Source organism: Aureimonas sp. Leaf454, from assembly GCF_001424685.1.
Lineage (GTDB): Bacteria > Pseudomonadota > Alphaproteobacteria > Rhizobiales > Rhizobiaceae > Plantimonas.
In genome coordinates this window covers 222,660-335,072 of sequence record NZ_LMQT01000023.1, presented here as the reverse complement: position 1 = coordinate 335,072, position 112,413 = coordinate 222,660, and the positions used below count along the sequence as shown (strand labels likewise).

Genomic DNA, 112,413 nt, shown 5'->3' with positions numbered 1-112,413 from the left:
ATGCGGAGGCTGCGGCCAAGGAGATCGAGGCCGCCTATCCCGGCATCGACGTCGTGGTGAAGACGTCCCCCTCGGCCGCCGCCCAGGTCGGCGCCATCGAGGATCTGGCGGCCGGCGGCCAACTGGACGCCCTCGTGATCCTGCCGCACAGTTCGGAAGAACTGACGGGTCCGGTGCAGACGTTGAAGAAGGACGGCCTCTTCGTCACGGTCGTCGACCGCGGCCTCACCGATCCCACCATTCAGGACCTCTACGTCGCCGGCGACAACATCGCGGTCGGCGGCACGACGGCGAAGTTCCTCGTCGACAAGCTCGGCGGCAAGGGCGACGTGGTCGTTCTGCGCGGCATCCCGACGGTCATCGACGACGAGCGCATCAAAGGCTTCGAAGACGTACTGAAAGGTTCGGAGATCAAGATCCTCGACATCCAGTACGCCAACTGGAACAGCGACGATGCGTTCAAGCTGATGCAGGATTACCTCGCCAAATATCCCAAGATCGACGCCGTCTGGGCCAATGACGACGACATGCTGATGGGTGTTCTCCAGGCCATCCAGCAGTCGAGCCGCACCGACATCAAATACGCTCTCGGCGGCAACGGGATGAAGGAGATCATCGAGAAGGTCATGGCCGGCGATGCGATGACGCCGATCGAGACGCCGTATCCGCCATCGATGATCAAGACCGCGATCTACCTGACCGCCGCCAACCTCACCGGTCAGGTGCCCGTGCGTGGCAGCGTCAAGCTCGACGCGCCTCTCATCACAAAAGAGAACGCCAAGGAATACTACTTCCCGGATTCCCCGTTCTGACATCCGTCGGATCCAGCGGCGTGCGGGACGGTATGCCCGCACGCACGCATCATCAGAGGCCAAGCGAGGACCCAAAATGCCAGCCAAGAAAATCCTGATGCTCGTCGGCGAGTTCAGCGAGGAATACGAGATCTTCGTTTTCGAGCAAGCGATGCACGCCGTCGGTCACACCGTGCATGTGGTATGCCCGGATAAGAACGCGGGCGATATCCTGAAGACGTCGCTCCACGACTTCGAGCGGCTTCAAACCTATACCGAGAAGCCGGGGCACGACTATGTGCTCAACAAGACCTTCTCCGAGGTGCGGCCTGAAGACTACGACGCGGTCTATGCCGCCGGTGGCCGCGGACCGGAATACATCCGCATCGACAAGCGCGTGCAGGCGATCGTCCGGCATTTCCACGAAGCGGGCAAGCCGATCTTCACCATCTGCCATGGCGTGCAGATCCTGATCGCCGTCGACGGCGTGGTGCGCGGCAAGAAGGTTTCCGCCTTGAAGTATTGCGAGCCGGAGGTGACCCTGGCGGGCGGCGAATACGTCGATCTCGGACCGACGGAGGCGATCGTCGACGGCACCATGGTGTCGGCGAGCGGATGGACGGCGCTGGCCGCCTTCATGCGCGAGTGCCTGAAGGTCCTGGGGACCGAGATCCGACACAACTGACGGTCCCGGAGGGAGGGCCTCGGTGGGCGCTTCGCTGGCGGCGCCCGCCGCGCGTTCCCTCCGGCTCGATCGAAGGCGGGAGGGGATGCGGCGCGCCCCCTCGGCAGCGCGCGGATCGGCGGGCGCCGGAGCCTGCCGTGGCCGCGCGTGCCTGGCCGCGCAAATCGTCCCGAACGGAACGAGACCTTGTGGATCAGGGTCGATCGACGTCCGTCGGGCCCTTGATATTCGAACGGTTTCGGGGCGTTGTTCGCTTCGGTCAGATCGTAAGTTATCCTTCGAAAATATGTGGGGAAGGGTCGATGGTCGTGAATTGGAGCAAAGCGCTCGACGGGAGATCCCTTGCAGCCTCGACGGCAGCTTCGGGTGCCGGGATCGCCGCCGAATGAGCGGCGGGCGCGTCGACCTGTCTCCCGTGATCTCGGTCGAAGGTCTGTCGAAGGCGTTCGGCCCTGTCGAAGTTCTCAAGAACATCGGCTTCGACCTCAGGGCGGGCGAGGTGCACGCCGTCATCGGGGAAAACGGCGCCGGCAAATCCACACTCATGAAGATCCTGGCCGGCCACCTGCAGCCGAGCGGCGGCACGCTTTCGATCCGCGGAGAGCCGGTGCGGCTGTCGGGGCCGACCGATGCCGAGCGCCGCGGGATCGTGCTGGTGCATCAGGAGATCCTGCTCGCGCCGGACCTGACGGTCGCACAGAACATCCATCTGGGACGAGAGCTGCGCCGTGGCCTGACGCTCGACGACAAGGCGATGAACCGCAGCGCTCGGGAAGCTCTCGAAGGGCTCGGCGCATCGATCGACCCGCACGCCGTCGTCGGCTCCCTGTCGATCGCGCAGCGCCAGCTGGTGCAGATCGCCCGCGCCCTGCTCGTGCCGCACGAGGTCGTCATCTTCGACGAGCCGACGGCCTCGCTGACACCGCATGAAACCGAAGCGCTGCTGAGGGTCATCAACGGCATTCGCCGGCGCGGCGTCGGCATTCTCTACATCTCGCACCGTCTTCCCGAGGTGAAGACGCTGGCGGATCGGGTGACGGTCCTGCGCGACGGCCGCCTCGTCGGCACGCACGACGCCGCCGGGCTCGGACCGGCCGACATGGCCCATCTGATGGTCGGCCGCGATGTTTCGAAACTCTATCCCGAGCGCGTGGCGCAAGGAGCCGAGGCTGCCGTGCTCGAGGTCGAGGACATCCGCGTCCCCGGCTACGTTCGGTCGGCGTCCTTCGCGCTGGGCAAGGGCGAGATCCTCGGCTTCGCCGGTCTCGTGGGCGCCGGACGCACGGAGCTGATGGAAGGCATTCTCGGGCTGAGGCCGGTCACGGGGACGATCAGCATGAAGGGCCGAGCCGTCCGGTTTCCCGACGCCAAGGCCAGCATGGATGCGGGCATCGTCTACATCAGCGAGGACCGGAAGGGCAAAGGCCTCCTTCTGCAGCAGAACCTGCGCACCAACCTGACCCTGGCGGCCCTGAACCGCTTCACGCGCGGGCTACTTCTCAGTCCCGCGCGGGAGGATGCGGCCCTCGACGGCGCCGTGCGCGACTTCGACATCCGCACGCGCAGCCGCGACCTTCTCGCAGGACAGCTCTCCGGCGGCAATCAGCAGAAGCTCCTGCTGGCGAAGATGATGCTGCTCGAGCCGCAGATCGTGGTGATCGACGAGCCGACACGCGGCATCGATATCGGCACCAAGGAGCAGATCTATCGGTTCATCGCGGGACTCGCCGAAAGCGGGAAGTCGGTGATCGTCATCTCCTCGGAGATGCCGGAACTGATCGGGATCTGCGATCGCATCCTCGTCATGCGCGAGGGGATGATCGCGGGGGAGGTATCGGGGGAGGCCATGAACGAACGCGAGATCGTCATGCTGGCGACCGGCGCCAGCGAGAAGGAGGCCGCACTGGCGGTCGAGGGAACAAGCGCATGAGCGACGCCGTCAGCCCCGTCACCGCGCCGGCGCCACGCCGGTCCATCGATCTGCGCGCCGTCGCGCCCTTCGCGGCGCTTGCCGCGCTCCTCGTTCTCGGCGCGCTCGTCAATCCGAGCTTCCTCGGCATCGACAATCTGACCAACGTCGTCACCCGTTCCGCCTTCATCGCCGTCATCGCCGTCGGCGCGACCTTCGTCATCTCGGCAGGCGGGCTCGATCTGTCCGTCGGCTCGATGGCGGCCTTCGTCGCCGGAACGATGATCCTCCTCCTCAATGCCGCCCCGATCGAGGGCGCCGTGCCGATGATCGTCCTCGCCATGGCCGCTGCGCTCTGCGTCGGCGCCCTTTGCGGACTGGCCAACGGGCTCATCACGACGCTCGGCCGCATCGAGCCGTTCATCGTGACGCTCGGCACCATGGGCATCTTTCGAGCGCTGACCATCTGGCTCGCCGAAGGCGGCTCGATCGCCATGAAGTCGCAGGAACTGCGCGCCACCTACCGGCCCGTCTATTTCGGCGACGTCCTCGGCGTACCGGTGCCCGTGATCGCCTTTCTCGTGGTGGCGGCGATCGGCGCCTTCGTCCTGTACCGGACACGCTTCGGGCGCCACGTCATGGCCGTCGGCTCCAACGAGGACGTGGCGCGCTATTCCGGCATCAAGGTCAACCGCGTCCGCACGCTCACCTACATCATCCAAGGCCTGTGCGTCGCCATCGCCGTTCTCGTCTACGTCCCGCGTCTCGGCGCCGCCACGGCGACCACGGGCCTCCTCTGGGAGCTTCAGGCGATCACGGCCGTCGTGATCGGCGGCACGGCCCTGCGGGGCGGCGTCGGCCGGGTCTGGGGCACGATCTGCGGAGCCCTGATCCTGGAGATCGTGGGCAACATCATGGTCCTGTCGGACCTCGTCAGCGAATACCTCATCGGCGCGGTCCAGGGCGTGATCATCATTCTCGCGATGCTGATCCAGAGGTCTCTGTCGCGCCGCTGACAGGATGCTCGAGCGGCGGCGGGGCCGGCCGCTCGTGAAAGGAAGACGGCCCTTCGACAGTTTGGGAGTGGACACATGAAGAGAACGATCGCGAGCCTCGCGGCGCTGGCGGCTCTATCCATCGCGACGACGGCCTTGGCGCAGGAGAAGAAGGTGATGGCCGTCTCCATTCCGGCCGCCGATCACGGCTGGACGGGCGGCGTCGTCTATCATGCGGAGCGGGAAGCGGAGCTTTTGAAGACGCGCTACCCGAACCTCGAGATCATCCTGAAGACGTCGCCCGACGGCGCATCCCAGGCCAACGCGCTGGAAGACCTCACCGCACAGGGTATCGACGCGCTCGTGACGCTGCCGCACAATTCGGACGAGCTCACCGATCCGATCCGCCAGGTCAAGGAAAAGGGCGTGTTCGTCACCGTCGTCGATCGCGCCCTTTCCGACACGACGATTCAGGACCTCTATGTCGCGGGCAACAACCACGCTCTCGGCAAGGTCGCCGGCGAGTACATGAAGGAGAAGATGGCATCGGGGGGCGAGGTCGTCGTCATCCGCGGCCTTCCCATCGTCATCGACGAGGAGCGGCAGAAGGGCTTCGACGAGGGCATCGCCGGCTCTTCCGTCAAGGTGCTCGACCGCCAGTTCGGCAATTGGTCCCGCGACGACGCCTTCAAGGTCATGCAGGACTACCTCGCCAAGTATCCCAAGATCGATGCGGTCTGGGCGCAGGACGACGACATGGTCGTCGGCGTTCTCGAGGCCATCAGCCAGGCAAACCGCACCGACATCCAGTTCGTCGTCGGCGGCGCCGGCATGAAGGATATGATCAAGAAGGTTCAGGACGGCGACAAGATGGTGCCCGTCGACGTGCTGTATCCGCCGGCGATGATCGCCACCGCCATGGATCTGACGGCGGCCGGCCTCTTCGACCAGAACCCGGTCCGCGGCAGCTACATTCTCGATGCGACCCTCGTGACACAGGAGAACGCCAAGGAGTTCTACTATCCCGACTCGCCCTTCTAACGGACGGCGGGAGCAAGGCGGGGGACCTTGGTCCCCCCGTCGACAACCGTCCCGCCCGGACCGTTTCGGCCGGGCGGGATCGCAGGCGCGGATGCGCCGGACGGCCGCCCGGTCGACCGCTCAGCGTCTGCCGAACAAGGCTGCGCCTTTTTGCCGAACAAGGTCGCGCCGCGACGCGACGGATGGTCCCCGTCTGCCGTCCTGATCTTGCCCGTCCATTGGTAAGGGGGCAGGCCGTCGAGGGCCTCGAGCCGGCGGCCATCGCTTCTGGCCGGGGCGCCACGGTCTCAGGATCGTCATCGAACCAGGCGGTCAAGCAGCCTCCTTGGCCGAGAGCTCGGCGATCATGGCATGGATCTGCGCGACGACCGCGGCGCCTTCGCCGACGGCGGCCGCGACGCGTTTCGTCGAGCCCGCGCGCACGTCGCCGATCGCAAAGACCCCCGGCACGCTCGTTGCGAGCGGCTGCGTGCCGTGCCCCGTGACGATGAAGCCCTTGGCATCGGTCTCGACGCAGCCCTTGGCCCAATCGGCGTTCGGGTCGGCGCCGATGAAGAGGAAGAGATGGCGCAGAGCCAGACGAAGCGGATCCGCTCCGGATCTTCGCGTGAACGTCACCGCCTCGAGTCCGGACCTTGCGTCGCCTTGAAGGTCCGCGATCTCCCAGCCGACATGGATCTCGACATTGGGCAGCGCCTCGATGCGCTCGATGAGTAGCGCGACATGGTTTGGGCGAGGTCGCGCCGGACGACGAGATGCAGGCGCTTCACCTGGGGCGCGAGGAACACCACCGCCTGACCCGCCGAGTTTCCGCCGCCGACGAGGGCGACCTCCTCGCCCGCGCAAAGGCGCGCCTCGATGGGCGAGGCCCAATAGGAAATGCCCGCCCCCTCGAAAATCGACAGGTTCGCGATGTCCGGCTTTCGATAGCGGGCGCCGGACGCGATGACGACCGACCGAGTCCGGAGGCGCTGGTTTCCCGCCAGCTCCAGCGACAGCGTGCCGTCGGTGTAGTCGAGCCGCTCGACCTCCACCGGAACGGCGATCTCGGCGCCGAACTTGAGGGCCTGGTTGAAGGCGCGGCCCGCCAGGGCCTGGCCCGAAATGCCTGTCGGGAAACCGAGATAGTTCTCGATCCGCGCCGAGGCCCCCGCCTGACCGCCGGTCGAGCGCGCATCGAGGACGATGACGCGCAGTCCTTCCGAGGCCGCGTAGACGGCGGTGGCCAGGCCGGCCGGTCCCGCGCCGACCACGGCGACGTCGTAGATCGTCTCGGGATCGATCGCCGGCATCATGCCGAGGCATGAGGCGACGTCCCGTTCCGATGGCTTCTTCAGGATCGTCCCGCTCGGGCAGACGACGAGAGGCAGATCGTCCGGCAAAATCCCCGCCCGCTCGATCAGCGCGCGGCCTTCCTCGTCGTTGTCCGCGTCGAGCACGAGGTTGGGAAAGCCGCTCCGGGTGAGAAAGCCCTGGAGCTGCAAGACCTGACGGCTGCCGGGCTGGCCGATCAGGATCGTTCCCGCGCCGCCTTCGGCGATCAGCGCGACGCGCCGCAGGATCAGGGCGCGCATCACGATCTCGCCGAGATCGGCCGAGCCCACCATCAGCGCCCGCAGATGCGCGGGATCGAAGGGGAGGGCCGTGCAGCCCTTAGGCCCGGCATGGGCGGCGACGAGCGAGGGCCGCCCCGCGAGCTGGGCGACCTCGCCGGTGAACTGGCCGACGCCCTGTCGCGTCACCGAGGCCTCGCGGCTGAGCCCGTCGCGCCGCACGATCTCGATCGTGCCGTGAAGGACGAGCCAGGCCGGCGCGTTCTCGGCCGCGATCTCGTAGATGGCCGCACCCGGCTCGAACTGCGCTTCCGGACCGCTGGCGAAGCGACGCGCCGCCGCGATCTGGGATGCATCGAGCACCGGAAACATCTGGTGCTCGCGATGGACCGTGTTGCTCATGGTCTCGGCCTTTCCGGGAGGCGGGGCGGCGGCGGACCGTTCCGCCATCGCAGGTTTGCGCTCAGCCTGCAATGAAAGCGAGAAGATCTCGGCGGCCGATCGCTTTCGGTCGAGGACGGCGCGAGCATAGGCGGGGACGTTTCGACCTGTGCCCCCCTTCGCTCTTCGACCTATCGTTCCCGCGAGCTTAAGCCCATAAGGCCTCATTGAAGGCAATCGACGACGTGCCCTTGCCTCGTCGTGGCCATCCCTCACAGGGCAGGACGTTCCCCATGGCGATGAACATCATCGGCGCGGCCCGGGGTCGAGCGCGTGGAATGCGCAACCGACTGCCGGGCTTCAGCCTCAGCGCGGGTGCTTTGGCGGTGCTCGTTCCCGTCTTTGCCTGGAGCCTGTGGGCGAGCCATTCTCGGTCGATCTCCTCCGATACCCAGTCGACCCTGAACACGGCGCTCGCGGAGGTGCTGTCGACCGTGACCACGGCGCAGAGCAGCATGCGCGGCTACGTGCTGACGGGAGCGGACACGTTCCTCGATCCCTATCGAACGGCGGCGGCGAGTTTCGCTGCGGATCTCGACGCCTTCGCGCAGGTATCGGGAACGGCGCGCGTCGACGGAGAGCAGGCCGAGATCATCAACGATCTGGCCAGTCAGGAAATGGCCTTCATCGACGAGGTCGTCGCGCTGCGCTCCTCTGCCGGCTTGGAACCGGCGGCCGCGCTTGTGGCCAGCGGGGACGGGAAACGGATGATGGACGAGCTGCGAGACGAGGCCACGTCCCTGCGACGGGCCTCCACCGCGGTGATCTCCTCGAACGCACGGGCGGAGAAAGTCCTATCCTGGCTTCAGCTTGCGATCCTTGTCCCCGCCGCGGCCGCCGCCTCGTATCTCGCTTACCTCGCCTTTCGTCGCCAGAAGCAGATCCGCGCCGGAGCCGATCTCCTCAGCGACCTGATGGCGGCCGCACCGGTCGGCATCGCCTTCTTCGATCGGGAGGGCCGTCTCCTGCATTCGAACGATGCCTATCTGGAGGTGACGGGAGTCGCGGCTTCGGACATGTCCCTCCAGACGCGTCAGGCGAACTGGTTCACTCCGATCCTCGATCGGGTGCTGGCACAGAGGGTGACGATCGCCGAACGGGAATTCGCCTTCGGCGACGCCGGTGAACGGCAAGGCGTCGTCTCGGCTTTTCCGACCTCCGGCACCTATTCGGCGCCCGGCGGGGCCGGTCTCTTCGTTCTTGATACGACCGAGCGGCTGCGAACCGCGGCGCAGCTCAGCGAAGCCAGCCGCCAGTTGACGGCGATCGCCGACAACATTCCGCAACTCGCCTGGATGGCGCGCCCGAGCGGCGAGATCTTCTGGCACAATCGCCGTTGGTTCGACTACACCGGCGCGACGCCGGCCGACATGAAGGTGAATGGCTGGTCGCAAGTCATCAGCCCCGAACATGCCGACCGCGTCGATCAGGGATACCGGGTCGCCGTGGCGGAAGGGGAGCCCTGGGAAGATACGTTTCCCCTCAAGGCGGCCGACGGCTCGTTCCGTTGGTTCCTGACGCAGGCCGTTCCCATCCGAGACGAGAACGGCGTCGTTCTGCGGTGGTTCGGCACCAACACGGACGTCACCACACAACGGGCTCTGGAGGAGGAATTCCTGGCGGCGAAGGAAGTCGCCGAGAATGCCAACCGCGCCAAGAGCCAGTTCATCGCCAATATGAGCCACGAGTTGCGCACGCCGCTCTCGGCCGTCATCGGCTATGCCGAGATGCTCGAGGAGGAGGTCGAGGATCTCGGGCAGACCCACCTTCTGCCGGATCTGAAGAAGATCGAGGGCAACGCCCGCCACCTCCTCAGCCTCATCAACGACGTTCTCGACCTGTCGAAGATCGAGGCGGAGCGGATGGATCTCTATGCCGAGACCTTCGACCTCGCAGCCGTGCTCGAGGACGTGGCCTCGACGGTCGGCTCCCTGATCTCGAAGAAGCGCAACCGGCTCATCGTCGAGCACGACGGAACGCTCGGCGAGATGCACAGCGATCAGGTCAAGATCCGGCAGTGCCTCCTGAACCTTCTGTCCAACGCCTCGAAGTTCACCGAGAACGGCACGATCACGCTGTCGGCGCATCGTGCGTCCCATGGAACGCAGGACTGGATCACCTTGGCGGTGACCGACAGCGGCATCGGCATGACCTCCGAACAGGTCGAACGCTTGTTCGAGCGCTTCGCGCAGGCCGATGAGACCACCACCCGGAAGTTCGGCGGAACGGGGCTCGGTCTCGCCATCACCCGCGCCTTTTGTCGTCTGCTCGGCGGCGACATCGGCGTCACCAGCGTCGAAGGGGAGGGCACGACCTTCACCATCCGCATCCCCGCGGTTGCGGAAACGGAGGAGCAGTTGATCGAGACCACCGGCACGGATCCCGTCTCGCCGGGACATGCCGGAACCGTGCTGGCGATCGACGACGATCCGCATGCCCGCGATCTCGTCACGCGCTTCCTGACCAAGGAGGGATTCGCGGTCCGCACCGCATCCGATGGCGTGGCCGGACTGGAAATGGCCCGCGCCGTCTTGCCCGACGTGATCCTACTCGACGTGACCATGCCGAAGAAGGACGGCTGGTCGGTCCTGGCGGAACTGAAGGCGGATCCCGTTCTCGCCAACGTTCCCGTCGTGATGATCTCCAGCCTCGACGAGAAGCGCCTCGGCTATGCGCTCGGCGCGACGGACTATCTCGTGAAGCCGGTCGAATGGGAGAAGCTGAAGGATGTCATGGACCGCTTCCGCGAGCCGCCGGGCGGCCTGGTCCTGGCGGTCGACGACGACGAGGATACGCTCGGCCGGTATGCCGTCATGCTGCGCAGGCTCGGCTTCGAGTTCGCATCGGCCACGAATGGTCGCCTTGGTCTTCAGCGCGTGGAGGAGCGCCGTCCGGACCTCATCCTGCTCGATCTGAACATGCCGGTGATGGATGGCTTCGACTTCCTGCAGGAATTGCGGGCACGGCCCGCTTGGGTCGAGATTCCCGTCGTCGTCCTGTCCTCGATGGATCTGACCAAGGACGAGCGCGACGCGCTCAAGGCCTCGGCCGATCTCGTTCTGTCGAAAACCGAAGTGTCTCTGCGACAGCTTTCCGGGCGTATTCGAGGCGTCTTGCCGGTCGGAGCGCCGCAGAACGAGAGCGATCGACCCGACGAGCCCGCGGCTGCCACGCGCTCGGCATCGCGCGACGCATGACTTGGATCGGCGGCGAAACCGCCGCCGTTGAAAAACGGGGCCCGGACGATGCAGCCCGATGGCACAGCGCCGCCGACGGCCGCAGCGAGAAGAGAGGCCGAGGGCTGCCATGGACATCCCTCGGCGTCGCGACATCAGCCGTGCGGCTTGAACACGACCTTCGTGCAGCCATCCTGCTTGTCCCGGAACGTCTTGTAGAGCTCCGGACCGTCTTCTAGATTGGTTGACCGGTGGCTGATGATGAAGGACGGGTCGATCTCGCCCCGCTCGATCCGCTCGAGGAGTGGCTTCATGTAGCGCAGCATGTGCGTCTGGCCGGTCTTCAGCGTCAGTCCCTTGTTCATCAGAACACCCAATGCGACAGGTCCGTTCGGCCCCGCATAAACACCCGGCATCGACACCGTTCCGCCCGGGCGGCACGCCAGCACGGCCTGGTTGAACGCGAAGGGCCGCTCCATGCTCACCGTCGCCGCCATGACCGCGGACGAGACCTTCTGCGCCATCGTATCGGCGCCGTGAGCCTCCATTCCCACCGCCTCGATGACGGCATCGGGACCTTGGCCGCCCGTCATTTCCATCAGCGTGTCCTGGACCTGCTGCTCGCCGAAATCGATGGTTTCCGCCCCCGCCTGGCGGGCGAGCGCAAGGCGCTCGGGAACCGTGTCGATCGCGATGACGCGCTCTGCGCCCAACAGGAAGCAGGACTTGATGGCGAGGATGCCGACAGGGCCGCAGCCCCAGATGGCGACGGTCTCGCCACCCTTCAGCCCGCAATTTTCGGCCGCCATGTAGGCCGTCGGGAAGATATCCGAAAGAAACAGGACCTGCTCGTCCTCCAGGCCCTCCGGCACGACGATCGGATTGACGTCGGCATAGGGAACCCGCAGGTATTCGGCCTGCCCGCCGGAAAAGCCGCCCGTGATGTGCGAGAAGCCGTAAAGCCCGGCGAGCGGATAGCCGAAGGTTTCCGCCTGCATCTTGCCGTTGGGATTGGTGCGTTCGCAGCAGCTCCAGTTGCCCCACTTGCACTGACGGCATTCGCCGCAGCAGATCGTGAACGGCACCACGATCCGGTCGCCGACCTTCAGCTTCGAAGCGGCGCCACGACCGACCTCCATCACCTCGCCCATGGTCTCGTGGCCGAGAATGTCGCCATGCTCCATGGTCGGCATGAAGCCGCCCATCAGGTGCAGGTCCGAGCCGCAGATGGCACAGGCCGTCACCTTGATGACGACATCGCGGTCATCCTCGATCTTGGGATCGGGAACGCTTTCGCAGCGGATGTCGCCTTTGCCGTGCCATGTCAGTGCCTTCATGGGGATCGTCCTTGCAGCCGTTGGATGGCTCTACAACCGATGCCGTCGCCGAAGGGTCCGACGCGTTCGCCACGGAGCCGTCAGTCGCCTACCGGTTTCGCCCCGCGGACGGGCCGACGTCATGACGTCGCCGTTGCGGCTCGCCCCGGTCTTCGCCGTCTTCGCCCGATCGATCTCCGAGCAACCGGGCGGCCTCCGGCCCCTTCGCGATGGCGCCAGGTGTGTGCGACATCGGCGGTGAGACGGCTCTCGGCGTTCGCACGGCGAATGCCGAGAGCTGCCGATACGCCTTTCACGCGGCAGAACGAGAGCCGTCAGGACCACGGGACATGCGGCCGAGGCGACGATTCCGGCACAGCGTTTTCATTGCAGGTCGATCCGAGGGATCCGGGGGGATGTCGCTGGACTGAAGTTCCTGTTTGCCAAAGGGTCTTTCAGCGTGCCATCCCGAGATCAGACGGGGCCGTCCGCATCCTTGGAGCAGCGCATGAAGCGTGTTGATGCCAGCGGCCAGCAGATGGCCGCGCTCGTTCGTGGACATGACTGGTCATCGACCCCCCTTGGATCGACGGACGCATGGCCGGAGGGGCTGAAGCTCCTGCTCAGCATCATGATGGGCTCGCATCAGCCGATGTTCGTGATCTGGGGCGACGAGCACCGCATCATCTACAACGACGGCTATGCCGAGATCCTGGCATCGAAGCACCCTGCGGCGCTGGGGATGCCCTTCTTCGAGGTCTGGCACGAGATCCGGACGGATCTGGAGCCGATCGTCGCCCAGGCCATGGGAGGCGAGTCCGTCTTCATGAGCGACATCGAGCTTTTGATGCACCGCAAGGGGTTCCCGGAGGAGACGCACTTCTCGTTCTCCTACACGCCCGTGCGCGATCCCGATGGAAGCGTCGTCGGCATCTTCTGCCCCTGCGTCGAGACGACCGGTCTCGTGACGTCACAGAGGCGGTTGCTGGAGCGGGAGCGGGACCTGTCCGAAGCGCTCGCCGCCCGGGAAACGCTGTTGGCGGAGAAGGACGTCCTGCTCGCGGAGGTGAACCACCGCGTCAAGAACAGCCTCCAGCTCGTCGTCAGTGCCTTGAGCCTGCAGAGCCGACGGATCAAGGACCCCGCGACGAAGGCGGCCTTCGAGCAGGCCATCAGCCGCGTCCGGGCGATCACGTCGGTGCACGAGCGGCTCTACAAGTCGGACAATCCTCTCGTGGTCGAGATGAAGACCTATCTCGAAGGGCTCGCGGACGACCTTGCCGTGACGCAGGAGATGCGGAACCGCATGAAGGTGGAGGTCGACGACGTCCGGATGAGAACGGAACGGGCGATTTCGCTGGCGATCATCGTGAACGAACTCGTAACCAACTGTCTAAAATATGCCTATCCCGAGGATCGTCCTGGCCCGATCGTCCTTTCTCTCGTGAAGAGGGACGGCGAGATGCTCGAATTGACGGTCGCCGACGAAGGGGTCGGCATGTTGAACAAGGAAGAGTCTGGCGGAGGTCTCGGCACGCGGCTCGTCGCCACCATGGCGGGGCAGCTGGAAGCGGCCGTCGACCGGTCCGCGACGCAGGCGGGCTTCACCGTCTCGCTCGTCTTCTCCCGCGAGGAGCCTGCATGACCCTGCGCGTCCTCATCGTCGAAGACGAGATGCTGCTGGCCCTGGATCTCGAGGACATCCTGGTCGAGGCCGGCTACCACGTCGTCGGGAACGCGGTCGACATGCACCAGGCGATCGCGACGTGCGAGAAGCTCGGCGACCGGATCGACATCGCCATCATGGATGTCCATCTCGCCCGCGGGACGAACGGCGTCGAGACGGCCAAGATCCTGCGACAGCGCTGGAACATCCCATCCCTCTTCGTCAGCGGCAACATCGACGACAAGATGCAGGCGCTGGCGCTGGAATGGCGGCCGGCCGGGTTTGTCGGCAAGCCGTTTTCCCAGCGCGAGGTCCTGAAAGCGTTGGCCTCCGTGTCGGCCGCGGCCGCATGACGGCGCCTGCGCCAAGAGAGGGTGCGCTCACCCCTCGATCAGGGACCGGATGCGTTCGGTGACGGCTTCCATCTGGAAAGGCTTGGTGACCACCTCCATGTCGGGGCCGAGATGGCCCTGGCTGAGGATGGCGCTCTCGGCGTATCCCGTCACGAACAGCACCTTCAATCCCTGGCGGAGCTCACGCGCGGCGTCTGCGACCTGACGACCGTTCATGCCGTTGGGGAGCCCGACGTCGGTGACGAGGCGGTCGATCTTCACATTGGACCGGATGATCGCCATCGCCTTGGGCCCGTCGGCGGCCTCGACGACCAGAACGGACCTGCGGATCGCGGCGGCCGGTCCGGAGGCGCTTGAGGCAACGAGGTCCTCGCGGCGGCGACGAAAACGTCCGCCTGCTCGATCCCGTGCTCCTGCACGCAGCGCTGGACCGTCATCTCCGCCTTGCCGCTCGTCTCGAACCGTGGTGTCGGACGTGCCATGGGCGTGGCATCTGCCGGTTGGGATCGGCCCGCGCGCGGGCTTCGAAGGCCCCAGTCCGGTTCGGGTTCAACGCCGGAGTGGTCGCGCAGTGCGAGCCAGCACCGACCGGTCTTTGCCGTCGCAGCGACACAATGCGTCGGATCGATGTCGCGCCGCACCCGTTGCTTGCCTGTCGCGCCAGGCTGGGCCGACGGGAGAGGCGCGCGGCATGAGACAGAAGCCCATTCGAGAGCAGGTCATCGTCGTCACCGGAGCCACGAGCGGCAACGGGCTGGCCATCGCCGAGGCGGCCGTTCGCGGCGGCGCGGCGGTCGTCCTCGTGGCCCGCAGCGAGACGGCATTGGGTGAGATCCGGAGCCGCTTGTCCTCGGCCGGCGGACGCGTCGCCACCTGCACGGCGGACGTCGCCGACGAGGGCGCCGCCGAGCGGATCGTGGCGACGGCGGTCGAGGCCTTCGGAGGCTTCGACGCCTGGGTCAACAACGCGGGCACGGGCACCTACGGCACGCTGGAGCAGGTCCCCGTCGAAGACCACCGGCGCGTCTTCGACGTCAACTACTTCGGCACTCTCTACGGCTCGCTGGCCGCGGCACGCCACCTTCGCTCGCGCGGCGGCGGCACCATCGTCAATGTCGGCTCGATGCTGTCCGACCGGGCGATCCTTCAACAGGGTCCCTATTGTGCGACGAAGCATGCGGTTCAAGCGCTGACCGACACGCTGCGCATAGAGCTCGAGCGCGAGGGCTCCGACATCTCGGTGACCCTGGTCAAGCCCGCGGCCATCGACACGCCGTTTCCCGAACACGCGCGCAACTTCATGGACGCACCGCCGCGCCTTCCGCCGCCGCTCTACCATCCCAGCGTCGTAGCGGACGCCGTGCTCTTCGCCTGCACCCATCGGCGACGCCAACTCTACGCGGGCGGCTTCGGCCCCTTCGGGTCGGCGATGTCCGTCCTGGCGCCTCGGGCAACCGATCTAGCGATGGAGGTGCTCGGAACGCGCATGCAGCAGATGTCGGACGATCCGGGCGATCCCGAACGTCGCGACAACCTCTACGAACACCGCCCCGGCGCCGTCCGGGGAAGCCAGAGGGTGGCGGCACGACGAAGCAGCTTGGCCTTGCAGATCCAGAAGGTGCCGCCGGCCGCGCTCGGCCTTGCGGTGGCCGCCGCAGGCGCGGTCCTCGCTCGCCTCGCGACGGGATCCAGAAAGCGTCGTCCGTGGCGCTGACCCGGGACACGTTGCTGGGACGAGACGCCGACCTCGTCCTGATCCTCAGCGGCGGCAACGCCCTCGGGGCCTTCCAAGCCGGCGTCTACCAAGCTCTCCACGAGGCGGGACTCGAGCCCGACTGGATCGTCGGAACCTCGATCGGCGCCATCAACGGCGCGTTGATCGCGGGATCGACGTTTGAGAACCGCGTCGAGGCCCTTCGAGCCTTCTGGCGAGCACCCTTCGATGGCGGATCCTTCTGGCCTTTCGCCTCCGACACCCTGCGCCGGACGGCTGCCGCCAACTGGACGATGGCTGCCGGGCGCCCCGGCATCTTCGGCCCGATCCTGTCCGGCGCTGCCGGCCCTTCGATCTATGAGACCGAGGAACTGCGGAGATCGCTCCTGGCGAGGGTCGACTTCGACCGCCTCAACGACGGAGCCTGCCGCTACACCGCGACCGCTGTCGATCTCAAAACAGGCGAGGACGTCGCGTTCGACACGAGGGAGCGGCGGGTCGGTGCTGACCATGTGCGCGCCAGCGCGGCACTTCCCGTCCTCTTCCCGCCCGTGGAGATCGACGGACGCGGTTTCGTCGACGGCGGCGTCTCGGCGAATCTTGCGCTGGACCCGTTCTTCGTCGTCCCGCCAGCCCGGCCGACGCTCTGCATCGCGGTGGACCTTCTTCCGCTGGCGCAGGCGCTGCCCCGCACGATCGGCGAGGCGGGGAGCCGCATGCAGGACCTCATGTTCGCGGCGCAGTCGCGTCGCTCGCTGACCCGGTGGCGTGAGGCCTACGCTGGCTATGCAGGGCCCGGCATCACCTTCGTGCAGCTGACCTACACGGCGCAGGAGGACGAGATCCTCGGCAAGGCTCTGGACTTCTCGGCTGCGACGGTCGAAGCGAGGACGCGCACGGGCCACAGCCAGGCCGCGAGGCTTTTGAGGTCGATGGAATGCGGAGACCTCTCCTTGCGAACGGCCGGCTTCTCCGTCCATCCAGCGTGATCCACCATCGTCACGACCTCCATGCCGGGGTGCCGCGTCGCTGAAGGCTCCGATCGACAGGCCCCGCTGCAAGGCCGGCTGTCAGCCATCCCAAGGGGATCGCGACCCGGCCGGCTCCAACCGGTTCTTCATCGCGCTTCGGCACGAGGCATCGGTCTGCGCTGTCAGAAGATGCCGGTCTCCCTGGCGACGCGCCGATAGGCGGCGCCCGCGGTGAAGCCGCCGTCGATCACGAAATCCTCGCCCGTCATGAAGCTCGAAGCGTCGGAGGCGAGAAAGAGGACGAGTTCGGCGATCTCCTCCGGCGTGCCGCTGCGGCGCATCGGCGTCATCTCGATCATCGGCTGGAGATGCGGGCTGTCCTTGTTGAGCTCGGTGACGACCAGACCGGGACAGATGGCGTTGACGCGGATGTTCGCGTCGGCGAACTCCATCGCAGCCGATCGGGTGAGCCCGCGAAGCCCCCATTTGCTGGCGGTGTAGGCGGGATCGGAATGGCCGGAGAACGCGCTGTTCGACGAGATGTTGACGATCGACCCGCCGCCCGTCTCCACCATCAGACCCGCCGCTGCCCGGATGCCGAGAAAGGCGCCTGTTAGATTGACGCGAAGGACTCGCTCCCAGGCGCCAAGGTCGGTGCCGGCGATCGTCGAGCGGTTGATGATGCCGGCATTGTTGACGAGGATGTCGAGCCGGCCCTTCCACGCACGGCAGGTTCCGACGGCCGTCTCCCAATCCGCCGGGTCGGTCACGTCGAGCGCGACGAACCGAGCCTCGAGCCCTTGCGCCGAGAGATCGGCGGCCAGCGCTTCGCCCTCGGCGACGAGCACATCGGCGATGAGCACCGCAGCGCCTTCGCGGGCGAGAAGCCTGGCCTCCGCCGCGCCCTGACCGCGTCCGCCGCCCGTGATCAGCGCCACCCGTCCGTCGAGCCGCTTCGTCATGCCATCCTCCTCATGAGACGCCTCTTGGCCGCGCGTCGACCGTGCGCTGGCGCTGCTCGCCGAGGCCGGCGATGCCGAGCCGCATCTCCTGCCCGGATGTCAGGAAGACCGGTGGCTTCAGCCCGAGGCCGACGCCGGGCGGCGTTCCGGTGGCGATGATGTCGCCGGGCTCCAGCGTCATGAACTGGCTGAGATAGGAAACGAGCCGAGCCACTCCGAAGATCATGGTGCGCGTGGTGCCGGTCTGGCGGCGGCGCCCGTCGACATCCAGCCAGAGGTCGAGCGCCTGGGGGTCCGGCACCTCGTCGCGCGTCACCAGCCAGGGGCCGATCGGTCCGAATGTGTCGTGGCTCTTGCCCTTGGTCCACTGGCCGCCGCGCTCGGATTGGAAAGCGCGTTCCGAGACGTCGTTGACGACGCAATAGCCGGCGACATGAGCCAGCGCCGCGTCCTCCTCGACATATTTCGCGACGCTGCCGATGACGACGCCGAGTTCGACCTCCCAGTCGGTCTTGACCGACCCAAGCGGGATTTCGACGTCGTCGTTCGGTCCGATGACGGCGCTCGTCGCCTTCATGAAGACGATGGGCTCTTCGGGCGGCGCCTTGCCGGTCTCTCGGGCGTGGTCGGCGTCGTTGAGGCCGATGCAGATGAACTTGCCCGGCCGGGCGATGCAGGGTCCGATCCGCGCGTCCCTTGGGGCGAGGGGAAGGCTCGCGAGATCGAGGGCGGATAGACGCTGCAGCGAGGCGGGCGACAGCGCAGCGCCGCTGAGGTCGGGCAGGACAGCGGACAGATCGCGCACCGCGCCATCGGCATCCAGAATGCCCGGCCGCTCGCTGCCGGCCTCGCCGAAACGAAGCAGCTTCATGCGATTTCCGCCCTGGCCTTGCCCGACGGCGGCACGTAGCCGGCGAGGATCTCGTCGGCGACGTCCTCGAGATTGACGACGACATTGTCGGGCGTGCGCGCCGTCAGCCAGACGAGCTCCTCGCTGGTCGACATGTTCACCTCGACATGCGGCATGAAGGGCGGCACGAAGACAAAATCGCCCTCGCTCATGTCGATGAACTCTTCGTAGGCCGTTCCCCAATAGATGCGGCCCTTGCCCTTCAGCACGTAGCCGCCGGTCTCGGCCTCGCCGTGATGGTGGGGCAGCGAGCGGTAGCCCGGCTCGTTCGAGACCTTGCCGAACCAGATCCGGGTGGCCGGCGTGTGCTGCGGGCTGACGCCGGAAACGCGCACGGCCCCGCCGGACTGCCCGGTTGCGCCATGCTCCTCGTTCCTGCGTGTGACGATGGGCCTTATGTCGGACGGCATCGGTGTCTCTCCCTGAAGGTGTCGGTGGCCGGGGGCGGGGCTTGCGGAGCGGGCGTCTCAGTCGGGAATGATTGCCGTCGCGACGATCTCGACCTTGGCGCGATCCTCCATCAAGGCGACGACCTGCACCGCGGCCATGGGCGGGAAGTGCCGGCCGATCACGGCGCGATAGACCTCACCGATCTCCTTCAGGCTGCCGCGATAGGCGTCCCGATCGGTGAAGTACCAGGTCATCTGGACGATGTGCCCGGGCGCCGCTCCGGCGGTGCGCAGCACCGCTGCGACGTTCTTCAACGCCTGCTCGACCTGACCCACGAAATCGTCGGACTGGAACTCGCCCTTCTCGTCCCAGCCGATCTGTCCACCGACCTGGACGAACGTCCCCTTGGCGCGGATGCCGTTCGAATAGCCGACGGGCTTGGCCCAGCCGTCGGGCTGAACGATCTGATGGGTCATGCCGCGAGCTCCCGATAAAGGGCGAGGCCGGCGCGCACGTCGTCCGGCCAAGGCGTGGACGTGTGGCCGTCGAGCGAGGTCGCGACGATGCGCTGGCGGATGGTCCAGATGATCTCGCCGCGCACGGTCACGATCGTCTCCAGATCCAGCGAGCTTCGGCCGATCGCGCGCACGTGAACCGCGAAGTCGAGGACGTCGCCATAGGTCGACGGGCGCTTGAACTCGACATTCATCGTCACCGTCGGCAAGCCGATCCGCCGTTCGAACATCAGCGCCTTCCAGGTGACGCCGAAGGAGGCGAACATGGCCTCGTTCACATCGACGAGCATGGAGAAATAGGCGGGGTGATAGGCGATGCCGGTGAGGTCGCAATCGCCGAAGCGCAGGGGTTTGGAATGCGTGAAGGGCATGAGCGTGTCCTGTTATCCGGCCATGATCTCGCCGCCGGCGACGGCGATGGCCTGGCCCGTGATGGCGGAGGCGGAAGGGCGGGCGAGCCAGAGCACGGCATCGGCGACCTCGGCGGGATCGACGAGGCGGCCTTGCGGATTGGCGCGGGTGAGTTCGGCGAGGGCTGCGGCGGGCGAGCGACCGGTCTTGTCCGCGATCCTCTCCACCGCCTGCGCCACGATCGGCGTGTCGGTAAAGCCGGGGCAGACGGCGTTGACGGTGATGCCGGTCCTGGCGAGCTCCAGCGCGAGGGACCGCGTCAATCCGACGACGCCGTGCTTGGCGGCGCAGTAGGCCGAGACGTAGGCGTAGCCGGTGAGACCGGCCGTCGACGCGATGTTGATGATGCGTCCGCCCTCGGCCGCGGTTCGGATGTCGGGCAGGGCCGCCTGCGTGACGTTGAAGACGCCGGTGAGGTCGGTGGCGATCACGCTCGACCAAAGCGCGCCGCTCGTCGTCTCGAAGGAGGCGCTCGGCGCCTCGCCCGCATTGTTGACGAGGATCGACACGGGGCCGAAGACGGCGCGCGCGGCGTCGAGGCCCGACGCGATGGCCGAGGGGTCGGTGACGTCGAAGCCGGACGCGACGAAGCTCCGCCCGTCGCCGATCCGCGCCGCCACCTCCCGCAACGGCCCCTCGCGCCTGCCGCAAAGCGTCACGTTCGCGCCGGCGCGCGCCAGAGCCTGCGCGATGGCCGCGCCGATGCCGGAGCCCGCGCCGGTGACGAGCGCATGGCGCCCTTGCAGCGGCGGTGCCGGAACGGCGCTCATTGGGCGGCGGCCCGTTCGAGGCCGGTTTCGTACTGGCGCTTGGCGGAGACGTATTGCTTCGGCCATGACAGGGACCGGACGCCGATCCGGGCCGCCTCGTGCAGGGCCCAGGCCGGGTCGGCGAGGTGCGGCCGGGCGATGGCGCAGAGGTCCGCGCGGCCGGCGGCGATGATCGAATTGGCGTGGTCGGCCTCGGAGATCGCGCCGACGGCGATCGTCGCAATGCCGACCTCGTTGCGGATCTTGTCGGAGAAGGGTGTCTGGAACAGGCGGCCGTAGACCGGCTTCTCCTGCTTGCTGACCTGGCCCGACGAGCAGTCGATCATGTCGGCCCCGGCCGCCTTGAACATCGCCGCGAAGATCGCCGCATCGTCCGGCATGTTGCCGCCCGCGGTCCAGTCATGGGCCGACAGGCGCACCGAGATCGGCCTGTCCTCTGGCCAGACGGCACGGATCGCGCGGAAGATCGCCAGCGGGTATCGCGCGCGGTTCTCGTGCGAGCCGCCGTACTCGTCCTCCCGCCGGTTGGTCAGCGGCGACAGGAAGGAGGAGAGAAGGTAGCCGTGGGCGCAGTGCAGTTCCAACCAGTCGACGCCCGCTTGCGCCGCACGGCGCGTGGCGGCGGAGAACTCGGACAGGACGGCGTCCATGTCGGCCCGGTCCATCGCCTTCGGCAGAGCGGAATGGGGCAGATAGGGCAGGGCCGAGGCCGACAGCAGCGGCCAGCCGCCGGACTGCAAGGGCTCGTCGATGCCATCCCAGGCACGGCGCGTCGCGCCCTTGCGCCCGGCATGGCCGAGTTGGATGCCGAGCTTGGCCCCGCTATGGGCGTGGACGAAGTCGGCGAGGCGCTTCCAGCCCTTCGTCTGATCGTCGTTCCAAAGGCCGAGGCATCCCGGCGTGATCCGTGCCTCGGGCGAAACGCAGGTCATCTCGCCGAACACCAGCCCCGCCCCGCCGACAGCGCGCGCGCCGAGATGCACCAGGTGGAAATCGTCGATCAGGCCGTCCGTCGCCGAATACATCGCCATGGGCGAGACGACGATGCGGTTTGGGAGGGTCACGCCACGGATGGCGAACGGCGTCAGCATCGGCGGCAGCGGGCGTTCGCCGTCCTCGGCCGGAACGCCGGCACGCGCGGCGAACCAGCGCTCGTAACCCTCCAGCCATTTGGGATCGCGAAGACGCAGGTTCTCGTGGCTGATGCGCTGCGAGCGCGTCAGCATGGAATACATGAACTGCTCGGGCGGCAAGGTGTCGGCATAGCGCGTCCCCACCACCTCGAACCATTCCATCGCGTTCCGCGCCGCGTTCTGAATGCGCGCGACGTCGACACGGCGGATCGCTTCGTAGTCGGCGAGCACGGCGGGGATCGCGGCCGTGACGTGACCGTGAGCGTTGAACTGGCGCGTCAGTTCGATCGCGTCTTCCAGAGCGAGCTTGGTGCCCGAACCGATGGCGAAATGCGCGGTGTGAGCGGCGTCGCCCATCAGGACCACATGCGAGCGGCCGTTGAAATGGCTCCACTTGCCACAGATGAGATGCGAGAAGTTCAGCCAGGCCGAACCGGTCAGATGCCGCGCATTGCTGAGCAGGGAGGCGCCGTCCAGCGTCTCGGCGAAAAGGCTCTCGCAGAAGGCGATCGACGCGTCCTGGGTCATCTGGTCGAGGCCGTGTGCCTTGTAGGCGGCCTCGGTGGTCTCGACGATGAAGGTCGAGGTTTCCGAATCGAATTTGTAGATGTGGGCCTGGAACCAGCCGTGCGCCGTCTTGCGGAAGTCGAAGGTGAAGGCGTCGAAGAGCTTGTTCGTTCCGAGCCACACGAAGCGGTTCGGCCGCACGGCGAGATCGGGCTCGAAGACGTCGGCATAGGCGCGGCGGATGGCCGAGTTGAACCCGTCCGAGGCGATCACGAGATCGGCCTCGGGATGGTCGCCGTCGCCCTTGGCCTCCGTCTGGAAGCGGAGTTCGACGCCCAGCGCCTCGCAGCGGGCCTGCAGGATGTTCAGAAGCTTCTTGCGCCCGATGCCGACGAAGCCGTGGCCGGTCGTGCGCTGACGCGTGCCGTCGAACAGAAGCTCGATGTCGTCCCAATGATTGAACGCATCCTCGATCTCGGCAGCGCTTTCCGGGTCCCAGCGCCGCATGGCCGCGAGCGTGGCGTCCGAGAAGACGACGCCCCAGCCGAACGTGTCGTAGGGCAGGTTTCGCTCGACGACCGTGATCGAATGCTCGGGATGGTTCCTCTTCATGAGGAGCGCGAAATACAGCCCGGCCGGGCCGCCGCCGATGCAGACGATGCGCATGTCGAACCCTCTCCGAAGATACTTTAGATCTAAAGTATTTTCGGGGGGAGAGGCTGTCAAGGACGGGCGCGTCCTGGCCTGCGCTTTCGCCTCGCTTCCCGCGTTGCGGCCTTTGCCGAGGCTGGCGTCTTCAATCGGGCTTGGGGGCCGCCTCGGTGTCGAGCGCGGTGCGGACCGCGGCCTTCAACTCGCCGAGCTCGGCCCACAGCGCGCCCTGACGCTGGCCATCGAAGCCTTCCATCATCTCGGCCAGCCAGTCGCCATGCGCCTTGGCCATGCGCGCGAAGGCGTCGCGCCCTTCCACCGTCAGGCTGACACGGGCGGCCCGCCGATCCTCGGGATCGACCGTGCGGTTGACGAGACCCTCCTGGACGAGCCGTTCGACGAGGCCCGTGATATTGCCGTTCGTCACCATCATGCGGCGCGATAGCTCGCCGAGAAGAATGCCGTCCTTCGCGCGCTCGAGCTGCGCCATGAGATCGAAGCGGGGGAGCGTCATGTCGAAGCCGTCCCGCAGGCGCCTTCGAATTTCCGCCTCGATCATATGGGTGCAGGTCAGAAGCCTCAGCCACAGGCGAAGCTCGTCCCGGTGCAGCTGCGGGTGTTCGTCCACCTTCGATTCCGCGTCGAGGGGTTGGCGTTCCGGTCCCTGCATGTGTCCACCCGTTCGTTCCCGTGAGGCTGTCCGTCCCTCTGCGTCGGACATGCCGCCTTCGCTATAATTCGTGCAAGGACGAACCCGGCGGCAACGACCAAAAATTATTATAGGCCTAAAACAACATGCTTGCTCGCAGGGCAGGGCGGTGCGATGCTCAATTTGTGGACGCCTCGACGTCGGGCGTACGACCTTGAGCAGGAGGTCTGAGACATGCTGGGTCCCAGCGGACATTCCGACACGTTCGCCCGTGACAACCTTCCGCCCTTCGATGAATGGCCGGCGATCGACCTTGGCGACTTCGCCTATCCCGAATGGTTCAACGCAGGGGCCGAACTGACCGATCGCATGGTCGCGCGCGGCTTCGGTGAGCGGGTCGCCCTGATCGGGAACGGTCGTCGGCGGACCTATCGCGAGCTTGCCGAATGGACGAACCGGCTCGCCCACGCGCTCGTCGACGATCTCGGCGTCCAGCCCGGCAACCGCGTTCTGATCCGCTCCGGCAACAATCCCGCCATGGTCGCCGTCTGGCTCGCCGTCACCAAGGTCGGCGGCGTCGCCGTCAATACCATGCCGATGCTGCGGACGGGCGAGCTCGAGACGGTGATCGACAAGGCCGAGATCGCGTTCGCGCTCTGCGACGCGCGCCTGCTCGCCGAGATCGAGGCGATCGCGGACAGCCGCTTCCTCAAGCGGATCGTCGCCTTCGACGGCACGGCTTCGCACGATGCCGAACTCGATCGGCTGGCGCTGAACAAGCCCGTCGCCTTCGACCCGCCTCCGGTCGGGCGCGACGACGTCGCGCTTCTCGGTTTCACGTCCGGTTCGACGGGCGTGCCGAAGGCGACGATGCACTTCCAGCGTGATCTCGTGATCATCGCCGACGCCTATGCGCGCGAAGTGTTACAGGTGACGCCGGACGACGTCTTCGTCGGCTCGCCGCCGCTCGCCTTCACCTTCGGCCTCGGAGGGCTCGCGATCTTCCCGCTGCGCTTCGGCGCTGCCGCCGTTCTGGTCGAGGACGCCGGACCGCAAAGGCTCGTCGAGCTCATCCGGGAGACGAGCGCGACCGTCTGCTTCACCGCGCCGACCGCCTATCGCGCGATGCTGGCGGCGTCGGACGACGCGGCCGACTTCGCCTCGCTTCGCATCGCGGTGTCGGCCGGAGAAACCCTGCCGGCGCCGATCTTCGAGGAGTGGACGATCCGGACCGGCAAACCCATCCTCGACGGGATCGGCGGCACGGAGATGCTGCATATCTTCATCTCCAACCGCCTCGGCGAGGCGGCTCCGGGCTGCACGGGACGCCCGCTCCGAGGCTACGAGGCGCGCATCGTCGATGAGGCGATGAACGAGGTGCCACGCGGGACGGTCGGGCGCCTGGCCGTGCGCGGCCCGCTCGGATGCCGTTACCTTGCCGATCCGCGCCAGCGCGACGTCGTGAAGGACGGCTGGAATCTCACCGGCGACGCCTTTTTCCAGGACGAGGCCGGAGTTTTCCATTTCTGTGCGAGAACCGACGACATGATCGTTTCGGCGGGTTACAACATCGCCGGCCCCGAGGTGGAGGCCGCGCTGCTCAAGCATTCGGCGGTGCGCGAATGCGCCGTCATCGGACGGGACGACACAGCGCGCGGCTGCATCGTCGAGGCCCATATCGTGCTGGGCGCCGGTATGGTTGGAGACGAGATCATGGCGAAGACCCTGCAGGACCACGTGAAGGCGACGATCGCGCCCTACAAGTATCCGCGCTCGGTCGTCTTCGTGGACGCTCTACCGAAAACCGAATCGGGAAAGATCCAGCGCTTTCGCCTGCGACCGGCCGCATCCGCCGCTGCAGCGCCGCTGGGCTCCGCGCCGATGACGAGCCCGGTCTGAGGACGCCCGTCCTCCTCACTCCGTCTGAGATCTCCTGGAATTTCCCGCACCTATGAGGACGAACCGATGAAGACGACCGTTGCCGCCTGGACGGCCCTCACCCTGCTGGCGGGCCTTTCGGCCGCCTCGGCCGAGACGTTGAAGATCGGCATGATCACCACCTTGTCCGGGCCCGGCGCAGGGCTCGGCATCGACACGCGCGACGGCTTCCTCCTCGCGGTGAAGCAGTCCGGCGCCGGGGATGTCGAGGTGCTGGTCGAGGACGACGCGCAGAAGCCCGAGCTTGCCGTGCAGATCGCCGACAAGATGATCCAGAGCGAGGATGTCGGCGTTCTCACCGGCATCGTCTTCTCGAACATCCTGATGGCCGTCGCGCCCTCCGTCACCGCCCAGGAAAAGTTCTACGTCTCCACCAACGCCGCGCCCGCGGCACTCGCCGGCAAGGGTTGCAACCCGCTCTACTTCAATGCCGCCTACCAGAACGACAATCTGCATGAGGCGATGGGCGAATACGCCAATCGCGACAAGAAGAAGATGTTCATCATGGCTCCGAACTACCCGGCGGGCAAGGATTCGCTCACCGGCTTCAAGCGTTACTACAAGGGCGAGATCGCGGGCGAGGTCTACACCCAGGTCGGTCAGGCCGACTACGCCGCTGAAATCGCGCAGATCCGCGCGTCCGGCGCGGACGGCGCCTTCGTCTTCCTGCCGGGCGGCATGGGCATCGCCTTCATGAAGCAGTACGCCCAGTCCGGCTCTTCCGTGGAAATCATGGGCCCCGGATTCTCCTTCAGCCAGGATGTCCTCGGCGCCATCGGGCCGGCCGCCCTCGGCATCAAGAACTCCGGCCATTGGGCGAAGAATCTCGACAATGCCGCCAGCAAGAGCTTCGTGGAGGCCTTCCTCGCCGAATACGATCGTCTCCCCTCGCTCTACGCCGTTCAGGCCTTCGACGCCGCGCAGCTCATCCTGTCCGCCCACAAGACCACCGAGCCCTCCGACACGGAGGCGTTCCGCGCGGCGATGCTGAAAGCCGACATCCAGTCGCCGCGCGGCAAGTTCACGTTCAACACCAACCAGCACCCGATCCAGGACATCTATCTGACCGAGGTCGTCGACGAGAACGGCGTCCTCACCAACCACATCGTCGAGAAGATCTTCGCCGATCACGGCGACGCCTACGCCGCCGAATGCAAGATGTGACGGGGCAGGCCTCTTGTCCTTCGCGCTCCTGGCCGAGCAAATCCTGAATGGGCTCCAGTTCGGCGTCATGCTCTTCCTGATGTCGGCCGGTCTGACGCTCATCTTCGGCGTCATGGGGCTCATCAACCTCGCGCACGGCTCCTTCTACATGGTGGGAGCCTTCGCCTGCGCCGCGGTCGCGGCCGTCACCGGCTCGTTCTGGCTGGGGCTCCTCGCGAGCCTGGCGGGAGCCGCCGCGGCCGGGGCGCTCGTGGAGATCGCCATCGTCCGGCGGCTGTATCAGCGCGACCACCTGGATCAAGTGCTCGCCACCTTCGCGCTGATCCTCGTCTTTTCCGAAGGCACGCGCTGGCTCTTCGGCTCCTTTCCGCTCTACCTCACCATCCCGCCGCTCCTCGAGGGCGCGGCGACGCTGCCCGGCGGCCTCCAGTATCCGGTGTATCGCCTCGCCGTGATCGGCCTCGGCATCGCCATCGCGCTGGGGCTCTATGTCCTCATCTCCCGCACGCGGCTCGGCATGCGCATCCGCGCCGGCGAGGACGACCGTGAGATGATCGCCGCGCTCGGCGTGGACATCGGCCGGCTGAACACGATCGTCTTCGCGCTCGGGGCCGCGCTTGCGGGCCTTGCCGGCGCGACCGTCGGCGCGCTGCAATCGGTCCAGGTCGGCATGGGTGAGCCGGTGCTGATCCTTGCCTTCGTGGTGATCGTGATCGGCGGCATCGGCTCGGTGCGCGGCGCGCTGTTCGGCGCGATCCTTGTCGGGCTCGTTGATACGGCCGGGCGCTTCCTCCTGCCGCGGGCTGCCGGACTGTTCGTTCCGCCGGCCGACGCGGCCCTTGTCGGCAGCGGCCTTGCGTCCATGGCGATCTACGTCGTGATGGCCGTGATCCTGGCCTTCAGGCCGAAGGGGCTGTTTGCCATCCATGCCTGATCGGTCCCTGCTCGTCGCCCGCCGACTTCTGCCGAGCCTGGCGGTGATCGCCCTGCCGCTTGTCCTCGCGCTCTGGGCAAGCTTCGCCGGCCAGACGTTCTACATCACGCTCGCCGCCCGCATCGCGGTTCTCGGCCTCGCCGCGACGGGCCTCAATCTCGCGCTCGGCCTCGGCGGCCTCGTCTCGCTCGGCCATGCCGCCTTCTTCGGCATCGGCGGCTACCTCGTCGGCATCGTCGCCTCGCATGCCATGGAGGGCGGGCAACTCCCCTTCGGCTTGCCGGCCGTCGCGGAGATGGCCTATGTCTGGCTGCTCGCCGTGCTCGTCGCCGGCCTCTTCGCTCTCGTGATCGGCGCGATCAGCCTGCGCACCAGCGGCGTCGCCTTCATCATGATCACGCTCGCCTTCGCGCAGATGATCTTCTACCTCGCGATCGCCTGGCCGGGCTATGGCGGCGAGGACGGGCTGCCGATCGCCGTTCGCAACGGCTTCTTCGGCGTGCGAACCATGCGGCCCCTCAACTTCTTCCTGATCGCCTTCGGCCTCCTGTTGTTCGGGCTGGCGCTCTTTGCCGTTCTCAAGGCCTCGCGCTTCGGCGCGGCGCTGCAGGCGGCGCGGCAGAACGGGGTGCGCCTCGCCTCGCTCGGCATCGAGCCGTTCCGCATCCACCTCGTCGCCTTCGTCGTCTCCGGCATGATCACGGCGCTGGCCGGCGCTCTCTATGCCGAGCTCAACCGCTTCGTCAGCCCGTCCATGCTCTCCTGGCATCTCTCGGGCGAACTGATCGTGCTCGTGGTGCTGGGCGGCGTCGGGCGGCTCGCCGGACCGCTGGCCGGCGCGACCCTCTACGTCCTCCTCGAGCATTTTCTCGGCGCTCTGACGGAACGCTGGCAATTTTTCCTGGGCCTCGCGCTCATCGGCGTCGTCCTTGCCGGACGCGGCGGCATCATGAGCCTTCTTTCGCCGCGGAGCGCCCGACATGGCTGAGCCGATCCTTCGAGTCGCCAACCTCCGAAAGTCCTTCGGTGCCTTGAAGGTCACCGACGATGTCAGCCTCGAGCTTTGGCCCGGCGAGATCCATGCGCTGATCGGGCCGAACGGCGCGGGCAAGTCGACGCTGATCCACCAGATCTGCGGCTCGCTCGCGCCCGATGCCGGCACCATCCAATTCTGTGGGCGCGACGTCACCGCGCTCGGCACCGCCGAGCGGGCGCGGCGAGGGCTCGGCCGCACCTTCCAGGTCTCCGCGGTCGTCCCCGAATTCACCGCGCTCGCGCATGCGATGCTGGCGGTGCAAGCGCGGCAGGGAACGAGTTTCCGCTTCCTGAAGCCCGTCGCCTTCGACCGGTCGCTTCGCGAGCCGGCGCTGGCCGCGCTCGCCCGCGTCGGGCTCGATCGGCGCGCCGACATTCCGGCCGCGTCCCTCTCGCACGGTGAAAGGCGGCGGCTGGAGGTCGCGCTGGTCCTGGCGCTCGGCTCCAAGGCGCTCCTGATGGACGAGCCGATGGCCGGCATGGGCTCGGAGGGCTCGCGCGAATTGACGGCGCTGCTCGGGACAGCGCGCCTCGAGACGCCGATCCTGATGGTGGAGCACGACATGGACGCCGTCTTCGCCCTCGCCGACCGCATCTCCGTCCTCGTCTATGGACGGATCGTCGCGACCGGAACGCCCGCGGAAATCCGCCGCGATCCCGTGGTGCGCGAGGCCTATCTCGGCGCGGAGGCGGCATGACCGCGCTTCTCGACGTCCGCGACCTTTCCGCCTTCTACGGCGCGAGCCAAGCCCTGTTCAGCGTCGACGTCGCGCTGGGCGAAGGCGAGGTCGTGGCGCTCGCCGGGCGCAACGGCATGGGCAAGACCACGACGATCCGCTCGATCTGCGGGCTCGTATCGAGCCGCGCGCGAACCTTGCGTCTGGCCGGCTGCGACATCGCCGGCACCGCGCCGCACCGCATCGCAAGGCTCGGGATCGGACTCGTGCCGGAGGGAAGGCGTTGCTTCCGCTCGCTCAGCGTGCGCGAGAACCTTCTGGTCGCGGCGCGCAAGGGGCCGTGGACCCTGTCCCGCGTCGAAGCCCTGTTCCCCCGTCTGGCCGAGCGGCGCGACCAGTCGGCGGGGCTTCTGTCCGGCGGCGAGCAGCAGATGGTGGCGATCGGCCGCGCCCTGATGACCAATCCACGCCTTCTGATCCTCGACGAGGCCACGGAGGGTCTCGCGCCCCTGATCCGCAAGGAGATCTGGGCGGCCATTCACGCCTTGAAGGGCGAGCGCCTGGCGATTCTCGTCGTCGACAAGACCCTGTCCGAACTCCTGCCCATCGCTGACCGATGCGTGGTCCTCGAAAACGGTCGGACCGTCTGGACCGGCCATCCCGCCGACTTGAGCCGGGAGATGCAGGAGCGCTACCTCGGCGTCTGAACCGTCCGGGGGATCGACGGCAACGATCGTCTGCAAGGGAGGGCCGGGGCCGCCCGGATCGACCTGTTGGACGTTCGAACCGGCAGCGCTTTCCTCACCTCGAGGCGAAGGCCTCCCAAGCGACCGTCGTGCCGCAGAGACGCCGCGTGGCGTCCCGAGGCGTCAGCGTCGATGGCGTCGCCGGAAGCGGAAGGGATCGGGCGCGCAGCCGGGGACGTCGCCAGATCGGGTGTCGCCGTTCAGAGGCCGAGATGCCGCGAAAGGGTTCGATAGAGGCCGCTCGCGCGATCGTCGAAGCCGTCGAGGACGTCGAAATGGTGCCGGTTCGGCTCGATGACGAGCTCGGGCGAGAGCTGCGACCAGCGGGCGTGGAGTTCACGCGTCTGACGTTGGAATTCGGCGGTTTCATCGCCGCCGACGACGAGCGACAGGGCGGCCGGTGACGCGACCTTCTTGTCCGGCAGGCTGAGAGCCCGCGCCGTTGCCGGGTCGAGACGCAGCGCGTCGTTGAACGTGGTGCGCGTCAAGGGTTCGAGTTCGAAGATCCCGGAAACAGGCACCGCGGCTTTGAGGGGGCTTTCGGGGAGGCCGTGCGCCGCCCAATCCTGCGTCAGGAGATCGGCGCTGAGATATCCTCCCGCGGAATGGCCGCAGGCGACGAGCATCGCCCGTTCGTCGTCCGTCCAGACGTCCTGCCAGAGGGTGAGAAAGGCGCGTCTGATGCTGTCGACGATGGCGTCGAGCGTCACGTCGGGACAGAGCGGATAGTTCAAAAGAGCGACCGTGCAGCCGTCTTCGACCAGCCGTTCCGCGATGAAGGTGAACTCCTGCTTGTCGCGGGCCCGCCAGAACCCACCATGGATGAAGATCAGCGCCGCCCTTGGCGACGCCGGACGCAGGAGATCGAAGCGCTCGCGCGGATGGGGACCGTATCGGCGTTCCTCAACGGCGAGGCGCGATCTCGTCGCCGCCGCGCGCGCGTGCCAGCCATTGGTGACCGGAGCCATCTCGGTCAGCGTCAATGCGAGATTGTATTCGAGTTCCGTCCACTCGTCGATCGCCACCCGTCTACGCCTCCATCGCATCGCATCGCGCCTCGCAGGGGCCTGCATCAGACCTTGCGAGCGCCGGCCCTCGCACGGCGATCATCGGCCGATTCGGCCCAGGGGCAAAGCGCTTGCGACAGGATTTCACGGCCGTCCCCAAGGGGACGGCGGACCTCCCGTGTGTTTTGGATAGGACATGCGCAATCTGGACAGACAGGACGTCGGCGCAGGAGCATCCTGCCTCCAGCGCGTCTCAAGCGCCCGATCGAGATCAAAGAGGTCAGCATGTCCGAACTTGAAAAAGGCATCACCCTGAACGGCGCCTCCGAAGCCGGGAAGACCTGGAACATTCTCGGCCAGGTCTATCTTCCCAAGGCGATCGGCGCGTCGACCTTTGCCTTCGAGACCAACAGTCTTCCCGGCCAGTTCGTGCCCGTCCACATCCATCCGACGCAGGACGAGTTCATCCTGGTCCAGGAAGGCGTGCTCGACCTCAAGCTCGACGGCGTTTGGACCAAGGCCGGACCCGGCGATCTCGTGAAGATGCCGCGCGGCATTCCGCACGGCTATTTCAACAAGTCCGACAAGCCGGCGCGCGCGCTCTTCTGGGTGTCGCCCGCAGCCAAGCTCGTGGAACTCTTCGAGCAACTCGACGGCTTGGCCGATCCGGCCGAGGTCGTGCGGATCTCGGCGGAGCACGAGGTCGACTTTCTGCCGCCCGAAGCCAACGAGTGACGTCGGCATCCGTCGCCCCTAGCCCAGCCGGACGAGACCCGGCGGCCTAGACCTGTCCAGCAACCATCCGGAGCCGGCATTCCCGGCGGTCCCTCGGGGCCGCCGATGGCGAAGCCGCGCCGTCTTCCCTCCCGAAAGAGTCGGCAGAACATGGTCCAGAAGAAGAACGTATGCGTCATCGGCGCCGGTGTCAGCGGTATCGCCGCCGCCCGGACCTTCAAGCGGCGCGGCCATCGGGTGACGATCGTCGAGCGCAGCGATGGCTTCGGAGGCGTCTGGGAGCCGCAGCGCTCCTATCCGGAGGTTCAGACCCAGAGCCCGAAGTCTCTCTACCGCTACACCGACAAGGCGATGCCGGCGGACTATCCGGAATGGCCGAAGGGACCGCAGGTCCACGCCTATCTCAAGTCCTATGCCGAAGACCATGGGCTCACATCGCTCCTGCGGACGCGGACGGTGGTTCGCGGAATGGAGAAGCGGCAGGGCGCGCCGGGCTGGACGCTCGACATCGAGGCGCCGGACGGGACGAGCGCGCGCGAGAATTACGATTTCGTCGTGATCGCGACCGGCCAGTTCAACGAGAGAAACGTTCCGACGCATCCGGGGGAGGCGGCCTTCGTCGAGGCCGGCGGCACGGTGATGCACTCCTCGCTCTACGACAGAGCCGATCGCGCGCGAGGCCGCGACGTCGTCGTGCTCGGCGGCTCGAAATCGGCGACCGACATTGCCGTCAATGCCGTTAAGTCCGGGGCGCGATCGGTGACGATGGTCTATCGGGAACCGGTCTGGCGCGTGCCTTACTTCATCGGCGGGCTCGTGAACTTCAAGCGCATCCTCTACATCCGCGCGCAGGAGGAGATGTTTCCGGGCTGGGGCATCGGGCGCGGCGCGAAGCTCGCCCATGCCATCGCAAAGCCTTTCGTGTGGGCGAACTGGCGCGGCCTCGAGGCGCTCCTGAAGACCCAGCAGAAGCTGAAGAGATGCAAGATGACGCCGCGCGTGCCGATCGAGCGCAGCATCAACTGCTCCGTCCCCATCGCCACGCCCGGCTTTTTCGACATGGTGGCCAGCGGTCGGATCCGCGGCATCGAGGGCACGTTCTCGCGCTACGAGCCCGGCCTCGTGCATATGACCGGCGGCGAGGCCGTCCCGGCGGACGTCGTCGTTCAGGCGACCGGCTTCAAGCTCGGCGTGCCCTTCCTTCCGCCCCACTATGCCGAGAAACTCGTCGAACCCGACGGGCAATATCGGCTGCATCGGCTCATCGCCAATCCCAACATCCCCGATCTCGGTTTCGTCGGCTTCAATTCGAGCTTCTGCACGGTCCTGTGCGCCGATCTCGCGGCGGAATGGCTGGTCCGATACGCAGACGGCAAGCTGGTGCGCGATACCACGCACGAGGCGATGACCAAGGCGATCGAGGTCTCGTTGAAATGGCGCCGCACGGAGCGCCCGGCGGCAGCGGTCTATGGCGGCCTCTGCGTCGCACCCTACCACTTCAAGCATTTCGACGAATTGATCGGCGACATGGGCGCCCGGATCACCCGGCGAAATCCGCTCGCGGAAAAATTCCTGCCGCCGGACGCCGACGCCTACTCACGCTTTCTCGCGTCGACGCCGACCTACACCGTGACATGACCCGTCGAACGGACAAGGCGGCGGTCGTGTCCTGCGAAACGCCGAAGCGTTCCGTCGAGCGGGTCTGAGGTCTTCGGCCGACCGCGATGTGGATAGAGCGCCGCGTCATCTGGATAGAGATCCGTCCGCCGCCCCGCGACAATCATGACCTTGGGGAAGTCGGTGCGGCGAGCGTCGTAAGGGCTTGTCCCAAGGATAATCGTGTCGTCGCCGCGATGATCTCGTCTTCCGGCGCATTCTGGGGAACGCCATGACCTTCGAACGAGCCAGATCAAAACGGGCAGCGCCGACGCGTTGCGCCCCTGCGGCCGCTTTCCTCTCGGCCCTCCTCTCGCCGCTCTCCGCGGTGGCGCTGGAATCGAACCCACCCTATCCGATCGGCGTCGATACCCTCTACGCCGCCGCCTATCCGCCGGTGACGGGTCTCCTCCTCAACACCTATTCGCTCTACTACAGCGCCGACACGTTCAAGGACGTCAACGGCAATGAGACGCTCGCCGATTTCGACCTCGACATCGCGGTTCAGGCGTTTCGCGTCGTCGGCACCTGGGACGCCGAAATTCTCGGTGCTCGGCCGATCAGCTACCTCATTCTGCCCGGCTTCCACATGGACGGGGCTCTATCGCCGGTGGCGGGCCTCAATTTCGAGGACGAACGCTTCGCCGTCGGCGACATCAGCTTCGGCCAGCTTCTGCAATGGACCTCGGGGCCTTGGTCCCTCACGGCGGGCGCCGAGATCTATGCGCCGACCGGCTCCTACAAGGAGGATCGGACCTTCAACGTCGGCACCAATGTCTGGACCTTCTATCCGCAGGTCGCCGCCACCTACATGGACGCGTCGAACAACCATGCGAGTTTGAAGCTGCAATACGGCTTCCAGACGGAGAACGACGCCACCGGCTACCAGAACGGCCAGCATGCCATCATCGAAGCTGCCGTCGGCATCGGGGCGACGCAGCAGCTGGGGCTGGACCTCGCCGGCTTTGCGCTTCTCCAGACGACCGACGACGAGATCGCCGGCGCACGGGATCCCGCGAAGGGCGGCCGGACCCGCCTGTTCGGCATCGGGCCGCAATTGCGCTACAATTTCAACGGCGGGGCGCTCACGGCGAAGTGGCAGACGGAATTCGGTGCGCGCAACACGGCCGAAGGCAATCGCTTCTGGTTCCAGCTCGGGATTCCGCTTTCGGTCAAGGCGCCGACCGCAGATCCCATCGACATCCCGGGATAATTCCGCCCGGCCGTTGCGCCGTTTCGATCCGACACGCCGTGGCGTCCTCGCGCCGCGGCGTGTCGTCTTTCGGGCGGGCGGTCCCTGTCCCCCGCCGGTGGCGCTCGCGAAGGCAATTTCGCAGAAAACGTTCGTCGTGGATGCAAATACTTTAGGCATATAATATATTGCGCAGGGAAGGGGCGTGACGTACTCTGTGAGCTGTCGCGTGCCGTGCGCACAGCCTCAGCTCAATTGGATGATGCGATCCATGGTTGGCCTGCTGGACAAGTATCTCGCCGGTTCCAACCTCGTGGATACGCGATCCCCCGAGGATGCGCGCGAGCAGATCGGCCGTATCTTCTGCCCACACTTCCTGCTTCCCTCCGCCGCTCGACCGGCTGGATTCCACGCCCGGCACCGCTCCGTTTCGCAGAACCGCTATTCGGTCAACATCGTGTCCTACGGCGACGAGGTCGAGATCGATCCCGGCGAACTCGGCTCGTTCTTCCTGCTGCAGATCCCCGTGCAGGGTGAGGCTCGCGTCCGTTGCGGCGCCTCCACGGTGGAGAGCCAAGCCGGACGGACGGCGACGCTCTTGTCTCCGACCTTGCCGACGCGGATGACCTGGTTCGAGGGCTGCGAACAGCTCATCGTCCTTTTGGAGCGCTCCGCCCTGGAGGCCCATTGCGCGAACCTTGTCGGGCTTGATCTGGGCCCGCTCGAATTCGAGGCAGCGATCGATCTCCAGGGGCCGGTCGGCGCAGCCATCGAACGGCACGCCCGACTGATGCTCGAATGCGCCGACCGGTCGAGTGCGGTGGGTGACATCTATCTCGGCATGCTGCGCGACGGTCTGGCGTCGCTGCTCGTCACGGGCCTCAGGAACAGCGCGAGCGATCAGTTCGCCCGTCGCTCGGACGTGTCCGCGCCGAGCACCGTGCGCGCCGCCGAGGCGTGGCTGGAGGCCAATGCCGGCAGGTCTTTCGCGATGGCTGACCTTGCCGCGGCGGTCGGCGTCAGCCTGCGTTCGCTGCAGGACGGCTTCAGGCGTCACCGCGGCGTCACGATCAGCGAAAGCCTGCAATCCATGCGTCTGTTGCGCTTTCGCGCAGAACTGCTGCGGGCCGCCCCCTTTTCCAGCGTCGCCAGCCTGGCCTTCTCGTCAGGCCTCACCCATCTCGGCCGCGCCGCGGCGGACTATCGCAAGCTCTATGGCGAGTCGCCGTCGGAAACGTTGAAAGGCGGTATCGCGACCTCGAGGCGTCCAACGCCGCTCGGGGCGGCGGTCCCGGTGCCCGCCACCCTGTCCGGCCTTCGGGGCTGATGCGGCGCAGGGAGATGCAAACGAGGTGGCGCCCCAGCCGAAGCGGCTGAGACCGTGACCGTCTGGCGGCCCTGCGCGACCGTCGGCAGGCGGTCCTTTCGCCGGCGTGGCGTCAGCCGTCGTGACCGAGACGCGCGAGCGGCTGACGGCATGGTTCTCGGGACGCGGCGGCAGAGGCGCCCGATCAGGACGTTTCGCTCGACAGGCGTCGCCCGATCTGGACAGCGCGTTGCAGTCCGTCCGCCTCGCTGGCCGCATCGAGCGGCAGGAGGAGGTCCAATCCCGCAGCCTGAATGCCGCAGTAGCCGAAGACGCCCTGCACGATCTGCGTGTTCAGGACGTCGAGATAGCCCCGGCGCTCGTAGGTGCCGCGATCCGCACCGCCGATCGCGACGACCTGCCCCTTCAGCCGAACCAGCAGCTGGGTCGTTCCCTGCTCGGGGTCGTCGATATACGCCCAGCCGGACGTGAAGACGCGATCGATCCAACCCTTCATGACGGCCGGCATGGACCACCAGTAGACTGGGAACACCAGCACCAGCACGTCGGCCCTGTCGACGCGTCGCTGTTCGAACCGAATGTCGTCCCCGTGCCCGGCTCGCCCCTTGAAAGAGTCGTGGTCGGCCATGGTGAACCGGGGATCGAAGCCCTCGGCCGCGAGATCGACGATCTCGTGCGTGGTGCCCGGCTCGGTCTCCAGCCCGGCGACGAGACGAGCGATCACCGCATGGGTGTAGGACCGGGGATCGGGATGGGCGACAACGATGAGGATATGCATGCACGGTCCTTCGTCTCTGGGCGGGAGCCGCCGGAGCCTGCGCACCGAAGCGGTGGCCGCGGGACGGTCGGATCAGGCCACCGGGATCCGGGCGATCACCTTGATCTCGAAGTCGAAGCCGGAGAGCCAGTTGACGCCGACGGCCGTCCAGTTCGGGTAGGGCGCCTGCGGAAAGGCTTCGCGCTTGACCTCCATGACCGTCGGGAACTGGTTTTCCGGGTCGGTGTGGAAGGTCGTGACGTCGAGGATGTCGTCGAACGTGCAGCCCGCAGCCTGGAGAACGGCCTCGAGATGGGCGAAGGCCCGGCGCACCTGTGCCGCGAAGTCCGGCTCGGCCGACCCGTCGGCGCGGCTTCCGACCTGACCGGACACGAACAGGAGGTCGCCGGACCGGATGGCGGCGGAGTAACCGTGCTTTTCGTAGAGAGCGTGGCGATCGGCGGGGAAAACAGGTTCCGGCTTCGTCATGTCGTGATCCTTCGTGATCGGAAACGTCTGCGCGATGGCGCGCATGGCGGCAGCCCGGCTCGTTCGGCCGTGGTCTATCCTCGGTGGGGCATTTGATATACGACGTGTATGCGGAGTTATCTCACATACGAGCCGTATGTCAACTGACCCAGACGTTCCCGTCGAAAAGCAAGGAGCCGTGATGCGCGCGAGCCGTCGTTCCGAGACGATGGAGGAGAACCGCGCCAAGCTTCTTCGGGCGGCCCGGCACGCCTTCGCGACGAAAGGCTTTTCCGCTGCGTCGATGGACGAACTGACCGCCGATGCGGGCCTGACGCGCGGGGCGCTCTATCACAATTTCGGCGACAAGAAGGGCCTGCTGGCAGCGGTCGTGGCCCAAGTCGATGGTGAGATGGCCGCGAGCGCCAGGAAGGTTGCCGAGGCTGCTCCGAGCGCCTGGGAGGCTCTGCTGGCGGAGGGCACCGCCTATATCGAGATGGCGCTGGATCCGCAGGTTCGACGGATCGTGCTTCTCGACGGGCCGGCCGTCCTCGGAGATCCATCGACCTGGCCGAGCCAGAATGCCTGCCTCGAACTCACGCGGCAGGCGGTCGCCGGACTTGTCGCCGGCGGGGTGATGAAGCCCGTCGACGTCGAGGCCGCTGCCCGTCTCCTCAGCGGCGCTGCCCTCAATGCCGCTCTCTGGGTGGCCGCCAGCGACGAGCCGCGCGCCGTCCTGCCCAAGGCGATCGAAGCCTTCCGCGCGATGGCGACGGGCCTTCTGGCGGAGCCGACGTCGCGCCCATCCTGACGCGCAGACGTCGAAGCGAGCGGGCGGTCACGTCGCGTCCTTGCCGGGCGAAAGCCTGGCCAGCCGTTCGCGCAAGGCCGGGGCGGCGGCGTCGAGGAAGCGGCGCAGCTTGAGGGGCATCTGCCCCCGCGAGGCGTGGACGAGATGAACCGGGACCGGTTCGGGTTCGAAGTCTTCGAGGACGAGTTGCAGCCGTCCGTCCCCGACCGGCTCGACCACCTGATAGTGCAGCAGCCGAACGATCCCGATGCCTCGCATTGCCGCGTCGACCGCCGCCTCCGTCGTCGTCACGGAAAGGCGCGGCGTCGATCGGACGTCGATGGGCGCCGCGTGGCTCGCCGGATGGAACCGCCCGTTCGCGTCCGGCATCGGGCCGTCCGTCGCAACGGCGGGCAGGTCGCGCAGGTCTTCGGGGATCGAAGGGACGCCGTGTTTCGCCAGGAACGCCGGGCTCGCCGCTGTGACGATGCGCATGGTTCCGACCCGTGTCGCGACCAGGGCGCTATCCGCCAGTCGGCCGATGCGAACCGCCATGTCGACATGGTCGTCGACGAGATGGATGTTGCGATCGGCGAGGCGCAGCCGAATGTTGATGTGCGGGAACTGATCGAGAAAGTCCGCAACGACCGGCAGGACGTGGAGGCGGCCGAACTGGAGCGGGGCGGTCACGACGAGCTCTCCCTTCGGCTCGAAGAACTCGCCGGCGGCTTCGCGCTCGGCGCCTTCCAGATCGTCGAGGATGCGCCGGGCCGCCGCGAGATAGGCGATGCCGGCGTCGGTGAGCGTCAGGCTCCGCGTGGTGCGGACCAGGAGCTTCGTTCCGAGCCGTGTCTCGAGGTCGGAGATCTTGCGACTGAGCGTCGGCACGGGAACGCGCAAGGACCGGCTTGCGGCCGAGAGGCTTCCGCGGTCCACCGCCTCGCGCAACAGGGTCATGGCTTCGAAGCGGTCCATTCGTCTTTCCGGTTTCCGGGAAGGTGATTTGCGATCCTGCTGCATTCCGCCGATCGAAGGAAAGGGACATCTCTCGTCACGAAGAGCCAGCCGGCTCGCAACCTCTGGACCAACGCCCATGTCCTACGGCTTCCTCGACATCGCCATCACGCCCAGCGTGCGCGCCGCGCAAGTCGCCATGGGCACCGACCACGTCTGGCGCGACTTCGCGGGCGAGCGGACGTTCGATCGCTTCGGCGCGAACGAGACGGCCTTCATCGCCGAGCGCGACAGCTTCTACATGGCCACCGCTTCCCAGACCGGCTGGCCTTACGTGCAGCACCGAGGCGGTCCGCGCGGCTTCCTGAAGCTCGTCGACGACCGGACGCTGGCCTTTGCCGATTACGCGGGCAACCGGCAGTACATCAGCACCGGCAATCTCGCGGCCGACAGCCGAGCCTGTCTGATCCTGATGGATTATCCGCGTCGCGCGCGACTGAAGATCTATGCGCATGCCGACATGGTCGCACCGGACGCCGAACCGGCGCTCGTCGATCTCGTCACAGTTCCCGGCTACCGGGCGAGGATCGAGCGCATCGTCCGGCTGCGGCTCGAAGCCTTCGACTGGAACTGCCCGCAACACATCGTCCCGCGCTTCACGCAAGCCGAGATCGACGAGGCGATCCGACCCTTGCACGATCGGCTCGCCGCACTCGAAGCCGAGAACGCCGCGCTGCGGGCGGCGTCGGCTCCCACGACGCACCATCAAGGAGAGCGAGCATGACAGAGGTTCGCGTTCGGACCGTCCACGTCGACGGCGTTGCGGTCTTCTATTGCGAAGCAGGCGACCGCTCGAATCCGACGGCGCTGCTCCTGCACGGCTTTCCCTCGTCGAGCCATATGTTCCGCGATCTCATTTCTCTGCTCGCCGACCGCTTCCATCTCGTCGCGCCCGACCTTCCCGGCTTCGGCCAGACGAAGACGCCGCCGCGCGGAGCGTTCGACTATATGTTCGATCGTCTCGCCGATCACTCGACGAGGCCGAACATCGGGCCGTATCCGCCGTGCCAGGACACGTCGTCACGATCGAATGCAGGCGAAAAGATCCCGGCGCCGCGACCGCCATCGAGGAACAGGGCGTTCGCACAGGAGAGGTGATCCCGGAACAGCCGCGCGAAGTCGTGGAAGTTGACCTCCGTTTCGCTGATCGCGAACCGAACGTGCCCGTTTTCGCAGACGCCGACGCCGCTGCGCCGTGTTCGATCGGTGGAACCTGGAATGAGCGCGGGATGCAGACGCCCCTCGATGACCAGCATCGGCCCCGACTGCGTCGCGAACCGAGCGTCCGGCCGTTCCCTCGCGAACGCGTCCGTCGTGAGGATGCCCGCGCTCGTCTTCCCCAGGACGAAGACGCCGTTCGGCTTTTTGTAGAAGTTCGGCACCTGGCCGGGCGGCCCGTCGATCACCGTCGTATCGGCCGGCCGGAGTTCCTCGCCGTTCTCGATGTAGAGGCCGACAGGCGAGAAGTCGGTCCGGTACATGCCGGCATTCATCGCGACGACGAGTCGTCCGCCGTCCGCCTCAACGGATCGCGCCAGATGGGCGAAGCTGCGATAGGGAGCGCCCTCGCGGTCCCGCCAGAACAGACGGAGGTCGGAGGCCGCCGGGTCGATCGTGCAGACGACATAGTCCGCATTCTCGAAGCGGTCCTCCCTGCACGTCTCCGCCCTGGCGGCCCCCGCGCCGGCGACGAGCATCGCCCATGCCAACCACCCGAACCGCCACGTCATGCGTGCCGCCTTCGTTTCCCCGCGCCGTCGGCGGCATCGTTCGATCACGGTCTGATCCCTATTCTGGCGGGCGTCGCTCTGCGGGCGATGAGGGGAGGGCTGCACGACATTCTCTCTTCGGTTGCCTGCTTCGGTCGGCCGGCGCCACCAAGGCAGGCGCTGCGCTCTCAATCGGCAAGGCCAAGCTGCTGCCGGGTCACGGAAGCGGCATTGTAGCAGTGGAACGAGGCAACCTTGCCATTTTCCAGATGGAACACGTCGCAGCACGGCACGTCGATCGTCCGGCCCGTCGGCGCCAAGCGTCCCGACGGAAGCGGCAACTCGCCCTTGTGCGTTCCGCGAATGGCGAGCTCGACGACGACGACGTTCCCCGTGACGTAGATCTGGAACAGCTCGCGGTGGATATCGGGAAAGGCCGTGGTGAGCGCGCCGATGTGGTCGCCGATGGCCTTGCCGCGCAGCGTCTTTCCGGCGGGAATGTCGGTCATGTATCCATTCTCGGAGAAGGCGGAAACGAACGTCTCCCGATCGAACCCGTCTCCTTCCGCGACGGCGTAGAGTTCGCGAATGATCGTCTCGTTGTCACGCATGGCGCGCCCTTTCGATGTTCGAGTGTCGGTGCCGCGGCCGCCGGTCGGCACGTTGGCCAACCGTCTCTGCGTCGGTCTAGATCTGCGCCTGTCCGCCATCGGCGAAGAGTTCGCTGCCATTGACGAAGCTGCTCTCGTCGCACGCCAGAAACAGCGCGGCGGCAGCCGTTTCGTCGGGTGTCCCCATCCGGCCAAGCGGGACCTGCGCCTCCATCGCCGCGACGAAGGCTCGCTTCTCTTGCGCGGTTGAGGAGAGGCCGTGCAGCCCCGGCGTCGAGGTGGGACCGGGAACAAGCACGTTCACACGGATCCGGCGCGGTGCCAGGTCGAGGATCCAGCTCCGGGCGAAACTGCGGATCGCCGCCTTGCTGGCACCGTAGACGCTGAAGGCCGGCGAGCCCGTGCTGGCCGCCGTGGAGCCGGTCAGGATCACGGAGGCTCCATCGACGAGAAGCGGCAGCGCCTTCTGTACGGTGAACAGCGTTCCCTTGACGTTCGTCGCGAAGGTCTTTTCGTAATCCTCTTCCGTGATCTGGGAGAGGGCGGCGAAGCGGCCGCCGCCGGCATTGGCGAACAGCACGTCGATCCGACCGGCTTCCGCCCGCACGACGTCGTAGAGACGATCGAGATCGGCAAGATTCGCGATGTCGCCCGCCACGCCCCGGGCGCCGTTGCCGACCTCGGCCACCGCGGCGTCGAGTTCGCGCTGCCGCCGTCCGGTCATAAACACGCGGGCGCCTTCCTGCGCGAAACGTTTGGCGCTCGCCAGCCCGATGCCGCTGTTGGCACCGGTGATGATCGCGATCTTGTTGTCGAGTCTGCCCATCGTCGCCTCCTCTTGAGATGACCGCGATATAGACAGGCACTAATATGGCAACTAGTACATACCAAAAGGTAAGGGTGGGAATGGACGTGAGCGCAAGTGATCCCGACTGCGGCCTCGACGTCGCGCTGGCCGTTCTGGGCGGCAAGTGGAAGCCGCTGATCCTCTATCATCTCGGGCATGGACCGAAGCGGTTCGGTGACCTTCGGCGCCTGGTGACGGGCATCAGCGAGAAGGTGCTGATCCAACAGTTGCGCGAGTTGGTCGCGTCCGGCGTGCTGGTCAGGCACGACTACCGAGAGGTGCCGCCGAAGGTCGACTACACCGTGACGCCCTTCGGCCAGACCCTTGTCGATGCTCTCCGGCCGCTGTGCGCATGGGGAACGGCGCACCGTCTCCAGGTCGAGGCGACGCTGAAGAACGCCGCGGCCGGTCAGGCACCCGCCAAGACGTCGCCATGATTTCGAATGGCGCTGGCCGGACGCGGGAGGCCCGCCTCGACCGGACGGCGAGATCGAGACGGCGACCGAGGCTTATCGGACATCCACGCCTTCGATCTTCAAAAGCCGCTCGACGGCAAATTCCGCGAAGGCGCGGACGGCCGGGCGCATGAACTTGACCGAGGGATAGGCCAGGAACATCTCGGTCGGACGGACCTCATACTCCGGCAAGATGCGCACCAGACGGCCGCTCGCCAGATCCTCGGCAATGAGCAGATGCTGGACGGGACCTGCCGCATGACCGTCCAGCAATGTCCTCTCGATCACTTGCGCATCGATCGTCCTGAGGATCGACCAGACATCCACCTCCATTTGGGTGCCGTCCCGGAGCAGGGCCATGCGATTCTGCGGGGTGAGGGAGCGGGGCGTCGTGATCAACGGCACTTGCGACAGCCGGTCGAGGGAGTCGATCGGGCCATGCTTTGCGAGATAGGCCGGGCTTGCGACGAGGATCCGCAGGACGAGGCCCAGCCGGCGAATGATCACGTCCTGCGCCTCCGGACGACCATAGACCAGAGCGAGATCGAAGTTCTCGAACACGAGGTCGACCGTCCGGCTTTCGAGAACGAGGTCGATGGCGACACTCGGATGCTCCCGCTGGAAGGCCATGACGATCGAATGGAAGTGCTTGGCGCCGATGCAGGACGGGGCGTGGACGCGGATCGTCCCCTCGATGCGGCCGGAATCGGCCTGCAAGCCCTCGACCGCCGCGTCGATCGAGGCGAGGGCCGAACGGCTCGCATCATACAGCGCCTGCCCCTCCGCCGTTGGACGAACGCTCCGCGCGGATCGTTCGAGAAGGCGTGCCTGAACGCGGTGTTCGAGATTGGCGATGTGCTTGGACACGGCCGGCTGGGATAGCGACAGGTCGCGGGCCGCTGCCGTGAGCGAGCCGCGCTCCACCGTCCGGGCAAAGGCGCGAAGGGCAGCGGTCAAGTCCATCTTGTCATTCCAAACGGCTATCGGTGGCATTCATCCATAGCTGTTGTTTATGCGCGCTCGAACTGTTGTTCTCAAGTCGTCATTGAGAGGTGTTTGGGAATGGATCGACGGTTCTTTCTGCTCGGGGCGCCGCTGGCGCTCGCGGCCTGCGCGACGACGGCGCAAGAGCCAACCGCCGTGATGTCCTATGTGCCGCCCGAACGGACGATCGATCCCGCCTATTCCATCCTGTACGCAGCGCTGGACGGCGAGCCTTTCCCCGTGCCGGCGATCGACCTGACGCGGATCGTCGATCCGAAGTTCTTGCGGCGGGAGGTCGATTTCGCGACCGGCGAGCCGCCGGGCACGGTGGTGGTGGATCCGAACGAGCGCTTCGCCTGGTACGTGCTCGGCAACGGCCGGGCAATGCGCTACGGGGTCGGGGTTGGCAAGGTCGAGGCCTTCAACTTCCAGGGCGAGGCCACGATCGCCTGGAAGGCGAAATGGCCGAAATGGACGCCGACGGCGGACATGATCGCCCGCGACCCGCAACGCTACGGCCCGCTCCGGAACGGCCTGCCCGGTGGACCCGGAAATCCGCTCGGTCCCCGCGCCCTCTACCTGCACCGCGACGGTCGCGACACCCTCTACCGCCTGCATGGAACGGTGGAGCCATGGACGATCGGCACGAAGGTTTCGTCCGGCTGCATACGGCTTCTGAACCAGGACATCATCGACCTGTACGACCGGGTTCGGGACGGCAGCAAGGCGATGGTCCTGCCGGTCCGCAGCGAGGCCTTGGCCTGACGCTCCAGGAGGCGTGGATGCAAGATCTGGAACGCAACAAGGCGACGGTTGTCGCCTTCTACCACCTGATGTTCGACGAGGGCCGACCCGCCGAAGCGGTCGCGCGCCATGTCGGTGCGGATTACGTCCAGCACAATCCGCTCGTCGCCACGGGCAATGATGCCTTCATCGGATATTTCGAGCAGATGGCACGGGAGTGGCCCGGCAAGCGCGTCGAGATCAAGCGGATCATCGCCGAGGGTGCGTATGTCGTCCTTCACTGCCTACAGCACTGGCCCGGGGACCAAGACTATGCCGGGATCGATATCTTCCGGCTGGATGACAGGGGAAAAATCGTCGAGCACTGGGATGTGCTGCAGGTCGTTCCGCCCCACGCGGAGAATTCGAACGGCATTGTCTAAGCCGCGCGACCATCAAAGCCAGGACGATCGCCATGACCGACACCATGACGGCCATCGTTTTGAGCCGTTTCGCCCCGGCGGCTCCGGGGAAAGGTTGCGATCGACGTGGCCGGACAGACGGTCATGATCCCCTGAGGGATCGTCGTCGTCGACGTCGACGTCGGCGTGGAGTGGAATGGGCGTCGCCATGGCAAACCTCCGTTCGCCACCGTGACCCGGATCAGGACTGACCTGGCGATCCCATGCGCGATGCGATGGTCGCCGTCGATCCGCGTTCGACGATCGGACCATCGATCTTGAGAAGGTGCGGCCGGTGCGGTTTCGTCCCCCGCGACAGGCGGATCAGGGATTCGACGGCCCTGCGGCCCATTTCGTAATTCGGTAGGACGACCGTCGACAAGGGCGGATTGGTGTAGCGGCTGAGTTCTTCGTCGTCGTAACCGAGGATCGAGACGTCTCCCGGCACGCTGAGACTCAGTTGGGTTGCGGCCGCGAGCGCGCCCGCCGCCATCTTGTCGTTGGCGCAGAAAATCGCCGTTGGCCGGTTGGGGAGAGACAAAAGGTCCAGAGCGTGCTGGTAGCCGGTCAAGGGCAGCCAGTCTCCGTCGCGCACGAGGCTCTCGTCGAACGGCAGGTCGCTTGTCGCCAAGCCCTGCCGATACCCCTTCAGGCGGTCAGCCGCCGCGTCCATCCAGGGTTCCCCGTTGATGAAGCCGATCCGACGGTGTCCCAAGCCGGTGAGGTGGGTCGTCGCCGTGAAGCCCCCGACGACCTCCGCCGGCAAGATCGAGGACAGAGACCTTTCTTCGTCGTAGCAGTTGAGAAGAATGGACGGCAGGCTGTGAAGCGCCGGCGGCGGCGTGATCCGACGCGTGAAGATCGTGGAATAGATGATGCCGAGCACGGACGCGTCGTTCACGATCGCCGCGAGCGTCGTCGCTTCCAGGGCGGGATCGGACCGGGTCACGTGCGCGCTGACCAGGAACCCCTGTTCCCAGCCCGCATCGCGCGCGCCGTCGAGATTGACGACCGGATGGGGGCTGGTCGAGATCTCGTCGACCAGATAGGCGATCGTCCGGCGCTCCAGACGGCGGTGACGCAGGCGGCGCTGGCCGGGGAGTTCGTAGCCAAGAGTTCGAGCCGCCTCCTCGACGCGCAGGCGCGTGCCTTCAGCGATCCGTGCCCCCTCCATGCCGTTGAGCACCATCGAGACGCTGGATTGCGAGACGCCGGCGAGTCGACCGACATCGATCATCGTCGGCCGTCGGGGAGACGTGGCGCTTTTGCCGGCAGGCGGGGAGGGCGTTGTCTTGGTCATCTCCGGCTGCGCGCGCTCCCCGATCCCGTGGCCATCCACCTCTCCCGACCATCCTGCCAGACCCGCCACGGGATCGTCGCATGTTGCGGTGCAAATAAAGTTATCGTTGACAGATAATAATATTATCAATCTGATTAGCAAACGGTCTCGACATGAATCTCGCGACTCATCCTGGGGAGGAAAACCGATGCTCAAACTGACGCGCCGCACTATACTCATGGCATCCGCGGCGCTTGCCGCCGCGCTGCCCCTGGCCCTCGGGCCGATCTCCGCCAGTGCCCAGGAACTGCCCAAGCTGGAGAAGAAGGAAAGCTACAAGGTCGGCTTCGCGCAGACCGAGAGCAACAATCCCTGGCGCATCGCCCAGACGCAGTCGATGCAGGACGAGGCCAAGAAGCTCGGCCATCAGCTCGTCTACACCGACGCCGCGGGCTCTGCCGCCAAGCAGGTCGCCGACGTCAACTCGATGATCGCGCAGGGCGTCGACCTCATCTTTCTCGCTCCGCGCGAGGAAAAGCCGCTGATCCCGGCCGTGCGCGCCGCCGCCAAGGCCGGCATTCCCGTGATCCTGCTCGACCGCAACGTCGATCAGGCGCTCGCCAAGGCCGGCAAGGACTACGTGACCTTCATCGGCTCGGACTTCGTCGACGAGGGCAAGCGGGTCGCCGAGTTCCTCCTCAAGGAGAAGCCGGACGGCGCCAAGATCATCGAACTCGAGGGCACGACGGGTTCCTCGCCCGCCAACGATCGCAAGAAGGGCTTCGACGACGCGATCGCCGGCAAGGCCGGGTTCGAGGTCGTCGCATCGCAGTCCGGTGATTTCGCCCGCGACAAGGGGCGGCAGGTCGCCGAGTCCCTGCTCCAGGCCCATCCCGATGCGAATGTCGTCTACGCGCACAACGACGAGATGGCCATGGGCGCGATCGCGGCGATCGAGGCGGCCGGCAAGGTGCCCGGCAAGGACATCATGGTTCTCTCGATCGATGGCGGCAAGGAAGCCGTGCAGGCCGTCGTCGACGGCAAGATCGCGGCCGTCGTCGAGTGCAATCCGCGCTTCGGCCCGAAGGCGTTCGAGACGCTGAAGCGCTATGCCGACGGCGAGACGATCGAGGCCTGGGTGAAGAACGTCGACGCGTTCTACGACAAGACCAACGCCGCGGCCGAAGTCGCCAACGCCTATTGATCCAAAGCTCGAACGGACGAACCACCCGGCCGACAGGCCGGGTGGCGGCCTTTCCGTGGGAGAGACGCGTCATGCCGCTTGTTTCCATGCGCGACGTCCAGAAGTCCTTCTCCGGCGTGCCGGCGCTCGTCGGCGCCTCGCTGGAGATCGGGGAGGGCGAGGTCATGGCGCTGATCGGACAGAACGGTGCCGGCAAGTCGACGCTGATCAAGATCCTCACCGGCGCCTATCGTCGCGACGGCGGGTCGATCGCCTTCGCGGGACGGGCCGTCGATTTCGCCAGTCCGGGCGCCGCGCAGGCCGCCGGCATCGCGACCATCTACCAGGAGATCAATCTGGTGGCGCAGCGCAGCGTCGCGGAGAACATCTTCCTCGGACGGGAAAAGACCCGCTTCGGCCTGATCGACCGCCGCGCCATGGCGCGCGAGGCGGAAGAACTGCTCTCGCGCTTCGGCCTGGCCATCGACGTGTCCGCGCCGCTCGGTCGCTTCAATGCGGCGACGCGGCAGATGGTGGCGATCGCCCGCGCCCTGTCGATGCGCGCCCGTCTCGTCATCATGGACGAGTCGACCTCCTCGCTCGACGAGCGCGAGGTGGAAACGCTGTTCGCCACCATCCGGACGCTCGCCGCCGACGGCGTCGCCGTGCTTTTCGTCAGCCACCGCATGGATGAACTCTATGCCGTCTGCGACCGTGTCACGGTCATGCGCGACGGGCAGACCGTGGGCCTCCACCGCATGGCCGACATCGCCAAGATCGACCTCGTGACCGCCATGCTCGGCCGGACGCTCGCCGCCGCCGAGAAGCGTCTCGGCACCGCCGGCGCGAAGGCCGCATCGGGACCGCTGATCGAGGCACGTGGCCTCGTGGCCGGGCGTCGCCTGAATGGCGCCAGCGTTTCGGTCGGCAGCGGCGAGGTCGTGGCGCTGGCCGGACTGCTCGGTTCCGGACGTACGGAAACCGCCCGCATCGTCTTCGGCGCCGACCGGCCGGATGCCGGCACGCTGGTGCTCGACGGCCGGGACCGTGTCTTCGCCGGCCCGGCCGACGCCATCGCCGAGGGCTTTGGATTCTGCACCGAGGACCGCAAGATCGAAGGCATCGTGCCGGACATGAGCGTTGCGGAAAACCTGACGCTGGCGCTGATGCCGCGTCTGGCCAAGGCGGGGCTGATCAACGAGGCGGCGCAGCGCAAGGTGGTCGACCACTTCATCCAACGGCTCGGCATCAAGCTCGCCTCGCCCGATCAGAAGATCAAGGAATTGTCCGGCGGCAATCAGCAGAAGGTCCTTCTGGCACGCTGGCTGGCGATGAACCCGCGCCTTCTGATCGTCGACGAGCCGACGCGCGGCATCGACGTCGGCGCCAAGGCCGAGATCTTGACCCTCCTGCGGGAACTCGCCGCCCAAGGCCTCGGCGTCCTGATGATCTCCTCGGAGATCGAGGAGGTGCTGAGCCTGGCCGACCGCGTCACCGTGCTCGGCGACGGGCGGACGGTCGCCCAACTCGACGGCGCCGGCATTTCGGAAAGCGCCATCCTCTCGGCCATGGCCGCCGAGGCGCCGCGCCTGCCCGGAGGGCTTGCCTGACATGGCCGACAACCTGACCGCCGGCAGCGCCGCACCGTCTCTCGTCCGCCGGCAGGGAATGGGTGGCGCCGAATTCCTTCGACGCTACGGCGTCGTGGTGGCCCTGCTGGCCCTGCTCGCCTTCAACGCCGCCTTCACACCGAACTTCCTGTCCTGGCAGACGGTCAACGTGAACCTGACACAGGCCTGCGCCATCGTGATCGTCGCCGTCGGCATGACGCTGGTCGTCGCCTCCGGCGGCATCGATCTCTCCGTCGGATCGCTGATGGCGATCTCCGGGGCGCTCGCCCCGCTGGTCTTCACCGGAGCGCTGTTTCCGCTGCCGAGCCACGGCGTCGGCATCGCGCTCGCCTTCGTGCTTCCGGTGGCTGTGGCCGCGCTGCTCGGCCTGTTCAACGGCTGGCTGGTGACGCGCTTCTCGATCCAGCCGATCGTGGCGACGCTGGTCCTGTTCATCGCCGGACGCGGCATCGCGCAGGTCGTGACCAACGGCAATCTTCAGGTCTTCCGAGAGCCGGGCTTCCAGGCGATCGGTCTCGGCCGGGTGGCCGGCGTTCCGGTGCAGGTCGTGCTCATGGTCCTGATCGTCGCCGTCGCCGCCTTCGTGCTGACGCGGACGCTCTACGGACGCCAGCTCCTCGCCGTCGGCGGCAATGCCCGCGCGGCCCACCTTTCCGGCATCAACGTCCGGCGGGTCCGGTGCCTCGCCTATGTCGCCAGCGGCGCGCTCGCCGGCCTCGCCGGCCTCGTCGTCATCGCCCGCAACGGTGCCAGCGACGCCAATCTCGTCGGTCTCGGCATGGAACTCGATGCCATCGCGGCCGTGGCGGTGGGCGGCACGCTGCTCAGCGGCGGCCGGGCCTCGATGATCGGAACGCTGCTCGGGGCCTTGGTGATCCAGCTCGTTCGCTACACGCTTCTCGCCAACGGCGTGCCGGATGCGGCCGCGCTCGTCGTGAAGGCCGTCCTCATCATCGCCGCGGTGTGGATCCAGCAGCGCTCGCTCGGAAAGGCCGGCTGATGACGCTCGCTCCCGCTCCCTCGAAACGCTTCGCCTTCGGCTCGCCGCAGGACATCGCCAAGGTCGGCGTGGTCGTCACGCTGGTCCTCCTCGTCCTGTTCGGCTGGGCGCGCTACGACAACTTCCTCTCTCCGTTCAACATCCTGAGCTTCCTTCGCTACAATGCGATGTTCGGCCTGATCGCGCTCGGCATGTGCTTTGTGATCGTCACCGGCGGCATCGACCTTTCGGTCGGGGCGGTGGCCGCCTTGTCGAGCGTGGTCGCGGCCCTCGCTTCGCCCTACGGGCTCGCGGCCGGGGTCGCGGCGGGAACCGCCACCGGCCTCGTCGCCGGCCTGCTGAATGGTCTCATCATCACGCGCCTCTCCATCGCGCCCTTCATCGCGACGCTCGCCACCATGCTCGCCGCCTACGGCTCGGCGCTGCTTCTCGCCGACAACCAGTCCGTTTCCGCTTCCTACGACACCGCCTTCACCGAATTCGGCCAGGGCGACCTCCTTGGCCTGCCCGTCCCGGCCCTGGTGATGATGGCAGCCTATCTCGTCGGCTGGCTCGTGCTGGAACGCACGCGGTCCGGCCGCCGCGTTCTGGCGGTCGGCGGCGGCGAGGATGCCTCGCGCCTCATGGGGCTCGATGTCGATCGGCTGAAGCTCGGCGTCTATCTCGCCTCGGGCGCGCTGGCGGGTCTTGCCGGCGTCGTCCTCGCCGCCCAGTTCGGCGCCGGCCAACCGACGGAAGGCGTCGGCTGGGAACTGTTCGCCATCGCCTCGGTCGTCGTCGGCGGCACGCTGCTGACCGGCGGTTCCGGCTCCGTCGGGGCGACTCTGGCCGGCGCCATGCTGCTCGCGCTTCTCTTCAACCTTCTCAACTTCGAAAACGGGAAGGGTTGGATCTCTCTGTCCGCCTACTGGCAGTCGGTGATCCGCGGGCTCTTTCCCCTCCTCTTCGTCCTCCTTCAGGCGAAGATCGCCAAGACCACGGACGATTTCTAGAAAGGAACGCCATGTCCGCTCTTCAGAAGACCCACGAACTGCCAAGCATCGACATCGCGCAAAGTGTGGAAACGCTCTACCGCGACGGCATCACCGGTCTCAAAGGCGCGTTCTCCCGCGAATGGACGGAGCAGATGCGCGAGGACATGATGGTCGCCTTCTGGGAGGCCATCCAGCGCCCCGGCGGAGCCGTGACGCGCGGCCCCCGGCGTTGGTATGTCGAACTGCACCCGGAAGCGATATCCGGCTTCACCGATCTCGTCACCCACCCCTGGGTCGCCGGCATGTGCGAGGCCGTCTGCGGGCCAAACTACGAGATCGTCGAGATCGGCTTCGACACGCCCTTCCAAGGCGCCAAGAACCAGCCGTGGCATCGCGACTTTCCCTCGCCCGAGGACTCCTGGAAAGAGAAGAGGATCACCTCCCTCGCGTTCAACCTCACCGGTGTCGACGTCACGCAGGACATGGGTCCGTTCGAATGCGCGCCGGGCACGCAATGGGACGACGGACGCGAATGGAAGCACGAGATGTTTCCCGACAAGTCGCTCTGGGATCGCTACACCGAGCGGGCAACGCGCAAATATCCGCAGATGGGCGACATCTCCTGCCGTTCGGCGCTGATGATGCACCGGGGCACCGCGCATCCTTCGCCCATCTCGCGTCCGGTCCTCGTTCTGGGCGTCGACGCGCCCGGCGCGGGCCACGCCGCGCTGCACGACATGATGGTGACGCGGGCCTTCCACGAAGGACTGCCTCAGTCGGTGCGCGACCATCTCGTCTGTCGTGTCGTCGACGACCTCATCCCGATCACCCAGAAGCACGATATCGAAGGCCTCGTCATGGGTTCGGAGTGACGAGACGCAGGCGGTCGGTTGGCATCCTGTCTCTCGCCGAACGACCCGGTCGGCCGCACGACGTGTGACGTGGTTCGGTGTGGCTGCGGATCGGCATCGGCGGCTTGAAGGGTCCATGTCCCGAACGCTGCCGTTCTGTGTCCGGGCCGGTCGCGAACGGCTTCGCCGGCGGGCAAAGCAAGGGCCGGCCCCCAGATCCGGAGGCCGGCCCCTTTGCTGTCCCGATGTGCGCCACCTCAGTCGAGAAGATCGGCAAGGCCGATCGGAAAGCGGCGGATTCGTTTGCCGGTCGCGTGCCAGATCGCGTTGGCGATGGCCCCGGCGGTGCCCGTGATGCCGATTTCACCGACGCCCTTGATGCCGAGCGCGTTCACGTGCGGATCGTCCTCGTGCACCATCAGTGCCTCCATCGACGGCACGTCGGCGTTCACCGGGATATGGTACTCGGCGAGATCGGCGTTGAGGATGCGGCCGGAGCGGCGATCGGTCATCGCCTGTTCGTGCAACGCGAACGACACGCCCCAGACCATCCCGCCGAGAAGTTGGCTCTCCACCAGTCTCGGATTGATCACGCGCCCGGCCGCGAAGGCCCCCACCAGGCGGCTGACGCGGATCTGGCCGAGGTCGGGATCGACCTTCACCTCGGCAAAGACCGCGCCATGGGCATGCATGGCATAGGCTTCCTGCGCGGCCGGGTCGCTGGCGCCCTTGCCTTCCGCTGTGACGAGGTCGAGGCCTGCACGATGCAGAATCTCGACGAAGCTCTCGCCGCGGCTCTCGTCGTCGCGCCGCAGCAATCGTCCCTCGATCGCGACGGTTCCCACATTGCCGGCGCCGAACAGCGGCGAGCGCTCGTCGGCGGTGGCGATCTCGGCGAGTTTGGCGATAACGTTGCCGCCGGCCGCATGCAGCGCCATGCCGGCTGTCGCGGTGTGGGCGGAACCGCCGGCGATTCCGGCATCGGGGAGGTCGGAGGTCCCGGAGCGGAACTCGACCTCGTCGATCCCGAGCCCGAGCGCGTCCGCCGCGATCTGCGCCAGCGCGGTCCACGCCCCTTGCCCCATGTCGTGTGCGCCGATCTCGACCAGCCCAGTTCCGTCCCGGTGGATCGTGGCGCGGGCGTTTGCCTGGAACATCAGAGCCGGAAACGTCGCCGTCCCGACGCCCGAACCGACGAGGAGCCCTGCTTCGTCACGGCGCAGGCGCGGCTCGATCGGGCGTCCCTCCCAGCCAAATCGCTCGGCACCCAGCCGGTAGCATTCCCGTAGGGACTTCGACGAGAACGGCTTGCCGGAGATCGGCTCGACATCGGCATGGTTCTTCAGCCGGAATGCGAGCGGATCCATGCGCACGGCCCAGGCTGCCTCGTCGATCGCGCTCTCCAGCGTGACCGATCCGGTCGCCTCGCCCGGTGCGCGCATGAAAAGCGGGGTGCCGGTGTCGAGCCGCACCGCCTCGTAGCTCGTGCGGATGGCGGGGCTGGCGTAGAGCGTGTGCGCCACGTCCGCCGCCGGCTCCAGGAAGTCGTCGAAGGTGCTGGAGGCCGTGCGCGTGTGGTTGCCGATGGCCCGCAGCGCCCCGTCCTCCGAAATGCCGAGGCTGATCGTCTGACGCGTCGGGGCGCGGTGACCCACGGGGCCGAACATCTGCTCGCGGCGCAGCACCAGCTTGACCGGGCGACCGAGCGCGCGCGCCGCGAGGATCCCGAGAATCTGCGGGCCGGCGGGAAAGCCCTTGGAGCCGAATCCGCCGCCGAGGAACGGGCTCTTGATGTGGATGTCGCCCGGCGCGATGCCGAAGAGGCCGGCGATGCGGTGCTGGGCCATCGCGAGCGCCTGCGTCGGCATGTCCAGCGAGAGCGTGTCGCCGTTCCAGCTGGCGACGACGCCGTGCGGTTCCATGGCGTTATGATACTGCGCGGGCGTCTCGTAGGTTTCCTTCAGGCGGTGCGCCGACGCGGCGAGTTCGCTGTCCAGGTTGCCGGTCTCGGCGAAGGCGGGCTTCCCCGCCCCGACCACGCCGGGGGAGAAGGTTGGCGCGCTGTCGAGGCCCGTGCGTGCCGGCTCGGCCACGTAGCGCGGCGCCAGAAGCGCCGCCCCCTCGGTTGCTGCCTCCAGCGTCTCGGCCACCACCAGCGCGACCGGCTGTCCGGGATAGCGAACGCCGGTGTTCTGAAGGAGGTCCATCCGGAACATGAAGGGGTTCGACTTCTCGTCCGGATCGGAAGCGAGCGGCGGACGGTTCGCCGGTGTCATCACCTCCACGACGCCGGGATGCGCCCGCGCGGCCGCCTCGTCGAGGAAGACGACCTCGCCGCGCGCGATCGTGCTGGTGGCCACGACCGCATAGAGCATGCCCGGCGGATGGTTGTCGGCCGCAAAGGTCGCCGCGCCCGTCACCTTCAGCATGCCCTCGCGCCGGGTGAGGGGCTGGCCGATGTTGGAGCCGTGCCGCCTGCGCGTTCCCGGCTCGTTCAAGCTCATGTCAGACATGGAGGGCACCTTTGGGCAGGGCGGCTGAGGGCGAGGCGAAAGGCGAGGCAGGCAAGGCCGGAAGACGCTCCGGCGTGCCGGCGGCCGCGAGCAGCAGCGCGCGCAGGACGATGCGTTCGGCCAGCACGATCTTGTAGGCGTTGTCGCCGGAGGGGGCGGCATCTTCGACGGCGGCCTTTGCCGCCCGTTTGAAGGCCTCGACGACGGGCGCCTCCCCAACGAGCACGGCTTCGGCCGCCGCGCAGTGCCAGGGGCGTGCCGCGACGCCGCCGAGCGCGATGCGCGCCGCGCGGATACGTCCGTTGTCGAACTCCAAGCCCACCGCCGCGGAAACGACGGCGAAGGCGTAGGACGTGCGCTCGCGGACCTTGAGGTAGCGCGAATGAGCGGCGAAGGCTGCGGCCTCCGGCGGCAACAGCACCGCGACGATCATCTCGCCCGGCTCGCAGAGGGTACGCCTCTGCGGCGTGTCGCCGGGCAGGCGGTGGAAATGCGTGAGCGGCATCTGTCGCCGGCCCGCAACGCCCTCCAGTTCCACGATCGCGCCGAGCGCGGCGAGGGGAACGCAGAAGTCCGACGGGTGTGTGGCGATGCACGCGCTGCTCCAGCCGAGCACCGCATGTCCTTGGTTCTCGCCCTCCAGGGCGTCGCAGCCGCTGCCGGGCTCGCGTCGGTTGCAGGCACTGGCCGTGTCGTAGAAATAGCGACAGCGGGTTTCCTGCATGAGGTTTCCGCCCACCGTCGCGGCATTGCGCAACTGTCCCGACGCCCCCGACAGGAGCGCCTCCGCGACCGCGGGAAACTGCGTGGCAAAGCGACGATCGTGCGCCAGATCCGCGTTGCGCACCAGCGCGCCGATGCGCAACGAACCGTCCGTCTGCCAGTCGATGCTGTCGAGGCCCGGCAGATGAGTGATATCGACGAGACGGCCGGGGCGGGCGATCCCGCCCTTCATCAGGTCGAGGAGGTTGGTGCCGCCCGCCAGAAACGCCGCGTCCGGCTCGGCGGCCGCGGCAACGGCCTCGGCGACACTCGCCGCTCGCACGTAGTCGAAGCTCCTCATGCCGGGTTCTCCTCGAATGCGTTCATCCGGTGCCCGGCGCTGAGCACTGCCTCGGTGATGCCGACATAGGCGGCGCAGCGGCAGAGATTGCCGCTCATGCCCTCGCGCACCCGTTCCGGATCGCCGCCGGTCTGGTTCTCGGCGATGAGGCCGACGGCGCTCATGATCTGGCCGGGCGTGCAGAAACCGCACTGGAAGCCGTCGTGCTCGATGAAGGCCGCCTGCACCGGATGCAGCGCGCCGTTTCGGGCCAGACCCTCGACGGTCGTGATCTCGGCGCCGTCGTAGCTCAGCGCCAGGGCGAGACAGGAGTTGATGCGCCGGCCATCCGCCAGGATCGTGCAGGCACCGCATTGCCCACGATCGCAGCCCTTCTTGGTTCCGGTCAGGTCCAGTCTCTCGCGCAGGAGATCGAGAAGCGTCACGCGGGGATCGTCGAGCTCGATCTGCCGCTCCTCTCCGTTGATCATCAATCGGATGGAATGGGTCATGCTTTCCCCCGTCTCCTGCTGTAAAAACCGGGACTGTCGCGGTCGTCCGCGACAGCCATCCGAAACGCGTCCGCACGGATCGGCATGGGACGCTTACAAAAGCATATACGGAGGGCCCCTCCGTTTACAAGGTTCGAGGAGTTCTAGTCCGTAACATGGCGGCCGGATTGGAGAAGGGAACGCGCAAGCCGCGCGCCGATGTCGTGCGCAACCGGGAACGCCTGCTGGCTGCCGCGGTGACCGTGTTCCGCAATGGCGGGCCCGAGGCGAGTCTCGAGGCGGTGGCACGCTGCGCCGAGGTCGGGATCGGCACCCTCTACCGGCATTTCCCGACGCGCGAGGCTCTCTTCGAGGCCGTCTACCGGCGCGAGGTGGAGGACATGGCGCGTCTTGCCGAAAGCCTGGCGGACGCTCCGGATCCGGTGCAGGCCCTGCGCCAGTGGTCGCGCGCCGGCATTCGTCTCGTCGCCACCAAGCGCGGCATGCTGACGGCGCTCGCCTTGGCCGTCGACAAGTCGTCCGATGTCTACGCCTTCTCCTTCGAACACCTGACGCGGGCGATCGGACTGCTTCTAGGGACGTGCATGGCAGCGAACCTGATCCGCGACGATATCACGCCGGAGGACCTGCTCCACGCCTTGGTCGGCATGTCGATGATGGGCAAGGAGCCGGGCTGGGAGGCGAACGTTGTGCGCCTCCTCGACATCTTCATCGACGGTCTCCTTCAGCACGAGATATGAGCCGTTCGGACGTCGAAGCTGATGGGAGCCGGTTCCCGCGACGATGGCGCAAGGGCCGAACGGCAGCTTTCGCTTGAACCTGCCGAAAACGGACAGGCTGCTTCGGGCCCATGGCTGCCTCGGACGTCATGTCTCCTTTGGGCCAGCCGTCTCTGATTCCTCCTTCGTACATCCCTGATTTCTCGTGTCGTGGAACCGATGGGCGCTGCGGCTGGATTGCCGAAGCTGCCCGGGGAACCATTCCAAGTCCGGTGGGATTCGAGTCTCAACACGGAGAAAAGCCTCATGACCGACACGAGCCGACGCACCTTTCTGGCAGGAGCCGCCCTCACTGCAGGCGCCGCCGTCACCTTCGCCGCCGACACGACGGCATCCGCCCAATCCAGCAGCGGCGGTGCTGCCGCCCCCACCGCTCCAAACGCGGCCAACTATCCGAAGCCGCCCTATCCCACCGACATGCAGCCCTGGCCGGGCCTCGCCTCGCAGATGAACCCGCGACCCGACCACGGCGAGACGAGCTACAAGGGGTCTGGCAAGCTGACGGGCAAGAAAGCACTCATCACGGGAGGCGACAGCGGCATCGGCCGCGCCGCCGCGATTGCCTATGCCCGCGAAGGCGCAGACGTCGCCATCAACTATCTTCCCGCGGAAGAGCCCGACGCCAAGGAGGTGATCGCTTTGATCGAAGCGGAGGGCCGCAAGGCGGTGGCCATTCCCGGCGATCTCCGTTCCGAAGAGTTCTGCCGCAGCTTGATCTCTCAGGCTGCCGACCAGCTCGGAGGCTTGGACATCCTGGTCAACAACGCTGCCCTCCAGCAGACGCGTCCTTCGATCGCCGACATCTCGTCCGAATTGTTCGACGACACGATGAAGACCAATGTCTACGCCCCGTTCTGGCTGACGAAAGCGGCGCTGGAGCGCATGGGAACGGGGGCGGTTATCGTCAACACCTCGTCCGAGCAGGCGGGCAATCCGTCACCCGAGATCGTGCACTACGCCATGACCCGGGCCGCGGTGTTGAACTTCACCAAGGGCCTCGCCAAGGAACTCGCTCCTCGCGGCATCCGCGTGAACGCCGTGGCTCCCGGTCCCTTCTGGACGCCGTTGCAGGTGTCCGGTGGAGCGACGGAAGAGAAGTTGCGCACCTTCGGCGCGGACTCGCCGATGGGCCGCGCCGGACAGCCCGCGGAGATTGCGGGGCTCTACGTCGCGGCAGCCGACCCGATGCTGAGCTACTCGACGGGGCAGATCTTCGGATCGACCGGCGGCAACGGCCAACCCGCTTAGCGGCTCGGTCGCTCTAAGGATGTTCTCTCCGTCCCGAAAGCCCGTTTCGCATCGCTGGATTCGCGTTCGGCCCATCCACCCGACCATCTTTCGACGGAGCCCAATGATGGTCGGGTTGGAATGTTCGGACGCATGCGGGAGAAGCCGAAAGGCGTCGTTTCACCGTCGACGTGTCGTGCCGACCCTACCTCGTCGCCGGATCCCGTCTGCAGCCTCTCGATCATGACGTAGGTCCTTGGACATCGGCATGAACTGAACGCCATCTCGTGTCAGCGGAGCGCGGAATTTCGATCGTCCGACGGGAAGGAGGCTGGGCCTTGCAGACCCGGCGGCGGGGTCGCTTGGTTCGCGTCGGGATCTCGGCCGTGGCTCCGGTCGAGCATGCGCATGACAGGCGTCACGGTGATGCCGTGCATCAGGATCGAGATCAGGATGATCAGGCCGACGATCGCCCACAGGCGGTCGCCGCCCTCGACGTCCGGCATGTGGTTCAGTCCGTAGGCGAGGTAGTAGACCGAGCCGACGCCGCGGATGCCGAAGAAGGCCAGCGTCAGCCGCTCCGTCCAGTCCGCCTTGTGTCCCATGAGGCCGATCAGTCCGGTGAGGGGGCGCACGACGAGGAGGATCACCACGGCCGCCCCGACGTCGATCCAATGCAGCGGCGTGAGCAGGCCGCTGACAAGAGCGCCGCCGAAGAGGAGGAGGAGCACCATCATCGCGATCCGCTCGATCTGTTCGGTCAGCTCGTGCATCTCGAGCTGGAAGTCGTGGTCGCGGTGGGCATGGCGGAAGGTGAGAGCGGTCACGAACACGGCGAGGAAGCCGTAGCAGTGGATGAGCTCGGTCAGGCCGTAGGAGACGAAGGTCGCCGACAGGGCGATCAGGCCATCGCCGGTCTTGGCCAGCTTGGTCTTGGCGGGCACGTGGAAGGTCAGCCAGCCGAAGACGCGGCCGATGAAATAGCCTGCCGCCATTCCGGCCCCGATCTCCCACAGGACGTTGTAGGTGATCCATTCTGCGAACCACGGTTTGCCCGTCGATGCCGCAAGAGACAGCGCGATGGCGAGGTGCACGAACGGGAACGCAAAGCCGTCGTTCATGCCCGCTTCCGAGGTGAGGCCGAACCGAACCTCGTCCTCCTCGCCCGACTTCGGCGGCCCGACCTGGACGTCTGCGGCCAGCACCGGGTCGGTGGGCGCGAGCGCGGCGCCGAGAAGAAGCGCGACGGTCCAGGACAAGCCCATCCACCAGCCCGCGATGAGCGTGATCGCGCCGATGCTGAGCGGCATGGTCAGGGCGATCAGCCGCCATGTGATGCCCCATCGGCGAAAGCTGAAGATGCGGTCGAGCTTCAGTCCGGCGCCCATCAGGGCGATGATGACCACGAACTCCGAAAAACGCTCGGTGATCTCGGGATAGGTCGTCGGCAGGGGGACGAGCGTCATCTGCGGCAACGAGAAGATCGACGCGCCGAGGACGATGCAGACGATCGGCAGGGACAGCGGCAGGCGCCGAAGGGCCAGCGGCAGCCACGCGACGAGTGCGATAAGAAGTCCGGCACCGGTCAGGATGAGAATATACGGGTCGGGAGCGACGTCGATCGGCAGGTCCATGGTTCTGAACCGAGACGGGCTTGAATCGATCCAAGCTGCCGGAATCGCCGTGTCGGCCGTCACGGCCTCGAAGCGTGATCCGAGCTGACTGCGAATGGGCGGCGGTCAGGACATGCGGCTCGTCTGCGGACCCGAGAGCTTTCGGCTCAATATGAGACGGGCAATCGAAGGGTCTGCATCAAACAAACTGCGGCTCGCGCTTGGCCAAGAAGGCCGCGGCCCCTTCCTTCAGGTCAGTCCCGTCGAAGATCCGTTGCTGTGCTGCATTGGCGCGCGACAGGGCGGCTTCCGTCGGCAAATCGATGGAAGCCTCGACCAATGCCTTCGCCAACCGGTTCGACAGGGGTCCGCGCTTGGCGATCTCGCAGGCCAAAAGGCGAGCTTCGTCAAGGGCGCTTCCCGCCGCGACCCGGTTCACGAGACCCAATTCCACTGCCCGCGCGCTGTCGAGGATCATGCCGGTGAACAGGATTTCTTTTGCCCGCGACGGGCCGACGAGGCGCGTCAGTCGCACGGCTCCGTTGGCTGCGAGCCCACCGAGCCGGCTTTCGGGAAGGCCAACCGTGGCGCTGCTGGCGAGAACTCTGAGATCGCAGGCCAAGGCAAGTTCGAATCCGCCGCCCAGCGCCGGGCCGTCCATCGCAGCGATCGTGGGGAAGGGTAGCGCATCGAGGTTTCGCAGGACGTGATCCTCGAACAGGATTTTGTCCTCGCTCGCGTTCGCACCAAGGGACTCGAACTCGCGGATGTCACTTCCAGCACAGAAGGCCGAAGGCCCGCCATGCACGATAGCGCAGCGGACGGACCCGTTTGCGGCCAACGCCCCGATGACAGCGTTGAGATCCCGAAGCAGCCGACGGGTCACGAGATTCAGCCGTCCGGCGGCAAGTCCCACTTCGGCGATCGGGCCATCCAGACGAAGCGTGACCAGCTGGGCGTCCGTCTCGTCCGTTCGCTCCTGCATGGGTCAGCTCGCCATTTTGGTCTGCGGCGTCACGCCGTGGAGCACGCCCATACGTTCGAAGTGCTGGTGGATGCGGTCGACATAGGCGGCGAATTCCGGTGCATCGCCAAGGACGATCGGACGGGGACGCGGAAGCTGGACCTGGATGTCGTCGACGACCTCGCCCGGACTTGGGCTCATGACGATGATGCGGTCGGATAGGCCGACGGCCTCCTCCACACTGTGCGTGATGAACACGACGGTCGGCCGCCGCTTCAACCAGAGTTGTTCGAGATCGGTGCGGACCTGGAGGCGCGTCAGCGCGTCGAGAGCTCCGAATGGCTCGTCCATGAGAATGATGTCCGGTTCGTGAACGAGCGTGCGGATCAAGGAGACGCGCTGGCGCATGCCACCGGAGAGCTGGCGCGGATATTTGTTCATCGCGTGCTCCAGCCGAAGCTGTGAAAAGAGGTCGCGCGCACGATCGGCGATGACCTTGCGGTCCAATCCGCGGATATCCGCATGGAGCATGACGTTCTCGAAGGCGGTGCGGAAGTCGAGAAGCAGATGGTCTTGGAATGCGATGCCGACGTTCGTGATCGGTTTGTCGACACGCTTTCCATCGCAGGCGATCTCGCCTGTCGAGTGCTTCATCAGCCCCGCCACCATCAACATCAAGGTGCTCTTGCCGCAGCCAGAGGCGCCAACGATGGAGATGAACTGTCCTGCGGGAATGTCGATGTCGACAGGTCCCATCGCTCGGAACGGCTTCTCCCCACCCTCGCCGAAGATCTTCGAGACGTTGCGGATCGAGATCGGCACGCCGGACTTCGCGGTTTCGCCAACTTGAAGCGTCATGGCTGCCTCCTGCGGTTCAGGCCGCGGATGCGGCGGATGCCGCCACGGCGGCGAGGGGAGTTTTGGAAAGGAGAAGCGCCTTGCGGCCCTTCTGCAGGACCTCGTCCCGCTCGTTCACAAGCTCGACGTCGAAGGTTGCTATGGCTTGGTCGTGCTTCGAGCGTGAGTCACGCAGGTCCGAGATGACGTAGTTCACGAAGATCGTGTCCCCGAAGAAGATGGGGCCGACAAACCGCCAGTCCGTGATGCCGAGGAAGGCGATCGCAGTCTCCCGCAATTCGCCGGTTCGGGCCCACATCAGTCCGTGCGCGAACGAGAGTCCCAGCATGCCGTGCGCGACACGGCGACCGAACTGGCTTTTGGCCGCATAGACGTCGCTTGTGTGAAGTTCGGAAAAGTCGCCGGTCAGGCCCGCAAAGGCCATGACGTCCGCCTCGCCGATGGTCCGTCCGGGACTCCGGAAGCGCATCCCGACGAAGAGATCCTCGAAGCGGTAGCTCATAGATCGATCCTGACATTGCTGAAGCGGGTGGGCAGCGGTCCGAGCGGGCACGTCGCAGGACCGCCGCTCCGTCTCTTACTTGCAGGGGCGAAGGTCGCCCTCCGCCGGCAGGAAGTCGTTCGTGTAGTAGCTGGTCGGATCCTGGCCCTTCGGAAGAAGCCCGACCTGCGAAAGAAGTTCTTGGGTGTTCGCCCAATGCGCGGGCTCGGCCTTGCCGAGGAACTTCGCATCGGCGCTGCAGAAGAGCGGCGTGATCGCGGACAGTTCCGCCGCCACCAGCTTCACGTTGGCATCGGGGAAGACCTCCTTCACGTCGGCGACGGCCTCTTCCGGCTTGTCGAGGGCGAAGCTCCAGCCCTTGAGGCTCGCGGCGATGAAGCTTTTGACGACATCGGGGTTCGTCTCGAGGAAGTCGTTGGACGCGAAGATCGATGTCGACACCGTCGGCACGCCGTATTGCGCGAACGGAAACTCGTCGATCTCGGCGCCCTGCTCGCGAAGCTGGATCGCATAGGCGTCGAGCGAGCCGAGGATGGCCTGCACCTGCCCCTGCAGGAGCGTGGGCACCATCGACGTCAGCGGCATGTTGAGAAGCTGAAGATCGGACTCCTGAAGACCGTTCGCCTTGAGCAGCAGCGGCAGCATCGTCGTCTGCGACGAGCCGGACGGCACGCCGACCGTCTTGCCCTTCAGGTCGGCAAAGGACTTGATGCCGGTCTCCTTGAGAGCGATCAGTTCATTGGGATTGGACTGGTAGACCGTCGACACGACCCGCATGGGCGCGCCCTTCGCGATCAACTGGCTGACTGCGACGGCGTCGGCATAGGCGATTTGCGACTGGCCGCTTGCGACGAGCTGGGCGGTGTTGCCCGAACCGTTGCCTTGAACGAGCGTCACATCGAGCCCGGCCTCCTTGTAGTAGCCCTGCTGGAGGGCCGAGGCGAAGCCCGCATTCGCGCCGCCGGCCGTCCAGTTGAGCTGGAAGGTCACGGCCGTCTGCGCCGAAGCGACGCCTGTCAGCGCGGTGACCGCGAACAGCCCCGCCGCAACGGTGGCTTTCAGAGATTGCAGCATGTTGGATCCTCCCAGGATTGAAGTCATGGAGCCCGGCCCTCCCGGCCGAACGTTGCTCAGTCCGCCCCGGAGCGCTGCCAGGGCGTCATCAGCCATTCGCTGAACTCGACGGCGTAGTTGATGAGAATGCCGATGAATGTCAGGACCACGAGCACGGCGAACGTCAGCTCGATGTCCATTGTGCTCGTGCCGCGCAGGAGGACGTATCCGAGCCCCTGGTTGGCGCCGACGAACTCGGCCACGATGGCGGCGGTCGCGGCGATCGTCGCGGAGGTCTTGACGCCCGAGAAGATCACGGGAAGCGCGGAGGGAACGCGGAGGTAGCGGAACGTCTGCCAGGTCGATGCTCCCATGGAGCGAGTCAGGTAGAGAAGCCGCTGATCCAGGATCTGAAAGCCGCTGATGCTGGCGATGAGCAGCGGAAAGAACGTCATCAGGACCGTCAGCAGGACCTTGGATTCCATCCCGAAGCCGAGCCAGACCAGGAACAGCGGGGCGACCGCGATCTTGGGCACGAGCTGGAGAAGCATGATGGGCGGGTAGAGGATCTGCCGGGCCAGCGGCGAGAGCGCGATCGCGAGACCGAGGGGAATCGCGGTGAGGATCGTCAGGCCGAAGCCGAGCACGATCTCCGTCAGCGTCACCAGGGAATGCGTCCAGAGCATCGACGCATCGGACAGGATGCGCCCGAACACGGCGCCGGGTCCCGGCAGCAGATAGGCAGGGATCTCGAAGACCCGCACGGAGACCGACCAGAGCGCGACGATGGCGACGAAGGTCAGCGGTGGAAGCGCATTCCATCCGATCGACCGCGCCCGCCGCATGGCCTTCGACGGTCCGCGATGGCTTTGAGCCGGCGCCGTCGGCGCGCCCGGTGCCGTGAGGCCCGGCTCGCGTGTCATCTGCTGAGTGGTCATGGACCTTCCTCCCAGTTCGGCAGCCTGCGTCCGTCGGACCTGCTGCTTCACCCTTGTGCCGGCCGGCAAGCCCGGCGCTCGTTCGTTGCGCGGACCGCCCGTCGGGACTGGCCCTTCGATCTTCGCCCGCTCTGCGCTTGTCGCCGCGATGGGACGGCGGCGTTCCCAAGGCGCCGGACGTCAGGCCGCGGCCAGAGCGTCGCCTTCGATGACCGTGTCGGGCTCGATCGTTCGGCGGGGCGAGCGGGCGGTGCGACCGTATCGGGCAAACTCGGCGCCGAGCCCCATCGGTTCGGACCGGAAGAGTCTCGGATCCATGGGCCGCAGGTTCGACGAGATGGCCGGGCGGAACGCCATGCGAGCCAGGATGTCGCGGTCGAGATCCACGCCGGGCGCGATCTCCACCAGCTCCAGCCCGTCGGCTCCGACTTCGAACACCGCCCGCTCGGTGACGAAGAGGGCCTTGCGGCCTTCCTCCCGGGCGAAGGCGCCGTTGTAGCAAATCTGGCGCACCGCCTCGACGAACTTGGAGTGCCGTCCCTCCTCGAGGACGGTCAGTCTGCCGTCGCCGCTCTCCACGCGCAGCCCGCCGGCGGTGAAGGTGCCGCTGAACACGACCTTGCGGGCGTTCTGGCTGATGTTGATGAAGCCGCCGACGCCCACGATCGTATCGGCGAAGCGGCTGACATTGACATTGCCGGCGGCGTCGATCTCCGCGAAGGAGAGGAACGCCACGTCGAGCCCGCCGCCGTCGTAGAAGTCGAACTGGTAGGGCTGGTCGACCATGGCGTCGAAATTCTGGGCGGCACCGGAGTCCGGCCCCGTCAGCGGCGCGCCGCCGATGAAGCCCTGCTCGTTGCTGAGCGTGATCTTGTCGAGGATGCCTTCCTCGGCCGCGACGGCCGACACGCCGGTCGAGATACCCGCGCCCAGATTGCAGACCGCGCCCGGCATGATCTCCATCGCGGCGCGGCGGGCGATGATCTTGCGCTCCGTGAAGGGCAGCCGGCGCATCGCCTCGGCCGGAACGCGCATGGCGCCGGAATAGCTCGGCTCATAGGCGCTCGCATAGGTCTGGCGCTGCTCGGCGTCCACCACGACGTAGTCGACGAGGATGCCCGGAATGCGGACGCTGAGCTGGGGGAGGGTCCCGCGGCGCGCCAGCCGCTTGACCTGCACCACGACGGCGGCGCCGAGGCGGCGCGCGGCCTGGGCGCAGGACAGCATCTCGCCCGGGATGGCCTCCTCCTCCATGGACACGTTCCCCTCCTCGTCGGCGGTCGTGCCGCGCAGGATGACGACGTCGAGGGGGAAGGGCTTGTAGCGAAGCCAGTCCTGGCCATCGATCTGCAGCAGCTCGACGATGTCGTCCTTGGCCGCCTTGTTCTGGCGACCGCCGAGCTGGCGCGGATCGACGAAGGTGTGAAGGCCCGTCCGCGTGATCAGGCCGGGGCGGCCGGCCGCGATCTCGCGGACGAGCTGCGAGATGACCCCCTGGGGGATGGTGTAGGATTCGAACGCCTCGTCGAGGGCGAGGCCGATCAGGGATGGCGAATCGATCAGAGCGCTCGTGAGCGAGCGTTTCAACATGCCGGGATGGCGGAAGCGCGCGGCTCCCTTGAGCTGCCGGTCGCCGATCCCGACGGCATGGATCAGGGTGAGGTCGCGCGGCCCGCCCGTTTGGAGAAAGCGCGCTTCGATCGCGGCCAGCACGGCTTCCGGAACGCAGTGCCCGCCACCGGAGCCGCTGACAAGAACGCTGTCGTCGGGCTGGATGAGACGTGCCGCTTCGCCCGCCGTGATGACCCTCATGTCGCCTCCCGTCGCGATCCCGTACGACCGCCCTTAGTGCCGCTCTGATGTAACCGATTGCATAATATCGATCAGCTTCGCTTGTCAAGCGCGTCTACACAGACAAATTTCCATTTGAATTCGCTTAATTTGCCATGTTAGGTGCCGCTAGCAACGGAAAGCATCGTCAGCAATCGGTTGCAAATGGAGGCTCGAATGGCTTTGGCTGGGATGGGCGTGCTCGCCATCTGGAACGGCATCTCCGAAGAAGCGGAGGCGGACTTCCTGTCGTGGCACGTTCGCGAGCACATACCCGAGCGCGTCGCCGTGCCGGGATTTCTGAGGGCTCGGCGCTACGTCGCGCTTCGCGGTGAGCCGAGATACTTCAACTTCTACGAAACGGGTTCCGCCGCGGATCTTCGCTCCCCGGCCTACCTGGCCCGCCTCAACGATCCGTCGGACTGGACGAAGCGGGTGGTCAGCCATTTCCGCGACACCTTTCGCACGGTCTGCACGCTCGCCCACTCCGAGGGACTGGGCGACGGTGCCTTCGTCGCAACCCTGAGGCTGGCAACGGAGAGCTCGCCGGAGGCGTTTCAGGCGCGCATGGTCGCCGATGGCCTGTCGGCCTTGCGCGCGGATTTGGGGATCGTCGGCGTCCATTTGTTGCGCGGCGAGGCAATGGCGGGCGGCGAGACCACGGCAGAGAAGGCCCTGCGGGGAGAGCCCGACCGGACCGCGGCCTGGATCCTGTTGATCGAGGCGACGGGACCGGAGCCTCTCGAGCGGTTCATCGACGAGGCCGTCGACGCCCTGGTGGAAAGGGCCGGCGCCAGATGCTCCCGCGAGGACCGTGGGATCTATCGTTTGCAATATGCGCTTGGACGCGACCAGTTGCCGGCCTGAGCTGGAAAAACCGAACGCGGGAATGATGTCCATGGAGCCGATCGACGAAGAGGTGGGGGAGGGCCGCAAGCCGTCACGCAGGTCCACAGGCGCGTCGGGTCCGGTTTCGACCAATGGCGTCGGCCTGCGCGACGTGGCCCGGGCGGTGGGTGTCTCCACCGCCACGGTGTCGCGAGCGATCAACCACCCCGAGGTCGTGTCGCGGGAACTGCGGGACCGGATCGCTCTCGCCGTGTCGGAGCTGGGATGGATACCGGACGGCCGCGCACGGGCGTTCACCACGGGCCGGTCTCAGACCATCGGCGCGGTGTTTCCGACGCTGGCGCTCGGCGATTTTCCGCGCGCCGCCAATGCCATCCAGCGGCAGCTTCTGGACGCTGGCTACACGCTGCTTCTGGCTTGTTCCGAATACGACCCGGAGCAGGAGTTTCAGCAGGTCCGCAAGTTCGCCGAGCGCGGCGTCGATGGACTGATCCTCGTCGGCTTGGCGCACCACCCCGACCTCCTGCCGTTCCTGCGGCAGCGCAACCTGCCGTTCATCAGCTCCTTCATCTATGACCCCGCCAGCCACGGCAGCTGCGTCGGTCCCGACAATCACAAGGCGCTCGTCAAGATGACGGACTATCTGGCCGATCTCGGCCATGTCCGCTTCGCCGTGATCGCCCAATCGACCGAAAACAACGACCGGGCCAGTGCACGGCTCGCCGGGATCAAGGATGCCTTGGCCGTGCGGGGTCTCGCCGTCCGCCCACAGCATCTCGCGATCGGGACGTGGACCATCGAGGAGGGCCGGCGCCTGTTTTCGCAAGTCTTGAGCACCCATCCCAAGCCCACCGCTATCATCTGCGGCAACGCGCCCCTCGCCGTCGGCGCCATGCTGGAGGCGCTCGCGACGGGAATCCGTGTCCCGGACGACGTGTCGATCGTGGGCTACGACGACATCGAGATCATGAGTCACCTTCCCGTGCCGGTGACGACCGTTCGGGTTCCGGGCGAGGAGATCGGGCGTCGCGCGGCGAGACTGATCGTCGACCGCGTCGAGCAACGCGAGCCCGATTACCCGCTGGAGAGCGAGGCGGAGATCGTCGTGCGCGCCTCCTCGGGCCCACCGCCGGTCGAATAGAAAGAGAGCGACGATGCAGAAGACGGATGCCGGTGAAACGGGGCTCGATGGGTCCGCCGCGACGGCCATCGTGACGGGGCAAACCCGCGTCGTGGCGATCGTCGGCGATCCCGTTCGACAGGTGAAGTCGCCGGTCAGTTTCAACCGCGAATTCTCACGCCGCAAGATCGATGCCGTCATGGTGCCGATCCAGGTCGACTCGGATGCGTTCGAGACGGACATGCCGTCCATCCTTCGGGTTTCCAGCCTCGGCGGGGTCGTGGTCACGATGCCGTTCAAGGCGCGGATCATGCGGATGCTGGAGGATTGCAGCGACGCCGCTCGATCGGTCGGTGCCGTCAACGCCCTGCGCCGTCTCCCCTCGGGCGGCTGGTACGGCGATATCTTCGACGGGGTGGGCCTCGTCGGTGCCGTGCGCGCCTTGGGCGTCGAGCCGTCTGGTCTGCGGGTCGCGCTGATCGGGGCGGGCGGCGCGGGAAGCGCGATCGCATTCGCACTGGCGAGCGCGGGCGTCCGATCCCTCGCGATCCTCGACCGGGATCATGCAAGGGCTTGGGATCTCGCGCGCCGCATGTCTCGGCCGTCCGTCCGCGTGGAAGCCGTCGCTTCGCTTGAGCCGGGCGACGCCGATCTCCTCGTCAACGCTTCGCCGGTCGGCATGGAGGCGGCGGACGGCCTGCCCATCGACTCCTCCGTGCTTCGATCGGACCTTGCCGTCGTCGACATCGTCACGCGTCCGACGACGCAGCTTCTGGAAGCGGCGCGCGGCCTCGGCTGCCGTCATGCGGGCGGCGCCGCGATGGTGGCGGCCCAGACGACGGCCATCATCGACTTCCTTCAAATCGGGCCCGACCGGGCTTGAGCCAACTCGCTACGACATGGGAGATGACATGAAACTGCTTCGATACGGCGACGCCGGGGCGGAGAAGCCCGGCATCCTGGATGCCGACGGACGCATCCGCGACCTGTCGGGCGTCGTGCGCGATCTCGACGGAGAGGCACTTTCGCCAGACTCCCTCGACCGCCTGCGCGCCCTTGATCGAAGTTCGCTGCCGCTCGTCGAGGGAACCGTGCGGCTCGGCGTGCCCGTCGCGAACGTCGGCAACCTCGTCTGCATCGGCTTGAACTACACGGACCACGCGGAAGAAACGAACGCGCCGATCCCGACGCAGCCGATCATCTTCAACAAGCACACGGGCGCGTTGAGCGGTCCCTATGACGACGTCATCCTTCCGGAGGGCTCGACCAAGCTCGATTGGGAGGTGGAACTCGCCTTCGTCATCGGCCGGCCGTGCTGGCACGTTTCCGAGTCCGAAGCGCTGTCCTACGTCGCGGGCTACACCATCCTCAACGACATTTCCGAACGGGAGTACCAGCTCGAATGGGAAGGACAGTGGTCGAAGGGCAAGAGCTATCCGACCTTCGCGCCGTGCGGGCCCTGGCTCGTGACGCCGGACGAGGTCGGTGATCCGCAGAACCTCGACCTCTGGCTCGATCTCAACGGCCGTCGCGAGCAGACGGGAACGACGACGCGCATGATCTTCACCTGCGCGCATATCGTCTCCTATGTGAGCCGCTTCATGGCCCTCAGACCGGGTGACATCATCACCACCGGAACGCCACCCGGCGTCGGCCTCGGCCGCAAGCCGCCGGTCTTCATGAAGATGGGGGATGTCATGCGGCTTGGTATCACGGGTCTGGGTGAGCAGGAGCAGACGCTGAAACCACGGTCTGAGGTCGCATAGCGTCGCTGCTTCTCAGCGGTGAAAGGCGGACCGGATCCGCTCGCGGCAAGCGCAGGTAGCGGGCCGCCAGGTTTCACCGATCCAATGCGGTCTTCCCACAACGCAAACGGACCGGCCGCTTTCGCGATCCCATCTGCGAAGCTGCCGGTCCGCTGCCGGTCCGGCCTCTCCACGAATGGGTGTTCGCCGCCGCTCATCCCGCAGCACGCTCATGATCCGCCCTTGGGGCCACGGATGAACGATCCTGGAACCTTCACGATCCGATCCGGTGACGAACGGACGCAAAGGGTGGCGTGCCAGACCGATCGTCGGCGCCAAGCGGGCGCTGAAGCCGCCGCAGGTCCGGGCCATCCGCTTCTGGCCTGACCACGAAGGCCGGCTGCGCGACCGGTCCCGCTTCGATCTCGCCATCGACAGCACGTTGCCCGTCTGTGACCTCGTCGACGGCCTTTGGAGCGTGGAGACATCGGGGCGTGCACGGGCGTCGCTCTAGCTCCGCATCCTGCGCCTCCAGGCGCCGGGGCTGCTGCCGACCGTCGACGTGAACACCCGCGTGAAGTAGCTCTGGTCGCCAAATCCGCAGAGGAGCGCGATATCGGCGAGGGACAGCGTCGATCCCAGGAGGTAGCACTTCGCTTCCTGGAGGCGCAGGTCGGTCAGGAAGCGGTGCGGGCTCATGCCGACCGTCTGGCGGAAGGCGCGCGCGAAGTAGCTGGGCGTGAGGCCGCACTCGCTGGCAACGTCCGCCATGGTGATGCGCGCGGCGAGGCGAGACTGCAGGATCTCCCGGGCGCGCCGCTCCTGCCAGGGCGCCAGCGTGCTGCCGACCTTGGCAGGTGCCCGCATCCCGCCGTAGCTCTCGGCGAAATAGGTGAGGAAGCCGAGCGAGATCTGGTCGACGAAGAAGCGATTGGTTTCCGCCAGCCCGGGCGGCGCGGCGAGCAGCATCTCGCAGAGTTTTCCAAGGATCGGATCAGGTTCGTCGAGCGAGGGACGCAGCGCTTCGATCCGGCGCGCTCCGCGCTCGTCGGCGATCTCGTCCAGCCGATCCTTGCGAAAATAGAACTGCAATCCGTCGAACGCCCCGTGAACCCGGCTGCGGGGGTCCTCGCAGAGATCGACCGCCTTCACCGTTCCCGCGCCGAAACCGCGCGAATGCCGGTGTCGTCCGTCACTCCAGAACTCATGCAGGTCCACGGGCGCGAGCTTGTAGGTGACGCTGAACGCGGGCTCCGGCACCAGCGGAGCCGTCATGTCCCGGTCCTGGCTGCCACAGGTCAGGCGGGTCACCGCAAGCGACAGGCGGTCTCCCGCCTCGACCCGCAAGATCTCCTGGCTCGCCATCTTCAGATGGTGCCCGAGCCGTGCTCCGTGGAGCCCGGCGGTCGCTTCATCGGCTTGGGATCGAGACGTCATGGCGTTCGTTCCGGCAATCCGCGGGTGTTGCGAACACAGTCATGCTGATTGTCAGGTAACATACAGATTGAGCGCTCGCATGCAATGCCGCCGCCGATCATGTCTGCGTCGCCAGCAGGGGAATGGGCGGGAGAAGGCTTTGCAGCTCCGGCCGCCGAGGCTCCAGAAACGGCGGCAGGGTCAGCCGCGTACCCAGCGCTTCCACCGGCTCGTCCACGCAGAAGCCCGGTCCGTCCGTGGCGATCTCCATCAGGAGCCCGCAGGTCGATCGGAAGTTCACGGATCGGAAATAGGTGCGGTCCTTCGGCACCGTGGTGCGGATGGCGTAGCGGGCCATGAGCTCGGCGGCCATCCGGTCTTCGTCTGCGGCATCGCTCGCCCGGAAGGCGGCGTGATGGACGCTTCCGGCGCCGAGCCGCCCCATCGGAACCTGCCCCGTCTCGTCGAGCGTGATCGTGCCGCCCGGCTCCTCATGGGCCGCGAGCCGGATCGAGAGGCCCTCCCGAGCTGTCTCGCGGAAACCGAGCACCTCCCGAAAGAGCTCCCCGATCGGATCGGCCTGCCGCACCTTCAGCACGAGGTCGTGCAGCCCGAGGATGGCCGCCCCGCCTTCGATCTCGGGATGCCGCCAGTCCGGGCGCCGGGTCGAGCCACTCCCCTCCGAAAGGGAAAGCTGCGCGCCGTCGGGATCCTGAAAGACGAGCGCGCTCTCGCCGAAGGGAAGGGTCGCCCGCCGGTGGGCGATGCCGAGACGATCGAGCCGCCGCGACCACCAGGACGAAGTGCCGATCGGAATGCGCAACGAGGTTCGCCAGGCCTCGCAGGCGCCCGGCTGGCCCCGCGCCACGCGCGGCCAGGGAAAGAGTGTGAGCAAGGTGCCGGGTCGACCCATCTCGTCGCCGAAGCACAGGTGATAGGTGCCGGGGTCTTCGTGGCTGACGGTCCGCTTGACGAGGCGAAGACCGAGCGCCGCACCGTAGAAGCGGCAACTGCGGTCGACGTCGCTCGAGACCAGCGTGACATGATGAAGGCCGCGTGCGGCCATGCGCATGACTCCCATGGATTTCCTGCTCTCACTGCCCGGAACGAGACGGGCAGTCTTGGACGAAAGCGGCTTCTTGAAATGACGATGGCGCGATGTCGTCAAGACGAGTGCGCAATCGTCCAAACCAGGACCAGATCCGACAAGACGCCGATGCCCTCGACGTCCATGTCTCTCTTCAGCCCAACAGCCGCAGAGAGGACGTTCCCATGGCCATTCAAGCGACCCCTGTACCCGGCTCGCGCCTCGTCTCCCCCACCGACCACGCGCTGATCCTCATCGATTTCCAGTCGCAGATGTCCTTTGCGACGAAATCGATCGACGCGGTCAACCTTCGCAACAACGCGGCGTTGATCTCGCGTGCGGCCGCTGGATTCAAGGTCCCGACGATCCTCACGACGGTCGCCGAGAAGAGTTTCTCCGGCCCGATGTTCGAGGAAATCACCTCGGCCTTCCCCGGGCAGACGCTCTTGGACCGCACCTCGATGAACACCTGGGAGGATGCCGCCGTCATCGACGAGGTCAATCGGATCGGCCGGACACGCCTCGTCTTCGCCGGCCTCTGGACGAGCGTCTGCATCGTCGGCCCGACGTTGTCCGCGCTCGACCAGGGCTTCGAGGTCTATGCGATCGCGGACGCGTGCGGCGACGTATCGAGCGAGGCTCACGAGCGCGCGATGGAGCGGATGGTGCAGGCCGGCGTCCAGCCGATGACCTCGCTCCAATACATGCTGGAGCTCCAGCGCGACTGGGCCCGCACCGAGACCTACGAGATGACGACCGGCATCGCCAAGCAGTACGGCGGCGCCTACGGCCTCGGCATCATCTACGCCAAGTCGATGTTCAACGCCCACGAGGGCTGAACCGCCAAGGCTGCCCTCGAACGGGTCGAGGTCCGCCGCCCTTCAAGAGAGAGCGGAGTGCCCTGATGCGGCTCTACCTCCTGTCGCTCGGCGCGGGGCTCCTCGTCGGCATCGTCTACGCGCTTCTCGGCGTGCGCTCGCCGGCGCCTCCGGTGATGGCGCTCGTCGGGCTCCTCGGCATCCTCGTCGGCGAGCAGATCCCGCCGCTCGCCAAAGCCGTCCTGAAGGGGCGTGCCGACACCGCCGCCGTCCTGACCCATCGCGTCCGCCCGCACATTCTCGGGCATCTGCCGAGGGGAGACGAGGCCCCGGCCGCGTCCGCCCCCGCAACGGGAGACAGCTGATGCCGACCCGCCGGACGCTTCTCCAAGCCGCCTCCGCTCTTGCCCTTCTCGGCCCCGCGCGGGCCACCCCCACACCGGGAGACGCACAGGTGACCGCCGACCTCATCCTTCACAGCGGGCTCGTGACGACGCTCGACCGCACGAACCCCGCCGCCGAAGCCGTCGCGGTCAAGGACGGCACCTTCCTCGCCGTCGGGCGTACGGCCGACATCATGGCGCATCGCGGACACGATACGCGGGTGATCGACCTCAAGGGCCGCCGCGTCCTGCCGGGCCTCATCGACAATCATCTCCACATCATCCGGGGCGGCCTGAACTTCAACATGGAGCTGCGCTGGGACGGCGTGCGTTCACTGGCCGATGCGATGGACATGCTGAAGCGGCAGGTCGCGGCGACGCCGCCGCCGCAATGGGTCCGCGTCGTCGGCGGCTTCACCGAACACCAGTTCCAGGAGAAACGCCTGCCGACGATCGAGGAGATCAACGCGCTCGCCCCGGACACCCCGGTCTTCCTCCTCCATCTCTACGACCGTGCCCTCTTGAACGCCGCCGCGCTGCGGGCGGTCGGCTATGACCGCGACACGCCCGCACCGCACGGCGGCGAGATCACGCGTGACGCCAAGGGCCATCCGACGGGCCTCCTGCTCGCCAAGCCGAATGCAGCGATCCTCTATGCGACGCTTGCCAAGGGGCCGAAGTTGCCCTTCGACCATCAGGTCAATTCCACCCGGCATTTCATGCGCGAGCTGAACCGCCTCGGCGTCACCGGTGCGATCGATGCCGGCGGTGGGTTCCAGAACTATCCCGACGATTACGCGGTGATCCAGAAGCTGTCGGACGAAAAGCAGCTCACCGTCCGCCTCGCCTACAATCTCTTCACGCAGAAGCCGAAGGAGGAGAAGGCCGATTTCCTGAACTGGACGGCGACTTCGAACTACAAGCAGGGCGACGACTACTTCCGCCACAACGGAGCCGGCGAGATGCTCGTCTTCTCCGCCGCCGACTTCGAGGACTTCCGCGTGGAGCGGCCGGACATGCCGCCGGACTTGGAGGGCGATCTCGAGGGCGTCGTCCGGGTCCTGGCCGAGAACCGCTGGCCCTGGCGGATGCACGCGACCTACGACGAGACGATCTCGCGCGCGCTCGACGTGTTCGAGCGGGTGAACGAGGACATCCCGCTCGAGGGACTGAACTGGTTCTTCGACCATGCCGAGACGATTTCGGACCGCTCGATCGACCGGATCGCGGCGCTCGGCGGCGGCATCGCCGTGCAGCATCGCATGGCATTCCAGGGCGAGTATTTCGTCGAGCGCTACGGTCTCGGGGCCGCGGAGGCGACGCCGCCCGCCGCGCGCATCCTCGAGAAAGGCGTGAAGACCTCCGCCGGCACGGATGCGACGCGCGTCGCGTCCTACAATCCATGGGTCTCGCTGGCTTGGCTGATCACCGGCCGCACGGTCGGGGGCATGCGCATCACCCCGCAGCGCAACTGCCTCGACCGCGAGACGGCTTTGCGCATGTGGACCGAGAATGGGACCTGGTTCTCCAACGAGGAGGGCCGGAAGGGCCGGATCGAAGCCGGGCAGTTCGCCGATCTCGTCGTTCCCTCGAAGGACTTCTTTTCCTGCGCGGATGACGAGATCTCGCATCTCACCGCCGATCTCACCATGGTCGGCGGGCGCGTCGTCTACGGCGCCGGAGACTTCGCGGCCGAGGACGAGACGGACATCCCGCCGGCCATGCCGGACTGGTCGCCGGTGCGCACGTTCAAGGGCTACGGGGCCTGGGGCGAGCCGGAGGGGGCCGGGCGCCAATCGCTTCGCCGCGCCGCCATCTCGACCTGCGGCTGCGCCAGCGCCTGCGGGGTTCATGGGCACGACCATGCGGGCGCCTGGACCTCGCAGCTGCCGATCGCCGACCTGAAGAGCTTCTGGGGTGCGCTCGGCTGCGCCTGCTGGGCGGTCTGAGCATGGCGCCCTCCCTCTCTCGCCGTTCCGGCGCGGCGTCGTCCGTCTTGAGGACGGCCGCCATCGCCTGGCTCGCGCTCCTCCTCCTCTGCGCCGCCTACATCCAGGGCCCGCTGACGAAGCTCTTCGATGTTCCCGGTGCCGTCGCCGAGATGGCGCATGTCGGCCTTCGCCCCGCGCCGCTCTTCGCCGTCGTCGTCATCCTGTTGGAACTGGCCGCCTCCGCGATGATCCTCATCGGGTTTCACCGTTGGCTGGGCGCGCTCGCGCTGGCCGGCTTCACGCTCGCGGCAACGCTGGTCGCCCTGCGGTTCTGGGAACTGGCGCCCGGCTTCGAGAGGACGATGGCGGAGAACGCCTTCTTCGAACATCTCGGATTGGCGGGAGCCTTCGTTCTCGTCGCCCGGCACGACCTTCAAGCGGACCCGCCTGCGTCGCAGGCCACTCCATGAGCCATCCGATGCTCTCCACCGGTGCTGCTCAGACACGGCGCGATACGCTTCTATCGGCTGCCGCCTTCGCCGCGACGCTCGCAGCGCCGAGCGTCGTTGGGGCGACCTCACCCTCTCCCGCCACTCGCAAAGGACCCATGACCATGGCGACCGTGACCACCAAGGACGGCACCGAGATCTTCTACAAGGATTGGGGGCCCAAGGACGCCCAGCCGATCATGTTCCACCATGGCTGGCCGCTCTCGTCCGACGACTGGGATGCGCAGATGCTGTTCTTCCTCCAGAACGGCTTTCGCGTCGTCGCCCATGACCGGCGCGGCCACGGCCGTTCGGCGCAGGTCTCGGACGGCCACGACATGGATCATTATGCCGCCGACGCGTTCGCGGTCGTCGAGGCGCTGGATCTGCGCAGGGCCGTCCATATCGGCCACTCCACCGGCGGCGGCGAGGTCGCCCGCTACGTGGCCCGGCACGGCGAGCCGAGCGGGCGCGCCGCCAAGGCCGTGCTCGTCAGCGCCGTGCCGCCGCTGATGTTGAAGACCGACGCGAACCCGGAAGGCCTGCCGATGGACGTCTTCGACGGCTTTCGCCAGGGGACGGCCGGGAACCGGGCGCAGACCTTCCTCGATGTCGCGGCGGGACCCTTCTACGGCTTCAACCGCGAGGGCGCGACGGTTCATCCGGGCGTTGTCCAGAACTGGTGGCGGCAGGGCATGATGGGCAGCGCGAAGGCCCATTACGACGGGATCCGGGCCTTTTCGGAAACCGACCAGACCGAGGACTTGAAGGCGATCACGATTCCCACGCTCGTGATGCACGGCGACGACGACCAGATCGTGCCGATCGCGGATGCGGCCCTGAAGTCGATCAAGCTTCTGAGGAACGGCACGCTCAAGGTCTATGCGGGGTACCCGCACGGCATGCTGACGACGCATGCCGACGTGATCAACCCGGACCTTCTCGCCTTCATCAAGGCCTGACCACGGACCGGCTCGGCGGTGACGTCCGCCGAGCCGCCCTCTCCAAGCCACGGAGTCGCGATGTCGACGGCACCTTCGCCCAAGCCCGGGAGTCCAGCCCTCACCGGAAGCTTCGCCCCGCTGCGCCACGCGACCTTCGCGATCCTCTGGGGCGCCACCGTCCTCGGCAACACCGGCAGCTTCATGCGCGACGTCGCGAGCTCCTGGCTCGTGACGGACCTGTCGGCCTCTCCGGCCGCCGTGGCGATGATCCAGGCGGCGGGAACGCTTCCGATCTTTCTCCTCGCCATCCCCGCCGGCGTCCTTTCGGACATCCTCGACCGGCGCCGGTTCCTGATCGCGGTTCAGGTCTTCCTCGCTCTCGTCAGCCTCTCCCTTCTCCTCCTGTCCCGCGCCGGTCTCCTGACGGTCGAGGCCCTCGTCGGGCTGACCTTCCTCGGCGGCGTGGGGGCCGCTCTCGTCGCCCCCGCCTGGCAGTCGATCGTGCCCGAGCTCGTGCCTCGGGCGGAGCTGAAGAGCGCGGTCGCGCTGAATTCGCTCGGCATCAACATCGCCCGCTCCATCGGCCCTGCCGCCGGCGGTCTGATCCTCGCCTCGTTCGGCGCAGCCGTCACCTACGGCGCCGATGTGGCGAGCTATGTCTTCGTCATCGCCGCGCTTCTCTGGTGGAAGCGCCCGCAAGCCGCGGAGGATGCCCTCGCGGAGCGCTTCGGCGGGGCCTTCCGGGCAGGCCTTCGATACGCACGTTCCAGCCGCGAGCTTCACCGCGTTCTTCTTCGTGCTGCCGTCTTCTTCGCGCTCGCCAGTGCCGTCTGGGCCCTCCTGCCGCTCGTCGCCCGTAAGCTCCTGCAAGGCGATGCCGGCTTCTACGGGATCCTGCTCGGCGCCGTCGGCGCGGGTGCCATCGGCGGCGCCCTGATCATGCCGCGCTTGCGCGCACGGCTCGACGCCGACGGGCTGATCCTCGCAGCCTCGCTCGTCACGGCCGGCGTCATGGCTCTGCTCGCGCTGGCTCCGCCGCGCTTCCTCGCGCTGCCGCTGCTCCTCCTGCTGGGCGCCGCTTGGATCACCGCCCTGACGACGCTGAACGGAACGGCGCAGGCGATCCTTCCCAACTGGGTGCGGGGGCGCGCGCTCGCCGTCTACCTCACCGTCTTCAACGGCGCGATGACCGTCGGGAGCCTCGGCTGGGGTTTCGTCGCCCAGGAGATCGGCATCTCCGGCGCCCTTCTCGTCGGTGCCGCATCCCTGTCGGTCGTCGCCATCGTGCTGCACCGGGTGAAGCTGCCGACCGGCGAGGTCGATCTCATGCCGTCCAACCACTGGCCGGAGCCGCTGACGGCCGCGGCCGTCGCACATGACCGCGGGCCGGTCATCATCACGATCGAATACGCCGTTCCGCGAGCCGATCAGCCGGCCTTCCTGGCGGAGCTCCAACGGTTCTCCCATTCCCGGCGGCGCGACGGGGCCTATGCCTGGGGCGTCAGTGAGGATTCCGCCGATCCGGAAACGATCGTCGAATGGTTCTTCGTGGAATCCTGGGCCGAGCACCTGCGCCAGCACAAGCGTGTCTCGCATGCGGATGCCGACCTTCAAGCCGGCGTCCTTCGCTTCCACAAAGGGCCCGACCGACCGAAAGTCCGTCATCTCCTGGCGATGGACGCGCGATCCATCCCGTCGGCTACGCCCGACTGATGTAGGGTCATGGCCAAGAAAGCTGCCGTTCAGCCGCACTTGCCGTCCCCTCTCACGAGGGATGCAATGGCGCGAAACGTCGATCTCATCCTGGAAGAGAACAGACATGACCTGGAATCCATGCCCCGATCCGACGATCGGCGACCGCCGCAGCACGGAGGCCGTCGAGACCCTGATCATCCCGCGGGCCGTCGATCTCGGGGAGATGACCGTGCGCCGCGCTCTTCCGTCGACCCAGCGGCAGATGGTCGGACCGTTCATCTTCTTCGACCAGATGGGGCCAGCCGAGTTCCTGACGGATCAAGGCATCGACGTTCGGCCGCACCCCCACATCAACCTGTCGACGCTGACCTACCTCTTCGAAGGCGAGATCCTTCATCGCGACAGCCTCGGCACCGAGAAGGCCATTCAGCCGGGAGCCGTCAACTGGATGCGGGCGGGTCGCGGCATCGTCCACTCCGAGCGAACGGACGAGGCGCGCAAGCGGAACGGCCAGAAGCTGTTCGGCATCCAGACATGGATGGCGCTGCCGCTGGCGGATGAGGAATCCGATCCGGCTTTCCTCCATTATGGTGCCGGTGCGCTCCCGATCGTCGAAGCCGACGGCATCCGTGCCCGGCTGATCGCCGGATCGGCCTTCGGCGAGACCTCGCCCCTCGTCACCGCTTCGGAAACGCTCTACGGCGATGTCTCGCTGCGCGCCGGCGCCCGGATGCCCCTGGACGCCGGTTACGAGGAACGCGCCCTCTACACGATCGCAGGCACGATCGAGATCGCAAACGACGTCTTCGAGCCCGGCCAGTTGCTGGTGCTGCGTCCGGGCGATGCTCTGACGGTCACGGCCCGCTCCGATGCGCAGTTCATGCTGTTCGGCGGCGCGCCGATGGAGGGACCGCGCTTCATCTGGTGGAACTTCGTTTCCTCGCGGCTGGAGCGGATCGAGATGGCGAAGGAGGAATGGGCCAAGGGGCGCTTCGACACCGTGCCCGGTGATGAAGCCGAGTTCATACCGCTGCCGCAGCGGCTCGATGCACCGCAACGCGCGACGGGTGGCGTGTTCTATCCATGACGCCATGGGATGCCGATGGGGAGCCCCGTCAGGCCTTCGGCATCCCGCTTCGTCCTCGATCCTCGGTCGGCGCGATCGACGCTCTGCGGACAGCCACGACCGCCTGCGCCAGAGCCGCTCTTCAAACCACCTGACCGAAGGCCGACGGACCGCTTTCGGCCCGTCGAGTGTCGGAGTTCATGTCTCACGCAAGTGGCCGGCTTCCAGTCCGCATCTCGATCGCACCGGCCGAGACGTCGACGGTCGTCGAGGTCTCGAAGGATTGCGTTCGTCATCGCGGCGGGCGGCAGCGCGGGCGCGATCTGACGCGCGGGGTCGGTCAAGCCGAGCGCCGCTTCCCCGATCGACGTCCATGCGCATCACGCAGCCCTCGGCCAACCTGCCATCGCCGTATCCACGATCCCCATCAGCTTGCTGCGCCCTGCACCGTCCTTCGCCAGCGTCGACATGCCCTGAACGACGGCGAAGACATGGCCCGCCAGCGCTTCTGCGTTCGTGTCGACGGGCAGAAGGCCGGAACCGACGTCTTGCTCGATCCGGGCCCGCAAAGCCGCCTCGATCCCCCGGCGGATTTCGGCCAGCGTTTCGCGCACGGCGTCGGCCTCCTCCGAACTCGTGACGAGGGAGCTGGCGAGGAGGCAGCCTGGCGGTGTGTCGCTGCCGGTGTCGCCGATGACGGCTGCCACCAGAAGGTCGCGGGCGGCATCATGGGCGCTCGCCGCGTCGGCGATGCTTTGTTCCACAGCTTCGAGACCTCCGAGATAGAGATCGACCGCTTCCAGGAACAGGCGCCGCTTGTTTCCGAAGGCCGCATAGAGACTTGGGGGCGTGATCCCCATCGCGCGCGTCAGCTCGGCGATGGAGGTGGCCTCGTATCCATGGCGCCAGAAGAGATGCATCGCGCTGACCAGCGCCGCATCCCGGTCGAAGGAGAGCGGCCGGCCCGTGCGTCGCGCGGCCAAAGCGGGAGAGGGTTCCATATCGGTTGCTATAGAACCCTTGACCCGATCGATCAAGCCGACTAGACGCTTACATAGCGATCACTAGGAAACGCTTCCATGTCGATGAACACCTATCGCACGCTCGGTCGCTCTGGCTTGGTCGTCAGTCCTCTTTCTCTTGGAACGATGACGTTCGGCGTCGGTCGGTGGGGCATGGAGAAGCCCGATGCCGAGGCTGTCTTCGATGCCTATGTCGAGGCCGGCGGCAATCTGGTGGATACGGCCGACGTCTATGCCGGCGGCCGCAGCGAAGAGATGCTGGGGTCCATGATCGCCGATCGCGGGCTTCGCGACAGCCTCGTCGTCGCCACCAAGTCCGGGTTTTCCGCCGGGCGCGGTCCCCATGCCGGCGGCAACGGCTCCAAGCATGTGCATGCCGCGCTGGACGGCTCGCTGCGTCGGCTCGGAACCGATTACATCGATCTCTACTGGGTTCACGTCTGGGACTCGACGACCCCTGCCGAGGAATTGCTGGAGACGATGGCAGGCCTCGTGCGGATGGGAAAGATCCGCTACTGGGGCCTCTCCAATGCACCGGCCTGGTATGTCGCGAAGATCGCGACGCTCGCCGCCGCCCACGCGATGCCGGGCCCGATCGCTCTTCAGTACTTCTATTCGTTGTTGAGCCGCGACGTCGAGGCGGAGCACCTGCCGCTCGCTCGCGACATGGGACTTGGCATGATGCCATGGAGCCCGCTTGCCCAAGGTCTTCTGACGGGCAAGTACGACCGCGCCGTCGTCGCGGCAAGCGCGCCGCGCGCCGGCGGCCTTCCCAGCGATGTCGGAACCGGCGCATCTCGCCCCGAGGGTGACAAGCGGCTCGACGGCAGCAACCCCTTCGGCGATACGCTCTTCACCGAGCGCAACTGGAGGATCGTCGATACGCTTCGCCATGTTGCCGACACGATCGGCGAGACCCCATCGCGCGTTGCATTGGCCTGGATTCTTTCCAAGCCCGGCGTCGACACGGCCTTGATGGGTGTCAGCCGCGTCTCGCAAGTTCATGACAATATGGCCGCAACCGAGCTTCGCCTGCCCGCGGAGCAGATCGCGGTCCTCGACGAGGCCAGCAAACCAGAGGCCGCGATGATCTACGGCCTCTTCACGCGAACCGCGCGCCAGCACCTGGTTCTCGGCGGAAGCGATGTGGTGGATCGAACGCGATGAAAGATCGACGGATCTGCGCTGGACGGAACGTTCGGTCCTTCGTCGCCCGCACGGAAGGCGGCTCGAACGAGATCCGCTTTCGAGACGATGTTCGTCGGACTGCAAGGACCCATTGGGGTCGACAACGGAACGACGGCTGTCTGCGCGGTCTGTTCGATCGCTGCCGGTCGGCTTTCGCCCCGAGGGACATAGGCCTCGCCATCGTTCGTCCTCTGGAGACGCGTTGGAACGGGTCGCCGGTACCGCAACAAAGCCGCCCGTCGGTCATTCGAAGACCATGAGCCAAGATCTTCCCGAACTCCCGTCACATGCGTTTGCGAAAGCCGATCCCGACGATGACGAACTGTTCTACGGACCGGCGCGTCTCGTAACCCACATCGACGGCGACGCGACCGCGGCCCTTGCGCGGTTCTACGCAAGTCGTCTGCGCAAGGACGATGCCGTTCTCGACCTCATGTCGAGTTGGATCAGCCATTTGCCGGCCGACCTCGACCTGCGTGAGGTGGTCGGTCATGGCATGAACGGCGAGGAGCTCGCCGCCAATCCTCGCCTCGACAGTTGGTTCGTGCAGAACCTGAACAACGTCTCCACTCTTCCTCTCGGGAGCGGGCGTTTCGATGCGGTGCTGTGTTGCGTCGGGGTCCAGTATCTCCAGCAGCCCGTTGCCGTGTTCCGCGAGGCGAGGCGGGTGCTTCGCCGGGACGGTCTTATCGCCGTCAGCTTCTCCAACCGCTGCTTCCCCACGAAGGCCGTCGCCGTCTGGCAGGCACTCGATGTGAACGGCCAAGCCGTTTTGGTGCGTCTCTACCTGGAACGCGCCGGGTTCGGCGACGTGGAAGCGATCGTCCTGCGCGACGGTCGCGAGGGCGATCCGCTCGTTTGCGTGCTGGGTCGGGGATAGGCAGCGCCGACGTCGCCTCGACGCCTCGACGCTTCGCGAGGATGCGGGCCCGAAGCCGCGGGTCTGTCCTTTCCCGTCCACGTGGCGCACAGATCGAGTTCCTCTCTTCCAGTCCCTCCATGCGGTCCTGGCGCGGGGCGAGTTGCGGACGGAGGCGACGAAGGGATCGAACGTCGCGGCGGCCGTTCGCGTTGGCGCAAAGCTGCGGCGCAGAATTCGAAACCCGAACCGACAATCAAGCGAAAGAGTGCGACATGAAATACGCCCCCTTCGGCAATTCCGGCATGATGGTCTCGCCCTTCGTGCTCGGCACCGTCACCTTCGGCGGCACCCACGGCTTCGAAAAGACCGGCAATGTCGGCGTCGAGGACGCGAAGCGCTTCATCGACATCGCCCGCGACGCCGGCGTCAATGCCATCGACACCGCCAACATCTATTCGAAGGGCGATTCCGAAAAGGTCGTCGGCGAGGCGGTGAAGGGCCGTCGGAACGACCTTCTGATCTTCTCCAAGGTTCGCACCACCATGGGCGAGGGGCCGAACATGGCCGGCGCATCCCGCGCCCACATCATGGGCCAGATCGACGAAAGCCTGAAGCGACTACAGACCGACTGGATCGACCACTACTGGATCCACCAGTGGGACGGCGTCACCCCGGTGGAAGAGACCGTCGCGGTGATGGACGGCCTGATCCGCGCCGGCAAGATCCGCTCCTGGGGCGTCTCCAACTATGGCGGCTGGCAGGTGGCCAAGACCGTGCTGACGGCGAAGATGCTCGGCGCGACGCCGCCGGCCGCCCACCAGCTCAACTACACGCCCGAGGCCCGCGAGGCCGAATACGAGATCATCCCGGCCGGCCGAGATCTCGGCGTTGCGACGCAGGTCTGGAGTCCGCTCGGGGAGGGGCTCCTCACCGGTAAGATCGACCGCAACAACGGCCCGCAGCCGGGCACCCGCCAGGGCAACGACTGGCCGGAGCCGCACATCGTTGACACCGAGCGGCTCTACCGGGTGATTGACGTGCTCAAGGATGTCGCCGCCGAGGTCGGCCGCAGCGTGCCGCAGGTGGTTCTCGCCTGGCTGCGCGAGCGCCCGGGCGTCCACTCGATCGCCCTCGGCGCACGCAGCGAAGAGCATCTGCGCGACAATCTCGGATCGATCGAGCTGACGCTCTCGGAGGAACAGGCCAAGCGCATCGAGAAGGCCGGCAGGCCACCGGCCATCGTGCCGCTCTGGCACCGGGCGATGAACGGCATGGACCGGGTCAGCGAGTCCGAGCGGGCGTATCTGGAGGGATATCGGGAGACGATGGGGCTGGGGTGAAGACAACGGCGCAGTCGGGCCGTGAGATCGGTCGCACGCTGGCATCCGGGGCGGTCGGCGCCGCTCCGGACGCGAGCGCCGGGTTCACGTGGCGCCGATCCTGAGCAGGCGGATGATCCAAGCCCGACACTGACCCGTCCGCACGCGGACATTCCCGACCGAGCGATCATCGACAACGTTCGGGATCGAGACGCTCGGCTCAAAACGGGACACTCGGGTGGAAAGTCCCTGCTCCGCTATCCTCTTCGGATGGCTCCCGGACGGTCGGCTTCGCGCCGTCCGCCCAACAGCCACGGATCACCTCGGCCGGGTCGAATCCTGACGGACACGATCCACATCCCGACCGCTGCCACGACCGCATACAGCCCCATCGTCGCAAGCTGAAGGCCGTAGTCCATCCCGGCGTCGATGAGGTATCCCGTCAGCCCCGGGCCCGCGGCACTGGCGAACACCATGGTGGCGACGACGACCGAGCGGATCGCGCCGAGATGGGCGGTGCCGTAGAGCTCGGGCCACATCGCTCCGGACAGGGTCGACGAGAAGCCGTTGCTGACGCCCATCAACGCCATGAACACGAAGATCGCCCACGGCGCCGTGACGAAAGCCGCGACGAAGCAGGCCGCGGCGAGCGGCAGGAGGAACAGCGGCAGGACCCGGGCCGCGGACGTGCGGTCGATCAGCCAGCCCGCGAACAGCGTGAAGGCGACGTTCGCCGCCGACATGACGGCAAAGCCCCCGGCGAACAGCGTCAGCGGCCATCCGCGCAGCTCCGTCAGGTAGACCTGATGGAAGAAGATGGTGGTGGCGACGAAGGGCGGCGCGAGCACGCCCGCCGAGATCAGGTAGAATTTCGGATCGCGCAGCACCTCCGACAGCGTCCAATGGCGGACGGGCAACCGGTGAACGGTGGCCGGATCGTTCTGCGGGACGCGATCCCGCCGCAGGAGCAAGGTGACGACGGGAAGCGCCACGAGGAGCAGCGCGCCCGTTCCCGTGAACCAGGACGCCCGCCAGCCGATCGCGCCCGCGACGATCACGAACAGGAAGGGCAGCAGGGCCTCGCCAGTTTGTTGGCCTAAAGTCACCAGCGAGACCGCCCGTCCTCGGTTCGCCGAAAACCAGCGGCCGGTGGCGGTAAGGGCGGTCTGGGTCATCATGCCCTGGCCGAACAAGCGGAGCAGGTAGAGCGACAGGACGAGCGCCGGGATCGAGGCGGACAGGCCCATGAAGACCGTCGCCAGCGCCAGCATGATCATCGTGCCGACGGCGACGGTGATCGTGCGATAGCGGTCGAGGACGCGTCCGAGGAAGGGCAGCGTCAGGGCGCTGCCGAGCGTCGCCAGCATGTAGAGGCCGCCGAACTCGCCGTGGCTGAGGCCATAGGATTGGCGGATCCCGGCGTTCGACAGCGAGATGAAGAACGTCTGTCCGAAGGACGAGAAGAAGGTCAGCAGGAACCCGCCGACCAGCCATCTCGCGTTGTCGGCGAGGAACTGCCCCATTGTCCGCACTTGTGTGGTCCTTCGATCGAAAGCGTCGTCCCGGTGACGGGACGGCCTTGGATGTTCGCTTAAGCGCTGCCGCCGTCCGGCGACAGGAGAAGCTCGGTGAGGTCGACCACATCGTCGGCCTCGGCCATCAGATCCGCGGAGGCACGGACGGCGTCGGGAATGGCGAGCGCGGTCGCGAGCGTCACCGGCACGCCGCCCTGGCGGCGGATCCGGATCGCCCGCACCAGGGAAACGAGCTTGCGGTCGCCTGCCACGAGGATGACCCGGTCTGTCCCATGCGAGGCTTCGAGCGCGTCGACGGCGAGTTCGATATGGTTCGTTTCGTTTCGCTCCCGAGGCCCCGGCCCCCCGTCGGACGGCAGGGCGCCCTGAATCTCGAAGCCCTTGCGGTCGAGATGGCGGAGCAAGCCCCCTCCTGCCGCTCCACCTCCGTCTCGTCCCGGAGGTCGCGATAACAGACGGGGCGCACGACCGGAGCGGGGGGACGAAGCGGGCGAGAATGGCCGGAAAGCGCAGCCGCACCCCAAGCGACGTGCGGGTGCGGTCGCAGTGGGCGCCGTCGAAGGCCACGAGCACGAACCGTGCCCCGGCCTTCCCGGCACCGTCCGACGCGCCGCTCACCGGATGACGAGCACGGGGATCGCGCAGGCCTGGATGAGCGCGGTCGTGGTCGACCCGACGATCAGATTGCGGATGCGGGAATGGCCGTAGGCGCCCATCACGAGGAGGTCGATCCCGTCAGATCTCACACGATCGGCGATGACGTCGTCGGCCTCGCCCTCCTCGATGCTGACGGTGACGGCGTAGCCGGCCGCCATCAGCGTCTGTTCGGCCTCGCGCAGGCGGGCCGCGGGTTCACCGGCTCTTGTCCCGACCATCAGGAGGAGGCACGGCCATCCCGACAGAAGAGGGCTGGCCGCCACGCGGGCGACCACCTGTTCGGAGGACCGGCCGCCGTCGAAGGCCACCATGAAGCGCTCGATCGGCTTGAAGGCGCGGGAGGCGACGAGGACGGGCTTTTTCGATGCGCGCACGACGCGCTCCATGTTGGAGCCGAGATGCCCGTCAGCGAAATCCGCGGCCTCGCCCCGCTTGCCGATCACGACGAGGCGCGTTTCGCCGTCGAGATCCCGGATCGTGTCGGCGACGTCGCCGTGCCGAAGCTTTTCCTCGACCTCGGCGACCCCCGCCGCACGCAGTCGCGCCGCGGCCCCGCCGAGGAGATGATGCCCTCGGAGCGAGCCGACCTTCGCCTTCTGGCGGTCGAGTTCGGCGAGCTCGAGGAGCAGGGTCTCGCGGCCGCCGAACTCCAGGCTGCCGCTGAGATCGAGCGGGGCGCTCGCCGTGTCGCGGCGCCCGAGCGCGTGAAGGACCTCGACGGGAGCCCCGAGACGCCGGGCGGCCCAGGCGGCGTGGTCGCAGACGCTGGCCGCGTAGGCCGAGCCGTCGATGCAGGTCATGATCTTGGTCATGTCGGTTCTCCTCCCTCAGTGGGCCGAGAGGCGGTCCATCGCCCCCGGCTTGTCGTGGATGGCGAGCTTGTCGACGATGGTGGTGCTCGCTTCGTTGAGGCCCAGCACCTCCACCTCGGAGCCCTCGCGGCGGAACTTCAGGATGACGCGATCGAGCGCCGCGACGCCCGAGACGTCCCAGATGTGGGCCGAGCCGACGTCGATCACGACCTTGTCGAGAGCCTCCTTGACGTCGAAGGCGGAGGCGAAGCGCCCGGCGGAGGCGAAGAACACCTGTCCCGCCACGCGGTAGGTGCGGGTCCGCCCGTCCGGTGACACGTCCGACGTGACGGCGAAGAGCTGCGCCACCTTCGAGGCGAAGAAGACGCTGGAGAGCATCACGCCGATGACGACGCCGATGGCGAGGTTGTGGGTCCAAACGACCGTGACGACGGTCGCCAGCATGACGAGCGACGAGCGCTTGGGATGCAGGGTCAGGTCCTTCAGCGAACCCCAGGAAAAGGTGCCGATCGAGACCATGATCATGATCGCGACGAGCGCCGCCATCGGGATGATGCGCACCCAGTCGCCGAGGACGACGATCAGGAACAGGAGCGCGATGCCCGCGACAGCGCAGGACAGGCGTCCGCGCCCCCCGGACTTCACGTTGATGACGGACTGGCCGATCATCGCGCAGCCCGCCATGCCGCCGAAGAAGCCCGTGACGGTGTTGGCGATGCCTTGGCCGACGCATTCCCGGTTCTTGTCCGACGGCGTGTCGGTGAGGTCGTCGACGATCTGCGCCGTCATCAGGCTCTCGAGGAGACCGACGACCGCCACCGCCGCCGAATAGGGCAGGATGATCAGGAAGGTGTCGAGGTCGAGCGGGATGTCCGGCAGGAGGAAGACGGGCAGCGTCGAGGGCAGCTCGCCCATATCGCCGACGACTCGGATGTCCATGCCGAAGCCGAGCGAGATCGCCGTCAGGACGACGATGGCAACGAGCGGCGAAGGGACGGCCGTCGTGATCCGCGGGAAGAGGTAGATGATGGCGAGACCGAGGGCGACCATGACGTAGGTCATGGAGGGCACGCCCACGAGTTCGGGGATCTGCGCCATGAAGATCAGGATCGCCAGCGCGTTCACGAACCCGGTGATCACCGAGCGCGAGACGAACTGCATGGCGTCGCCGAGCCTCAGGAAGCCTGCCGCGATCTGGAGGAGACCGGCGAGGACCGTGGCGGCGAGGAGGTATTGGAGGCCGTGGTCGCGCACGAGCGTGATCATGAGGACGGCGGTCGCGGCGGTGGCGGCGGAGATCATGCCGGGCCGGCCGCCGAAGACGGCGGTGAGGACGGCGATCGTGAAGGAGGCGTAGAGGCCGACCTTCGGATCGACGCCCGCGATGATGGAGAAGGCGATGGCTTCGGGAATGAGGGCGAGCGCGACGACGAGACCTGCGAGGAGGTCGCCACGCACGTTCCCGATCCACTCGCGGCGGAGCGTTTCGAACGAGTTCATCGGGGTCTTTTGGCTATGGGCGGATCGCGTGTCGGCTCATGGCGGACGAAGGCGATCGGCTGGTTGGTTGGCCGGGGGATCGGCGCCCGGCGTAGCCACCCGATTGAACGGGTCCATACTGCACGGCCTTCTTGCCGTGCCTCGGGCGAGAAGGCAAGCCTCCTCACGTCTGCTTCGTCCATGCCGTCGACCGATCGCGAACGTTCTGGACGGGTCGAAACGCGCCTCGTCCTTCCAGCCTGACCGGTTCAAGCCTGTGCCCTCCCGACAAATCTCATGCGGACCGGGGACCACTGCGGGTCAGGATGGTGCTGGAACTCCTGATCGACCTCGTCCGGGCCGATCCGGCCATGCGGCTGTCGGCAGGCGATCGGTCGTAGCTTGTCTGGAATGCCGATGTGAACGACGGCTTTTCGGAAGCGGCGATACCTTCGCGCCTGCCCACGTCGGGTCGATACCGGCAAGGGCCCTCGAAGTTTCGGTTTCCCGACTGATGGGCTCTGAAGGGGAGGCCATGCCGTCGGCAGGAGTTGCAGTTCACCGCACGCAACCGACGACGGCCCACGGGCTTTTGACGGTATAGGGTTGTCGCCATGTTCACGGGCTGGTTCAGCCGGATCATCCTTCAACGAGACGGAGCACATGACACTTCATCATCGCGGCGTCCCGCATCGCTCGCAGCCCGACCAACTCGTGCGCACCACCTGGATCCTGGGGATCGGCGGACTCATCCCCTTCGTCGTGGGGACAGCGCTTGTTCTTTCGAACTCCGGGATCATGGCGCAGCCCGATCTCGAGTTTGCCGTCTCGGCCTATGCCGCCGTCATTCTATCCTTTCTCGGGGGCATCCGCTGGGGCGCGGCGCTGAATGAGACCGGCCGCCAGAGTCCGGTCACTGTGGCCCTCTCCGTGCTGCCCTCGATCGCGGCTTGGGTCATGGTCCTCATACCGGCGCCCTGGAACTTCGTCGGCTTCGCCCTCGCCTTCATCGTACAGGGCGTCTGGGACGTCACCGCCATCCGGGACGGCCGAATCCGGACGCCGTGGTTTGCTCGAGTGCGCTTGGTGCTGACAATCGTCGTCGGCGCTTGCATGGTAGCGCTCGCCTTCGCAACGAACGGAGTCGCAGCTTCCATCGCTTGAGGTCTCGATGACGTCCACGTCATCGCCTGCCGGTCCTCAGCCCGACGCGGCGCTCCCGATCGCCCTCGCCGGACCCTGCCAATCGTCACGCAAGCGGGTGCTCGATCGATTTCGTCCGCGGCGTGTCGACGTCGCTCGTGTGCTTGGTGCCGCTGACGGGCCGACGCGTCGCAGACCTTGTGATCACCGATCTCGGCGTGTTCGACATCGACCGGAACTCCTGCGCCGCCTGAATGGGGTGGGACCTCTGGATGCCCGCGATGAGAAACGGAAGACAAGGAATAAAGCGCGATCAAGCCAGACGTCCGTCTGGCTGATTGCTTCCGCACGCCCATCGCAATGCTGTTGGACAAAGCGATACGTCCATCGCGGAGCAACCCAGTCGCATGCCAGATTTCCACTGGTGCAGTCCGCCCCTTTGCGGGGGCGACACCATTGATCAAGGACCTGACGGCGTTCGCACGGGAGAGCCGCATCGCGACATGGGAAGGCCCGTCGCGATGGTCATCATCTGCTCCGGTCGAACGTCGCTTGTTTTCAGGCCGCGTAGCCCAGGATGTGGTTCATCACGCCGTCCAGCGCCGTTGCCGGATCATCGGGAAGGCTGTGGCTGCGCCATCCCACGATCAGGTCGGGCCGCACCAGCACGCATCCATCCTCGGCGATGGCGCTGATCGACCGCCACGTGCCATAGGGATCTTCGTAATCCAGCCGGTGGCCGATCGCGGTGACGCCGATGTCGATGCCCAGCCGCGCCGAGGCCGCCGTCGCCGCCTCGCGCCAGGCGTCGCCGCCATGGCCGATGAACAGGTGGAAGCGATTCTTGCCGGCCAGATCAAGAGTGGAGACGCGCGGCCCGGGGGTGCGTTTGACCAGCCAGGCATGCGGCACGACCGCGCCCGGCCGCGCACTCGGCCGATGGTAGACTTCGGGGTCGCCAACCGGCTCCTCTTCGGGCGTGCCGTCGGGCACGATGGCGTCGGATTCGTAGCGCCGGGTCATTTCCACGCCGTGCCCGTGCCACATCTGGGGCATTGCCGTGTCGAGCGTGTCGTGAAGCTTGGCCCGACCCTCCGGGGTATCGAAGACGGCGTCACGCTCCTCCGGTGTCTTCTGGCTGACGATGCCCGCGCCGAACGTGTCCCACATCATCGCGTTCATGCGAAAGCTCTGGTTCGCGCGTGCCACGATCTGCGCCCCGACCGGCTGCCGTTCGGCATTGAAGCTGTCGAGCAGTTTGGCATCCGCACGGCCCTTGATGACCAGCGCCAGCTTCCACGCCAGGTTGAAGGCATCCTGAACGCAGGTGTTGGAGCCGAGCGCGTTGGCGGGTGGATGGCGATGGACGGCATCGCCGATGCAGAACACGCGACCTTCGGAGTAGCGTTCGGCGTTGATGTCGTTCACCTGCCATTTCGAGGAGGACAGGATGTTGAGCGGCAGGCTGTCGTCCTTCACCGTCTGACGGATGCGCCGTTCGAAATCCGCCAGCGTCGGCTCCATCTGGCGGCCAAGCGGCGCGATCAGCGTGACCAGCCATTCGTTCCAGGGGCGCACCATCCGGTAGACCGCGACCGGCAGATCCGGATCGCCGTCGGGGTCAACCACGTTGAACAGCGATCCCGGCCGATCCGAGACATAGCGCGACAGGTCGATCTCGCAGAACACGCTGAAGACGTCGCCAACCACCTGATGACCCGCCAGCGGCAGGCCCAGTTGCTGTACGATCTTGCTGCGCGCGCCGTCCGCGCCGATCATGTATTTGGCGCGCACCGTGATCGGTGCTTCACTCAGGCGATCCACGATCTGCGCGGTGACGCCGCTTTCGTCCTGCGTGAACGACTGAAAGTCCCAGCCGAAACGGACATGCGCGCCCAGCCGCGTGGCTTCACCGACCAGGATCGGCTCGAGGTCGGTCTGCGGCAGGTCGATGATGCTGCAGGGGCTGGATGCGATGTATTCGCCGATCCGCGCGGGGTCGTTGCCCCAGGACCATGCGCGGGCGAGTTCTTCACCCGACATGCTGTTTAGCCAGAACGTGTGCGCGATCTGGTCGGCGGGCGCGCCTTTCGCCAGGCATTCCTCTTCGAGCCCGACGTCGCGCATGACCTCCATCGCACGCTGGTTCTTGACATGCGCGCGGGGTGAATCCGCCGGGCCGCGATAGCGCGACAGCATGATGTTGGAGATGCCTGCCCGTCCCAGCAGGACGGAGGCTGCCGCCCCTGCCGGACCCGCTCCGACGATCAGCACGTCGGTGTCGACGATTTTCGTCATGTTTCCTCCTCCATGGTCTGTTTTGTTGGCTTTTTGGTCAGCGGACGACGTGGCGTTGCGCCGGCGAGGCGTCAGACACCCGTTTCGGGTGCACGCGGGCTGCGACCATCCAGAAATGTTGCGACCATCGACGTGTCATCGCTCGGTCAGCAAGGCCACCGGGCGGCACCATCCGGCAGAGCCGTTTTCGACCTTGATCGGAAAGCACATCACCTCGAACCCCGTGCTCGGCAGTTGATGGAGGTTGGCGAGCTTTTCCATGTGGCAATAGATCGTCTCGGCTCCGGCCTTATGGCCTTCCCAGAAGAGATCCCATTGGCCCGTTGCTTTCGCTTTTTCCGCGACGCCCTTCAGGGGCGCATCCCAGCTCCAGGCGTCGGTGCCGCACACCTTCATGCCCCGAGCCGTCAGCCAGAGCGTGCTTCGCGCCCGATGCCGCAGCCGGCGGCAAGGTAACCCGGGTCACCGTAGAGTGCCCCTGCACGGGTGTTGACGAGAACGATATCGCCCGGCCGGAGCTCATGCCCGATGCGGGCGAACTCTGCCTCCATCTCGGCAGCCGTCACAACATGCCCATCGGGCATGTCACGGAAGTCGAGCTTGACGCCGGGACCCATGCACCATTCCAGCGGCACCTCGTCGATGGTGATGGCGCGCTCACCCTTGTTCATCGTCGGGTGATAGTGCCAGGGCGCGTCGAGGTGAGTGCCGTTGTGGGTGGTGAGTGTCAGCCTCTCGATCGCAGCGCCGGCCCCGTCGCGCTGATGGTCCACCGGTATGCCGAACGTCTCGGCGTACCAGCGCGCGCCTTCCGCGTGATCTTGGTAGGTGATGTCCGGCTCGAGGCCCGGCGGATCGGTTATGAAGCGGTCGGTCAGCGTGACGGATAGGTCGATGATCCGGCGGTTCATGCGCGACCTCCCGGAATGACGGTCTGATCGATCGCGCCGAACAGCGGAGCACCGTCACGGCTGCGGCACTCCATTCGCACCCGGTCGCCGAAGGACAGAAATGGCGTCGTCGGGACGCCGGTGTCGAGCATCTCGATGGCCCGGCGTTCGGCGATGCAGGAGGAGCCCACGTGCCGGTAGTCCTCGTTCGAGACGGTGCCGGAGCCGAGGATCGTGCCGCCGACCAGATCTCGGGTGCACGCGGCATGGGCCAGCAGGTCGTCAAACCCGTAGGACATGGCTTAGCCCTCGGGCGCACCGAAGGGGGTGCCGTTCATGGAAACGTGCAGCGGTAGGTCGATGCGCGCGTCGCGCCACGCGTTGCCAAGTTCGTCCGGCGTGACGGCGACAGGGGCGACAGAGCAGGCGGGTTTTGCCTGAATCCAGCCAAAGCCGGTCTTCATCTCGATGGGCCCGAGGGTGCGCAGCGACCAGTCATTGATCTGCACGATCAGGCGGATATGGCCGCGGGCCTCATCTGCCGGAGTGCCCATGGGGATGGCGTCGCAGATGATCCCGAACTCGCCCTCGAAATCGATGCCATCCTCTTCCAAGGGCAGCGGGATGTCGGCCCCGCCACCGTAGAAGCGGTCGGACAGCCCCTGATACATCAGCGGGCGGTCTCTCGGAATGACGAGGTCGAACACCTTCTGAATGAGGTCGCCGTGGCTCTCGTAGGCCGAACCGTCCAGCCATTGCCAGCTGCGCGGCATCGGGGCGAGAGCGATGGCGGGATCGAACGGGACGCCGCCGCCGTCGTTCAGTGCCTCGTACTGTGCTTGGAGCGCGCTGGCATGGGCGGTCCAGTCCTCCATCAGCGCCAGAAGTGTCGGCACGCTCTTGGTGGGCGTGCAGCGGGTGTTGTCGCGGCTGACAAGGTGCAGCCGACCGTCGCGGCTGCCATCGTTCAATGTGGCAAAGCGCATGTCAGTTCTCCACGCCCAGTCGACCACCGAGCGTGTCGGCAAACCAGTCGGCGATGAAGTTGCGGCCGTAGCTCATGTTGTCGGCACCGACATGCTCGACGCCACCCTCGCGATCGGTGAAGATTTTGATTTCGCGGCGCGGCGAGTTGATCAGTTGGTCATAGGATTGATGGGCGTAGTCGAGGCTGATCTGACGGTCCTTGGCGCCGTGGGTGATGAGAAAGGGCACCTTGATCTTCTCCATCTGGCCGTTGAGATGGAAGCCTGCGGATTTCTGAAGAAAATCGTCCATGTCTTTCGCACCGAAAACCCACTGGACATGGCTCCAGTAGTGGGGCACGGGATTTTCACCTTCGCGCTTGAGGCGGCGCTGCTGAACCTCCGCCCAGTTGTGGTTGGCTCCCCATACGGCACCGGCGGCATAGCGTGGCTCGTTGGCACAAACGCGCGGCGCGTAATATCCACCGAGCGAGATGCCGGCAATGCCGATCCGGCTGCCGTCGATCTCCGGGCGCGCCGCCAGCCAGTCGTAGAGCGGGGTGCCCCATGTCTCGCTGTCGAAATGTGCGGGCATGTCCTGCAGGCGCAGACTTTCCCCGGTGCCCGGCTGGTCGACGCAGAGCGAGGCAATGCCGCGCTTGGCCAGTTCGTGCGGCAGGAAGGACCAGTAGATCAGCTCCTTGCAGCTATCGAGACCGTTCAGATAGACGACAGCGGGTGCTGGACCTGCCACACCTTGCGCGGGGGTGTAGAGGACGGGAATGGTCTTTTCGCCATAGGGGATTTCGAAGCGTCGCACCTTTTCGCCCGCGAACCTCGTACCCTTTTCGAAGTTGGCGAGCCCCTTTTTGTAGGTCACCATCCGGTCGGGGTCGCCTTGGCCCTGCATCCGCTCGGCCAAAATGTAATAGAGGGCGGCGCGCTTCAGTTTGTCGGAAGCCGAGAACAGTTTACCCTGGGCTTCTTCATCGGCGGCGATCTCCGTCAGCTTATCGGCCATGCGCACCCACTCGACCATAAAGCCCTTTGTGTCTGCGTCTTCGCTGTCCTTGGACTTTTCGAGCAGGGGTTTGCACATGTCCATGATCTCGCCGATCTCGGCACCTGACGCGAGGGCGATGGACACTGTGAGATTCCAGACGTAATGCGGGAAATATTCGAAAATGGCCATCAGATGCACTCTTCCGGGTTTTGAGGTGGTTCTGTTGCCGGGCGCCGTCTTGGCCGCGCCATGCTTTCGAAAGCTTCAGAGAACGGCATCGATGGCGCAGGCCTGCAGGCGATGGACCGAGCCGGAACGACGCGTGATGATCGTCTCGAACGAGCCATGAGGCGAACCGGCCCAAGCGGACTGTGCCGATCGAGTTCAGGCATGGAGCGACAGCCAAGGGCCGGGCGCATCCTGGACAGGTCGGGAAAGCCGACGCGGATCAGCAGCAGGTGTCTACCGAAGCGTGTCGTTTCTCTTTCTCGCCAATGCGACCGGCGAGATGCTTCGAACCGTGATGGAACCGTCTTCGCCGACCTTCAGCGGAACGGGGGTCAGATTGCGCCCCAGGCACGGCCCGGACAGGCAGGCACCCGTGTCGATGTCGAAGAGGGCGCCGTGGGCGTGGCAGGCCAGATGCGTGCCATCGCCATTCAGATAGGCGTCGCTGCGCCAAGCCATTGGCGTGCCCCCGGTGTAGTGCGGGCAGGCATCGACATAGGCGACGAAGTGATTGTCCCGATTCAGTACGATCACGCGCCGCAGGGCGTCGGGGCGGGGCAGAAAACCGCGCGCCGACCCGACCGGAATATCGTCACGATGGCACAGTCGCGGCTCGTCGGACGACATCAATGCCGAGCGCCTTCGGGGCCGCCACCCGGTGCCCATTTTTCACGCCATTGCAGCAGAAACATCTGGCTGGCCTCGGGGCCGATCGGGGCCTCGCGCGCAACCCAGCTGTTGTCGTGCTTGTCCATGTCGGCGTCGTATTCCACGCGGCAACCCAAGGGACTGTTGAAATACCAGAACCAGTTGGACCCAAACTTGTGACGTCCCGGCCCCCAGAAGCTCTGATATCCCTTGCGCACGAAGCGATCGCCCGCGACCATCAGTTCGGTCGGGCCGCCCATGTGAAAGGCGATGTGTTCGCAGCCCTGCATGTAGTTTGGCGTGCGGATGAAGAACATGGTGTGGTGATCATCGTTGCTGGCAGGACGCAGGAACGGGCCCGCTCCCTTGAGGACATCCGTCACGATGAAGCCGAGACGGTCGATGAAAAAATTCACGGCCTTGTCCATGTCGGGAACGAACAGCACGACATGCGATAAGGTGCGTGGCGCGGCGGCCATGGTGTCGGAAACGCCGAGTTCGTTGGCCGCGCGCTGAGCGGGAGCGCCAGGCGCGTTGATCTTTTCGGCGGGCATGTCCAACTCGCGCCGGATGGTCACTTGAAAGCGCAACTGAAAGCCAAGGTCATCGACAAATTCGAGTGCGCCGTCGGCCAGGCGGGTGACGCGGCGATCCTTGGAGATCTCGGCTTCGATCTCGGTCAGGGCCGCGGCATCGGCGACGCCATAGATCTGCTGGCGCAGCATATTGCCGGTATCCAGTGCAGGCGGCAGCTTCGGGTCGCTGCGGTGGCGCACCAGAACGCCGGTTCCGTCGAGCGCTTGAAACAGCCAGCCCGTGTCATCCAGCTGAACGCCCTTCAGGCCAAAATCGGCAAGGAAGGTCTTGGATCCTTCCAGATCATCGACGCCAAAGACAACGCAGTCGGGTCCAATGATGTTCAAGGTGAAACTCCTCCGTCCGTATCAACCTCCGGGTCGATCGTGACCCCCCTCTGTGGACAATGTTTAATGAGCGAGTGGATATTTAACAAATTTCTTTTATAAATCGTTCTCAATCATGCGGTGAATACCAGGGGAGGTGACATCATGCGGTTCAACAAGCTCGACATGAACCTCCTGGCGGTGCTCAACACTCTGCTGAAGACACGCAACGTATCGCGCGCTGCTGAGGAGATGTTCATCACGCAGTCTGCGATGAGCAATGCGCTGGGCCGGTTGCGGACGTTTTTCGACGATCCGCTGCTGGTGCCGTTGGGGCGGCGGATGGAGTTGACGCCGCTGGCAAATTCGCTCGAAGAGCCGCTGCGCGATATCATGACGCGGGTTGAAAGCGCCATGCTGATGCGGCCGCATTTCGACCCCGCCACCGAAGACCGCACCTTCACCATCGTCATCTCTGATTATTCGATGGCGGTGATAGGTCCGCAACTCGTGCGGCGGGTGGCGGCGCTGGCCCCCAACATCCGGCTGAACCTGTGGGCGCAGCACACCAACCCGACGCAGTTGTTGGACCGGGGCGAGGTGGATGTGCTGATCGTGCCCGAGGTGCTGGGCGCTGCACATCATGCGAGCGAGATCCTGTTTGTCGATGATCTGGTCGTGCTGGTCGCCGATGACGGCCCCTATGCGGGCACGCAGATCACTCTGGAACAGTTCAGCACGGCCCCTCATGTGATGACGGAGCCGCTGATCGGCCAGCAGAGCTTTGCGAGCGTCGCAATGCAGGACGCGGGGATCGAGCCGAAATACACGTTGTCGACCTATTCGTTCTCCGCCATCCCCGATTTCGTCCGTGGAACGGGTCAGATCGCCCTGATCCAGCGACGGCTGGCCGATCTTGCGGTGCGGAAAGGTGGCTTGCAGATCCTGCCGCCGCCATTGGCTTTTCCACCGCTGCGCCAGAGCATCCGCTGGCACGAACACCGCTCGCTCGACCCTGGGCTCGTCTGGTTGCGTCAGCAGCTCATGGCCTGTGCCTGAGGCGCCTGCGCTTTCGAGCGTTCGTTGCCGAGCGATCCAGAGCCTCGCATCACCAAGGGATCCGGTTGCACCACTGACGCAGCACTCAGGACGCAGAGGCATGACCTCGCGTGATCCCTATCCTCGCTGCGGCCCGTTTGATTCCGGCAGGGTCGTTGCCGGCGCACCTGTCCTATGTCGCCGTGTCGCTGAGCGCGTGTGATCTCATCGGCCGCAAAGGCGCGAAGAGCCGCAAGCTTCATGATGCGCAGCCGCGAGCTCTGTCCGTAACGCCTTGGAATGAGGTTCAGATGCTGGCGCAGAGCCGCGATGCGCTCGATCTCGGCGCGGACGAGCTGGTCGAGCTGGTCCTTCGTGGTCATCGCGGCGGTCGGTCTCACGGTGAGGTCGGCAAGCAGCGTGTTGAGCCGCCGCGCCATGTAGGCCGCTTTGTGATGGTCGGACAACCGAAGTGAGAAGGAGAGGCGGGCTTGCCGCGGCACCTTGCGGAAGCGCGTCGGCACGCGAGCGCGCCAGTAGAAGGTGTGGCCGCGCCGTTCGAGATCGCTGGTGTCATGCCGAGTCGCCACCGACCGGATCCCTTGAGCCGCGAGCCCGAGGAGACGCCGATGGGCGTCACCTGTGGGCTACAGGTTTGGGCACATCGCGTGGCGAAAGGGCAGAGAGGATTCTCAGCCACCGAAAACGACAATGATTACATGAGCTTGCTGTATGCTGGCTGGGGAACCTGGATTCGAACCAAGACTAGCGGAGTCAGAGTCCGCTGTTCTACCCTTAAACTATTCCCCAGCAGGGCACCGTGCGGCGGAGCCGCGGCGGATGGGGGTCGTATAGTCGATCGAGGACGATCTGAAAACCCTCTTTTTTGACGGCCTCGTTCGAACACTGCGGGAGGCCGCCTTCGAGCGAGGCGGCGGGGCGGGCTCGTTCCCGCTCGTCGGCGAAGGTCGGTCGGCGAGTGTGGCGATCGATGTGGCGGCGCGGCGATGTCGGAGCGTGGCGCTCGGTGGGCCGGAAGCGCGCAATGCGCCGATGGTCGGAAAGGGTCGCCCTTGTGCTTCGCGGCGGGCTTGGTACAGTTCGCCCAACACAAAAACCAAGGCGCGTGGGCCGACCCTTCGGGTTGCGCGGCGCCGGAGAGATATAGTGAGCATCGATGATTTCAGAGGAAACCCGCCTGCCACGCTGAACGATCCGAGGATCGGCACGCGATCCCGTCGCGACGACACCGTCCGGGCGGCGGGGACGTCCTTGCCGTTCGTCCCGCACCATGACTCGTCGCGAACGGAGCGCGAGCCAAGGAGCGGCGGACCGACACCGACAGGGGACGGCGTGTCGACGGTGGCCGGGGATCCGACGCGGATCGCCGCCCGGTCCGCGGGAGAGGTCCCAACGGCGGAACTGTCGCGGGCGGACGATGGCGAGGGTCGCTCGCTCGACCGTCTCGATGGTCGTTCGACGTCGATGGGGGTAAGCGGCCCGTCTCCTCGAGGCGAGACGCTTGGCACGCCATCGCCCGGTCGCCTGCAGCGGCTGGGACACGCATCGTCGCGTGCGGACGACGGCGAAGCCTTGCCCTTGACGAAGCGCCAGAAGCGGCGGCGTCGGAAGCCAAGCTCGGCGCGCAGCCCCGACGAGACGCGGCCGAACGCCGAGTCCGAGGCGTGGCCGACGTCGTCCGATCGCGACGCCGCCGGCGGGGCGGGCGGCCCAGCGGTCGAGCCGTCCGACGGGGCCCGGGGCTCCGGCCCGGCCGGACCATCTGCAAAGGAGGCAGGGCCGCGTTCGCGCCGCCGCCGTCGCAAGGGCCAGGCCCGCGGCCGTGCGATGCGTGCTGGTGACGGTGCCGGGGGCGGAGCCGGTGCGGATCCGGCGGCGACGGCGCACCGCGACCTGCACATGTCCTTGGAGGAACGCTCGGTGCCTCCGGCCGCCGCGGGTGGCCCGGCGGCCGGCCTTCGTCGCCCCGAGACGCCAGCGTCGACGGATCGGGGCCGTGCCGAGCGATCGCCGGAGGCAAGGCCGGAACGTTCGTCCGTCCGGCACGGCAGCGCGGTATCGCGTTCGACGGATGCGGCGGAGCCGATGGAACGGCAGCCGGTCGAGCCGGTCCCTTCGTCTCGCCCGCCGCTCGGCGTCGCGCAGGCCGAGGCGCCTGCCGCCGACGGAGCATCGGTCGCCGGCGCGGGAGATCGAAGTCATCCGCTCGGGCAGGCCGGCGCACCGGCCGCCGCCGCGTCTTCGGCATCGGCATCGGCGACCGCCTCGCATCTCGGCGAGCCGGAGCGCGTTCAGCCCCCGGTCTATGCCGCGCTCGATCTCGGCACCAACAATTGCCGGCTGCTCGTCGCGGTGCCGACGCGGCCCGGCCAGTTCCGCGTCGTCGACGCCTTCTCGCGCATCGTGCGCCTCGGCGAGGGGCTCGGGCGCACGGGTCGCCTGGCGGGACCGGCCATGGATCGCGCCATCGCGGCGCTGGGCATCTGCGCCCAGAAGCTGTCCGCGCGAACGGTCGCCGGCGCGCGGCTGATCGCGACGGAGGCCTGCCGGGCGGCCGCCAACGGCGAGGAGTTCATCGAGCGCGTCAAGCGCGAGACCGGATTGGAGCTCGAGATCGTCAGCCGGGAGACCGAGGCGCGCCTCGCCGTGTCCGGCTGCGGCTCGCTGGTCGATCGCACGGCCGAAGGTGCCGTGCTCTTCGACATCGGGGGCGGTTCGACCGAGATTGCGCTTCTCGATCTGCGCGGCGGCTCGTCGCGGCGGCTCTCCAACCACATCGTCGCCTGGACGTCGCTGCCCGTTGGGGTCGTGTCTCTGGCGGAAAGCCATGGCGGTCGCGACGTCGGTCCCGAACTGTTCGAGGCGATGATCGAGGAAGTGGTCGAACGCATCGCGCGGTTTCCCGCCCGCGGACGGCTGGACGAGCTGGTGGGCGGTCCGGGTTTCCACCTTCTCGGCACCTCCGGCACGGTGACGACGCTGGCCGGGGTCCATCTGGGACTGGAGCGTTACGACCGGCGGCAGGTCGACGGGCTCTGGCTGAGCGAGGCCGAGGTGACGGAGCTTGTCGGCCGGATCGCGGGCTGGAGCTTCGAGGAGCGCGTCGCAAATCCCTGCATCGGCAGCGACCGTGCCGATCTGGTTCTGGCGGGCTGCGCGATCCTCGAGGCGATCCGGCGGGTCTGGCCGGCGCGCACGCTGCGCGTGGCCGATCGGGGGCTTCGCGAGGGGCTTCTCACCGAGATGATGGTCGCCGACGGCGTCTGGCGCCGGCCCTTGCCGGCACGCCCTCCCTTGCGACCCAAGGTGCCGGCGTGAGACGCGCCGGAGCGAGCGAGCGGATCCGGCCCGAGCGCATGCGAAGCGTGCATGGCCGGTCCGACGACGGGACCCCCGACGGCAGGAAGCCCCACGGCATGAGGAACGAGTGATGGCGGGCGGTCGCGGAGACGATCGCGGGCTGGTGGTCCGCGTCAAGAAGAAGAACAAGCTGAAGGCGTCCTCGCGCGCCTGGCTCGAACGGCAGCTGAACGACCCGTATGTCCGTCGCTCGAAGATGGACGGCTATCGGTCGCGCGCCGCCTACAAGCTGATCGAGATCGACGATCGCTACAAGCTGTTGAAGCCCGGCATGCGGATCGTCGACCTCGGCGCCGCACCTGGCGGCTGGACGCAGGTCGCCGTCGAGCGCTCCAACGCGGCCGACAAGGAATCGCGCATCGTCGCGATCGACTACCTGCCGGTCGATCCGATCGCGGGAGCGACGATCCTCGAGCTCGATTTTCTCGACGAGACCGCGCCGAAGCAGTTGACCGACGCCTTGGACGGCCCGCCCGACATCGTGGTGTCCGACATGGCCGCGCCAACGACGGGACATCGCCGGACCGACCACATCCGCACCATGCATCTGTGCGAGGTCGCGGCCGATTTCGCGATCCGCACGCTGAAACCCGGCGGGCATTTCCTGACCAAGACCTTCCAGGGCGGCACGGAAGGCGAGCTCCTGACGCTGCTGAAGCGTCATTTCGTGAGCGTCCACCATGTGAAGCCCCCGGCGAGCCGCGAGGATTCCGTCGAGCTTTACCTTCTCGCCAAATCCTTCAAGGGACGTCGCGAAGAGGAGAAGCCGGAGGCCGAGGACGAGAACCTCGACGACGAGGGGCCGCTCGGCTGAGCCGACCGGCCTCTTCGATCGAAGCTTATTCCGCGGGGACGCGTCTGCCCGCGATCTCCGCGCCGGCCTCCGAGGAGAGACGCAGGAAGGCGACGGCCGCCAAGGCCGTCACGCCGCCGACGATCAGGAAGGCACGCTGGAAATCGGCGATGGTGGAGACCCCGTCCGTCCCGAAGGCCATCTGAACTTCGAGAATCGCGCCGGCGACCGCAACGCCGGTCGCGATCGCCACCTGTTGGAAGGCGGCGAGCATCGCCGTGGCATCCCCGGTCTGCGGCTGCGGCACGTCGGCGAAGGCGAGAACGTTGACGCTGGTGAAGAAAAGCGAGCGGAAGAAGCCGCCGACGAGAAGCAGCGCGACGAGAAGAGCGATCGGCGTCGTCGGCTCGTAGAAGCCGATCATCGCCATCATCACGCCGCCGGTGATGCCGGCGCCGATCAGCGTCTGGCGGAAGCCGAAGCGCTTGAGCAGCGGCTTGGCGAGGAACTTCATCATCATCGCCCCGCCGATCGAGGCGGCGCTGATGAGGCCGGACTGGAGCGGCGTGTAGCCGAAGCCGAGCTGCAGCATCAGGGGAAAGAGGAACGGCACGGCGCCCGCGCCGATCCGGAAGATCGCGCCGCCGACGATCGCCGAGCGAAGGGTGGCGATCCGAAGGAGCCGGAGTTCGATCACGGGCCGAACCGTCCGGCGCGCATGGCGCACGTAGAAGCCGGCAGCGATCGCGCCGGCCAGGACCATGATCCCTCCGAAGATCGGCGGAAGCGCCGGCAGGGAGACGACGGAAAGGCCGAAGACGATGCCGGCGCAAGCGAAGCCCGAGAGGGCAAAGCCCGGCCAGTCGAAGGAGATGTTCGCCATCGGCTCGACGCGCGGCAGGAAGCGCGTGGCGAGCGCGATGCCCACGATCCCGATCGGGAGGTTGATGAGGAAGATCCAGCGCCAGTCGGCATAGGTCGCAATGGCGCCGCCGATCGGCGGTCCGACGAGCGGGCCGACGAGGGCGGGTATCGTGAACCAGGCCATGGCGGAAACGAGGTCCGAGCGTGGCACCGCGCGCACGAGGAGCAGCCGTCCGACCGGCGTCATCATCGCTCCGCCGACCCCTTGCAGGAAGCGGGCGGCGACGAACCCCTCCAGCGAACCGGCCATCGCGCAGGCGAGCGAGCCGAGGACGAAGACCCCGATCGCCCAGCGGAACACGGTCTTGGCGCCGAACCGGTCGGCCATGCGGCCGGAGATCGGGATGAAGACGGCCAGCGAGACATAGTAGCTCGTCAAGGCGAGCTTCAGGGCGATGGGGCTGGTGCCGATGTCGCGCGCGATCGTGGCGAGCGACGTCGCGATGACGGTCGAGTCCATGTTTTCCATGAACAATGCGACCGCGAGCACCAGGGGAACGATGCGTTTCACGGCAGGGCCTCGGGAGGAGATGCGGACGGAGCTTGAGCCTCGATCTAGGGCGCAGGTCCCGGACGGGCAACGCAAGGGGGCATGCGGGGGAGAAACGCGGGGAGGGCGCCGGAGCGTTCGATCCTGCCGCGATCGTCCCCAGGATCTGCGGTCATCCGCTCTTGTCAAGCGGGATCGCCGGCGTATTCTCGATACAGGCGGGAGGAGACGACGCATGGGTCTCGGGAGAGGCTTCCGACGCGACAAGACGGCGCCGCGCATCCTGATGCTGGCCGCCGTTCTCCTTCTCGCGATCTCGCAGATCTTCGTACTGGTCGAGGGACCCGCGACGGCCTATCCCGCGATGGCGCGGGCGCCGCAATGGGAGGCCGGCATGTGGGCGGGTCTCCCCCTGGCGGGCTGGGAGCTCCATCCCAAAGCCTATCTCGCCATCGCGCTTCTGGGCTGCGCCTTCTGGCGCGACGAGATCGCCGAGCAGACGCAATTCCGTCGTTTCGGCTATTGGGTCGCCCTGATCCTGGTCTTCGCAACGTTATCGCCGGGCGCTCCGACCCAGGGCGCGGGCGCGGGCCTCGGCGGCATCGCCTTCCTGATGGCCATGGTCGCGGCCATCTGGCAGCAGCTCCTGCCGCGCATGATCGTCTCGCCCTTCCCCCGCCGCGCGCCGCCGGACGCTTGATCGGCCGGCCTATCGCGGCCGCTGAGACGGGGATCGCGGAGGCGTGACCCTTTGCCGGCTTGCCGAACGAACGCCCTTTTCCAGTTTCCGGCAGAGGGAGCGGCGCGCCGAGCCACGCCCGGTCGTCGCGGCGCGCGGTTCCGCGGCCGGAAGATCGGGAGCGGGACCGGCGCAAACCGGCCGCACCGCGCCGGGAAACCGGACCGATCATCCAGGGGAGCTTCGACATGACCATCAGCCGACGCAATGCCATCAAGCTTGCCGCAGCAAGCAGCTTGTCCGCCGGGGCGATCCTCGCCGGCAGCGGAGGTTCCGCCATGGCACAGACGGCGCCGAATGCCGCCGTGCCGGCCGCCGATCGCGAGCAGCGTCCGGGCTGGCACCGGGTGGCGATCGGCGATGCCATCGTCACCGTGGTGCTCGACGGGTTGCGTCCGGGCGACGGACCGCATCCGACCTTCGGCGAAAACCAGAGCGCCGAAGCCGTGGCGACGCTAATGCGGGAGAACTTCCTGCCCGAGACGCGCTTCGTCAACGGTTTCAATCCGGCCCTCGTCGAGATCGGCGACATGCTCGTTCTCTTCGATACGGGGATGGGCGCGATGGGGCGCGCGAACGGTCTCGGCAAGCTCGTCGAGCGCATGGGAGCCGCCGGATATGCGCCCGGCGACGTCGACCTCGTCGTGCTCACGCACATGCATGGCGATCACATCGGCGGGCTGATGGAGGAGGGGCAGCCGACCTTCCCGAACGCGCGCTACATGGCCGGCCAGGTCGAGTACGACTTCTGGACCTCGGCCGAGGCGAAGGCGGGCCCGCGCGCCGAGAATGCCAAGCTCGTGGAGGCCCGTGTCGTCCCCTTGAAGGACAAGATCACCTTCCTCAAGGAGGGCGCCGAGGTCGTGCCCGGCATCACCGCCCACGAGGCCTTCGGTCATTCGCCGGGCCACATGATCTTCAAGCTCGTCTCGGGCGGTCAGACGCTCTGGCTGACGGCGGACACGGCCAACCATTTCGTCGCCTCGCTGCAGCGGCCGGACTGGGAGGTTCGCTTCGACATGGACAAGGCCGAAGCGGTCGCGACGCGCAAGCGCGTCTTCGGCGCGATCGCCGAGTCCCGCGCGCCGTTCCTCGGCTACCACATGCCGTTTCCCGGCATCGGCTATGTCGAGTCATCCGGCGAGGGCTTTCGCTTCGTGCCGGCCAGCTACCAGTTCGACGTCTGATCCCAGCGCATGCCGCGACATCGAAGATCCCGTCGCGCTTCCCGGCGCGGCGGTCTCGGCACGACGGCGGCTTGACGAGAGCCAGCGGCGGCCCCGCCCGAGAAGCGAGCGCGGGGCCGCTCGCCTGTGAATCGCGTCCGACCTCGTCACTCGGCCGCGTCCGGGTTCTTCCCATGCGCAAAGGAGCGTGCTAGCAGCCCTTGCCAACCCTTCGCCGCCCCGCTGCACCGCACACCGGACGGCAAGCTCTGAGATCACGAGGGACTTGGCATGGCTCGCATCATCGAAACCGCGACGGGCGCGACCGCGCTGACCTTCGACGACGTCCTTCTCCAGCCGGGCCATTCCGAGGTCATGCCGGGCGAGGTCGATCTGCGCACGCGCGTGACGCGGACCCTGAAGCTGAACATCCCGATCCTGTCGGCCGCCATGGACACGGTGACCGAGGCGCGGCTTGCCATCGCCATGGCCCAGGCCGGCGGCATCGGCGTGATTCACCGCAATCTCACCCCCGCCGAACAGGCCGAAGCCGTGCGGCAGGTGAAGAAGTTCGAAAGCGGGATGGTCGTCAATCCCGTCACGATCGGCCCGAACGCGACGCTGGGCGATGCCCGCGCCCTGATGGTGCAGCATCGCATTTCCGGCATCCCCGTCGTCATGGCCGAGGGCCCGACGCCGGGCCGGCTCGTCGGCATCCTCACCAATCGCGACGTGCGCTTCGCGACGGACGACCGCCAGCCGATCCATGAACTGATGACGAAGGACAATCTCATCACGGTTGCCGAAACGGTGGCGCAGGACGAAGCCAAGCGCCTTCTCCATCAGCACCGGATCGAGAAGCTGGTCGTCGTCGACGGGGACGGGCGCTGCATCGGCCTCATCACCGTCAAGGACATCGAGAAGTCGCAACTGAATCCGAACGCCTCCAAGGACGCGCAGGGACGGCTTCTCGCTGCGGCGGCGACGAGCGTCGGCGATGACGGCTTCGAGCGCGCCGAGCGCCTGATCGATGCCGGCATCGACCTCATCGTCGTGGACACGGCGCATGGCCATTCGCAGCGCGTGCTCGACGCCGTGGCGCGGGTGAAGCGCATGTCGAACGAGGTCCAGGTGATCGCCGGCAATGTCGCGACGCCGGGCGGGGCGAAGGCGCTGATCGACGCCGGCGCGGACGCGATCAAGGTCGGCATCGGTCCGGGTTCGATCTGCACCACGCGCATCGTCGCCGGTGTCGGCGTGCCGCAGCTCTCAGCCATCATGGGCGCCTGCGAGGAGGCCGACAAGTCGGGCGTGCCGGTGATCGCCGACGGCGGCATCAAGTATTCCGGCGATCTCGCCAAGGCGCTCGCCGCAGGCGCCTCCGCGGCCATGATCGGCTCGCTTCTCGCCGGCACGGACGAGAGCCCCGGCGAGGTCTATCTCCACCAGGGCCGCTCCTACAAATCCTATCGCGGCATGGGTTCGGTGGGCGCGATGGCGCGCGGCTCGGCCGACCGATACTTTCAGGCCGAGGTGCGCGACACGCTGAAACTCGTGCCGGAGGGCATCGAAGGGCAGGTTCCCTACAAGGGACAGGTCTCCGCCGTTTTGCACCAGCTGGCCGGCGGGCTTCGCGCGGCCATGGGCTATGTCGGCGCGGCCGATCTCGAAGCTTTCCGCGACAAGGCGACCTTCGTGCGCATTTCCAATGCGGGCCTGCGCGAGAGCCACGCCCACGACGTGACGATCACGCGGGAAAGCCCCAACTATCCCGGCTCCGGTCTCTGAGGCCGCCGACATGACGGGCAACCTCGCCATCCTCTGGCCGATGATCGTCCAGGCCTTCCTGACGCTCGGCGTCTACGGCGTTCTGGCGATGCGCCGAAAGGCGCTCGTCGGCGACAAGGCGGCGCTCGCCGCGTGGCGCTCGACCGGGATCGAGCCCGAACCCAGCAACGCTGCGGCGAAGAGCGTCGCGAACCAGTTCGAGCTGCCGGTCCTCTTCTACGTGGTGTGCCTCGGGCTCTACATCGTCAACGGCGCGTCCTGGCTGGCCGTGATCGTCGCCTGGATCTTCGCGGCGTCCCGCTTCGCGCATGCCGTGATCCATCTCGGTTCCAACCGCATCCGCCAGCGCATGCCGGCCTGGCTCGTGGGGTATCTCGCGGTTCTCGTTCTCTGGCTGATCTTCGCCATCCACATCCTCGGCGTCGCCGCACTCTAACGAGCCCCGGCGGATCCGCGCGACGATCTGAGCGGCCCGCTGCAACCGCCGCTCTCGGGTCGGCCGCTTCTCAGGCCGCTCGGTCGGGGGCGCTGGCGACCCGGTTGCGGCCGGACGACTTGGCCACGTAGAGCGCGGCATCGGCGCGACGCGTCGCGGGCTGGAGATCCTCTTCGCTCCGTTCGACGTCCGCGATCCCGATGCTGACCGTCACGGCAATGGGACCCGAGGCGGTCTGGAACGGCTCCTGTTCGGTGGCGAAGCGCAGTCTCTCGGCGATCACCGCCGCTTGGTCGGCTGTCGTCGCGGGCAGAACCGCGAGAAACTCCTCGCCGCCCCAGCGCACCGCGATGTCGCCCGTTCGAAGCGCGGCCTTCATCCGCTCGGCGAAGGCCTTCAGCACCATGTCGCCGGTCTGGTGACCATGCGTGTCGTTGATCGACTTGAAGTGGTCGATGTCGGCGATGAGCAGGCTTGTCCGCGCCTGAGCGCCGTGCCGCTTCGCCTGGCTATCGAGGCCGCGGCGGTTGTGAAGCCCCGTCAGCAGGTCCGTTTCTGCCAGACGGCGGAGACCGAGGTTCGCCCGCTCCCCGGCCATGGCGAGATAGCCGAAATAGATCAGGATCCCCGTCACCTGATCGATGATGATGGCAAGCCGACCGCTTTCCATCGTGCGCGTCGTCAGATCCGTGAAGGCGATCGTGGCGACGGATGCGGCGAAGACGAGGAAGTAACAGAGAAAGGCGGCGGCGACGACATATTGCGACCAGAGACGTTCCTGCTGCGATGGTTTCGTGATTTCCGCGATGGAAAGGGCGGTCAGCAGCATGCAGGCCAGGAAGACGCCGCTGACGGAGGTCTGTGCGGACGCTCCGGCCAGATGCAGGAACATGTAGGCGGCGGCCGGCAGGAGCGTCAGCCCGCCGAGGAACGGGAGGCGGACCGGCAAGCCGTAGAAGAAGCGCAGACCACTCCACGACAGCGAAAGGCTCGCTCCGAAGAGGGCATAGACCAAGACCGCCGAAACGGTGTCGAGATCCTCCGTCGGTGGAAGGCGCGACGTGATGAAGGCTCCGATCATCGAGCACAAGAGCGCGCCGATCCAGTGCCAGAGGCAGCGCTCGCCCGGTTGACTCAGCGCCGTGACGAGAAAGACGACGAGATAGGCGCAGCGACTGATCGCACTGGCGAAGAAGAGCGTTTCGAGGTCGAGCGACACGTCGACATATCCTTGGTGGCCGGAAGGCGTGACATGCGGCGCGAAGAGGCTTCGCGCACACGACGTTTAAAGGTTTTTCCCATCGATCGCATCCGCGAATTCCATCATTCGACGATACGATAACTTAGACTTACTATCGTGACTTGCGTCAGGCTTGAGTTGACGTCAAGTCGGACATTGTCATCCATAGGTATCCGATATAACCAGTTAATCAATCGGAGTGGAAAAGCGCCGATTTTACAAGCGGACGCGAGTTATCCAACATGAATATCAGGTTTCACCGCCGTTCATTGCTTCGCGTCACCACTCTTTTATCGCTGGCATGGGTGCTGATCGAGAGTGGCATCGATGGAGTATCGGCTGCCGAAGCGGCAGCTCCGGCTCAGTCTTCCGTCGAGCGGCGGGGACTGTCTGCGGGAGACTGGATGGTGCGGGGCAGGATCATGGGGCTTTTTCCCCTGCACGAGGCGTCCGATCTGGGTTTCATCGGAGGCCGCATCGAGACGCCGGTCCAGGTCCTGCCCGATGGCGAGGTGACCCACTTTCTGACGGATCACGTCTCGATCGAGCTCCAGGGCGGCGTCGTTGCATCGAAGCCGGTCATCCGGGACTCCATCGTCGGCGAGATCGAGATCGGCACGATCTGGACGGCCGCCGTCGGCGCCGCGGCGCAATACCACTTCCTCCCGGGAGCCCGCCTGAATCCCTATGTCGGCGTCGGCGTCAACGTGTCCTGGCCGGTCCGCATCGAACCCGGGCCCGGCGTCGCCGATTTCGACATCGACCGCCTCGTCGCTCCCGCGCTTCAGGCCGGCGCCGACTATCAGCTTTCGGACAGTTGGTTCGCGAACACCAGCCTCCGCTATTCCTTCGTGCCCGGCCATGCCTATTCCAGCGCGGGCGCCAAGTACCTCTCCGACCTCGACATGCTCGCTGTTTCCGCCGGCTTCGGCTACCGCTTCTGAGCCCGCTCGACGCGGTCGGTGCCTGCCCGGTGAAGACGCGTCAGGCTGCGGCGGTCTTCGGCTGCAGCGCCGCCTTCAGCGCGGCGCCGTCCGCGAAGAGCCGGACCGGGACGCTGGCCTGACGCCCTCGAATTTCGGCGGTGAGCGGTTTGCCGGCGGCCGCGTCGAGACCCGCGGCCGTCACCAGGCGCTCCGACAGGCAGACGGCGGTGTTCGCCGTTTTCGCGACGCCTTCCAGGCGCGCGGCGGTGTTCACCGTGTCGCCGAGCGCCGTGAAGGCGGCTTGGGCATCGCCGCCGCCGATCCGACCGAGGATGGCCGGGCCGCAATGCAGGCCGATGGCGACGCGCAAGGGTTCGTCGAGCTCGTCCTCGAGCTCCGCGTTCAGCGACGAGATCACGTCGAGCAGGTCGACGGCCGCTTCGACCGCATGTCGGGATCCGGCCGCGATCGGCTCCTCGATGGCGAAGAGCGCCATCAGTCCGTCGCCCATGAACTTGTCGACCTGCCCGCCGCGAGCCGCCACCACGTGGGCCGCCCGCTCGAAATAGGCATTGAGGAGATGCACGACGTCGTAGGCGAGGCGCCGCTCGGTGAGGCGGGTGAAGCCCCGGAGGTCGGCGAACATCACGGCGACTTCGCGTTCCACGCCCCAGCGATAGGGATCGCTCGCCGTCGCCGGATCGTAGATGCGCGAGCCGCCGACGAGGAGGCGCACCGTGACGTCCCCCATCGGCCGGGTCTGGCAGGCCAGCCTGACGTCCGGCGGCGCGGCGATCCGGTCGAGCAGCCGCGTCTCGGCGCCGCCGGGCGGGGAAAGCTTTGGAAGGCCGGACAGGATCTGCACCCGGCAGGTCGAGCAGCGGGCTCGCCCGCCGCAGGCGGAGGCATGGGCGATGCCGGATTCCCGGCTGATGTCGAGCAAGGTCTGGCCGTAGCCGCCATGCACCCGCCTGCCGCCGTCGTAGGTGACGGTGAACTCGGCCCGCAGCCGCCGCAGGAAGGGCCGCGCGAAGGGCGGGAGGAGGAGAGCCAGACCGACGAGCAGCGATACGAGCTGGAGACCGCTCGTCTCCCGCAGGATCCACTGCAGCGCCGGCAGCGGGACGAAGCGACGCGCGTCGTTCTCTGCCTCCACCATGCGGGCCGCGCTGACGAACCCGGTGAAGGAGAAGACTGCGAGGGCGATCGCGAGCCAGCCGAGGATGGGCGCGATCCTCCCGTACCAGGGCTTCAGACGCAGCCAGGCGTGGATACCGACGCAGCCGTGCACCCAGACGGCGGAGATCAGAAGGGTCTGGAGAAGGAGTCCGTTCGGCCAGACCAGCGTCAGCAGGCGCCGGTAGCCGACCTCGACGCCAAGCAACTCCTCCGCGCCTCTCGTGGCCAGAATGTGCGGAAAGAGCAGCGCCGGAACGGCCAGTCCCGAGACGATCTGAACGATCTGCCAAGGCGGCAGGCGCCAGCTGGAACGGCCCAGTGTCTTGACGACGACGAGGAGGACATGAAGGACGATCGCGCCGTAGAGGGCCGTGAGGCCGATCGGCCCGGCCCAGATGGCGCGCTTCATCTCCGCGCCGGCCTGCAGGGCGCCGAGGGAGATATTGCCGAGCGCATGATTGAGAAGGTGCGTCGTCGCATAGGCGAAGAGCACGAGCCCCGACCCGAGACGCAGCGCAGCCGTGCCGGGCAAACGCCGGCGCATCGCCGCCAGCCACGCCTGCGCCCGCCGTTCGTTTCCCGCCATCGCGCTTTCGCTCACGCCGTTCCTTTCGCGGTGGACGCCCGTCCGGGCTCTACGGCAGGACCTGGGTCACGACGTGACCTCACTTCGTGCCGCAATGCAACGGATCAACCGACGCAAGCGCGTGACGCACGTGACGCACCGTCGCGCGCGGGAGCATCCGGGTCGGGAAGCCGGACCTCGCGCAGGATCCCGGCCAAGGCCTCGAAGTCGCCGCGCCGCGTGGTGGTGGGCCGATGGATGAGGACGAGACGACGCGACGGCACCGGGTCCTGGAAGGCGAGGACCTCGATCCCGCCGGCCGCCGTCTCCACCTCCACCGCCATGTCCGGGATCAACGTCGCGCCGAGACCGCCCGCCACCATGCGCAGGATCGTGGAAAGACTGGTCGCGCCGAGGCCGGAAAAGCGGGTGTTCTCGACGAGCTGGCAAACCTTCAGCGCCTGCTCGCGCAGGCAGTGACCTTCCTCGAGGAGAATCAGACGTTCGCCGGCGAGCGCGCCGACCGGCACGCGCCCGCCGGCGAAACGCGCGGTGTCGGTGGCGGGGATGGCGAGGTGGAAGCGATCCTCGAAGAGGTCGATCGTGGAGAGGCGGTCCTCGCCGACGGGAAGCGCCACCACCGCGCAGTCGAGCTCGCCCGCCAGGACGTCCGAGACGAGAACGCGCGTCAGGCTCTCGCGGATCGCGATGTCGAGACCGGGATGCTCCCGGCCCAGCCGCCCGAGCAGCGGCGGCAGCAGATAAGGCGCCACCGTCGCGATCAGGCCGAGGCGGAGCCGCCCCGCCAGGACGACGCCGCTCGGTGCGCCGAGCCCCTCCAGGTCCTCGACATCGGTGAGGATCGAGCGCACCCGCTCCACGATCGCCTCGCCGGACTGCGTCATCGTCACGCCCGACGGACGGCGTTCGAAGAGAAGCCCGCCGAAGCTCTCCTCCATCGCCGCGATCTGGGCCGAGAGGGCCGGCTGGGAAATGTTCAACCGTCGCGCCGCCTCTCCGAAATGGAGGGTTTCGGACAGGGTGCGAAAGGAGCGGAGTTGGCGAAGCGTGAGCATGGCGATAGGATAAACGGATCGGCCAGCGCAGGAAATACGATTTGCGCTGATCGCCTCGAAGGTATCAATGTCCCCTGGAAGCATTCCAGACTCATGAAGGACACCGATATGGCCGACAAGCCGATCCTGACCACGACCGCCGGTGCGCCGGTTCCCGACAACCAGAACTCCTGGACCGCCGGCGAGCGCGGTCCGCTGCTTCTCCAGGACTACCAGCTGATCGAGAAGCTCGCGCACCAGAACCGCGAGCGCATCCCCGAGCGCGTCGTCCATGCCAAGGGCTGGGGCGCGCACGGCACGCTGAAGATCACGGGCGACATTTCGAAATACACCAAGGCGAAGGTTCTGCAGCCGGGCGCCGAGACCCCGATGATCGCGCGCTTCTCGACGGTCGCCGGCGAGGCGGGCGCGGCGGATGCCGAACGCGACGTTCGCGGCTTCTCGCTGAAGTTCTACACCGACGAGGGCAACTGGGATCTCGTCGGCAACAACACGCCCGTCTTCTTCGTGCGCGACGCCTACAAGTTTCCCGACTTCATCCACACGCAGAAGCGCCATCCGAAGACCAACATGCGTTCGCCGACCGCCATGTGGGACTTCTGGTCGCTCAGCCCGGAGAGCCTGCACCAAGTGACGATCCTGATGTCGGATCGCGGTCTGCCGATCTCGCCCATGCACATGAACGGCTACG

102 protein-coding genes, 1 tRNA gene, 5 pseudogenes and 1 other annotated feature (2 of these 109 running past the window's edge) are annotated in these 112,413 nt (G+C 66.7%); of the genes and pseudogenes, 59 read left to right on the top strand and 49 right to left on the bottom strand.

The annotated features are described in order from the left end of the window. From ASG43_RS19295 to ASG43_RS19275, 5 genes are all read left to right on the top strand, one after another. Positions 1–812, top strand: partial view of a substrate-binding domain-containing protein gene (locus tag ASG43_RS19295; protein WP_056508370.1) — the 3' portion only. It extends 136 nt beyond the left edge of the window; 812 of the gene's 948 nt are visible here — the last part of the coding sequence; the start codon falls outside the window, past its left edge; the stop codon is at positions 810–812. 76 nt (positions 813–888) lie between these two features. Beyond that, complete coding sequence (locus ASG43_RS19290) at positions 889–1,476, top strand: DJ-1/PfpI family protein (protein ID WP_056508368.1); 588 nt, start codon at positions 889–891, stop codon at positions 1,474–1,476. 385 nt (positions 1,477–1,861) lie between these two features. Continuing rightward, on the top strand, positions 1,862–3,406 hold the full coding sequence (locus tag ASG43_RS19285; protein WP_056508367.1) for a sugar ABC transporter ATP-binding protein: 1,545 nt from the start codon (positions 1,862–1,864) through the stop codon (positions 3,404–3,406). Next, entirely contained in the window at positions 3,403–4,401 is a 999-nt protein-coding gene (locus tag ASG43_RS19280) for an ABC transporter permease (protein ID WP_056508365.1), read from the top strand. The genes ASG43_RS19285 and ASG43_RS19280 overlap by 4 nt, the downstream gene beginning before the upstream one ends. A gap of 75 nt (positions 4,402–4,476) precedes the next feature. Next, positions 4,477–5,421: a substrate-binding domain-containing protein gene (locus tag ASG43_RS19275; RefSeq protein WP_056508364.1), complete on the top strand. Its 945-nt coding sequence runs from the start codon at positions 4,477–4,479 to the stop codon at positions 5,419–5,421. 312 nt (positions 5,422–5,733) lie between these two features. Here the strand turns inward: ASG43_RS19275 and ASG43_RS19270 are convergent. Beyond that, positions 5,734–7,376 (bottom strand): annotated as a pseudogene (locus ASG43_RS19270) (FAD-dependent oxidoreductase). Positions 7,377–7,648: 272 nt separating this feature from the next. Between ASG43_RS19270 and ASG43_RS19265 the strand changes: the two are divergent. After that, entirely contained in the window at positions 7,649–10,612 is a 2,964-nt protein-coding gene (locus tag ASG43_RS19265) for a response regulator (protein WP_056508362.1), read from the top strand. Between the two features lie 134 nt (positions 10,613–10,746). On the opposite strand, the gene ASG43_RS19260 is transcribed toward ASG43_RS19265, so the two are convergent. Continuing rightward, positions 10,747–11,928, bottom strand: coding sequence for a zinc-dependent alcohol dehydrogenase (locus ASG43_RS19260; protein WP_056508360.1), 1,182 nt, complete (start codon positions 11,926–11,928; stop codon positions 10,747–10,749). A gap of 487 nt (positions 11,929–12,415) precedes the next feature. On the opposite strand from ASG43_RS19260, the gene ASG43_RS19255 reads away from it, so the two are divergent. Further along, entirely contained in the window at positions 12,416–13,552 is a 1,137-nt protein-coding gene (locus ASG43_RS19255) for a histidine kinase dimerization/phosphoacceptor domain -containing protein (protein ID WP_056508358.1), read from the top strand. After that, a complete protein-coding gene (locus ASG43_RS19250; RefSeq protein WP_056508356.1) occupies positions 13,549–13,926 on the top strand; it encodes a response regulator in 378 nt (125 codons plus the stop codon). Before ASG43_RS19255 ends, ASG43_RS19250 begins: the two co-directional genes overlap by 4 nt. A gap of 27 nt (positions 13,927–13,953) precedes the next feature. On the opposite strand, the pseudogene ASG43_RS19245 reads toward ASG43_RS19250, so the two are convergent. Next, positions 13,954–14,235: pseudogene (locus ASG43_RS19245) on the bottom strand (response regulator); the annotation flags it as partial. Between the two features lie 382 nt (positions 14,236–14,617). On the opposite strand from ASG43_RS19245, the gene ASG43_RS19240 reads away from it, so the two are divergent. Next, positions 14,618–15,640 carry an SDR family oxidoreductase gene (locus tag ASG43_RS19240; RefSeq protein ID WP_056508352.1) on the top strand — a complete coding sequence of 341 codons (1,023 nt, stop codon included), beginning with the start codon at positions 14,618–14,620 and terminating at the stop codon, positions 15,638–15,640. After that, on the top strand, positions 15,631–16,629 hold the full coding sequence (locus ASG43_RS22370) for a patatin-like phospholipase family protein (RefSeq protein WP_056508350.1): 999 nt from the start codon (positions 15,631–15,633) through the stop codon (positions 16,627–16,629). Before ASG43_RS19240 ends, ASG43_RS22370 begins: the two co-directional genes overlap by 10 nt. A 164-nt stretch (positions 16,630–16,793) precedes the next feature. Here the strand turns inward: ASG43_RS22370 and ASG43_RS19230 are convergent, their stop codons facing one another. From ASG43_RS19230 to ASG43_RS19195, 8 genes are all read right to left on the bottom strand, one after another. Continuing rightward, on the bottom strand, positions 16,794–17,573 hold the full coding sequence (locus ASG43_RS19230) for a glucose 1-dehydrogenase (protein WP_056508348.1): 780 nt from the start codon (positions 17,571–17,573) through the stop codon (positions 16,794–16,796). 10 nt (positions 17,574–17,583) lie between these two features. Beyond that, on the bottom strand, positions 17,584–18,444 hold the full coding sequence (locus ASG43_RS19225) for a fumarylacetoacetate hydrolase family protein (protein WP_056508346.1): 861 nt from the start codon (positions 18,442–18,444) through the stop codon (positions 17,584–17,586). Next, positions 18,441–18,893, bottom strand: a complete 453-nt coding sequence (locus ASG43_RS19220; protein WP_056508344.1) for a cupin domain-containing protein — start codon at positions 18,891–18,893, stop codon at positions 18,441–18,443. The genes ASG43_RS19225 and ASG43_RS19220 overlap by 4 nt, the downstream gene beginning before the upstream one ends. A 57-nt stretch (positions 18,894–18,950) precedes the next feature. Next, a complete protein-coding gene (locus ASG43_RS19215; RefSeq protein WP_056508343.1) occupies positions 18,951–19,349 on the bottom strand; it encodes a RidA family protein in 399 nt (132 codons plus the stop codon). Next, a complete protein-coding gene (locus ASG43_RS19210) occupies positions 19,346–19,759 on the bottom strand; it encodes a thioesterase family protein (RefSeq protein WP_056508341.1) in 414 nt (137 codons plus the stop codon). Before ASG43_RS19210 ends, ASG43_RS19215 begins: the two co-directional genes overlap by 4 nt. Positions 19,760–19,771: 12 nt before the next feature. Next, positions 19,772–20,569 carry an SDR family NAD(P)-dependent oxidoreductase gene (locus ASG43_RS19205; protein WP_056508339.1) on the bottom strand — a complete coding sequence of 266 codons (798 nt, stop codon included), beginning with the start codon at positions 20,567–20,569 and terminating at the stop codon, positions 19,772–19,774. Further along, positions 20,566–22,875 (bottom strand): bifunctional salicylyl-CoA 5-hydroxylase/oxidoreductase, encoded by a 2,310-nt coding sequence (locus tag ASG43_RS19200; RefSeq protein WP_056508337.1) that lies wholly within the window; start codon positions 22,873–22,875, stop codon positions 20,566–20,568. The genes ASG43_RS19205 and ASG43_RS19200 overlap by 4 nt, the downstream gene beginning before the upstream one ends. Positions 22,876–23,005: 130 nt before the next feature. Then, positions 23,006–23,530 (bottom strand): MarR family transcriptional regulator, encoded by a 525-nt coding sequence (locus ASG43_RS19195; RefSeq protein WP_056508335.1) that lies wholly within the window; start codon positions 23,528–23,530, stop codon positions 23,006–23,008. 213 nt (positions 23,531–23,743) lie between these two features. Here ASG43_RS19195 and ASG43_RS19190 point away from each other — a divergent pair, with 213 nt between their 5' ends. From ASG43_RS19190 to ASG43_RS19165, 6 genes are all read left to right on the top strand, one after another. Next, positions 23,744–25,408, top strand: a complete 1,665-nt coding sequence (locus ASG43_RS19190; RefSeq protein WP_056508332.1) for an AMP-binding protein — start codon at positions 23,744–23,746, stop codon at positions 25,406–25,408. Between the two features lie 66 nt (positions 25,409–25,474). Next, positions 25,475–26,611: an ABC transporter substrate-binding protein gene (locus ASG43_RS19185; RefSeq protein WP_056508331.1), complete on the top strand. Its 1,137-nt coding sequence runs from the start codon at positions 25,475–25,477 to the stop codon at positions 26,609–26,611. Between the two features lie 13 nt (positions 26,612–26,624). Next, positions 26,625–27,545, top strand: a complete 921-nt coding sequence (locus ASG43_RS19180; protein ID WP_056508329.1) for a branched-chain amino acid ABC transporter permease — start codon at positions 26,625–26,627, stop codon at positions 27,543–27,545. Then, entirely contained in the window at positions 27,538–28,533 is a 996-nt protein-coding gene (locus ASG43_RS19175) for a branched-chain amino acid ABC transporter permease (RefSeq protein ID WP_056508327.1), read from the top strand. Before ASG43_RS19180 ends, ASG43_RS19175 begins: the two co-directional genes overlap by 8 nt. Next, entirely contained in the window at positions 28,526–29,278 is a 753-nt protein-coding gene (locus ASG43_RS19170; protein ID WP_056508325.1) for an ABC transporter ATP-binding protein, read from the top strand. The genes ASG43_RS19175 and ASG43_RS19170 overlap by 8 nt, the downstream gene beginning before the upstream one ends. Continuing rightward, on the top strand, positions 29,275–29,964 hold the full coding sequence (locus ASG43_RS19165) for an ABC transporter ATP-binding protein (protein WP_056508323.1): 690 nt from the start codon (positions 29,275–29,277) through the stop codon (positions 29,962–29,964). The genes ASG43_RS19170 and ASG43_RS19165 overlap by 4 nt, the downstream gene beginning before the upstream one ends. A 239-nt stretch (positions 29,965–30,203) precedes the next feature. Here ASG43_RS19165 and ASG43_RS19160 read toward each other — a convergent pair whose 3' ends face one another. After that, positions 30,204–31,028 (bottom strand): alpha/beta hydrolase, encoded by an 825-nt coding sequence (locus ASG43_RS19160; RefSeq protein WP_056508322.1) that lies wholly within the window; start codon positions 31,026–31,028, stop codon positions 30,204–30,206. Positions 31,029–31,295: 267 nt separating this feature from the next. On the opposite strand from ASG43_RS19160, the gene ASG43_RS19155 reads away from it, so the two are divergent. The 4 genes from ASG43_RS19155 to ASG43_RS19140 all read left to right on the top strand — a co-directional run bounded on the left by ASG43_RS19155 (position 31,296) and on the right by ASG43_RS19140 (position 35,920). Next, positions 31,296–31,745 (top strand): cupin domain-containing protein, encoded by a 450-nt coding sequence (locus tag ASG43_RS19155; protein WP_056508320.1) that lies wholly within the window; start codon positions 31,296–31,298, stop codon positions 31,743–31,745. Between the two features lie 150 nt (positions 31,746–31,895). Then, positions 31,896–33,383, top strand: a complete 1,488-nt coding sequence (locus ASG43_RS19150; protein WP_056508318.1) for an NAD(P)/FAD-dependent oxidoreductase — start codon at positions 31,896–31,898, stop codon at positions 33,381–33,383. 250 nt (positions 33,384–33,633) lie between these two features. Further along, positions 33,634–34,614 (top strand): transporter, encoded by a 981-nt coding sequence (locus ASG43_RS19145; RefSeq protein ID WP_056508316.1) that lies wholly within the window; start codon positions 33,634–33,636, stop codon positions 34,612–34,614. A gap of 250 nt (positions 34,615–34,864) precedes the next feature. Beyond that, positions 34,865–35,920, top strand: a complete 1,056-nt coding sequence (locus ASG43_RS19140; protein WP_082491054.1) for an AraC family transcriptional regulator — start codon at positions 34,865–34,867, stop codon at positions 35,918–35,920. A 184-nt stretch (positions 35,921–36,104) separates the two neighbouring features. Here the strand turns inward: ASG43_RS19140 and ASG43_RS19135 are convergent, their stop codons facing one another. Next, positions 36,105–36,698, bottom strand: a complete 594-nt coding sequence (locus ASG43_RS19135) for an NAD(P)H-dependent oxidoreductase (RefSeq protein WP_056508314.1) — start codon at positions 36,696–36,698, stop codon at positions 36,105–36,107. Between the two features lie 72 nt (positions 36,699–36,770). Continuing rightward, on the bottom strand, positions 36,771–37,166 hold the full coding sequence (locus tag ASG43_RS19130; protein WP_056508430.1) for a RidA family protein: 396 nt from the start codon (positions 37,164–37,166) through the stop codon (positions 36,771–36,773). 181 nt (positions 37,167–37,347) lie between these two features. Between ASG43_RS19130 and ASG43_RS19125 the strand changes: the two genes are divergently transcribed. After that, positions 37,348–37,956 (top strand): TetR/AcrR family transcriptional regulator, encoded by a 609-nt coding sequence (locus ASG43_RS19125; RefSeq protein ID WP_244488162.1) that lies wholly within the window; start codon positions 37,348–37,350, stop codon positions 37,954–37,956. 27 nt (positions 37,957–37,983) lie between these two features. Here the strand turns inward: ASG43_RS19125 and ASG43_RS19120 are convergent, their stop codons facing one another. Then, a complete protein-coding gene (locus tag ASG43_RS19120) occupies positions 37,984–38,910 on the bottom strand; it encodes a LysR family transcriptional regulator (protein ID WP_056508312.1) in 927 nt (308 codons plus the stop codon). A gap of 118 nt (positions 38,911–39,028) precedes the next feature. On the opposite strand from ASG43_RS19120, the gene ASG43_RS19115 reads away from it, so the two are divergent. Continuing rightward, positions 39,029–39,673 (top strand): pyridoxamine 5'-phosphate oxidase family protein, encoded by a 645-nt coding sequence (locus ASG43_RS19115; protein WP_056508310.1) that lies wholly within the window; start codon positions 39,029–39,031, stop codon positions 39,671–39,673. Beyond that, positions 39,670–39,915 (top strand): annotated as a pseudogene (locus ASG43_RS22365) (alpha/beta fold hydrolase); the annotation flags it as partial. The gene ASG43_RS19115 and the pseudogene ASG43_RS22365, both read left to right, overlap by 4 nt. 2 nt (positions 39,916–39,917) lie before the next feature. Here the strand turns inward: ASG43_RS22365 and ASG43_RS19105 are convergent. The 3 genes from ASG43_RS19105 to ASG43_RS19095 form a co-directional block, all read right to left on the bottom strand. Then, the gene (locus ASG43_RS19105) at positions 39,918–40,679 is read right to left on the bottom strand and encodes a phosphodiester glycosidase family protein (RefSeq protein ID WP_056508306.1); all 762 of its coding nucleotides are present in this window, start codon (positions 40,677–40,679) and stop codon (positions 39,918–39,920) included. A 167-nt stretch (positions 40,680–40,846) separates the two neighbouring features. Continuing rightward, on the bottom strand, positions 40,847–41,269 hold the full coding sequence (locus tag ASG43_RS19100) for an ester cyclase (RefSeq protein WP_056508303.1): 423 nt from the start codon (positions 41,267–41,269) through the stop codon (positions 40,847–40,849). 76 nt (positions 41,270–41,345) lie between these two features. Then, complete coding sequence (locus ASG43_RS19095; protein ID WP_056508301.1) at positions 41,346–42,095, bottom strand: SDR family oxidoreductase; 750 nt, start codon at positions 42,093–42,095, stop codon at positions 41,346–41,348. 80 nt (positions 42,096–42,175) lie between these two features. Here ASG43_RS19095 and ASG43_RS19090 point away from each other — a divergent pair, with 80 nt between their 5' ends. Next, entirely contained in the window at positions 42,176–42,553 is a 378-nt protein-coding gene (locus ASG43_RS19090) for a helix-turn-helix domain-containing protein (protein ID WP_056508300.1), read from the top strand. 72 nt (positions 42,554–42,625) lie between these two features. Here ASG43_RS19090 and ASG43_RS19085 read toward each other — a convergent pair whose 3' ends face one another. After that, entirely contained in the window at positions 42,626–43,534 is a 909-nt protein-coding gene (locus ASG43_RS19085; RefSeq protein WP_056508299.1) for a LysR family transcriptional regulator, read from the bottom strand. A gap of 93 nt (positions 43,535–43,627) precedes the next feature. Here ASG43_RS19085 and ASG43_RS19080 point away from each other — a divergent pair, with 93 nt between their 5' ends. Continuing rightward, on the top strand, positions 43,628–44,320 hold the full coding sequence (locus ASG43_RS19080) for a L,D-transpeptidase (RefSeq protein ID WP_056508298.1): 693 nt from the start codon (positions 43,628–43,630) through the stop codon (positions 44,318–44,320). A 17-nt stretch (positions 44,321–44,337) separates the two neighbouring features. Then, a complete protein-coding gene (locus ASG43_RS19075; RefSeq protein ID WP_056508296.1) occupies positions 44,338–44,721 on the top strand; it encodes a nuclear transport factor 2 family protein in 384 nt (127 codons plus the stop codon). 220 nt (positions 44,722–44,941) lie between these two features. Here the strand turns inward: ASG43_RS19075 and ASG43_RS19070 are convergent, their stop codons facing one another. Beyond that, positions 44,942–45,976, bottom strand: coding sequence for a LacI family DNA-binding transcriptional regulator (locus ASG43_RS19070; RefSeq protein WP_056508294.1), 1,035 nt, complete (start codon positions 45,974–45,976; stop codon positions 44,942–44,944). Between the two features lie 250 nt (positions 45,977–46,226). Between ASG43_RS19070 and ASG43_RS19065 the strand changes: the two genes are divergently transcribed. The 5 genes from ASG43_RS19065 (at position 46,227) to ASG43_RS19045 (ending at position 51,678) form a co-directional block, all read left to right on the top strand. Beyond that, positions 46,227–47,222 carry an ABC transporter substrate-binding protein gene (locus ASG43_RS19065; protein WP_056508293.1) on the top strand — a complete coding sequence of 332 codons (996 nt, stop codon included), beginning with the start codon at positions 46,227–46,229 and terminating at the stop codon, positions 47,220–47,222. A gap of 71 nt (positions 47,223–47,293) precedes the next feature. Continuing rightward, on the top strand, positions 47,294–48,811 hold the full coding sequence (locus ASG43_RS19060; RefSeq protein ID WP_056508290.1) for a sugar ABC transporter ATP-binding protein: 1,518 nt from the start codon (positions 47,294–47,296) through the stop codon (positions 48,809–48,811). A gap of 58 nt (positions 48,812–48,869) precedes the next feature. Next, the gene (locus ASG43_RS19055; protein WP_082491064.1) at positions 48,870–49,832 is read left to right on the top strand and encodes an ABC transporter permease; all 963 of its coding nucleotides are present in this window, start codon (positions 48,870–48,872) and stop codon (positions 49,830–49,832) included. After that, complete coding sequence (locus ASG43_RS19050) at positions 49,832–50,824, top strand: ABC transporter permease (protein WP_056508287.1); 993 nt, start codon at positions 49,832–49,834, stop codon at positions 50,822–50,824. The genes ASG43_RS19055 and ASG43_RS19050 overlap by 1 nt, the downstream gene beginning before the upstream one ends. Positions 50,825–50,835: 11 nt before the next feature. Further along, positions 50,836–51,678 carry a phytanoyl-CoA dioxygenase family protein gene (locus ASG43_RS19045; RefSeq protein WP_056508285.1) on the top strand — a complete coding sequence of 281 codons (843 nt, stop codon included), beginning with the start codon at positions 50,836–50,838 and terminating at the stop codon, positions 51,676–51,678. A 236-nt stretch (positions 51,679–51,914) separates the two neighbouring features. On the opposite strand, the gene ASG43_RS19040 is transcribed toward ASG43_RS19045, so the two are convergent. The 3 genes from ASG43_RS19040 to ASG43_RS19030 are packed head-to-tail and all read right to left on the bottom strand — an operon-like array spanning position 51,915 to position 55,724. After that, the gene (locus ASG43_RS19040) at positions 51,915–54,170 is read right to left on the bottom strand and encodes a xanthine dehydrogenase family protein molybdopterin-binding subunit (RefSeq protein WP_056508284.1); all 2,256 of its coding nucleotides are present in this window, start codon (positions 54,168–54,170) and stop codon (positions 51,915–51,917) included. After that, positions 54,163–55,233 (bottom strand): xanthine dehydrogenase family protein subunit M, encoded by a 1,071-nt coding sequence (locus tag ASG43_RS19035; RefSeq protein WP_056508281.1) that lies wholly within the window; start codon positions 55,231–55,233, stop codon positions 54,163–54,165. The genes ASG43_RS19040 and ASG43_RS19035 overlap by 8 nt, the downstream gene beginning before the upstream one ends. Next, a complete protein-coding gene (locus tag ASG43_RS19030) occupies positions 55,230–55,724 on the bottom strand; it encodes a (2Fe-2S)-binding protein (protein WP_056508280.1) in 495 nt (164 codons plus the stop codon). The genes ASG43_RS19035 and ASG43_RS19030 overlap by 4 nt, the downstream gene beginning before the upstream one ends. Positions 55,725–55,879: 155 nt before the next feature. Between ASG43_RS19030 and ASG43_RS19025 the strand changes: the two genes are divergently transcribed. Next, entirely contained in the window at positions 55,880–56,464 is a 585-nt protein-coding gene (locus ASG43_RS19025) for a TetR family transcriptional regulator (protein WP_056508278.1), read from the top strand. Positions 56,465–56,749: 285 nt separating this feature from the next. Beyond that, positions 56,750–57,751 (top strand): SDR family oxidoreductase, encoded by a 1,002-nt coding sequence (locus ASG43_RS19020; RefSeq protein WP_056508276.1) that lies wholly within the window; start codon positions 56,750–56,752, stop codon positions 57,749–57,751. Between the two features lie 269 nt (positions 57,752–58,020). On the opposite strand, the gene ASG43_RS19015 is transcribed toward ASG43_RS19020, so the two are convergent. The 7 genes from ASG43_RS19015 to ASG43_RS18985 all read right to left on the bottom strand — a co-directional run bounded on the left by ASG43_RS19015 (position 58,021) and on the right by ASG43_RS18985 (position 65,470). Continuing rightward, a complete protein-coding gene (locus ASG43_RS19015) occupies positions 58,021–59,364 on the bottom strand; it encodes a sodium:proton antiporter (protein WP_056508274.1) in 1,344 nt (447 codons plus the stop codon). A 178-nt stretch (positions 59,365–59,542) separates the two neighbouring features. After that, the gene (locus tag ASG43_RS19010; RefSeq protein ID WP_056508273.1) at positions 59,543–60,328 is read right to left on the bottom strand and encodes an enoyl-CoA hydratase/isomerase family protein; all 786 of its coding nucleotides are present in this window, start codon (positions 60,326–60,328) and stop codon (positions 59,543–59,545) included. A 3-nt stretch (positions 60,329–60,331) separates the two neighbouring features. Next, positions 60,332–61,165 carry an ABC transporter ATP-binding protein gene (locus ASG43_RS19005; protein WP_056508271.1) on the bottom strand — a complete coding sequence of 278 codons (834 nt, stop codon included), beginning with the start codon at positions 61,163–61,165 and terminating at the stop codon, positions 60,332–60,334. 16 nt (positions 61,166–61,181) lie between these two features. Then, entirely contained in the window at positions 61,182–61,667 is a 486-nt protein-coding gene (locus tag ASG43_RS19000) for a MaoC/PaaZ C-terminal domain-containing protein (protein WP_056508268.1), read from the bottom strand. 75 nt (positions 61,668–61,742) lie between these two features. After that, positions 61,743–62,741: an ABC transporter substrate-binding protein gene (locus tag ASG43_RS18995; protein WP_056508267.1), complete on the bottom strand. Its 999-nt coding sequence runs from the start codon at positions 62,739–62,741 to the stop codon at positions 61,743–61,745. Between the two features lie 56 nt (positions 62,742–62,797). After that, positions 62,798–63,658, bottom strand: coding sequence for an ABC transporter permease (locus ASG43_RS18990; RefSeq protein WP_056508266.1), 861 nt, complete (start codon positions 63,656–63,658; stop codon positions 62,798–62,800). Between the two features lie 180 nt (positions 63,659–63,838). Then, positions 63,839–65,470: a CoA-transferase gene (locus ASG43_RS18985; RefSeq protein ID WP_056508265.1), complete on the bottom strand. Its 1,632-nt coding sequence runs from the start codon at positions 65,468–65,470 to the stop codon at positions 63,839–63,841. Between the two features lie 210 nt (positions 65,471–65,680). Between ASG43_RS18985 and ASG43_RS18980 the strand changes: the two genes are divergently transcribed. From ASG43_RS18980 to ASG43_RS23665, 5 genes and pseudogenes are all read left to right on the top strand, one after another. Next, positions 65,681–66,355, top strand: coding sequence for a DUF4286 family protein (locus tag ASG43_RS18980; RefSeq protein ID WP_162244746.1), 675 nt, complete (start codon positions 65,681–65,683; stop codon positions 66,353–66,355). 31 nt (positions 66,356–66,386) lie between these two features. Then, positions 66,387–67,478, top strand: a complete 1,092-nt coding sequence (locus ASG43_RS18975) for a LacI family DNA-binding transcriptional regulator (RefSeq protein WP_082491063.1) — start codon at positions 66,387–66,389, stop codon at positions 67,476–67,478. A gap of 13 nt (positions 67,479–67,491) precedes the next feature. Continuing rightward, positions 67,492–68,340, top strand: coding sequence for a ThiF family adenylyltransferase (locus ASG43_RS18970; protein ID WP_056508261.1), 849 nt, complete (start codon positions 67,492–67,494; stop codon positions 68,338–68,340). A 28-nt stretch (positions 68,341–68,368) separates the two neighbouring features. After that, on the top strand, positions 68,369–69,223 hold the full coding sequence (locus tag ASG43_RS18965; protein ID WP_056508259.1) for a fumarylacetoacetate hydrolase family protein: 855 nt from the start codon (positions 68,369–68,371) through the stop codon (positions 69,221–69,223). A gap of 268 nt (positions 69,224–69,491) precedes the next feature. Then, positions 69,492–69,665 (top strand): annotated as a pseudogene (locus ASG43_RS23665) (integrase); the annotation flags it as partial. A 47-nt stretch (positions 69,666–69,712) separates the two neighbouring features. On the opposite strand, the gene ASG43_RS18955 reads toward ASG43_RS23665, so the two are convergent. Together ASG43_RS18955 and ASG43_RS18950 are read right to left on the bottom strand one after the other, a co-directional pair. After that, positions 69,713–70,639: an AraC family transcriptional regulator gene (locus tag ASG43_RS18955; protein ID WP_056508256.1), complete on the bottom strand. Its 927-nt coding sequence runs from the start codon at positions 70,637–70,639 to the stop codon at positions 69,713–69,715. A 97-nt stretch (positions 70,640–70,736) separates the two neighbouring features. Further along, complete coding sequence (locus ASG43_RS18950; RefSeq protein ID WP_082491052.1) at positions 70,737–71,699, bottom strand: VOC family protein; 963 nt, start codon at positions 71,697–71,699, stop codon at positions 70,737–70,739. 197 nt (positions 71,700–71,896) lie between these two features. On the opposite strand from ASG43_RS18950, the gene ASG43_RS18945 reads away from it, so the two are divergent. The 7 genes from ASG43_RS18945 to ASG43_RS18915 all read left to right on the top strand — a co-directional run bounded on the left by ASG43_RS18945 (position 71,897) and on the right by ASG43_RS18915 (position 79,051). Next, positions 71,897–72,544 (top strand): hydrolase, encoded by a 648-nt coding sequence (locus ASG43_RS18945; protein WP_056508426.1) that lies wholly within the window; start codon positions 71,897–71,899, stop codon positions 72,542–72,544. A 65-nt stretch (positions 72,545–72,609) separates the two neighbouring features. Further along, on the top strand, positions 72,610–72,888 hold the full coding sequence (locus ASG43_RS18940; protein WP_056508252.1) for a XapX domain-containing protein: 279 nt from the start codon (positions 72,610–72,612) through the stop codon (positions 72,886–72,888). Further along, entirely contained in the window at positions 72,888–74,855 is a 1,968-nt protein-coding gene (locus tag ASG43_RS18935) for an amidohydrolase (protein WP_056508251.1), read from the top strand. The genes ASG43_RS18940 and ASG43_RS18935 overlap by 1 nt, the downstream gene beginning before the upstream one ends. A gap of 2 nt (positions 74,856–74,857) precedes the next feature. After that, positions 74,858–75,307, top strand: a complete 450-nt coding sequence (locus ASG43_RS18930; RefSeq protein ID WP_082491051.1) for a DoxX family protein — start codon at positions 74,858–74,860, stop codon at positions 75,305–75,307. Between the two features lie 8 nt (positions 75,308–75,315). Beyond that, positions 75,316–76,287, top strand: coding sequence for an alpha/beta hydrolase (locus ASG43_RS18925; protein WP_082491062.1), 972 nt, complete (start codon positions 75,316–75,318; stop codon positions 76,285–76,287). 60 nt (positions 76,288–76,347) lie between these two features. After that, a complete protein-coding gene (locus ASG43_RS18920; RefSeq protein ID WP_056508247.1) occupies positions 76,348–77,982 on the top strand; it encodes an MFS transporter in 1,635 nt (544 codons plus the stop codon). Between the two features lie 106 nt (positions 77,983–78,088). Beyond that, on the top strand, positions 78,089–79,051 hold the full coding sequence (locus ASG43_RS18915; protein WP_056508245.1) for a pirin family protein: 963 nt from the start codon (positions 78,089–78,091) through the stop codon (positions 79,049–79,051). A 359-nt stretch (positions 79,052–79,410) separates the two neighbouring features. On the opposite strand, the gene ASG43_RS18910 is transcribed toward ASG43_RS18915, so the two are convergent. Continuing rightward, the gene (locus ASG43_RS18910) at positions 79,411–80,031 is read right to left on the bottom strand and encodes a TetR/AcrR family transcriptional regulator (protein WP_200939533.1); all 621 of its coding nucleotides are present in this window, start codon (positions 80,029–80,031) and stop codon (positions 79,411–79,413) included. A 78-nt stretch (positions 80,032–80,109) separates the two neighbouring features. Between ASG43_RS18910 and ASG43_RS18905 the strand changes: the two genes are divergently transcribed. The 3 genes from ASG43_RS18905 to ASG43_RS18895 all read left to right on the top strand — a co-directional run bounded on the left by ASG43_RS18905 (position 80,110) and on the right by ASG43_RS18895 (position 83,442). Continuing rightward, positions 80,110–81,219 (top strand): aldo/keto reductase, encoded by a 1,110-nt coding sequence (locus tag ASG43_RS18905; protein ID WP_056508243.1) that lies wholly within the window; start codon positions 80,110–80,112, stop codon positions 81,217–81,219. 277 nt (positions 81,220–81,496) lie between these two features. Then, complete coding sequence (locus ASG43_RS18900) at positions 81,497–82,120, top strand: methyltransferase domain-containing protein (protein ID WP_056508241.1); 624 nt, start codon at positions 81,497–81,499, stop codon at positions 82,118–82,120. A 254-nt stretch (positions 82,121–82,374) separates the two neighbouring features. Beyond that, positions 82,375–83,442, top strand: coding sequence for an aldo/keto reductase (locus tag ASG43_RS18895; RefSeq protein ID WP_056508239.1), 1,068 nt, complete (start codon positions 82,375–82,377; stop codon positions 83,440–83,442). 236 nt (positions 83,443–83,678) lie between these two features. Here ASG43_RS18895 and ASG43_RS18890 read toward each other — a convergent pair whose 3' ends face one another. From ASG43_RS18890 to ASG43_RS18875, 4 genes are all read right to left on the bottom strand, one after another. After that, complete coding sequence (locus tag ASG43_RS18890) at positions 83,679–84,944, bottom strand: MFS transporter (RefSeq protein ID WP_082491050.1); 1,266 nt, start codon at positions 84,942–84,944, stop codon at positions 83,679–83,681. 68 nt (positions 84,945–85,012) lie between these two features. Further along, positions 85,013–85,360 (bottom strand): NYN domain-containing protein, encoded by a 348-nt coding sequence (locus ASG43_RS23180; RefSeq protein ID WP_056508237.1) that lies wholly within the window; start codon positions 85,358–85,360, stop codon positions 85,013–85,015. A 210-nt stretch (positions 85,361–85,570) separates the two neighbouring features. Next, positions 85,571–86,425 carry a universal stress protein gene (locus ASG43_RS18880; RefSeq protein ID WP_056508236.1) on the bottom strand — a complete coding sequence of 285 codons (855 nt, stop codon included), beginning with the start codon at positions 86,423–86,425 and terminating at the stop codon, positions 85,571–85,573. 15 nt (positions 86,426–86,440) lie between these two features. After that, complete coding sequence (locus ASG43_RS18875; RefSeq protein ID WP_056508235.1) at positions 86,441–87,925, bottom strand: SulP family inorganic anion transporter; 1,485 nt, start codon at positions 87,923–87,925, stop codon at positions 86,441–86,443. A gap of 65 nt (positions 87,926–87,990) precedes the next feature. Next, positions 87,991–88,043 (bottom strand) — a sequence feature (sul1 is cis-regulatory element that is thought to sense ions involved in sulfur or methionine metabolism; They are found in Alphaproteobacteria). 524 nt (positions 88,044–88,567) lie between these two features. On the opposite strand from ASG43_RS18875, the gene ASG43_RS18870 reads away from it, so the two are divergent. Next, on the top strand, positions 88,568–89,068 hold the full coding sequence (locus ASG43_RS18870; RefSeq protein WP_056508233.1) for a DUF3429 domain-containing protein: 501 nt from the start codon (positions 88,568–88,570) through the stop codon (positions 89,066–89,068). A gap of 537 nt (positions 89,069–89,605) precedes the next feature. On the opposite strand, the gene ASG43_RS18865 is transcribed toward ASG43_RS18870, so the two are convergent. The 7 genes and pseudogenes from ASG43_RS18865 to ASG43_RS18840 all read right to left on the bottom strand — a co-directional run bounded on the left by ASG43_RS18865 (position 89,606) and on the right by ASG43_RS18840 (position 96,002). After that, positions 89,606–91,345, bottom strand: a complete 1,740-nt coding sequence (locus ASG43_RS18865; protein WP_056508231.1) for an FAD-dependent monooxygenase — start codon at positions 91,343–91,345, stop codon at positions 89,606–89,608. 135 nt (positions 91,346–91,480) lie between these two features. Then, positions 91,481–92,256 (bottom strand): annotated as a pseudogene (locus ASG43_RS18860) (cyclase family protein). Further along, on the bottom strand, positions 92,253–92,534 hold the full coding sequence (locus tag ASG43_RS23815) for a hypothetical protein (protein WP_348271094.1): 282 nt from the start codon (positions 92,532–92,534) through the stop codon (positions 92,253–92,255). The pseudogene ASG43_RS18860 and the gene ASG43_RS23815 overlap by 4 nt, the downstream one beginning before the upstream one ends. Positions 92,535–92,537: 3 nt before the next feature. Continuing rightward, positions 92,538–93,221: a fumarylacetoacetate hydrolase family protein gene (locus tag ASG43_RS18855; RefSeq protein WP_348271093.1), complete on the bottom strand. Its 684-nt coding sequence runs from the start codon at positions 93,219–93,221 to the stop codon at positions 92,538–92,540. 1 nt (position 93,222) lies between these two features. Continuing rightward, the gene (locus ASG43_RS18850) at positions 93,223–94,392 is read right to left on the bottom strand and encodes an alpha/beta fold hydrolase (protein ID WP_056508229.1); all 1,170 of its coding nucleotides are present in this window, start codon (positions 94,390–94,392) and stop codon (positions 93,223–93,225) included. A gap of 273 nt (positions 94,393–94,665) precedes the next feature. Beyond that, complete coding sequence (locus ASG43_RS18845; RefSeq protein WP_056508227.1) at positions 94,666–95,058, bottom strand: Rieske 2Fe-2S domain-containing protein; 393 nt, start codon at positions 95,056–95,058, stop codon at positions 94,666–94,668. Beyond that, on the bottom strand, positions 95,058–96,002 hold the full coding sequence (locus tag ASG43_RS18840; RefSeq protein ID WP_056508226.1) for a VOC family protein: 945 nt from the start codon (positions 96,000–96,002) through the stop codon (positions 95,058–95,060). The genes ASG43_RS18845 and ASG43_RS18840 overlap by 1 nt, the downstream gene beginning before the upstream one ends. Positions 96,003–96,146: 144 nt before the next feature. Between ASG43_RS18840 and ASG43_RS18835 the strand changes: the two genes are divergently transcribed. Next, positions 96,147–97,040: a LysR family transcriptional regulator gene (locus ASG43_RS18835; RefSeq protein WP_056508224.1), complete on the top strand. Its 894-nt coding sequence runs from the start codon at positions 96,147–96,149 to the stop codon at positions 97,038–97,040. 110 nt (positions 97,041–97,150) lie between these two features. Continuing rightward, positions 97,151–97,495, top strand: a complete 345-nt coding sequence (locus ASG43_RS22975) for a hypothetical protein (RefSeq protein ID WP_156386783.1) — start codon at positions 97,151–97,153, stop codon at positions 97,493–97,495. Between the two features lie 260 nt (positions 97,496–97,755). Here the strand turns inward: ASG43_RS22975 and ASG43_RS18825 are convergent. Next, positions 97,756–97,829: transfer RNA gene (locus tag ASG43_RS18825), tRNA-Gln, on the bottom strand. Positions 97,830–99,125: 1,296 nt separating this feature from the next. On the opposite strand from ASG43_RS18825, the gene ASG43_RS18820 reads away from it, so the two are divergent. Then, on the top strand, positions 99,126–100,358 hold the full coding sequence (locus tag ASG43_RS18820) for a Ppx/GppA phosphatase family protein (RefSeq protein ID WP_082491061.1): 1,233 nt from the start codon (positions 99,126–99,128) through the stop codon (positions 100,356–100,358). A 112-nt stretch (positions 100,359–100,470) separates the two neighbouring features. Then, positions 100,471–101,214 carry an RlmE family RNA methyltransferase gene (locus ASG43_RS18815; RefSeq protein ID WP_056508222.1) on the top strand — a complete coding sequence of 248 codons (744 nt, stop codon included), beginning with the start codon at positions 100,471–100,473 and terminating at the stop codon, positions 101,212–101,214. A 25-nt stretch (positions 101,215–101,239) separates the two neighbouring features. Here ASG43_RS18815 and ASG43_RS18810 read toward each other — a convergent pair whose 3' ends face one another. Next, positions 101,240–102,628 carry an MFS transporter gene (locus tag ASG43_RS18810; RefSeq protein ID WP_056508221.1) on the bottom strand — a complete coding sequence of 463 codons (1,389 nt, stop codon included), beginning with the start codon at positions 102,626–102,628 and terminating at the stop codon, positions 101,240–101,242. Between the two features lie 214 nt (positions 102,629–102,842). Between ASG43_RS18810 and ASG43_RS18805 the strand changes: the two genes are divergently transcribed. The 4 genes from ASG43_RS18805 to ASG43_RS18790 all read left to right on the top strand — a co-directional run bounded on the left by ASG43_RS18805 (position 102,843) and on the right by ASG43_RS18790 (position 106,736). Next, positions 102,843–103,307: a hypothetical protein gene (locus ASG43_RS18805; RefSeq protein WP_056508219.1), complete on the top strand. Its 465-nt coding sequence runs from the start codon at positions 102,843–102,845 to the stop codon at positions 103,305–103,307. Positions 103,308–103,534: 227 nt separating this feature from the next. After that, a complete protein-coding gene (locus ASG43_RS18800) occupies positions 103,535–104,533 on the top strand; it encodes an MBL fold metallo-hydrolase (RefSeq protein WP_056508216.1) in 999 nt (332 codons plus the stop codon). Between the two features lie 270 nt (positions 104,534–104,803). Next, a complete protein-coding gene (gene guaB / locus ASG43_RS18795) occupies positions 104,804–106,300 on the top strand; it encodes an IMP dehydrogenase (protein WP_056508214.1) in 1,497 nt (498 codons plus the stop codon). Positions 106,301–106,310: 10 nt separating this feature from the next. Then, on the top strand, positions 106,311–106,736 hold the full coding sequence (locus tag ASG43_RS18790) for an MAPEG family protein (RefSeq protein WP_056508212.1): 426 nt from the start codon (positions 106,311–106,313) through the stop codon (positions 106,734–106,736). A gap of 70 nt (positions 106,737–106,806) precedes the next feature. Here ASG43_RS18790 and ASG43_RS18785 read toward each other — a convergent pair whose 3' ends face one another. Further along, positions 106,807–107,955, bottom strand: coding sequence for a GGDEF domain-containing protein (locus ASG43_RS18785; RefSeq protein ID WP_056508210.1), 1,149 nt, complete (start codon positions 107,953–107,955; stop codon positions 106,807–106,809). A gap of 263 nt (positions 107,956–108,218) precedes the next feature. Between ASG43_RS18785 and ASG43_RS18780 the strand changes: the two genes are divergently transcribed. After that, the gene (locus ASG43_RS18780; RefSeq protein ID WP_082491048.1) at positions 108,219–108,920 is read left to right on the top strand and encodes an OmpW family outer membrane protein; all 702 of its coding nucleotides are present in this window, start codon (positions 108,219–108,221) and stop codon (positions 108,918–108,920) included. Between the two features lie 40 nt (positions 108,921–108,960). On the opposite strand, the gene ASG43_RS18775 is transcribed toward ASG43_RS18780, so the two are convergent. Continuing rightward, complete coding sequence (locus ASG43_RS18775) at positions 108,961–110,682, bottom strand: adenylate/guanylate cyclase domain-containing protein (protein WP_156386782.1); 1,722 nt, start codon at positions 110,680–110,682, stop codon at positions 108,961–108,963. Between the two features lie 89 nt (positions 110,683–110,771). Further along, the gene (locus ASG43_RS18770; protein WP_056508205.1) at positions 110,772–111,722 is read right to left on the bottom strand and encodes a hydrogen peroxide-inducible genes activator; all 951 of its coding nucleotides are present in this window, start codon (positions 111,720–111,722) and stop codon (positions 110,772–110,774) included. 108 nt (positions 111,723–111,830) lie between these two features. Here ASG43_RS18770 and katA point away from each other — a divergent pair, with 108 nt between their 5' ends. Continuing rightward, positions 111,831–112,413, top strand: partial view of a catalase KatA gene (gene katA / locus ASG43_RS18765; RefSeq protein WP_056508420.1) — the 5' portion only. 920 nt of this gene lie beyond the right edge of the window; the window shows 583 of its 1,503 coding nt (coding positions 1–583); its start codon is at positions 111,831–111,833; its stop codon lies beyond the right edge, outside the window.

Bases quoted from the DNA above. Each gene is read 5' to 3' on its own strand.
- ASG43_RS19290 (WP_056508368.1), top strand. From the start codon at position 889: ATGCCAGCCAAGAAAATCCTGATGCTCGTCGGCGAGTTCAGCGAGGAA.
- ASG43_RS19285 (WP_056508367.1), top strand. From the start codon at position 1,862: ATGAGCGGCGGGCGCGTCGACCTGTCTCCCGTGATCTCGGTCGAAGGT.
- ASG43_RS19280 (WP_056508365.1), top strand. From the start codon at position 3,403: ATGAGCGACGCCGTCAGCCCCGTCACCGCGCCGGCGCCACGCCGGTCC.
- ASG43_RS19275 (WP_056508364.1), top strand. From the start codon at position 4,477: ATGAAGAGAACGATCGCGAGCCTCGCGGCGCTGGCGGCTCTATCCATC.
- ASG43_RS19265 (WP_056508362.1), top strand. From the start codon at position 7,649: ATGGCGATGAACATCATCGGCGCGGCCCGGGGTCGAGCGCGTGGAATG.
- ASG43_RS19260 (WP_056508360.1), bottom strand. From the start codon at position 11,928: ATGAAGGCACTGACATGGCACGGCAAAGGCGACATCCGCTGCGAAAGC.
- ASG43_RS19255 (WP_056508358.1), top strand. From the start codon at position 12,416: ATGAAGCGTGTTGATGCCAGCGGCCAGCAGATGGCCGCGCTCGTTCGT.
- ASG43_RS19250 (WP_056508356.1), top strand. From the start codon at position 13,549: ATGACCCTGCGCGTCCTCATCGTCGAAGACGAGATGCTGCTGGCCCTG.
- ASG43_RS19240 (WP_056508352.1), top strand. From the start codon at position 14,618: ATGAGACAGAAGCCCATTCGAGAGCAGGTCATCGTCGTCACCGGAGCC.
- ASG43_RS19230 (WP_056508348.1), bottom strand. From the start codon at position 17,573: ATGACGAAGCGGCTCGACGGACGGGTGGCGCTGATCACGGGCGGCGGA.
- ASG43_RS19225 (WP_056508346.1), bottom strand. From the start codon at position 18,444: ATGAAGCTGCTTCGTTTCGGCGAGGCCGGCAGCGAGCGGCCGGGCATT.
- ASG43_RS19220 (WP_056508344.1), bottom strand. From the start codon at position 18,893: ATGCCGTCCGACATAAGGCCCATCGTCACACGCAGGAACGAGGAGCAT.
- ASG43_RS19215 (WP_056508343.1), bottom strand. From the start codon at position 19,349: ATGACCCATCAGATCGTTCAGCCCGACGGCTGGGCCAAGCCCGTCGGC.
- ASG43_RS19210 (WP_056508341.1), bottom strand. From the start codon at position 19,759: ATGCCCTTCACGCATTCCAAACCCCTGCGCTTCGGCGATTGCGACCTC.
- ASG43_RS19205 (WP_056508339.1), bottom strand. From the start codon at position 20,569: ATGAGCGCCGTTCCGGCACCGCCGCTGCAAGGGCGCCATGCGCTCGTC.
- ASG43_RS19200 (WP_056508337.1), bottom strand. From the start codon at position 22,875: ATGCGCATCGTCTGCATCGGCGGCGGCCCGGCCGGGCTGTATTTCGCG.
- ASG43_RS19195 (WP_056508335.1), bottom strand. From the start codon at position 23,530: ATGCAGGGACCGGAACGCCAACCCCTCGACGCGGAATCGAAGGTGGAC.
- ASG43_RS19190 (WP_056508332.1), top strand. From the start codon at position 23,744: ATGCTGGGTCCCAGCGGACATTCCGACACGTTCGCCCGTGACAACCTT.
- ASG43_RS19185 (WP_056508331.1), top strand. From the start codon at position 25,475: ATGAAGACGACCGTTGCCGCCTGGACGGCCCTCACCCTGCTGGCGGGC.
- ASG43_RS19175 (WP_056508327.1), top strand. From the start codon at position 27,538: ATGCCTGATCGGTCCCTGCTCGTCGCCCGCCGACTTCTGCCGAGCCTG.
- ASG43_RS19170 (WP_056508325.1), top strand. From the start codon at position 28,526: ATGGCTGAGCCGATCCTTCGAGTCGCCAACCTCCGAAAGTCCTTCGGT.
- ASG43_RS19165 (WP_056508323.1), top strand. From the start codon at position 29,275: ATGACCGCGCTTCTCGACGTCCGCGACCTTTCCGCCTTCTACGGCGCG.
- ASG43_RS19155 (WP_056508320.1), top strand. From the start codon at position 31,296: ATGTCCGAACTTGAAAAAGGCATCACCCTGAACGGCGCCTCCGAAGCC.
- ASG43_RS19150 (WP_056508318.1), top strand. From the start codon at position 31,896: ATGGTCCAGAAGAAGAACGTATGCGTCATCGGCGCCGGTGTCAGCGGT.
- ASG43_RS19145 (WP_056508316.1), top strand. From the start codon at position 33,634: ATGACCTTCGAACGAGCCAGATCAAAACGGGCAGCGCCGACGCGTTGC.
- ASG43_RS19140 (WP_082491054.1), top strand. From the start codon at position 34,865: ATGGTTGGCCTGCTGGACAAGTATCTCGCCGGTTCCAACCTCGTGGAT.
- ASG43_RS19135 (WP_056508314.1), bottom strand. From the start codon at position 36,698: ATGCATATCCTCATCGTTGTCGCCCATCCCGATCCCCGGTCCTACACC.
- ASG43_RS19130 (WP_056508430.1), bottom strand. From the start codon at position 37,166: ATGACGAAGCCGGAACCTGTTTTCCCCGCCGATCGCCACGCTCTCTAC.
- ASG43_RS19125 (WP_244488162.1), top strand. From the start codon at position 37,348: ATGCGCGCGAGCCGTCGTTCCGAGACGATGGAGGAGAACCGCGCCAAG.
- ASG43_RS19120 (WP_056508312.1), bottom strand. From the start codon at position 38,910: ATGGACCGCTTCGAAGCCATGACCCTGTTGCGCGAGGCGGTGGACCGC.
- ASG43_RS19115 (WP_056508310.1), top strand. From the start codon at position 39,029: ATGTCCTACGGCTTCCTCGACATCGCCATCACGCCCAGCGTGCGCGCC.
- ASG43_RS19105 (WP_056508306.1), bottom strand. From the start codon at position 40,679: ATGACGTGGCGGTTCGGGTGGTTGGCATGGGCGATGCTCGTCGCCGGC.
- ASG43_RS19100 (WP_056508303.1), bottom strand. From the start codon at position 41,269: ATGCGTGACAACGAGACGATCATTCGCGAACTCTACGCCGTCGCGGAA.
- ASG43_RS19095 (WP_056508301.1), bottom strand. From the start codon at position 42,095: ATGGGCAGACTCGACAACAAGATCGCGATCATCACCGGTGCCAACAGC.
- ASG43_RS19090 (WP_056508300.1), top strand. From the start codon at position 42,176: ATGGACGTGAGCGCAAGTGATCCCGACTGCGGCCTCGACGTCGCGCTG.
- ASG43_RS19085 (WP_056508299.1), bottom strand. From the start codon at position 43,534: ATGGACTTGACCGCTGCCCTTCGCGCCTTTGCCCGGACGGTGGAGCGC.
- ASG43_RS19075 (WP_056508296.1), top strand. From the start codon at position 44,338: ATGCAAGATCTGGAACGCAACAAGGCGACGGTTGTCGCCTTCTACCAC.
- ASG43_RS19070 (WP_056508294.1), bottom strand. From the start codon at position 45,976: ATGATCGATGTCGGTCGACTCGCCGGCGTCTCGCAATCCAGCGTCTCG.
- ASG43_RS19065 (WP_056508293.1), top strand. From the start codon at position 46,227: ATGCTCAAACTGACGCGCCGCACTATACTCATGGCATCCGCGGCGCTT.
- ASG43_RS19060 (WP_056508290.1), top strand. From the start codon at position 47,294: ATGCCGCTTGTTTCCATGCGCGACGTCCAGAAGTCCTTCTCCGGCGTG.
- ASG43_RS19055 (WP_082491064.1), top strand. From the start codon at position 48,870: ATGGGTGGCGCCGAATTCCTTCGACGCTACGGCGTCGTGGTGGCCCTG.
- ASG43_RS19050 (WP_056508287.1), top strand. From the start codon at position 49,832: ATGACGCTCGCTCCCGCTCCCTCGAAACGCTTCGCCTTCGGCTCGCCG.
- ASG43_RS19045 (WP_056508285.1), top strand. From the start codon at position 50,836: ATGTCCGCTCTTCAGAAGACCCACGAACTGCCAAGCATCGACATCGCG.
- ASG43_RS19040 (WP_056508284.1), bottom strand. From the start codon at position 54,170: ATGTCTGACATGAGCTTGAACGAGCCGGGAACGCGCAGGCGGCACGGC.
- ASG43_RS19035 (WP_056508281.1), bottom strand. From the start codon at position 55,233: ATGAGGAGCTTCGACTACGTGCGAGCGGCGAGTGTCGCCGAGGCCGTT.
- ASG43_RS19030 (WP_056508280.1), bottom strand. From the start codon at position 55,724: ATGACCCATTCCATCCGATTGATGATCAACGGAGAGGAGCGGCAGATC.
- ASG43_RS19025 (WP_056508278.1), top strand. From the start codon at position 55,880: ATGGCGGCCGGATTGGAGAAGGGAACGCGCAAGCCGCGCGCCGATGTC.
- ASG43_RS19020 (WP_056508276.1), top strand. From the start codon at position 56,750: ATGACCGACACGAGCCGACGCACCTTTCTGGCAGGAGCCGCCCTCACT.
- ASG43_RS19015 (WP_056508274.1), bottom strand. From the start codon at position 59,364: ATGGACCTGCCGATCGACGTCGCTCCCGACCCGTATATTCTCATCCTG.
- ASG43_RS19010 (WP_056508273.1), bottom strand. From the start codon at position 60,328: ATGCAGGAGCGAACGGACGAGACGGACGCCCAGCTGGTCACGCTTCGT.
- ASG43_RS19005 (WP_056508271.1), bottom strand. From the start codon at position 61,165: ATGACGCTTCAAGTTGGCGAAACCGCGAAGTCCGGCGTGCCGATCTCG.
- ASG43_RS19000 (WP_056508268.1), bottom strand. From the start codon at position 61,667: ATGAGCTACCGCTTCGAGGATCTCTTCGTCGGGATGCGCTTCCGGAGT.
- ASG43_RS18995 (WP_056508267.1), bottom strand. From the start codon at position 62,741: ATGCTGCAATCTCTGAAAGCCACCGTTGCGGCGGGGCTGTTCGCGGTC.
- ASG43_RS18990 (WP_056508266.1), bottom strand. From the start codon at position 63,658: ATGACCACTCAGCAGATGACACGCGAGCCGGGCCTCACGGCACCGGGC.
- ASG43_RS18985 (WP_056508265.1), bottom strand. From the start codon at position 65,470: ATGAGGGTCATCACGGCGGGCGAAGCGGCACGTCTCATCCAGCCCGAC.
- ASG43_RS18980 (WP_162244746.1), top strand. From the start codon at position 65,681: ATGGGCGTGCTCGCCATCTGGAACGGCATCTCCGAAGAAGCGGAGGCG.
- ASG43_RS18975 (WP_082491063.1), top strand. From the start codon at position 66,387: ATGGAGCCGATCGACGAAGAGGTGGGGGAGGGCCGCAAGCCGTCACGC.
- ASG43_RS18970 (WP_056508261.1), top strand. From the start codon at position 67,492: ATGCAGAAGACGGATGCCGGTGAAACGGGGCTCGATGGGTCCGCCGCG.
- ASG43_RS18965 (WP_056508259.1), top strand. From the start codon at position 68,369: ATGAAACTGCTTCGATACGGCGACGCCGGGGCGGAGAAGCCCGGCATC.
- ASG43_RS18955 (WP_056508256.1), bottom strand. From the start codon at position 70,639: ATGACGTCTCGATCCCAAGCCGATGAAGCGACCGCCGGGCTCCACGGA.
- ASG43_RS18950 (WP_082491052.1), bottom strand. From the start codon at position 71,699: ATGGGAGTCATGCGCATGGCCGCACGCGGCCTTCATCATGTCACGCTG.
- ASG43_RS18940 (WP_056508252.1), top strand. From the start codon at position 72,610: ATGCGGCTCTACCTCCTGTCGCTCGGCGCGGGGCTCCTCGTCGGCATC.
- ASG43_RS18935 (WP_056508251.1), top strand. From the start codon at position 72,888: ATGCCGACCCGCCGGACGCTTCTCCAAGCCGCCTCCGCTCTTGCCCTT.
- ASG43_RS18930 (WP_082491051.1), top strand. From the start codon at position 74,858: ATGGCGCCCTCCCTCTCTCGCCGTTCCGGCGCGGCGTCGTCCGTCTTG.
- ASG43_RS18925 (WP_082491062.1), top strand. From the start codon at position 75,316: ATGCTCTCCACCGGTGCTGCTCAGACACGGCGCGATACGCTTCTATCG.
- ASG43_RS18920 (WP_056508247.1), top strand. From the start codon at position 76,348: ATGTCGACGGCACCTTCGCCCAAGCCCGGGAGTCCAGCCCTCACCGGA.
- ASG43_RS18915 (WP_056508245.1), top strand. From the start codon at position 78,089: ATGACCTGGAATCCATGCCCCGATCCGACGATCGGCGACCGCCGCAGC.
- ASG43_RS18910 (WP_200939533.1), bottom strand. From the start codon at position 80,031: ATGGAACCCTCTCCCGCTTTGGCCGCGCGACGCACGGGCCGGCCGCTC.
- ASG43_RS18905 (WP_056508243.1), top strand. From the start codon at position 80,110: ATGTCGATGAACACCTATCGCACGCTCGGTCGCTCTGGCTTGGTCGTC.
- ASG43_RS18900 (WP_056508241.1), top strand. From the start codon at position 81,497: ATGAGCCAAGATCTTCCCGAACTCCCGTCACATGCGTTTGCGAAAGCC.
- ASG43_RS18895 (WP_056508239.1), top strand. From the start codon at position 82,375: ATGAAATACGCCCCCTTCGGCAATTCCGGCATGATGGTCTCGCCCTTC.
- ASG43_RS18890 (WP_082491050.1), bottom strand. From the start codon at position 84,944: ATGGGGCAGTTCCTCGCCGACAACGCGAGATGGCTGGTCGGCGGGTTC.
- ASG43_RS18880 (WP_056508236.1), bottom strand. From the start codon at position 86,425: ATGACCAAGATCATGACCTGCATCGACGGCTCGGCCTACGCGGCCAGC.
- ASG43_RS18875 (WP_056508235.1), bottom strand. From the start codon at position 87,925: ATGAACTCGTTCGAAACGCTCCGCCGCGAGTGGATCGGGAACGTGCGT.
- ASG43_RS18870 (WP_056508233.1), top strand. From the start codon at position 88,568: ATGACACTTCATCATCGCGGCGTCCCGCATCGCTCGCAGCCCGACCAA.
- ASG43_RS18865 (WP_056508231.1), bottom strand. From the start codon at position 91,345: ATGACGAAAATCGTCGACACCGACGTGCTGATCGTCGGAGCGGGTCCG.
- ASG43_RS23815 (WP_348271094.1), bottom strand. From the start codon at position 92,534: ATGTCCTACGGGTTTGACGACCTGCTGGCCCATGCCGCGTGCACCCGA.
- ASG43_RS18855 (WP_348271093.1), bottom strand. From the start codon at position 93,221: ATGCGCTTTGCCACATTGAACGATGGCAGCCGCGACGGTCGGCTGCAC.
- ASG43_RS18850 (WP_056508229.1), bottom strand. From the start codon at position 94,392: ATGGCCATTTTCGAATATTTCCCGCATTACGTCTGGAATCTCACAGTG.
- ASG43_RS18845 (WP_056508227.1), bottom strand. From the start codon at position 95,058: ATGTCGTCCGACGAGCCGCGACTGTGCCATCGTGACGATATTCCGGTC.
- ASG43_RS18835 (WP_056508224.1), top strand. From the start codon at position 96,147: ATGCGGTTCAACAAGCTCGACATGAACCTCCTGGCGGTGCTCAACACT.
- ASG43_RS18820 (WP_082491061.1), top strand. From the start codon at position 99,126: ATGGAACGGCAGCCGGTCGAGCCGGTCCCTTCGTCTCGCCCGCCGCTC.
- ASG43_RS18815 (WP_056508222.1), top strand. From the start codon at position 100,471: ATGGCGGGCGGTCGCGGAGACGATCGCGGGCTGGTGGTCCGCGTCAAG.
- ASG43_RS18805 (WP_056508219.1), top strand. From the start codon at position 102,843: ATGGGTCTCGGGAGAGGCTTCCGACGCGACAAGACGGCGCCGCGCATC.
- ASG43_RS18800 (WP_056508216.1), top strand. From the start codon at position 103,535: ATGACCATCAGCCGACGCAATGCCATCAAGCTTGCCGCAGCAAGCAGC.
- guaB (WP_056508214.1), top strand. From the start codon at position 104,804: ATGGCTCGCATCATCGAAACCGCGACGGGCGCGACCGCGCTGACCTTC.
- ASG43_RS18790 (WP_056508212.1), top strand. From the start codon at position 106,311: ATGACGGGCAACCTCGCCATCCTCTGGCCGATGATCGTCCAGGCCTTC.
- ASG43_RS18780 (WP_082491048.1), top strand. From the start codon at position 108,219: ATGAATATCAGGTTTCACCGCCGTTCATTGCTTCGCGTCACCACTCTT.
- ASG43_RS18770 (WP_056508205.1), bottom strand. From the start codon at position 111,722: ATGCTCACGCTTCGCCAACTCCGCTCCTTTCGCACCCTGTCCGAAACC.